At 52.7% G+C, this 115,343-nt stretch carries 108 protein-coding genes (2 of these 108 only partly in view); 65 read left to right on the forward strand and 43 right to left on the reverse strand.

The annotated features are described in order from the left end of the window. On the reverse strand, positions 1 to 244 hold the beginning of the coding sequence (locus tag P0D43_RS02765; RefSeq protein ID WP_394673171.1) for a type II toxin-antitoxin system HipA family toxin. It extends 1,094 nt beyond the left edge of the window; the window shows 244 of its 1,338 coding nt (coding positions 1-244); its start codon is at positions 242 to 244; its stop codon lies off the left edge, out of view. 1 nt (position 245) lies between these two features. After that, positions 246 to 506 (reverse strand): XRE family transcriptional regulator, encoded by a 261-nt coding sequence (locus P0D43_RS02770; protein ID WP_394673172.1) that lies wholly within the window; start codon positions 504 to 506, stop codon positions 246 to 248. A gap of 336 nt (positions 507 to 842) precedes the next feature. Here P0D43_RS02770 and P0D43_RS02775 point away from each other — a divergent pair, with 336 nt between their 5' ends. The 4 genes from P0D43_RS02775 (at position 843) to P0D43_RS02790 (ending at position 5,433) form a co-directional block, all read left to right on the forward strand. Next, positions 843 to 1,289 (forward strand): lysozyme, encoded by a 447-nt coding sequence (locus P0D43_RS02775; protein WP_394673694.1) that lies wholly within the window; start codon positions 843 to 845, stop codon positions 1,287 to 1,289. Further along, entirely contained in the window at positions 1,286 to 1,729 is a 444-nt protein-coding gene (locus P0D43_RS02780) for a hypothetical protein (RefSeq protein WP_394673173.1), read from the forward strand. The genes P0D43_RS02775 and P0D43_RS02780 overlap by 4 nt, the downstream gene beginning before the upstream one ends. A 336-nt stretch (positions 1,730 to 2,065) precedes the next feature. After that, positions 2,066 to 3,220 carry an AAA family ATPase gene (locus P0D43_RS02785; RefSeq protein WP_394673174.1) on the forward strand — a complete coding sequence of 385 codons (1,155 nt, stop codon included), beginning with the start codon at positions 2,066 to 2,068 and terminating at the stop codon, positions 3,218 to 3,220. Beyond that, a complete protein-coding gene (locus tag P0D43_RS02790) occupies positions 3,217 to 5,433 on the forward strand; it encodes a S8 family peptidase (RefSeq protein ID WP_394673175.1) in 2,217 nt (738 codons plus the stop codon). The genes P0D43_RS02785 and P0D43_RS02790 overlap by 4 nt, the downstream gene beginning before the upstream one ends. A gap of 264 nt (positions 5,434 to 5,697) precedes the next feature. Here P0D43_RS02790 and P0D43_RS02795 read toward each other — a convergent pair whose 3' ends face one another. The 3 genes from P0D43_RS02795 to P0D43_RS02805 form a co-directional block, all read right to left on the reverse strand. Continuing rightward, on the reverse strand, positions 5,698 to 6,171 hold the full coding sequence (locus P0D43_RS02795) for a mobile mystery protein B (protein ID WP_394673176.1): 474 nt from the start codon (positions 6,169 to 6,171) through the stop codon (positions 5,698 to 5,700). Beyond that, a complete protein-coding gene (locus P0D43_RS02800; RefSeq protein ID WP_394673177.1) occupies positions 6,146 to 6,604 on the reverse strand; it encodes a mobile mystery protein A in 459 nt (152 codons plus the stop codon). The genes P0D43_RS02795 and P0D43_RS02800 overlap by 26 nt, the downstream gene beginning before the upstream one ends. Positions 6,605 to 6,767: 163 nt before the next feature. Next, the gene (locus P0D43_RS02805; RefSeq protein WP_394673178.1) at positions 6,768 to 7,010 is read right to left on the reverse strand and encodes a hypothetical protein; all 243 of its coding nucleotides are present in this window, start codon (positions 7,008 to 7,010) and stop codon (positions 6,768 to 6,770) included. Between the two features lie 23 nt (positions 7,011 to 7,033). Here P0D43_RS02805 and P0D43_RS02810 point away from each other — a divergent pair, with 23 nt between their 5' ends. Then, the gene (locus P0D43_RS02810; RefSeq protein ID WP_394673179.1) at positions 7,034 to 8,086 is read left to right on the forward strand and encodes a hypothetical protein; all 1,053 of its coding nucleotides are present in this window, start codon (positions 7,034 to 7,036) and stop codon (positions 8,084 to 8,086) included. Continuing rightward, positions 8,077 to 8,466, forward strand: a complete 390-nt coding sequence (locus P0D43_RS02815) for a hypothetical protein (protein WP_394673180.1) — start codon at positions 8,077 to 8,079, stop codon at positions 8,464 to 8,466. The genes P0D43_RS02810 and P0D43_RS02815 overlap by 10 nt, the downstream gene beginning before the upstream one ends. Positions 8,467 to 8,489: 23 nt before the next feature. Here the strand turns inward: P0D43_RS02815 and P0D43_RS02820 are convergent, their stop codons facing one another. Next, on the reverse strand, positions 8,490 to 8,903 hold the full coding sequence (locus P0D43_RS02820; protein WP_394673181.1) for a MerR family transcriptional regulator: 414 nt from the start codon (positions 8,901 to 8,903) through the stop codon (positions 8,490 to 8,492). Positions 8,904 to 8,980: 77 nt separating this feature from the next. Here P0D43_RS02820 and P0D43_RS02825 point away from each other — a divergent pair, with 77 nt between their 5' ends. The 3 genes from P0D43_RS02825 to P0D43_RS02835 all read left to right on the forward strand — a co-directional run bounded on the left by P0D43_RS02825 (position 8,981) and on the right by P0D43_RS02835 (position 12,393). Beyond that, complete coding sequence (locus P0D43_RS02825) at positions 8,981 to 10,210, forward strand: NADH:flavin oxidoreductase/NADH oxidase family protein (RefSeq protein WP_394673182.1); 1,230 nt, start codon at positions 8,981 to 8,983, stop codon at positions 10,208 to 10,210. Positions 10,211 to 10,425: 215 nt separating this feature from the next. Continuing rightward, on the forward strand, positions 10,426 to 11,448 hold the full coding sequence (locus tag P0D43_RS02830) for a fatty acid desaturase family protein (RefSeq protein WP_394673183.1): 1,023 nt from the start codon (positions 10,426 to 10,428) through the stop codon (positions 11,446 to 11,448). Between the two features lie 9 nt (positions 11,449 to 11,457). After that, positions 11,458 to 12,393 (forward strand): crotonase/enoyl-CoA hydratase family protein, encoded by a 936-nt coding sequence (locus tag P0D43_RS02835; protein WP_394673184.1) that lies wholly within the window; start codon positions 11,458 to 11,460, stop codon positions 12,391 to 12,393. A gap of 36 nt (positions 12,394 to 12,429) precedes the next feature. On the opposite strand, the gene P0D43_RS02840 is transcribed toward P0D43_RS02835, so the two are convergent. Continuing rightward, on the reverse strand, positions 12,430 to 13,446 hold the full coding sequence (locus P0D43_RS02840; protein WP_394673185.1) for a LysR family transcriptional regulator: 1,017 nt from the start codon (positions 13,444 to 13,446) through the stop codon (positions 12,430 to 12,432). Positions 13,447 to 13,574: 128 nt separating this feature from the next. On the opposite strand from P0D43_RS02840, the gene P0D43_RS02845 reads away from it, so the two are divergent. The 5 genes from P0D43_RS02845 to P0D43_RS02865 all read left to right on the forward strand — a co-directional run bounded on the left by P0D43_RS02845 (position 13,575) and on the right by P0D43_RS02865 (position 17,555). Then, on the forward strand, positions 13,575 to 14,507 hold the full coding sequence (locus P0D43_RS02845) for an alpha/beta hydrolase (RefSeq protein ID WP_394673186.1): 933 nt from the start codon (positions 13,575 to 13,577) through the stop codon (positions 14,505 to 14,507). Positions 14,508 to 14,526: 19 nt separating this feature from the next. After that, on the forward strand, positions 14,527 to 15,456 hold the full coding sequence (locus tag P0D43_RS02850) for an alpha/beta hydrolase (RefSeq protein ID WP_394673187.1): 930 nt from the start codon (positions 14,527 to 14,529) through the stop codon (positions 15,454 to 15,456). Positions 15,457 to 15,459: 3 nt separating this feature from the next. Further along, positions 15,460 to 16,107, forward strand: a complete 648-nt coding sequence (locus P0D43_RS02855; protein ID WP_394673188.1) for an SDR family oxidoreductase — start codon at positions 15,460 to 15,462, stop codon at positions 16,105 to 16,107. A 13-nt stretch (positions 16,108 to 16,120) separates the two neighbouring features. Further along, a complete protein-coding gene (locus tag P0D43_RS02860) occupies positions 16,121 to 16,771 on the forward strand; it encodes a flavodoxin family protein (protein ID WP_394673189.1) in 651 nt (216 codons plus the stop codon). A gap of 169 nt (positions 16,772 to 16,940) precedes the next feature. Continuing rightward, positions 16,941 to 17,555, forward strand: a complete 615-nt coding sequence (locus P0D43_RS02865; protein WP_394673190.1) for an alternative oxidase — start codon at positions 16,941 to 16,943, stop codon at positions 17,553 to 17,555. Positions 17,556 to 17,557: 2 nt separating this feature from the next. Here P0D43_RS02865 and P0D43_RS02870 read toward each other — a convergent pair whose 3' ends face one another. Further along, positions 17,558 to 17,887, reverse strand: coding sequence for a DUF2834 domain-containing protein (locus P0D43_RS02870; RefSeq protein WP_341237631.1), 330 nt, complete (start codon positions 17,885 to 17,887; stop codon positions 17,558 to 17,560). Between the two features lie 67 nt (positions 17,888 to 17,954). Between P0D43_RS02870 and P0D43_RS02875 the strand changes: the two genes are divergently transcribed. Further along, positions 17,955 to 18,599: an MBL fold metallo-hydrolase gene (locus P0D43_RS02875; protein WP_394673191.1), complete on the forward strand. Its 645-nt coding sequence runs from the start codon at positions 17,955 to 17,957 to the stop codon at positions 18,597 to 18,599. Here the strand turns inward: P0D43_RS02875 and P0D43_RS02880 are convergent. Further along, positions 18,596 to 19,141, reverse strand: coding sequence for an NUDIX domain-containing protein (locus P0D43_RS02880; protein WP_394673192.1), 546 nt, complete (start codon positions 19,139 to 19,141; stop codon positions 18,596 to 18,598). The genes P0D43_RS02875 and P0D43_RS02880 overlap by 4 nt on opposite strands. Positions 19,142 to 19,254: 113 nt before the next feature. On the opposite strand from P0D43_RS02880, the gene P0D43_RS02885 reads away from it, so the two are divergent. Beyond that, on the forward strand, positions 19,255 to 20,475 hold the full coding sequence (locus tag P0D43_RS02885; protein ID WP_394673193.1) for a cation:proton antiporter: 1,221 nt from the start codon (positions 19,255 to 19,257) through the stop codon (positions 20,473 to 20,475). A 2-nt stretch (positions 20,476 to 20,477) separates the two neighbouring features. Here P0D43_RS02885 and P0D43_RS02890 read toward each other — a convergent pair whose 3' ends face one another. The 4 genes from P0D43_RS02890 to zwf are packed head-to-tail and all read right to left on the reverse strand — an operon-like array spanning position 20,478 to position 25,493. After that, on the reverse strand, positions 20,478 to 21,014 hold the full coding sequence (locus P0D43_RS02890) for an FRG domain-containing protein (protein ID WP_394673695.1): 537 nt from the start codon (positions 21,012 to 21,014) through the stop codon (positions 20,478 to 20,480). A gap of 9 nt (positions 21,015 to 21,023) precedes the next feature. Beyond that, positions 21,024 to 21,272, reverse strand: coding sequence for a hypothetical protein (locus P0D43_RS02895; RefSeq protein WP_394673194.1), 249 nt, complete (start codon positions 21,270 to 21,272; stop codon positions 21,024 to 21,026). A gap of 13 nt (positions 21,273 to 21,285) precedes the next feature. Next, complete coding sequence (gene ppc / locus P0D43_RS02900) at positions 21,286 to 24,030, reverse strand: phosphoenolpyruvate carboxylase (RefSeq protein ID WP_394673195.1); 2,745 nt, start codon at positions 24,028 to 24,030, stop codon at positions 21,286 to 21,288. Further along, on the reverse strand, positions 24,027 to 25,493 hold the full coding sequence (gene zwf, locus P0D43_RS02905) for a glucose-6-phosphate dehydrogenase (RefSeq protein ID WP_159569274.1): 1,467 nt from the start codon (positions 25,491 to 25,493) through the stop codon (positions 24,027 to 24,029). The genes ppc and zwf overlap by 4 nt, the downstream gene beginning before the upstream one ends. 107 nt (positions 25,494 to 25,600) lie before the next feature. Between zwf and edd the strand changes: the two genes are divergently transcribed. The 3 genes from edd (at position 25,601) to P0D43_RS02920 (ending at position 30,041) form a co-directional block, all read left to right on the forward strand. After that, positions 25,601 to 27,394 carry a phosphogluconate dehydratase gene (gene edd, locus P0D43_RS02910; protein WP_394673196.1) on the forward strand — a complete coding sequence of 598 codons (1,794 nt, stop codon included), beginning with the start codon at positions 25,601 to 25,603 and terminating at the stop codon, positions 27,392 to 27,394. Between the two features lie 14 nt (positions 27,395 to 27,408). Continuing rightward, positions 27,409 to 28,077 carry a bifunctional 4-hydroxy-2-oxoglutarate aldolase/2-dehydro-3-deoxy-phosphogluconate aldolase gene (locus tag P0D43_RS02915; protein WP_394673197.1) on the forward strand — a complete coding sequence of 223 codons (669 nt, stop codon included), beginning with the start codon at positions 27,409 to 27,411 and terminating at the stop codon, positions 28,075 to 28,077. Between the two features lie 677 nt (positions 28,078 to 28,754). Then, the gene (locus tag P0D43_RS02920) at positions 28,755 to 30,041 is read left to right on the forward strand and encodes an MFS transporter (protein WP_341237013.1); all 1,287 of its coding nucleotides are present in this window, start codon (positions 28,755 to 28,757) and stop codon (positions 30,039 to 30,041) included. 55 nt (positions 30,042 to 30,096) lie between these two features. Here P0D43_RS02920 and P0D43_RS02925 read toward each other — a convergent pair whose 3' ends face one another. The 11 genes from P0D43_RS02925 to def all read right to left on the reverse strand — a co-directional run bounded on the left by P0D43_RS02925 (position 30,097) and on the right by def (position 41,148). Then, on the reverse strand, positions 30,097 to 30,345 hold the full coding sequence (locus P0D43_RS02925) for a DUF3567 family protein (RefSeq protein ID WP_159569281.1): 249 nt from the start codon (positions 30,343 to 30,345) through the stop codon (positions 30,097 to 30,099). A gap of 83 nt (positions 30,346 to 30,428) precedes the next feature. After that, positions 30,429 to 30,836 carry a GTP-binding protein gene (locus tag P0D43_RS02930; RefSeq protein ID WP_341237014.1) on the reverse strand — a complete coding sequence of 136 codons (408 nt, stop codon included), beginning with the start codon at positions 30,834 to 30,836 and terminating at the stop codon, positions 30,429 to 30,431. Then, positions 30,833 to 32,293 (reverse strand): TrkH family potassium uptake protein, encoded by a 1,461-nt coding sequence (locus P0D43_RS02935; protein ID WP_394673198.1) that lies wholly within the window; start codon positions 32,291 to 32,293, stop codon positions 30,833 to 30,835. The genes P0D43_RS02930 and P0D43_RS02935 overlap by 4 nt, the downstream gene beginning before the upstream one ends. Positions 32,294 to 32,308: 15 nt before the next feature. After that, positions 32,309 to 33,685: a Trk system potassium transporter TrkA gene (gene trkA / locus P0D43_RS02940; protein WP_159569287.1), complete on the reverse strand. Its 1,377-nt coding sequence runs from the start codon at positions 33,683 to 33,685 to the stop codon at positions 32,309 to 32,311. Next, the gene (locus P0D43_RS02945) at positions 33,682 to 34,404 is read right to left on the reverse strand and encodes a response regulator (RefSeq protein WP_159569289.1); all 723 of its coding nucleotides are present in this window, start codon (positions 34,402 to 34,404) and stop codon (positions 33,682 to 33,684) included. Before P0D43_RS02945 ends, trkA begins: the two co-directional genes overlap by 4 nt. An 18-nt stretch (positions 34,405 to 34,422) precedes the next feature. Beyond that, a complete protein-coding gene (locus tag P0D43_RS02950) occupies positions 34,423 to 36,696 on the reverse strand; it encodes an ATP-binding protein (RefSeq protein ID WP_394673199.1) in 2,274 nt (757 codons plus the stop codon). Further along, positions 36,693 to 37,310 (reverse strand): DUF4390 domain-containing protein, encoded by a 618-nt coding sequence (locus P0D43_RS02955; RefSeq protein WP_159569293.1) that lies wholly within the window; start codon positions 37,308 to 37,310, stop codon positions 36,693 to 36,695. Before P0D43_RS02955 ends, P0D43_RS02950 begins: the two co-directional genes overlap by 4 nt. A 9-nt stretch (positions 37,311 to 37,319) precedes the next feature. Then, positions 37,320 to 38,687 carry a 16S rRNA (cytosine(967)-C(5))-methyltransferase RsmB gene (gene rsmB / locus P0D43_RS02960; protein ID WP_341237016.1) on the reverse strand — a complete coding sequence of 456 codons (1,368 nt, stop codon included), beginning with the start codon at positions 38,685 to 38,687 and terminating at the stop codon, positions 37,320 to 37,322. Then, on the reverse strand, positions 38,684 to 39,541 hold the full coding sequence (gene htpX, locus P0D43_RS02965) for a zinc metalloprotease HtpX (RefSeq protein ID WP_159569297.1): 858 nt from the start codon (positions 39,539 to 39,541) through the stop codon (positions 38,684 to 38,686). Before htpX ends, rsmB begins: the two co-directional genes overlap by 4 nt. A 99-nt stretch (positions 39,542 to 39,640) precedes the next feature. Further along, positions 39,641 to 40,624 (reverse strand): methionyl-tRNA formyltransferase, encoded by a 984-nt coding sequence (gene fmt / locus P0D43_RS02970; protein ID WP_394673200.1) that lies wholly within the window; start codon positions 40,622 to 40,624, stop codon positions 39,641 to 39,643. 14 nt (positions 40,625 to 40,638) lie between these two features. Continuing rightward, entirely contained in the window at positions 40,639 to 41,148 is a 510-nt protein-coding gene (def, locus tag P0D43_RS02975; RefSeq protein WP_159569301.1) for a peptide deformylase, read from the reverse strand. 95 nt (positions 41,149 to 41,243) lie between these two features. Here def and dprA point away from each other — a divergent pair, with 95 nt between their 5' ends. Beyond that, positions 41,244 to 42,332 (forward strand): DNA-processing protein DprA, encoded by a 1,089-nt coding sequence (dprA, locus tag P0D43_RS02980; RefSeq protein WP_394673201.1) that lies wholly within the window; start codon positions 41,244 to 41,246, stop codon positions 42,330 to 42,332. A gap of 121 nt (positions 42,333 to 42,453) precedes the next feature. Further along, the gene (locus P0D43_RS02985) at positions 42,454 to 45,012 is read left to right on the forward strand and encodes a DNA topoisomerase III (RefSeq protein ID WP_394673202.1); all 2,559 of its coding nucleotides are present in this window, start codon (positions 42,454 to 42,456) and stop codon (positions 45,010 to 45,012) included. Positions 45,013 to 45,024: 12 nt separating this feature from the next. Here P0D43_RS02985 and mnmC read toward each other — a convergent pair whose 3' ends face one another. Further along, positions 45,025 to 46,176, reverse strand: coding sequence for an FAD-dependent 5-carboxymethylaminomethyl-2-thiouridine(34) oxidoreductase MnmC (gene mnmC, locus P0D43_RS02990; RefSeq protein WP_341237019.1), 1,152 nt, complete (start codon positions 46,174 to 46,176; stop codon positions 45,025 to 45,027). 53 nt (positions 46,177 to 46,229) lie between these two features. Between mnmC and P0D43_RS02995 the strand changes: the two genes are divergently transcribed. Both P0D43_RS02995 and P0D43_RS03000 read left to right on the forward strand, forming a co-directional pair. After that, a complete protein-coding gene (locus tag P0D43_RS02995) occupies positions 46,230 to 46,661 on the forward strand; it encodes a YeeE/YedE family protein (RefSeq protein ID WP_394673203.1) in 432 nt (143 codons plus the stop codon). 13 nt (positions 46,662 to 46,674) lie between these two features. Beyond that, on the forward strand, positions 46,675 to 47,100 hold the full coding sequence (locus P0D43_RS03000; protein WP_394673204.1) for a DUF6691 family protein: 426 nt from the start codon (positions 46,675 to 46,677) through the stop codon (positions 47,098 to 47,100). On the opposite strand, the gene P0D43_RS03005 is transcribed toward P0D43_RS03000, so the two are convergent. From P0D43_RS03005 to P0D43_RS03015, 3 genes are all read right to left on the reverse strand, one after another. Beyond that, on the reverse strand, positions 47,083 to 49,287 hold the full coding sequence (locus P0D43_RS03005; RefSeq protein ID WP_394673205.1) for a CHASE domain-containing protein: 2,205 nt from the start codon (positions 49,285 to 49,287) through the stop codon (positions 47,083 to 47,085). The two genes, P0D43_RS03000 and P0D43_RS03005, sit on opposite strands and share 18 nt — an antisense overlap. An 87-nt stretch (positions 49,288 to 49,374) precedes the next feature. Then, complete coding sequence (locus tag P0D43_RS03010) at positions 49,375 to 50,280, reverse strand: MBL fold metallo-hydrolase (RefSeq protein WP_394673206.1); 906 nt, start codon at positions 50,278 to 50,280, stop codon at positions 49,375 to 49,377. A 163-nt stretch (positions 50,281 to 50,443) separates the two neighbouring features. Then, complete coding sequence (locus P0D43_RS03015; RefSeq protein ID WP_341237023.1) at positions 50,444 to 51,025, reverse strand: cytochrome P460 family protein; 582 nt, start codon at positions 51,023 to 51,025, stop codon at positions 50,444 to 50,446. Positions 51,026 to 51,305: 280 nt separating this feature from the next. Here P0D43_RS03015 and P0D43_RS03020 point away from each other — a divergent pair, with 280 nt between their 5' ends. The 7 genes from P0D43_RS03020 (at position 51,306) to P0D43_RS03050 (ending at position 60,334) form a co-directional block, all read left to right on the forward strand. Next, complete coding sequence (locus P0D43_RS03020; protein ID WP_341237024.1) at positions 51,306 to 51,857, forward strand: hypothetical protein; 552 nt, start codon at positions 51,306 to 51,308, stop codon at positions 51,855 to 51,857. A 10-nt stretch (positions 51,858 to 51,867) separates the two neighbouring features. Next, positions 51,868 to 53,514: a methyl-accepting chemotaxis protein gene (locus P0D43_RS03025; protein WP_394673207.1), complete on the forward strand. Its 1,647-nt coding sequence runs from the start codon at positions 51,868 to 51,870 to the stop codon at positions 53,512 to 53,514. A gap of 126 nt (positions 53,515 to 53,640) precedes the next feature. Further along, entirely contained in the window at positions 53,641 to 55,044 is a 1,404-nt protein-coding gene (locus P0D43_RS03030; RefSeq protein ID WP_394673208.1) for an alkaline phosphatase PhoX, read from the forward strand. A 19-nt stretch (positions 55,045 to 55,063) separates the two neighbouring features. Then, positions 55,064 to 56,815, forward strand: a complete 1,752-nt coding sequence (locus P0D43_RS03035; RefSeq protein ID WP_394673209.1) for an alkaline phosphatase D family protein — start codon at positions 55,064 to 55,066, stop codon at positions 56,813 to 56,815. A gap of 61 nt (positions 56,816 to 56,876) precedes the next feature. Beyond that, a complete protein-coding gene (locus tag P0D43_RS03040; RefSeq protein ID WP_394673210.1) occupies positions 56,877 to 57,785 on the forward strand; it encodes an acetyltransferase in 909 nt (302 codons plus the stop codon). Between the two features lie 66 nt (positions 57,786 to 57,851). After that, positions 57,852 to 58,193, forward strand: coding sequence for a hypothetical protein (locus tag P0D43_RS03045; protein ID WP_341237029.1), 342 nt, complete (start codon positions 57,852 to 57,854; stop codon positions 58,191 to 58,193). A gap of 83 nt (positions 58,194 to 58,276) precedes the next feature. After that, the gene (locus tag P0D43_RS03050; RefSeq protein WP_394673211.1) at positions 58,277 to 60,334 is read left to right on the forward strand and encodes a TonB-dependent receptor; all 2,058 of its coding nucleotides are present in this window, start codon (positions 58,277 to 58,279) and stop codon (positions 60,332 to 60,334) included. Between the two features lie 13 nt (positions 60,335 to 60,347). Here P0D43_RS03050 and P0D43_RS03055 read toward each other — a convergent pair whose 3' ends face one another. Genes P0D43_RS03055 through P0D43_RS03070 form a run of 4 tightly spaced genes read right to left on the reverse strand, consistent with a single transcriptional unit; the run spans position 60,348 to position 63,304 of the window. After that, positions 60,348 to 60,917, reverse strand: a complete 570-nt coding sequence (locus P0D43_RS03055) for a copper chaperone PCu(A)C (RefSeq protein WP_159569332.1) — start codon at positions 60,915 to 60,917, stop codon at positions 60,348 to 60,350. Then, the gene (locus tag P0D43_RS03060) at positions 60,914 to 61,603 is read right to left on the reverse strand and encodes a DUF4197 domain-containing protein (RefSeq protein WP_159569334.1); all 690 of its coding nucleotides are present in this window, start codon (positions 61,601 to 61,603) and stop codon (positions 60,914 to 60,916) included. The genes P0D43_RS03055 and P0D43_RS03060 overlap by 4 nt, the downstream gene beginning before the upstream one ends. Positions 61,604 to 61,626: 23 nt before the next feature. Next, a complete protein-coding gene (locus P0D43_RS03065; protein ID WP_159569336.1) occupies positions 61,627 to 62,292 on the reverse strand; it encodes a response regulator transcription factor in 666 nt (221 codons plus the stop codon). 52 nt (positions 62,293 to 62,344) lie between these two features. Continuing rightward, on the reverse strand, positions 62,345 to 63,304 hold the full coding sequence (locus tag P0D43_RS03070) for a patatin-like phospholipase family protein (protein WP_394673212.1): 960 nt from the start codon (positions 63,302 to 63,304) through the stop codon (positions 62,345 to 62,347). 225 nt (positions 63,305 to 63,529) lie between these two features. Here P0D43_RS03070 and P0D43_RS03075 point away from each other — a divergent pair, with 225 nt between their 5' ends. From P0D43_RS03075 to cfa, 4 genes are all read left to right on the forward strand, one after another. Further along, positions 63,530 to 65,251 carry an NADH-ubiquinone oxidoreductase-F iron-sulfur binding region domain-containing protein gene (locus P0D43_RS03075; protein ID WP_341237032.1) on the forward strand — a complete coding sequence of 574 codons (1,722 nt, stop codon included), beginning with the start codon at positions 63,530 to 63,532 and terminating at the stop codon, positions 65,249 to 65,251. Beyond that, on the forward strand, positions 65,248 to 67,998 hold the full coding sequence (fdhF, locus tag P0D43_RS03080; protein ID WP_394673213.1) for a formate dehydrogenase subunit alpha: 2,751 nt from the start codon (positions 65,248 to 65,250) through the stop codon (positions 67,996 to 67,998). The genes P0D43_RS03075 and fdhF overlap by 4 nt, the downstream gene beginning before the upstream one ends. Positions 67,999 to 68,140: 142 nt before the next feature. Further along, complete coding sequence (locus P0D43_RS03085) at positions 68,141 to 70,009, forward strand: hypothetical protein (protein ID WP_394673214.1); 1,869 nt, start codon at positions 68,141 to 68,143, stop codon at positions 70,007 to 70,009. 64 nt (positions 70,010 to 70,073) lie between these two features. Continuing rightward, the gene (gene cfa / locus P0D43_RS03090) at positions 70,074 to 71,234 is read left to right on the forward strand and encodes a cyclopropane fatty acyl phospholipid synthase (RefSeq protein ID WP_394673215.1); all 1,161 of its coding nucleotides are present in this window, start codon (positions 70,074 to 70,076) and stop codon (positions 71,232 to 71,234) included. Here cfa and gyrB read toward each other — a convergent pair. From gyrB to dnaA, 3 genes are all read right to left on the reverse strand, one after another. Then, a complete protein-coding gene (gene gyrB, locus P0D43_RS03095; RefSeq protein ID WP_394673216.1) occupies positions 71,231 to 73,756 on the reverse strand; it encodes a DNA topoisomerase (ATP-hydrolyzing) subunit B in 2,526 nt (841 codons plus the stop codon). The genes cfa and gyrB overlap by 4 nt on opposite strands. 32 nt (positions 73,757 to 73,788) lie before the next feature. Next, a complete protein-coding gene (gene dnaN / locus P0D43_RS03100) occupies positions 73,789 to 74,895 on the reverse strand; it encodes a DNA polymerase III subunit beta (RefSeq protein WP_159569350.1) in 1,107 nt (368 codons plus the stop codon). A 228-nt stretch (positions 74,896 to 75,123) separates the two neighbouring features. Then, entirely contained in the window at positions 75,124 to 76,512 is a 1,389-nt protein-coding gene (gene dnaA / locus P0D43_RS03105; protein WP_159569725.1) for a chromosomal replication initiator protein DnaA, read from the reverse strand. A gap of 271 nt (positions 76,513 to 76,783) precedes the next feature. On the opposite strand from dnaA, the gene rpmH reads away from it, so the two are divergent. The 5 genes from rpmH to mnmE all read left to right on the forward strand — a co-directional run bounded on the left by rpmH (position 76,784) and on the right by mnmE (position 80,597). Continuing rightward, positions 76,784 to 76,918, forward strand: coding sequence for a 50S ribosomal protein L34 (rpmH, locus tag P0D43_RS03110; protein WP_008247028.1), 135 nt, complete (start codon positions 76,784 to 76,786; stop codon positions 76,916 to 76,918). A 105-nt stretch (positions 76,919 to 77,023) separates the two neighbouring features. Next, positions 77,024 to 77,311, forward strand: a complete 288-nt coding sequence (locus tag P0D43_RS03115; RefSeq protein ID WP_236550824.1) for a ribonuclease P protein component — start codon at positions 77,024 to 77,026, stop codon at positions 77,309 to 77,311. Then, the gene (yidD, locus tag P0D43_RS03120) at positions 77,248 to 77,637 is read left to right on the forward strand and encodes a membrane protein insertion efficiency factor YidD (protein WP_394673217.1); all 390 of its coding nucleotides are present in this window, start codon (positions 77,248 to 77,250) and stop codon (positions 77,635 to 77,637) included. Before P0D43_RS03115 ends, yidD begins: the two co-directional genes overlap by 64 nt. Further along, positions 77,552 to 79,246, forward strand: a complete 1,695-nt coding sequence (gene yidC / locus P0D43_RS03125) for a membrane protein insertase YidC (RefSeq protein WP_159569354.1) — start codon at positions 77,552 to 77,554, stop codon at positions 79,244 to 79,246. Before yidD ends, yidC begins: the two co-directional genes overlap by 86 nt. Beyond that, the gene (gene mnmE / locus P0D43_RS03130) at positions 79,218 to 80,597 is read left to right on the forward strand and encodes a tRNA uridine-5-carboxymethylaminomethyl(34) synthesis GTPase MnmE (RefSeq protein WP_394673218.1); all 1,380 of its coding nucleotides are present in this window, start codon (positions 79,218 to 79,220) and stop codon (positions 80,595 to 80,597) included. Before yidC ends, mnmE begins: the two co-directional genes overlap by 29 nt. 9 nt (positions 80,598 to 80,606) lie before the next feature. Here mnmE and P0D43_RS03135 read toward each other — a convergent pair whose 3' ends face one another. Continuing rightward, positions 80,607 to 81,008 (reverse strand): hypothetical protein, encoded by a 402-nt coding sequence (locus P0D43_RS03135; protein WP_159569358.1) that lies wholly within the window; start codon positions 81,006 to 81,008, stop codon positions 80,607 to 80,609. A 224-nt stretch (positions 81,009 to 81,232) separates the two neighbouring features. On the opposite strand from P0D43_RS03135, the gene P0D43_RS03140 reads away from it, so the two are divergent. Continuing rightward, on the forward strand, positions 81,233 to 81,889 hold the full coding sequence (locus P0D43_RS03140) for a response regulator transcription factor (protein ID WP_341237039.1): 657 nt from the start codon (positions 81,233 to 81,235) through the stop codon (positions 81,887 to 81,889). Between the two features lie 7 nt (positions 81,890 to 81,896). Here the strand turns inward: P0D43_RS03140 and P0D43_RS03145 are convergent, their stop codons facing one another. From P0D43_RS03145 to P0D43_RS03160, 4 genes are all read right to left on the reverse strand, one after another. Beyond that, positions 81,897 to 82,496, reverse strand: a complete 600-nt coding sequence (locus tag P0D43_RS03145) for a hypothetical protein (RefSeq protein ID WP_394673219.1) — start codon at positions 82,494 to 82,496, stop codon at positions 81,897 to 81,899. 19 nt (positions 82,497 to 82,515) lie between these two features. Continuing rightward, the gene (locus P0D43_RS03150; RefSeq protein WP_394673220.1) at positions 82,516 to 82,968 is read right to left on the reverse strand and encodes a hypothetical protein; all 453 of its coding nucleotides are present in this window, start codon (positions 82,966 to 82,968) and stop codon (positions 82,516 to 82,518) included. Positions 82,969 to 83,108: 140 nt separating this feature from the next. Further along, on the reverse strand, positions 83,109 to 86,105 hold the full coding sequence (locus P0D43_RS03155) for an ATP-binding protein (protein WP_394673221.1): 2,997 nt from the start codon (positions 86,103 to 86,105) through the stop codon (positions 83,109 to 83,111). A 36-nt stretch (positions 86,106 to 86,141) separates the two neighbouring features. Further along, positions 86,142 to 86,816 (reverse strand): response regulator transcription factor, encoded by a 675-nt coding sequence (locus P0D43_RS03160; protein WP_394673222.1) that lies wholly within the window; start codon positions 86,814 to 86,816, stop codon positions 86,142 to 86,144. A gap of 245 nt (positions 86,817 to 87,061) precedes the next feature. On the opposite strand from P0D43_RS03160, the gene P0D43_RS03165 reads away from it, so the two are divergent. Beyond that, positions 87,062 to 87,550, forward strand: a complete 489-nt coding sequence (locus tag P0D43_RS03165; protein ID WP_159569372.1) for a hypothetical protein — start codon at positions 87,062 to 87,064, stop codon at positions 87,548 to 87,550. Between the two features lie 13 nt (positions 87,551 to 87,563). On the opposite strand, the gene P0D43_RS03170 is transcribed toward P0D43_RS03165, so the two are convergent. Continuing rightward, on the reverse strand, positions 87,564 to 89,942 hold the full coding sequence (locus P0D43_RS03170; RefSeq protein WP_394673223.1) for a GAF domain-containing protein: 2,379 nt from the start codon (positions 89,940 to 89,942) through the stop codon (positions 87,564 to 87,566). A gap of 120 nt (positions 89,943 to 90,062) precedes the next feature. Beyond that, complete coding sequence (locus tag P0D43_RS03175) at positions 90,063 to 90,524, reverse strand: DUF1499 domain-containing protein (RefSeq protein WP_394673224.1); 462 nt, start codon at positions 90,522 to 90,524, stop codon at positions 90,063 to 90,065. Positions 90,525 to 90,590: 66 nt separating this feature from the next. Here P0D43_RS03175 and P0D43_RS03180 point away from each other — a divergent pair, with 66 nt between their 5' ends. Together P0D43_RS03180 and P0D43_RS03185 are read left to right on the forward strand one after the other, a co-directional pair. Then, positions 90,591 to 90,860 (forward strand): TIGR03643 family protein, encoded by a 270-nt coding sequence (locus P0D43_RS03180; RefSeq protein WP_159569378.1) that lies wholly within the window; start codon positions 90,591 to 90,593, stop codon positions 90,858 to 90,860. A 39-nt stretch (positions 90,861 to 90,899) separates the two neighbouring features. After that, complete coding sequence (locus P0D43_RS03185; protein WP_394673225.1) at positions 90,900 to 91,928, forward strand: hypothetical protein; 1,029 nt, start codon at positions 90,900 to 90,902, stop codon at positions 91,926 to 91,928. 7 nt (positions 91,929 to 91,935) lie between these two features. Here the strand turns inward: P0D43_RS03185 and P0D43_RS03190 are convergent, their stop codons facing one another. After that, on the reverse strand, positions 91,936 to 92,541 hold the full coding sequence (locus tag P0D43_RS03190) for an MOSC domain-containing protein (protein ID WP_159569382.1): 606 nt from the start codon (positions 92,539 to 92,541) through the stop codon (positions 91,936 to 91,938). 258 nt (positions 92,542 to 92,799) lie between these two features. Here P0D43_RS03190 and P0D43_RS03195 point away from each other — a divergent pair, with 258 nt between their 5' ends. From P0D43_RS03195 to P0D43_RS03300, 22 genes are all read left to right on the forward strand, one after another. Continuing rightward, a complete protein-coding gene (locus tag P0D43_RS03195; protein ID WP_159569384.1) occupies positions 92,800 to 94,641 on the forward strand; it encodes a phosphoenolpyruvate carboxykinase (GTP) in 1,842 nt (613 codons plus the stop codon). A 98-nt stretch (positions 94,642 to 94,739) separates the two neighbouring features. Continuing rightward, a complete protein-coding gene (locus tag P0D43_RS03200) occupies positions 94,740 to 95,540 on the forward strand; it encodes a TSUP family transporter (RefSeq protein ID WP_159569387.1) in 801 nt (266 codons plus the stop codon). A gap of 696 nt (positions 95,541 to 96,236) precedes the next feature. Beyond that, positions 96,237 to 98,189: a tRNA uridine-5-carboxymethylaminomethyl(34) synthesis enzyme MnmG gene (gene mnmG / locus P0D43_RS03205; RefSeq protein WP_394673226.1), complete on the forward strand. Its 1,953-nt coding sequence runs from the start codon at positions 96,237 to 96,239 to the stop codon at positions 98,187 to 98,189. 5 nt (positions 98,190 to 98,194) lie between these two features. Then, entirely contained in the window at positions 98,195 to 98,863 is a 669-nt protein-coding gene (rsmG, locus tag P0D43_RS03210) for a 16S rRNA (guanine(527)-N(7))-methyltransferase RsmG (protein WP_236550849.1), read from the forward strand. 30 nt (positions 98,864 to 98,893) lie between these two features. Continuing rightward, positions 98,894 to 99,670 (forward strand): ParA family protein, encoded by a 777-nt coding sequence (locus P0D43_RS03215; protein ID WP_341237049.1) that lies wholly within the window; start codon positions 98,894 to 98,896, stop codon positions 99,668 to 99,670. Between the two features lie 49 nt (positions 99,671 to 99,719). Continuing rightward, on the forward strand, positions 99,720 to 100,601 hold the full coding sequence (locus tag P0D43_RS03220) for a ParB/RepB/Spo0J family partition protein (RefSeq protein WP_394673227.1): 882 nt from the start codon (positions 99,720 to 99,722) through the stop codon (positions 100,599 to 100,601). Positions 100,602 to 100,749: 148 nt separating this feature from the next. Continuing rightward, positions 100,750 to 101,082: an ATP synthase subunit I gene (locus tag P0D43_RS03225; protein WP_159569396.1), complete on the forward strand. Its 333-nt coding sequence runs from the start codon at positions 100,750 to 100,752 to the stop codon at positions 101,080 to 101,082. A 2-nt stretch (positions 101,083 to 101,084) separates the two neighbouring features. Then, positions 101,085 to 101,945, forward strand: a complete 861-nt coding sequence (gene atpB, locus P0D43_RS03230; RefSeq protein WP_341237364.1) for a F0F1 ATP synthase subunit A — start codon at positions 101,085 to 101,087, stop codon at positions 101,943 to 101,945. 59 nt (positions 101,946 to 102,004) lie between these two features. Then, positions 102,005 to 102,247, forward strand: a complete 243-nt coding sequence (gene atpE, locus P0D43_RS03235; protein ID WP_008247085.1) for a F0F1 ATP synthase subunit C — start codon at positions 102,005 to 102,007, stop codon at positions 102,245 to 102,247. Positions 102,248 to 102,322: 75 nt separating this feature from the next. After that, positions 102,323 to 102,793, forward strand: a complete 471-nt coding sequence (locus tag P0D43_RS03240; RefSeq protein WP_105027747.1) for a F0F1 ATP synthase subunit B — start codon at positions 102,323 to 102,325, stop codon at positions 102,791 to 102,793. A gap of 24 nt (positions 102,794 to 102,817) precedes the next feature. Beyond that, entirely contained in the window at positions 102,818 to 103,351 is a 534-nt protein-coding gene (locus P0D43_RS03245; RefSeq protein WP_159569400.1) for a F0F1 ATP synthase subunit delta, read from the forward strand. Positions 103,352 to 103,383: 32 nt separating this feature from the next. Continuing rightward, the gene (gene atpA / locus P0D43_RS03250) at positions 103,384 to 104,925 is read left to right on the forward strand and encodes a F0F1 ATP synthase subunit alpha (protein ID WP_394673228.1); all 1,542 of its coding nucleotides are present in this window, start codon (positions 103,384 to 103,386) and stop codon (positions 104,923 to 104,925) included. Positions 104,926 to 104,998: 73 nt separating this feature from the next. Then, the gene (atpG, locus tag P0D43_RS03255) at positions 104,999 to 105,868 is read left to right on the forward strand and encodes a F0F1 ATP synthase subunit gamma (RefSeq protein WP_159569404.1); all 870 of its coding nucleotides are present in this window, start codon (positions 104,999 to 105,001) and stop codon (positions 105,866 to 105,868) included. A gap of 38 nt (positions 105,869 to 105,906) precedes the next feature. Next, complete coding sequence (atpD, locus tag P0D43_RS03260) at positions 105,907 to 107,298, forward strand: F0F1 ATP synthase subunit beta (RefSeq protein ID WP_394673229.1); 1,392 nt, start codon at positions 105,907 to 105,909, stop codon at positions 107,296 to 107,298. Positions 107,299 to 107,367: 69 nt separating this feature from the next. Further along, the gene (locus tag P0D43_RS03265; RefSeq protein WP_159569408.1) at positions 107,368 to 107,787 is read left to right on the forward strand and encodes a F0F1 ATP synthase subunit epsilon; all 420 of its coding nucleotides are present in this window, start codon (positions 107,368 to 107,370) and stop codon (positions 107,785 to 107,787) included. 136 nt (positions 107,788 to 107,923) lie between these two features. Next, positions 107,924 to 108,313, forward strand: a complete 390-nt coding sequence (locus P0D43_RS03270) for a hypothetical protein (RefSeq protein ID WP_159569410.1) — start codon at positions 107,924 to 107,926, stop codon at positions 108,311 to 108,313. 35 nt (positions 108,314 to 108,348) lie between these two features. Further along, complete coding sequence (locus P0D43_RS03275) at positions 108,349 to 109,173, forward strand: metallophosphoesterase (protein ID WP_341237367.1); 825 nt, start codon at positions 108,349 to 108,351, stop codon at positions 109,171 to 109,173. Continuing rightward, positions 109,170 to 109,979 (forward strand): hydroxypyruvate isomerase family protein, encoded by an 810-nt coding sequence (locus P0D43_RS03280; RefSeq protein WP_394673230.1) that lies wholly within the window; start codon positions 109,170 to 109,172, stop codon positions 109,977 to 109,979. The genes P0D43_RS03275 and P0D43_RS03280 overlap by 4 nt, the downstream gene beginning before the upstream one ends. Beyond that, the gene (locus tag P0D43_RS03285) at positions 109,976 to 110,440 is read left to right on the forward strand and encodes a CoA-binding protein (RefSeq protein ID WP_236550825.1); all 465 of its coding nucleotides are present in this window, start codon (positions 109,976 to 109,978) and stop codon (positions 110,438 to 110,440) included. The genes P0D43_RS03280 and P0D43_RS03285 overlap by 4 nt, the downstream gene beginning before the upstream one ends. Before the next feature lie 25 nt (positions 110,441 to 110,465). Continuing rightward, positions 110,466 to 111,560, forward strand: a complete 1,095-nt coding sequence (gene hemE / locus P0D43_RS03290) for a uroporphyrinogen decarboxylase (RefSeq protein WP_341237369.1) — start codon at positions 110,466 to 110,468, stop codon at positions 111,558 to 111,560. A 332-nt stretch (positions 111,561 to 111,892) separates the two neighbouring features. Further along, the gene (locus P0D43_RS03295; protein ID WP_394673696.1) at positions 111,893 to 113,935 is read left to right on the forward strand and encodes a primosomal protein N'; all 2,043 of its coding nucleotides are present in this window, start codon (positions 111,893 to 111,895) and stop codon (positions 113,933 to 113,935) included. A 45-nt stretch (positions 113,936 to 113,980) separates the two neighbouring features. Beyond that, on the forward strand, positions 113,981 to 115,343 hold the 5' portion of the coding sequence (locus P0D43_RS03300) for a UvrD-helicase domain-containing protein (RefSeq protein WP_394673231.1). The gene runs 638 nt beyond the window's last position; only the first 1,363 of its 2,001 coding nucleotides appear in the window; the start codon lies at positions 113,981 to 113,983; its stop codon lies off the right edge, out of view.

Below are 115,343 nucleotides of genomic sequence, written 5' to 3' on the forward strand. Positions count from 1 at the left end.
GTTTTCGAATTGCTTCACTATCGGGCAATAAATTATCAAAGTAATTTAAAACCTTGTCGCCTTTGATCGGCTGGTTCTGGAGGTTGAACGGCAACGACAAGGACAAGGGTCGCCCAAGTTCAGAGACCTGCCAGGCAGGGTCATACTGAAGCTGCATGTCGCCGCGTGCAGGTATGGTCCAAAGGCCCACACGCTGGCCGTTGGACCAAATGGATAAACTTTGACTGTGCGATTTACGGCCCATACTACCAATCCGTTTTTGATGATTGACTTGGCCGAACTTCACGCATTCCAATTGACAACTCAAGCCCCAGCACAGCGCACCAATTCATCAACTGGGCCAAGCTAAGCTCCTCGGGGTGTAATTCAAGATGAGACACGCGCGATTGACTTAGCCACAGCTTTTTTGCCAGCCCGGCTTGCGACCATTTGTTTGCTTTGCGGGAGGCCTGCAAAATTTGCCCAAGCTGGCCATTGGTGTTGAGAATGTGCTTTTGATTTTGCATCGCAAAATACCTGAATTACAAATAAATTTAATTTATCTGATATTCAGTTAAATTACAATTAACTGTTATTCAAATAATTAGTTGGTGAGCTTTTTCGAACTGCGCTGGTTGGTAGGTTTGATTGTTTTGGGTTTGGTACTTGGTTTATTGGCTGCTTTGACGTTGTCAATCTGCGCGGTAGTTACCCTGAACAGGGTACAAGTTTGATGGACGTGAGAACAGCCCCTAGACTCGTGAAATTGAAAAACTCTTCCCCTGAGGCAATCTCATGTCCAACGTAGCCCTACAAAAACCACTGAACTCAACAATGGTCATTTCCAAATCAGGGATTGACATATTTCAAAGGACGAAGGCTTCTCCGCAATTCCCTACAACGACATTGCAGGCAATTGCACCGTGGGGGTGGGGATTCTTCTCAGTTACAGCCCATGCACAGAACAGCAAATGAAGACCAAATACGACCTGGCCAAGTTGAATGCCACATTTCATGATCGCCTAGAGGAAGCCCAAAAGTACGTTCGGTTTTATGTCAGAGGATCGCAACTAAGCCAAGCGCAATTTGATGCGCTAACAAGCTTTGTATTTAACGTGGGTGTTGGAAATGCGAAAGATGTGCTGGCATTTGCCAACAAAGGCGAGTACCAAAAAGTTGAAAACGAAATGAACCGGTTTGTTTACATCACAGAAAAAGGCAAAGACGGAAAGCCCAGCAAAAAGAAATTCTCGAACGGACTTGCGAATCGCCGCAAGCGGGAAATTGTTCCTTTTCAAATTAAACCTTGAACCACAACATCTGCGAGACCCTCACCATGCGTAATTTTGCTTGCATACTTTTTATAGCACTTGCTGCTTGCTCGAATAATTCAGAACTCCAAGCCATACAAGGTGAATGGGCTATTCATAAAGAACTAGCTGCCGCACCCATTGTTGGGATCAGCGATGAGGAAACTGCTGGACTAATTGGCGACAAACTATCCATAAGCGCTAAAACAATTCAGTTTCAGAACCAAACTTGTGACTACAGCCGCCTGGAGTCAAATAAACAAAGTCTTTCAGAATTTCTTCAGTTTTATTCGCTGGATACGAATGCAAAGCTGCCAGAGAAGACGAGTGTTTTGAGTATGGATTGTGAAGGGGAGATGACGATTAGGCACCTGCTGACCCGTGAGGATAGGCTATGGCTAGTTTGGTATGGAGTGCTATTCGAGGCGGACCGGATTTAGGGGATCGACTGCTTTTCGGCCTAAACAGACGGTCAATGGCACGGTATTCGGTGTCTGCTTGCGCAGGCATTTCTGACTGTTCCCATTGATTGATGGGTGAGGTGCCGCGCCTTCAAGTCCAGAGCGGAGCGCGCAAACTAGGAACGCAAGTCCGACCACGGTACGCCGGATGCACAAAGTACTTCCTTTAAATTTGGTATTGGCCGCAAATGCCTTCTTCTTGATATTGCACGTCGCCCTTCACATCACAGAAAAAACATGAGAAAATGACAATATTCCAAAAAAAACAAATGAAAAGTTCTTTTAAATCAATTACATAAAAATAATTTGGACGAAATGAACGAAATTCAAACAGATTTAGCCCAGCTAATCCGACTGGCGCTCGCTGAGCAAACAGAAGATGTGCGACTGTTTGTGGCTCGGCTCGTGCGCAAATATCGCAACACTGATCCAGAAATGGCAGAGCAGATGGATTTATATCTGCGCGCAAAGACGCCTCGCTCAAGCGCTCCTTTGCGCAGAGTCCCGCAACCGGCATTATCGACGCAAACTTTACCAGTCGACGATGAATCGAGACTGTCATTATTGAAAGTTTTCAAGGACGAGCCCGATCACGAGCAACCCCTTCTCTCGATTCACCTTGAGGAAACCTTGGGTCAACTGATCCAAGAGCGCCGTCAAACGGAGCGGCTAGCCTCAATGGGGCTGAGCCCAACACGGTCCGCTATTTTTGTGGGCCCACCGGGTGTGGGTAAAACACTTACGGCGCGTTGGCTTGCCTCGCAGTTGGGGGTGCCGCTGTATGTTCTGGATCTAACCGCCGTGATGAGTAGCTTGCTAGGACGTAGCGGAAGCAACTTGCGTGCAGCACTCGATTTTTCGAAACGTGGCCCTTGTGTATTGCTCTTGGATGAAATCGATGCAATTGCTAAGCGGCGCAGCGACGACACCGATATTGGTGAGTTGAAGCGACTGGTAACCGTCATTCTGCAGGAAGTCGATGAGTGGCCTTCCACAAGTTTGTTGTTGGCTGCAACAAATCATGCGGAACTAATCGATCCTGCGTTGTGGAGACGCTTCGATTTAGTGATTAATTTCAAGACGCCAGAAATGCCGGCAGTCAAACAGGCTATAAAGCGCTTTCTAGGTCAGGACTACGCACTATTTGGCCGGTGGATTGATATTTTGACTTTTGTCTTTAATGGCGAATCATTCAGCGACATTGAGAGAGATCTTCAACGATTCCGCCGCGCCGTTGCGTTGGGTACAGCCTCGGACGCTGATCTGATCGAAGAATTCGTGAAATCGCGCGCGCTCGTCCTCGGGCATCAAGAGCGAATTGATCTGGCGGTGCTGCTGACTAAGCAGACTCGTCTATCTCAACACACGATTTCTGACATCACTGGTGTTAGTCGCGACACCATCCGAAAGTACACCAGCGAGCCACCATCCTCGATCAAGAAACTCTCAAAAAGAAAAGCTAACGCATGAGTCAAACCAACTTCCTGATCGGGCGCGGTGAGCTGTTGACCCATGACATTAAAGGGCCGAAACGTATGCCAGGCAAAGCCGAGGTGTACACATTCGAGCAAGCTGCTCAGCGGCTAATGCCTCAGTTCTCGGCGACCGCTACTGCGCTTGATGCTTTACCCGCGCGTGCATGCCCCGGCGACTTTGGCGTTGCGCGGCTGACTATGAATCCCAGCTACATAGCCCGGTCGTTCTTTCCTGTGGCGATACTGCGCGCCGTTGGTTTGGAATCTGTCGGTAGTCGTACCGTAAAGGTGACGCCTGGTGGCTGGACCAAGAAAGGTGCTCCACAAGAATGTACAACAACCGAGTTGTTCGTCGCCGGTAAGCGTCAAGCTTTTCGCCAACTCAACGACTTGACCAAGAAAATCGAACCCGAATCCAATGAAGCGCTAGATCTAGCGCATATCGAGCAATTTTCGGTCTTTAAGCCCGATGAGCGCATCGCCAAGTATGGCAGCACTAATGATCGATTCTTCGAGGTGGGCATCCATTTGCTGCCTGATGAAAGCCACTTATTCGTCCAGCAGTCTTTCATAAAATACTCTAAGGAAGTTGGTGTCAATGTCCACAGCGACCTTGGTTTTAGGGCAGGCAATCTGTGGTTCGTGCCAGTCGAAGGTAAGTATGAGCACATTGAACGGCTTGCCGAATTCGTGTTCGTGCGAGTCATACGCCCGGTTCCCAAGCTGCGAGGTATGCGACCCGTGCAACGCGCCGGCGAGGTGGCAATCGGTTGTAACCTGCCGTTCGAGCAGCCGCTTTCGTCGGAACCCAAGGTTGCTATCCTTGATGGTGGTTTGCCTAAACAGCACGTAATCGGTCCATGGCTACGCTCGTATCGCGTTCTCGATGAAGATGCGCAGGACGATCCGGCAGGTTTGGAACATGGTCTGGCCGTCAGCTCCGCATTCCTGTTTGGCCCGATCCAACCAAACGGGACTGCTGCCCGTCCATTTGCCTACGTTGACCACTTGCGCGTGCTGGACAAGGACGTCGACACCGAAGATCCCTTGGAGTTGTATCGGACCCTAGGTTTCGTCGAACAAGTCTTGCTCTCACGGCAATACCAGTTTATAAACCTTAGCCTTGGTCCAGACTTGCCGATCGAGGATACTGATGTACACGCATGGACATCAGTCATTGACGATCTGCTGAGCGACGGCGAAACCTTGATGACCGTGGCCATCGGCAACAACGGTCAGTTGGACCGCGCTTCTGGTAATGCACGCATACAGGTACCTTCGGACTGCGTTAATGCGCTGGCAGTAGGTGCAGCAAACAACTCGGGAGAGAGCTGGGCACGTGCACCCTACAGCGCGATAGGTCCTGGTCGCAGCCCGGGCGTCGTCAAACCCGACCTGATGGCCTTCGGCGGCAATGCTGGAAACTATTTTCATGTACTGTCGCCAGGTAAGGGAGCAGCTCTTTCGCCACAGTTGGGTACCAGTTTTGCTTCCCCGTATCTGTTGCGCAGTGCCGTCGGCATTCGGTCTATCCTAGGTGCGGAACTGTCTCCACTAGCGATCAAGGCTCTACTGGTTCACTCAGCAGAAACCGCGAGACACGATAAACTTGAAGTAGGCTGGGGTAAGGTGCCAGAGGATCTGATGAGCATCATCACCTGTCCGGAAGGTGTGGCACGTATTGTCTATCAAGGCGAGTTGAAGCCTGGTAAATATTTAAGGGCCTCATTGCCACTGCCAGAAGGTGGCCTTAACGGCAGCATCCGCCTTAAAGCGACCTTCTGCTACGCCTCACCGACAGATCCGCAAGACGCAGCCGCGTACACTCGTGCCGGCCTCGAAGTAGTATTCCGTCCTAGCGACCAGAAGATCAAGAAAGGTAAGGCTAACGCCGACACCAAGAGCTTCTTCGACATGAAGAAATACGCGACCGAGGAAGAACGGCGTTCTGACAGTGGTAAATGGGAAACAGTCTTGCACAGCGCAAAAAACATGCGTGGCAGCAGTCTTAAAAATCCGGTGTTCGACATACATTACAATGCGCGCGAAGCTGGCGGTCGAGCCACTGGTGCCGAAAAGATCCGTTATGCATTGATCATCACTGTAGAAGCTCCCAAGCATGTAGACCTCTATAACGAGATTCTGCGCGCTTATGCGAAAACGTTAGTTCCAATCCAACCACAGGTATCTCTGCCAATTCGCATCTAGCTTTGCCAAGCAATGAAAAAACAGATGGATCTTTAAGGCTGTTCGATTTTCGCGTTAAAGAAGTACTGCCAGCTCAGGTAATGTCCGGAAACATGTACAAACCAGTCACTGCATGCATTTTTGTCGAAAGTCCACTTCGGCCGAATTTCGGCCTGAGCGCTTATTCAGTCTGCTGTGAATTCAGTCAACGATACAAAGATAAACGCCTCTTTAGACGACTTACCCAACCACATTTAACGTAGCGCCGCCATTACAAGAATTGGGCTATTTGCGTGCGAAGGCAAGAAGTGGCGAGATGTCGCCATGGTCGGCAGCTCGTAGGGCAGCCAGATATTCGGCCCGCATTTCGCTCTGGCTCACAAGGGAAGCATGTCCACCGCTGCCCCATGTAAAAGGTTCCAAACCCATTTTCTGGAGTAGAAGATCGGCGATCAAACGACAGCACCTCCCATTGCCGTTTGGAAACGGGTGGATAAGCACAAGCTGGTGGTGAAATCGTGCTGACAGCTCATCCGGGGGCATGGCATTGTGTTCGATCTGATACTTGATGTTCTCCAGTAAGTTCCGGACGCGCATAGAAACCTGGCGCCAATCGCAGCCGAAATTCTTGTCGCTCTTGCGGTACGTGCCAGCCCATGTCCATGTATGGCCGAACATCTGCTTGTGCAGCTTGCGCAGGAACACATCATTCAGAATGTACTGCTTGACTACATCACCACAACGCGCGCCAGTTGCCATCGAGCAGCTCTTTTGCCATCAGCTCCAATTGAGCCTGCTGCGCTTTGTTGCCAACGGCTTGATCCTCGAGCGACATGGTATGCGCCACAGGTTGCATGTGCCTTCTAGCCACGGTTTTGGCTTGCTCCTTCAGCTTGGCCTCTAGGGGCATTTTCGGCACGAAGACATAGTGCAGCTCGCAGTCGAGCGCAGCGGCAACCTTTCGCAGAGAGGCTAGCGAGATGCTGTCGTCGGCCTCACTTTTCTCGAGCTTGTGCACCGTGGAGTTCCTCACATGCAGGCGCTGAGCGAGTGATACGGCAGTCATGCCAAGGGCTTCCCGAATGGCCTGTATCCAGCCGCAGGACGGCCGCGGCGGGAAGGTCTTCCTAAGTAAAGGTTTTAATTGCTTATCGGCTTGGCGCAATTGTAGCCAGCGGTAGGACTTGTCCATGAATTTATCCCTGCAGGGCGAGAAATAAGCCTACAGTGTATCCCTACAGGGAGAAAAAGAAAACTTATTAATATCCCCATAGGGATATTTTTACTTACATAAAATAGCCATACGGGGATATTTTAGCGATTGATAATCTCCTGATCCGGAGAAATCATGCACGTCAAATTAACCCTACAAGGAAAAGAGTGGAAGCCATGGCTATCGAAATATTCGATAACCTTCCAACCACCTTTTTAGTCGAATTGAATTCATCAACTGTATTGCCAGTAACCCAGAAGCTGGCGATGTCATTCCAAGAAACGGTGGCTTTCGCCAAATTAATCGACCTTTCATACCTACCTACTTTTAGCGACTCAAATCTGCATTTTTTGACAGCGTTTCCCATAAAAGCTTGAATGCCCAATCTGGCAACTCTCCTCTTTACAGATGTTCAATTCCAGCTTCGGAAAACTGTCACTCACCAAGCCCGCGTTTTATATTCCACAGCCTCAACATTCCTTGTACGACGTGATCACGCACAGCTATGGAATTTTGCCGGGGCAAGAACCGATTTTCTCAACTTTGCTGGAATACTTGATTGCACTAAACCCCACCGTGAAAAACCCACGAATGGCACTGGGTAGCCACGCCCCGCGCACGCTTGATTTTATTTCACACGACCCCGAAACCATTTTTTGCATGAACCCCAATGTTGTAAAAGCACGCATTCGCCAAGTGGTGAATGCTGGGGGTGAGTTTGCGCTGATAGATACTGCTCGCAACTTTGTACCCGCAGACCCAGCCGAGCGAGGAATGTATGAATTTCTGGCCAGGATAAGCAACGACACTCAGCATGTCACCGACTTTGCAGGTTTGGGCTTGGGGGTTCTGGGTTACTTGAGTGGACCGCAAAACCGAAGTGTAATTGGACAGTTGCAGCAATTGAACAATGAACGTTTGGCGGGTAAGTTGAGTACTCGTCAGTACCAGTTGCGCCAGCAGGACATATTGAACAATTACCTGAAGAAATTAGGATGGATGGGGCGCCACATGCACGGTGGACAGAATTCATTCAATGTGCTGTATCAAAACCGCGCGGTTGGTGTAAACCCATCTCCAGTGTTCGTCAAGCATGCCGAGCGGATGGCGAAACTGAGCAAATTTGCGAAAACTGGCGGTGTCTTGCTTACCGGATTTGAAGTGGCAGGGGCGTGCGGGAAGATTGCTTCAGCCAGTGATAAGCAGAAAAAGAATGAAATACTTTGGGTAGACGGAATGGGCCTTATTGTCGGCTCGGCAGGCGGAATTCTGGCAGGTCTTGCCGTTGGCGCGCTGGTTGTTAGCGGCCCCGTCGGCTGGGGGGTCGCTTTGATTGCATCTGCAGCAGGTGGCTACTTTGCACAAGAGGCAGGAAAAACCAGTGGTCAGTTTCTATATGACCAATTTGGAAACAAAATGGATTTGCTCAGTGCAACTGGGATAGATCAGCTATGCAGATGATCGAAATTACCATGTGGATCATCGGGTTCAGCATTGTGATTATCCCGGTTCTGTTGCCATTGAGTTTAACGTTACTGACTTGGTTTCCCCCCCAGTCAGTGATCGATAAATATGTGCGCCCGCCTCATTTCAGCGAGTTCGAGTCCGCAGCCTATCGATACTTCCCGTCAAGCTGGATACGCACACTGCTGTTTTCGCTGGCAATCTCGATACCCATTTTTAGAAGGGTGCGTGGCTTCGGTGATATGCACAAGCAAGTCCCATTGTGGTTCAATGTTGCAAGCCGTTTGTTTGTTTATGTGGTACTGGGCTATCTATTCTCAGTGTGCATTGCTATTGGAACATTGGCGGCAATAGCCAAGTTGGGTTTGCATCAATAAAGCGGTACACCGACCGCTCACAACTAACCCGCCTTCAAAAGCCCCATTTCCTTCAAAATGCGGTTGGCATTGTCATCACAATCCATATCCTCAGGCTTGCCCTCGATCAGCTTGATCATGTTTTGCAACTGCAATTTGCTCTGTGCCAGCTTCAATTCCATGGCCTCCATGTCGGCCACTTTTTTCTTCAACATGCCCACCAGTTCTTCGTGCTTCCAGTTGCTTAAATTGCCGGGCATCACCTGCCGTATTTCTTCCAGCGTAAAACCGGTTTGTTGCGCGTTGGCAATAATGGCCAACACGGCCACGGCTTCCAGCGGGTACTCGCGGTAACCATTCGCTTTCCGGCTTACTGCGGTAATTAAACCTTTGGATTCGTAAAACCGAATGGTGGCCGCAGACAGACCGCTGCGCTTGGCCAACTCGCCAATTTTCATAATGGTGTATTGCCTCTATTGACCTTCAGGTTAACTTTAAGCTTATTGTTTCATCCATTGCAACCTTGGAAAACCACATGAGCCTGTTCACCGCCTTCACGCTGCCCAACGGCACCCAGCTTCCCAACCGCCTGGCCAAAGCCGCCATGGAAGAAAACCTGGCCAATGCCGACCAAGCTCCTTCCGAGCAATTGATTCGCCTTTACGGCGCCTGGGCTGCGGGCGGTGTGGGCTTGATGATCACCGGCAACGTGATGATTGATCGCCGGGCCATGACAGGCCCGGGCGGCGTGGTGTTGGAAAACGATTCACAAGCTGCGCAATTTGAACGCTGGGCCAAAGCTGCGAAATTAGATGGTGCGCAAGTGTGGATGCAGATTAACCACCCTGGTCGGCAAATGCCGGCCAACTTGGGGCAGCCCACCGTGGCACCTTCTGAGGTGGCCATGGACTTGGGCAAATTTTCCAAACAGTTCACACCACCGCGTGAACTGACAGCGGCTGAAATTGAAGACATCAAAAACCGTTTTATCAATGCCGCCATACTGGCTGAGAAATTTGGTTTCAACGGGGTGCAAATTCACGCTGCGCATGGTTATTTGCTCAGCCAGTTTTTGTCCCCCATATCGAACAAGCGCAAAGACCAATGGGGTGGCTCGATTGAAAACCGGGCACGCCTGTTGATCGACGTGGTGAAAGGCATTCGCGCAGCGGTGGGGCGACAATTTGCTGTGGCTGTAAAAATAAACTCTGCCGACTTTCAGCGCGGTGGCTTTAGCGAAGACGACGCCAAAGCCGTGGTGCAAATGCTCAACCCCATGGGGCTGGACTTGATCGAGCTTTCAGGCGGCAGCTACGAAGCACCCGCCATGCAAGGCAACGCACGCGACGGTCGCACCCTGGCCCGCGAAGCTTACTTTCTTGAATTTGCCAAAGACATTGCCACCGTGGCCACCGTGCCAATTATGGTAACCGGTGGTATTCGCAGACAGGCCGTGGCTGAACAAGTGTTGGCCACCGAGGGCATTGACCTGGTGGGTATTGCCACCGCACTGGCGCTGAACCCCAATTTGCCCGACGAATGGAAACAAGGCCAAGCCAGCGTGCCCCAGTTGCGCCCTATTGCATGGAACAACAAAGTGCTGGCTTCGCTGGCCTATATGGCCATGGTGAAACACCAGTTGAACAGGGTGAGCCAAGGGCGTAACCCCAATGCAAAGGTGAGCCCTGTATTTGCGTTGGCGCAGCAGCAGCTTGGTGCGTTTTTCAGGACAAGGCAGTACAGAAAGTGGGTGGTACAGGCTTAAGAAGAAGCAATCTACACATGTTCTTTTTGTAACAGTGTATTGAACACGCCCAAGCCATTGACATCGCGCACCGTATTGAGATCTACATCTTTACATTACATTAAAATATTTTATTGACAATATTAGTAATATTACATAGATTGCTTAATATTACTTTTTTAAGTAATTTTTATAAAGATCCGATTATCAATATTTTGCAGTTGACGGGCCATTCAATGAACAACGAAGCCATTACTGATTACAGCGCAGTAACACGCAAAAAAATTAACGAGATTTTAAGCAAAGACGAAATTCGTGCTTTGACCTCACGCTCTGATTGGGCCGGATTCTGGGCGATTGTATCAACCTGGGCTGTAATTGCCGGCAGTTTTGCATTGGCCGCCTGGTCGCTTACACAAGCAGTTTGGTTGACTGCCCTGGTGCTGCTGTTGTGTGTGACTGTGATCGGGGGCCGCCAACTTGCCTTGGCCATTGCCACGCACGAGGCAACCCACCGCACCTTGTTTGCAACACGCGCCCTGAACGATCACTTCACCGATTGGTTGTGCGCCAGGCCTGTCGGTTTGGATTTGTTCAAGTACAGGGAACATCACTTCATTCACCACCTGAAAACTGGCACCGACGAGGATGTGGATATTTCACTGATTGCCGGTTTGCCCACCACCCGAAAATCACTTGCGCGAAAACTACTGCGCGATGCGGTTGGAATAACAGGCATGAAATTCATGTTTGGCCAGTTTGTGATGTGCGCTGAATACATGAAGTGGACAGTGGCCAGCAACTACGAGTGGTTGCCAAAGCAAAGCCGGTGGTTTCATGCCAAGCGCTTTGTGATCAATTTCTTTCCCACCCTGATTACCAATTTGGCAATTGCCGCAGCGTTGATGATGTTTGGTTATGGCGAGCTGTATGTACTTTGGCTGATCGCCTATTTGACCACTTACCCCATGTTCATTCGCATTCGTGCACTGGCGGAACACGCAGCCACCCAACGCACCAACAACATGTTCGAGAACACCCGTACCACTCGCGCAGGCTGGTTGGCCAAAAGCCTGGTGGCACCTTTGAATGTGAACTACCACATTGAACACCATGCACTTGCTTCCGTGCCTTGGTACAAGCTGCCGAAACTACACAAACTGTTCTTGCAACGCGGTGTAGTGCAACCCGCACCCAGCTACCTGGAAGTGTTGAAGATTGTTTCTTCAAAAAACCCAATTTCAACAAGCAATGCTTAAGGTCGAAACATGAGCCACGTATCCAAGCTAGAACTTTCCACCTTGACCTACGAAGTCACAGGCCGAGTGGCCCGAATCACTTTGAATCGCCCATCCCGTGGAAACGGCATCACGATGGACATGCCGCAGGAACTGGCACTGTGTGTGGAAAAGGCCAACATTGACCCCAACGTGCATGTGATTGCCTTGAGTGGAAATGGCAGCGGTTTTTGTGGCGGCTACGATTTGGTTGAAAGTGCGCAGGCCGAAGGCAATTTGGGGCAGTTAAATGCCTCGCGACCCAAGGGTTCGACACTCGACCCCATAGTGCAAATGCAAAACCACAACCCGGCCCAAACCTGGGACCCCATGCTTGACTACGCCATGATGAGCCGCAACGTGAAAGGCTTCATGAGCCTATTTCACAGCGAGAAACCTGTCGTGTGCAAAGTGCACGGTTATTGTGTGGCCGGCGGTACCGACATGGCGCTGTGTTCAGACCTGTTAGTAATTGCCGAAGATGCGAAAATTGGTTACCCACCCGCGCGCGTGTGGGGCTGCCCCACCACGTCAATTTGGTTTCACCGCATTGGGCTGGAAAAAGCCAAGCGCCTGTTGTTCACTGGCGATTGCCTGACTGGCAAACAGGCACAAGAATGGGGTTTGGCGATAGAGTCTGCACCCCCAGCCGAACTAGACGCACGCTTTGAAGCGCTGGTACAACGGATCGCTTTGATGCCGGTGAACCAACTCATCATGATGAAATTGCTGTTGAACCAGTCAGTGATGCAGCAAGGCCTGCACACAACGCAAATTCTGGGCACGGTGTTTGATGGCATTACCCGCCACACCGAAGAGGGCTATCAGTTTCAGCAAGACTCGATGGCCCAAGGGTTCATGCAGGCCGTGCGTCAACGAGACGAACCATTTGGTGACTTTGGTTTGGATGGTTTCAAGAAAGGTTGATATTCGCTTCCGGGTTTGACTCGTCTCTCAATACTCTTATTTCGGTTTACCCCTGCGCCCAACAGCACTCGGGGTATTGTGCCCCTCACGAGGTTTCAACCTGGCTGGGTTTGCAAACAGCAACTTAGACTCTTTCGCCAATTGCTCGCGCTTCTCGATCAAAAAATCAATCAGTACCCGAAGCTTCGCCGGCATTTGTGAACGCGATGGTACGTAAAGGTAAAAACCGGGAAATGGGAGACACCAAGGATCAAGCACGCGGACAAGCGAGCCAGCAGCGAGGTAATAACGAACACACAGGTTGATGTGCTGCACCATACCCACATCCTGAAGTGCTGCGAGCAACATACTTTCGTCATCGTTGAATACAGCGTTACCGTTTGGTTCGTAGACAACAGTGTGTCCATTGGCACCTGGCGCGGTAAATGACCAGTGGTCGATGTTACCGCTGGAGGTAAAGCGATAAGCCAAACAATTGTGTTTGTGTAAATCGGCTGGTGAGTCTGGTACACCGTATTTTTCAAAGTATTTGGGCGAGCCTACGATGGCCATTTCCAGGGGTGGCGTGATGGGTACAGCCACAGTGTGTTCATTCAAACTTTCACCCAAGCGAATTCCGGCATCCATACCTTCCGCAACAATGTTGGACAATCCGTCGTTCATCACCAATTCCATGCGCAGCTTTGGATACCGCGCTAAAAATTCACCCATGTGCGGTTCAATCAAAAGCCTCGCGGCCACGCGCGAGGAATTCAAGCGAATCAACCCCGAAGGTTGATCATGCGCCTCACCCAAATTCGATACAGCGCGGTCCACCGCTGAAAGTGCCGGCTGCAACACATCCAGCAGGCGTCTCCCTTCCTCTGTCAGCGACATGTCTCGGGTCGTGCGATTAAGCAACCGCACATTCAATTGTTGCTCCAGCGACTTCAGTTGCTGGGAAAGGGCTGCACGGGTTACGCCCATTTCCGCAGCAGCTTTGGTGAAGCTGCGATGACGGGCAATGTGGGCGAACCAGGTGAGCGAGAAAAGCAGAGAGGGTTCGATCTTCATTTGTTTAGTTTAACTAACATATGTGCTTAGGAAAAGCATATTTATCAATACCAATGCAAGGCCTAGAATGATTTCCAGCTCGAGACATTTCCCAGTGCGAGCAACCACTTTCACCACAGGAGAACATCATGTCCAGCATTACATCCAGCAAGGTCACCTTCAAGAACTTGAATGGCCAAGAGGTCACCATGGCGGCGGAGATTTACTTTCCCTCGGCCTTTGATCAAACCAAAAAATACCCAGCCGTTGTTGTGTCACATCCTGGCGGCGGAGTGAAGGAACAAGCTGCGGGTTTGTATGCCCAAAAACTTGCACAGCACGGTCTGATCACCATCGCTTTTGATCGCTCATTTCAAGGTGAAAGCACAGGCGAGCCACGTCAGCTTGAAAACCCCTATATCAGTACAGAGGACGTGAGCGCGGTGATTGATTACCTCACCACTTTGCCTTACGTGGACCAAAGCAATATCGCAGCCATGGGCGTTTGTGCAGGTGCAGGCTACAGCGCCAACGCCGCAATCAATGACCGCCGTATCAAAGCCCTCGGCATGGTCAGTGCAGTGAATATTGGTCAAATGTTTCGCAACGGCTGGGAGAACACTGTGAAGAACGCGGAGGCTTTGCCATACCTGGAAGCCGGATCTGCCTCACGTACTGCCGATGCAAATAACACGACCATGGCCACAATGCCCCTGGCCCCAATGAAAGAAGAGGATGCGCCCAATGCTGAACTTCGCGGTGCCTGGGAGTATTACCACACAGCACGTTGCCAGCATCCGAACGCCCCGGGTTATACCTTGGCACGCAACCTGACCCAAATTATTACCTACGACGCTTACAACCTCGCCGAGGCATTTCTGACACAACCTGTTCTTGCTATCGCGGGAAGCAATGCGGGAAGCAAGTGGATGAGCGACGACCTCATTGCACGGGCGGCCAGCAAAGACAAAACTCTCCATGTTGTTCAAGGCGCAGATCACATGGATTTGTACGATGTACCCCAGTATGTGGACGAGGCAGTTGAAAAACTGGCTTCATTTTTTCTTAACAGTTTGGTTTAAGCCAAAGGAGAAACAAATCATGAGCACCATCAATACAGTGAGCTATCAAAATCTGGGCTGGCAAACCGCTGCGGACATTTACCTGCCACCAGGATTTAACGAACTGAAAAAATACCCTGCGATTGTGAGCACGCACCCCATCGGTAGTTGCAAAGAGCAAACAGCTGGAAATATTTACGCCAAAGGTTTGGCCGAGCATGGTTTTGTGGTTCTGGTACACGATGCCAGTTTCCAGGGGGCCAGTGGCGGCAGCCCCAGGTTTATCGAGGACCCAGCCATTCGAGTCTCGGACATTCGTTTTGCAGTGGATTATTTACAATCCCTGCCATATGTGGACGCCAATCGCATCGGTGCTATTGGTGTGTGTGGAGGGGGTGCGTATACGATTCATGCCGGCATCACCGACCATCGCCTGAAAGTCTTGGTGTCGATCACCGGGGTGAACTATGGCCGCTTGATTCGTGAGGGCTTTGCGCAGTTCAAGCCATTGGAACTGGCGCAAAACATTGCACAAATGAGAACCTCACAGGCACAAGGGGCTGAACGTGTCGCAGCCAATCTATTGCCGGAATCTGTGGAGGTAGCACAGCAAGCTGGCATCACAGACATTGACGTGCTGGAAGCCACAGACTATTACAAAACAGCACGGGGCCAACAGCCCAATGGTGCCACCAGCCAATTGATGTCATTTAGTGGTGCCGCCATGGGTTGGGATGCATTCTTGAATGCCGAAGTGCTTTTAACCCAACCACTGATGGTGGTTATCGGCGACAAACCGGGCGGCTTTGGAGCCTATCGGGACGGCTGGGAGATTTACAGTCGAGCCGCTTCCACCGATAAGCAAATTGTTGTTGCTGAAGGCTGGTCTCACTACGATCTATATGACAAGCCTGAGCCAGTGGCGTTCGCTTTGGATAAAGTGGTGCCATTTTTCAAAGATAAGCTGTGAGCCATGAGCACCATGAAAAACACACTGATTCTTGGTGCTAGCGGGCAGATTGCGCAATGGGTCGTCAAGGCCCTTGCCAATCAGCCCCACAGTACACTTAAGCTACTTGTTCGTGATCCCAGAAAGCTGACAGGCCAAGAGCCTTCCAATTCAAATATTGTGCTCGGCAATGTGCTGGACAAAAAGCTTCTACGAAACGCAATGGCAGGACAGGATATTGTTTATGCCAATTTGAGCGGTGAAAACCTGGATATGCAAGCTCACGCCGTAATTGCTGCCATGCGAGATGTCAAAGTGAAGCGGCTCGTGTTTGTGCTTTCGCTTGGAATTTACAACGAAGTACCCGGTAAATTTGGTGAGTGGAACAACGCCATGATCGGCAAAGACCTTCAACCCTATCGGCGTGCCGCAGATTTAATTGAAGCTTCCGATCTTGAATACACCATCCTTCGCCCCGCCTGGCTGACCGACGACGACGAAGTGGATTACCAAATCACTGCAAGGCATGAGCCGTTCAAAGGCACGGTAGTTTCACGCAAAAGTGTGGGCGATCTGATTGCACAAATCATTGCTAATCCAAATCTTCACATCAAAGAAAACCTGGGGATTAACAAACCCAACACCGAGGGCGACAAACCCTACTTCATGTAAAGCGAGGTGCAACATGATTAAAGCAATTTTGGGGTTGATTGGTCTGGCATTTGCCGCAATCTTGCTGGTGCTTTTTGCGGTAAGCCGAATTGAGAATCGACAGGCCCGCCTGCTTGAAAAAACAATTCCGTACTCATCGCCAAACCCAGAAAGCGCCTCTGCCACAGCGGTAGTGTATTTTTCACGATCGGGCAACACAGCCTTGGCAGCACGCCATGTGGCACAACGTTTGGGCTCACCACTAATAGCAATAGAAGCACCAGACTATGAGCTTGGCCTGAGTGGACTGACCAATGCGTTGAAAGATGCACATGCGCTGAAGGCAACAGCTGAAAGCCTGCCCGATATTGAGCCCTCCAACGTGGACCTGACAGCATTTTCGACGGTTTGGCTTGGTTCTCCGGTTTGGCTTTACAGCCCCGCACCTCCGCTTTGGGCGTTCGTCGAAAATAACCGATTCGATGGCCAACATGTCGTCTTATTCAACACATTCAACAGCCATGTGGGTGATGATCATGTCGCCGCTTTCAAGGCAAAAGTGATGGCTCGTGGCGCGAAATCATTTGAACATCGGGGTGTTTTGCGTGGACGGATGACCCAACAACTTACACCCGAGCAAATGCTGGAAAAAATTGATGCCGAATGGTTTCGCAAGGATCAATAAGGTTGGGCCTGATCTGGTCTTCTTCAACACGATCATGGGCAAGGCCTTCAAGGCTTTCCTGCGTTAAACAACCTAACGTTTACGCCAGATGCACACATGGCCCAACAAGCGTAGACTCATTAACAAAGTAAACGAACGTACTGTCACCGCACCACAGGGAGTCGAGCACATGGAAGCAATGCCACAAGAACCCGCACCACAGGACTTTTCAGACCGTTTCGCCAAATCACTCACCATGTTTTTTCGGTGGTTTGCAGACACATTCTTTGCAAAACGCTACGGGCACAGGGCCGTTATTCTTGAAACAGTGGCTGGGGTGCCCGGCATGGTCGCGGGCATGTGGATTCACCTGAAAAGCTTGCGGAAAATGAAAACCGGCTACGGCCCCACCATTCGAACCTTGCTGGACGAGGCCGAAAACGAGCGCATGCACTTGATGATTTTTATCGAGATTGCCAAGCCAAGCGTGGGCGAACGGCTGCTGGTGTTGTTTGCCCAGCTGGTGTTCTGGCACTTCTATTTTGTGCTGTATGTGTTCTTTCCAAAAACCGCGCACCGCATGGTGGGGTATTTTGAAAATCAGGCCGTTGTTAGCTACACCGACTACCTGACTGAAATTGATGCGGGCCGAATTGAAAATATCGACGCACCGAAAATTGCGATCGAGTATTACAAATTACCTGCCGATGCAAAGCTACGTGATGTAGTGATCGCGGTGAGGAAGGACGAACAAGGCCATGCTGATGTGAACCACGACATGGCCGATCATCCACTTCTGGTGTAGTTTCAAGCGCCTGCTTTTTCCTGTTTCAACCGAATCAGCAGGTACACCGCAAACCCGGTGGCAACACCGGGCACCACGCCCAACAACAGCGCAACCCAGCCGTGGCGAATGCCTTTTACCTTGGCCTCGTACATCACCCACACGGCCAACACAGCCCAAGTGAAGAAAATATCGATCGCATAACCCGATGCGTAAGGATTCACAAATCCGCCGGCGAACGCGCCGATAATATCTGGGTTATCGATAAACGGCGGAATACACACCATGGCAAAAGCCACAGCAAATGCCACCGCCAATACGACTAACAATTTGCGATATGCCTCTGTTCCCATGAAATTTAGCCCCTCTGTCGTTTGAATTTCTCTACTATATCGTCACTCCAACCCCACTACCCGCAACATGCTTCAGTACCTCACCATCCCTGTCACGCCATTCGCGCAAAACTGTTCCATTGTGTGGTGCAGCGAAACCAACAAGGCTGCGATCATCGACCCGGGTGGTGATCTTGAAAAACTGACCAAGGCAATTGCAGATCGCAATCTTGAACTGCAAGCCATTTGGCTAACGCACGCGCACATTGACCATGCGGGCGGGGTGGCTGAACTGGCTGCAAAACTGAACCTGCCCATCATCGGCCCACACGAAGGCGACCAATTCTGGATCGACCGCCTGGCCGACCAAAGCCGCATGTTCAACTTTCTGCAAAGCAAGCCTTTTACACCCGACCGCTGGCTGGTCGATGGCGACACCGTTCAAATCGGCAATTGCACTTTGAGTGTTCGCCATTGCCCGGGCCACACGCCGGGCCATGTGGTGTTTCATTCCGAGCAAGCCAAGCGCGCATTTGTGGGCGATGTTTTGTTCGTGGGCAGCATGGGCCGCACCGACTTTCCTGGTGGTGACCATGAAACCCTGATCGACAGCATTCGCAACCGCCTGTGGCCCATGGGCAACGACACGGTGTTTATTCCCGGCCACGGGCCGGAAGGCAGCTTTGCTCAGGAACGGCGAAGCAACCCGTACGTGCGCGACCTTCAGTTTTAAACGCTTTGTGCCACCCAAAACGCCCCAATCATTGTTTTAACGTCGCTGACTTCACCGGCCTTGATTTGCCGCATCAATTCAGCTGGCTCAACCAACACCACATCCAGAAACTCGTTGTGATCGAGTTGGCGTTCTTGAAGGGTTAAACCCCGTGCCACATACAGCTCAATTTTTTCGGTGGAATAAGAAATCACCGGGTGTATGGTGGTGATGTGCTCAAGCGTTTGCGCCACATAGCCGGTTTCTTCAAGCAGTTCACGGTGGGCTGTGGCAACGGGGTCTTCACCAGCATCAATTTTGCCTGCCGGGAACTCCAGAAACACACGATGCAGGGGGTAGCGAAACTGCCTTTCCATCACAAAACGACCATCGTCCAGTATGGGAATAATGGCGACAGCACCGGGGTGTACGGTGTACTCGCGAACCGATTCCTCACCGTTGGGCAGGCGAACCCTGTCCTGGTTCACTTTCATCAAATGGCCGTCAAACACCCGTGTGCTGGTGATGCAGGTTTCCTCAAGGTGTTTTTCAGAATTAGGCATGTTCACGACGTCAAATGGATCAAACGCCACATTTGATCACATTCACATCTTGGTGTTAACCCTAGGCCCGCTGGTGGTATAAACTCAATCGCCATCCTTTTGTAAATTTCCCCATGTCGCTGTTATCAAGCTTGCTATTGCTCATTGTGGTTGCCCGCTTGTTTGGTCGCCTGTTTGCGCGCTACAACCAACCTGAGCTGATCGGTGAAATTCTGGCCGGGGTGTTGCTGGGCCCGGCCATTCTGGGTTTGATTGAACCCAACCAAGCCTTGGCGGGTATTACAGAACTGGCCGTGTTTCTGATTATTCTGAACGCCGGGCTTGAAATGCGCTTCTCCGACATTGTGGGCGCCATGAAAGGCCGCGGCCTGATGCTGGCCGTCATCAGCTTTCTCATTCCCTTCGGTGGTGGTGTATTGGTGGCTGCCGCTTTCGGGCAAGACATCATGCGCATGATCTTTTTGGGCCTGTGCATCTCGATCACCGCACTGCCCGTGGCTGTGAAGTTGATGGACAGCCTTGGCATTTTGCACACACCGATTGCGAAGTTCTCGCTGGCCACCGCGGTGGTCAACGACGTGGCTGCCCTGTTCATTCTGGGTATTGTGTTGAACCTGCCCGAAACGCTCACCCTGGGTGACGCCAGCGTGGCCGTGGGCATTGCCACCTTAAAACTAATGGCCATGGGTATGGTGGTGGTGGGGCTGAACCAGTTACTGAACTGGCTCGAAAAACGCAATGTCAATGTGCAGGCTTTGCCAGAATCGATGATCAAAGTATTTGGTCCCGAAGCCTTGTTTGGTATCGTGATTGTGTTTGTGCTTGTGTTTGGCACCATCAGTGAAGCCTTGGGATTTCACTTCGTGATTGGTGCATTTTTTGGTGCGCTGTTTCTCGACAAAAAACACTTCATTGCTTCCCGCTACAAAGACTTGCAAGGCACCTTGGGGTCGATCACCAACGGCTTTCTCGCACCCATATTTTTCGCTTATCTGGGACTTGAATTGCAATTGGTCAGCCTGACCGAATGGGAATTTCCCCTGATTGTCATCGTGGTGTCGATTGTCACCAAGCTATTCGCAGGCTGGCTGGGCGGCTTGATGGTGGGCATGGACCACCGCGAAGCACTGGGCTTGGGTGCCGTGCTCAACGGCCGCGGCGTGATGGAATTGGTGGTGGCTGGCATTGCCTACCAAAACGACTTTATTGGCCCCACCATGTTCTCAACTTTGGTGTTGATGGGCATTGTCACCACCTTTCTGACCCCGATATTCTTCAAGCAAGTGTACCGGGGCAACAAGCTGGAGGAATATCGGCAGGAAAGCCGCCAGTGAAACTAGCCGTTATTTTTCGCCGCCATGACATGTCCCGGCCAGGTAATTTCAAGCTCGTAGGAAATGGATCGCGACAAGCCATCCAGGTCTGGAAACAATGTGGCGTGGGTGATGTTCATTCGGTACAGCGCCAACATCGCTTCTTTTCGAATACTGGTCGGCAAAATAAATTTTCGGATCATGGCCGGACCGGTTTCATATTGCTGAATAATTTCGTCGATCGGTTTGTCGAGCACACCAGGCACCACAAAAGTTCCTGATTGCGCCACCAAGCGCCTGTCCATTTGATCGGGCTCGCCCACCCACATCATGTCGTTGGTATTCGATGCAAAGTAACGCTCGAAATTCCCTTCAATGCGGGGGTCGATCATGTCGCGGTGCAAGGTTGCGTTGTTAATGGGCGAGGCCATCCACAAGCGCGGCGTGTCCAGCGCAAACACGGCTGAATTTTTTACTGCCCTTTCCAGTGCAAAAAAAGCGGCCACAAAAGGCGACTTGGTGAAGTCGAGCATGCGCGTGGGTGCGCCATGGTGTTGCATCAATGCAAGTCAGCGAATGTCATCGTCGAGCACGCTGGCATCGGGCAAGTAGTTGTGTGCTTTGCGCCTGAAAATTCGAAAAGCACGTTCTTCACGCAAGCGCCAGGTCGATTTATCGGGCACATAATTTTGAAGGTATCGCGACAGCGAACTTAACAAAGGCCAGTCCACATCTTGCAGGCCACGAAATGCCCAGCCATCGCATTCCGAAGTCAGCGCAACAAACTCGTTCCAGTCGGCAATGTGTATGGTTTCCACAATTCACTCCCTGCTAGCCACTGTTTCTCAAGCCTGTGGCAATGCCGTTGATCGACAAATGCACACCCCGCGCCACGCGTTCGTCGGCCTCACCTTGCCGGTGCCTGCGCAACAACTCCACCTGCACATGGTTCAACGGGTCAACATAAGGAAAACGCGCCTCGATGGAACGTTTAAGTAATGGGTTGTCGGCCAGCAATTCCTGCTGCCCGGTCAACCACAGCAGCCCTTCCACAGCACGCGCATGCTCGGCAGCAATGCTGCCAAATATTTTCTCGCGCAGCGCAACGTCTTCCACCATGGCAGCATAACGCGATGCAATTGCCATGTCGGCTTTGGCCAGCACCATGTTCAAGGTGGACAGCATGGTGTTGAAAAACGGCCATTGCTTGGCCATGGTTTGCAAGTCCGCTTGTTCACTGTCGGAAAGCGATTTGCGCAGCATAGCCACTGCCGTGCCAAAACCATACCAGCCCGGCAACATCACACGGCTTTGTGCCCAACTGAACACCCAGGGAATGGCGCGTAAGTCTTCAATGGTCCAATCGGCTTTGCGTGAAGCAGGGCGGCTGCCGATGTTCAAACTCGCAATTTCCGAAATGACCGTGGATTGTTTGAAGTACGCCAGAAAACCGTCGGTGTTGTACACCAAATCGCGATAGGCGTTGAATGCATGGTCTGACAACTGCGCCATCAATTCAAGGTACTTGGCAGGCACTTCGCGCGTCAGTTCCGTGTGCTCAGACACCATCAGGTTTGCAGACACAAGTACCTCAAGGTTTCGCCTGCCCAGCGATTCAATTCCATACTTGGCAGCAATGACTTCACCTTGCTCAGTCAAGCGAATGCGCCCTTCCACCGCACCGGGCGGTTGACCCAAAATGGCGTGGTAACTGGAACCACCACCACGACCCACCGAGCCGCCACGGCCATGGAACAGGCGAATTTTTATGCCATACTTTGCAAACACATCGACCAAACCGATTTCAGCCTGGTACAGACTCCAGCCTGATGTCACAAACCCGCCGTCTTTGTTGCTGTCGGAATAGCCCAGCATCACTTCCTGCACATGCCCGCGTGACGCCACCAAGGCACGGTATTCAGGAATGCTGAACAAGCGGTTCATGATGTCGGGCGCTGCTTGCAAATCACCAATGGTTTCAAACAGCGGCACCACATTCACGGCAATGTCGCCCTTGGCCACATTCAGCAAATGGGCTTCTTTGAGCAACACGGCCAGTTCAAGCAAATCACTGACCGATGCTGTTTTGGAAATAATGCAGTTTTGAATGGCCGAGTGGCCCAGTATTTGATGCGCCAGTTTGGCCTTGCGGAAAATGGCCATTTCAGAATGGGTGCGTTCGCCGTATTGAAGTGAATCGCTGAACAACAAACGGGGTGTGCGCAGTTCAGCGCACAGCAATTCAATGCGTTCGGCTTCGCTGCAAGCCAGGTAATCAATTTGCCCCAGGCTTGATTGCCTGAACAAATCGCCCACCACTTCTTCAAACACATCGCTGTTTTGCCGTAGGTCCAGGGCCATCAGCGAGAAGCCAAATACTTTCACTTTGCGTGCCAACAGGGCCAAACGCCCCTCGGCAATGCGTTGCATGCCGTTGTCACTCAAGGCCTTGTACATCACATTCAAATCGGTCAGTAAATCGCCCGGCGAGCCATAGGCCGTGGCCACGTCATGGCCCTGTTGGCTTTGCTCAAACAAAGCCTGCAGGCGATTGCGAATGGCCACACAGGCGCGCCGCAAGGTTTCATCCTGGCGGTGTGCAGAGTCCTCGCCCGAGGTTTTGGCCAATGCCGTTAGTGGCGGATTGGGTTTCAAGAAGTAATCGGTCACGCTGAATTCGCGAATCAGGCAATTCACCTCGGCAAGGTAATGCTCCAGTACCTTGCGGCTTTGAATTTTCAGGGTGGTGTCCAGCACCTGCGCAGTTACAAATGGGTTGCCATCGCGATCCCCGCCAATCCACGAACCCACGGTGAGCACCTTGCCCAGCGGGTCTTCATTCACTGGCAAAAAATTGTCGGTGCTGGGCAAATCCAACAGGCTTTGCAAACGCCTGTACACCTGCGGCACTTGGGCAAAAAAAGTGGAATCAAAATAGGCCAGCGAATTGTTCACTTCATCAATCACGCTGAGCTTGTTTCGGCGAAGCAAGCGGGTTTGAAACAGGCGCTGCACTGCGGCTTTCAGTTCATCTCGCCAGGCATGGGTTTCTTCCAGCGTCAGGCGGATTTCATCCCGATGGCGAATCAGCGCAATAATGCTTTGCTGCGCATCCAGCACACTTTTGCGTTGCACCTCGGTGGGGTGTGCAGTCAACACGGGCACCGATTCGGTTTGCTTTAACCGCGCCAGCACCGCATCGCGATTCACGCCAACCCGGTCCAGCTCGGCCATGGTGTAATCCAGGCTGGCCTCGCGCGCGGGCACGCCTGCAAGTTCATGCTCGCGGTTGCGGCGAATCAAATGGCAGTCTTCGGCAATGTTGCTCAACATTGAGAAAATCGAAAAGGAGCGTATCAGTGAAATGGTCTCGTCCTGAGTCAACGCCTCAAGGCGAGCCTCCAGTTTGGTACGCGCCGCCTTGTCATCAAACCGGCGGTACTGCACCGACAACTGCCGCACTTCCTCAATGGCTGCAAACACAGGCAAACCCTGTTGCTCAGCAATGATTTCTCCAAGCAACGCGCCCAGCAGGCGAATGTCTTCCCGCAACTGGGAATCCTTGTCTTCGATCACAAGCCGTCCTCCGACCACAATGCACCAGCCCGCAAAGCCATGGCTGTGGCCGATGAAGGGCCATAAGTACCGCTGGTGTAAGGCACAGGTTCCATGCCATGGCTTTTCAAGTCGTTCAATATACGGTCTACAAATTGCCACTGGGTTTGCACTTCATCGCGGCGTAAAAACAAGCCCAGGCGGCCACGAAGAATGTCGGTGATCAAACGCTCATAAGCGTCACGCACCGGAATGCGCCAGGTATTGAAAAAATCCAGATCCAGCGAAACAGGTTTCAACCGTTCCCGCTCGCCCGGTGTTTTTGCAAGCAACTTCAATTCAAGTTTGTCCTCGGGTTGCAGGTGGATCACCAACTGGTTACCCACCCACTGCCCGCCCACCGGTTCGAACAAAGGCTTGGGCACATCGCGAAACTGAATCACGATTTCTGCAAAGCGGCGCGGCATGCGTTTGCCCGTGCGCACCAAAAAAGGCACGCCAGCCCAGCGCCAGGTTTGCACTTCGGTGCGAAACGACACATAGGTTTCCGTGGTGGAATTGGCTGCCACACCCTTTTCATTGCGGTACTTGGGCACGGGCTGCCCCTTCACATAACCTTCACCATACTGGCCCACCACAATTTCCGGAACGCCCGTAATTTGGGGCACCTTGAGTGAACGCAGCACCTTCAGTTTTTCATCGCGCAGCGAATTGGCCTCCAGGCTAACCGGGGGTTCCATGGCCACAATGGCCAGCAACTGCAAAATATGGCTTTGAACCATGTCGCGCAGCGCACCCGCATGCTCGTAAAAACCAGCGCGGTCTTCAACGCCCAAATCTTCAGCCACCGTAATTTGCACATAGGCCACATGTTCGCGGGTCAGCAGTGGCTCAAAAATACGGTTGCCCAAACGCAGGGCCAACATGTTCTGCACCGCTTGTTTGCCCAGGTAATGGTCAATGCGGTACACCTGCGATTCGTCCAGTTTTGCGGCCACCGCTTCTTCAATCAAGGCGGATTCTTTGGCGTTGAAACCCAATGGTTTTTCCAGCACAAGGCGCAACTTTTCCGGATCGCGCACTGTAGGAATACAATTGATCAAATCAATGAAACGGGAAGAAGGCAGGGCTGCGTAATGCACCACGGGTTCCGGGCTGCCCGCCACGGCATTCGCCATGGCCCCGCACGATTCAGGCGTGCCCAACACCACCTGCAAGGTGTGCAGGTAGGGCAACAAGGCGGGGATGGATTCGCGGGCAGCCTCATCGCCAGCAGATTTCAAAAATGCATCCACTTGGGCCAATGCCTCTGTGGGTGTCAGCGCTTCGCGTTGTGCAAATATGATTCTGGAGTCGTTTGAAAAATAGCCAGACTTGGCCAGATGTGCCAGTGCAGGAATGATTTTGCGCTTGGCCAGATCGCCCCCCGCACCGTGCAGCACAAAGGTGAACGCGCCAACGGGCAGGGGAGAATTGTCAGTCATTTTAATATCCGTTCGTGTCGATCAAGTCGATTACATTAATTGATAATTTTTTGTAATTATGTTACAAACAACACTAGTTCACAAGCAATCTTATCAAGGTCTGTGCAATGGCAACACCACTACATCCCGCACTGCTTGCGCTTCGCGAACGCATTGAACTGCGCTCCAAGGGCACGCGCGCTGCGTACTTAAACAGCCTGCCACAGGGCCCGCAAAACCGCACAGCTGTGGGCTGCGCCAACCTGGCCCACACCACAGCCATTTACCCAAGCACCACCAAGCGTGTTATTTCATTACACAAGTCACCGCACCTGGGTATTGTGACTGCATACAATGACATGTTGTCGGCTCACCAGCCATTTGCGGTTTACCCTGAATTGATTGCCCAACATGCACGCGCACTGGGCGCCACCACCCAGGTTGCAGGCGGCACACCGGCCATGTGCGACGGTGTCACGCAAGGCCGTGAAGGCATGGAATTGTCCCTGTTCTCACGCGACGTAATCGCCTTGTCCGCTTGCGTGGGTTTGTCGCACGATGTGTTCGACGGTGCCATTTTGCTGGGCGTGTGCGACAAAATTGCGCCTGGCTTGTTGATTGGCGCTTTGGGCTTTGGGCACCTGCCCTTTGTGTTCATTCCGGCAGGCCCCATGGAAACCGGTTTGTCCAATTCAGAGAAAGCCAAAACACGCCAACTGGCTGCACAGGGCAAAGCCACCCGCGAAACCTTGTTGCAGTCTGAAGAAAAGGCTTACCACAGCCCTGGTACCTGCACATTTTATGGCACGGCCAATTCCAATCAGTTAATGCTTGATTTTATGGGGCTGCAGTTTCCCGGGGGGGCGTTTGAATTGCCCAGCAGCCCACAACGCCAGGCCCTGATCGGTGAAAGCGTGCGTGCCCTTGAAAGCGCCACACGCAACCCAGCCTTGAAACTGGGTACGCTGGTGGATTCACGTTGCCTGATGAATGCGCTGGTCGGTTTGATGGCCTCTGGCGGCTCAACCAACCACACCATTCACTGGGTCAGCGTTGCCCGCGCAGCGGGTTACCTGATCGACTGGACCGACATGGAAACCATTTCCAGCGTCACCCCGCTGCTCACCCGCGTGTACCCCAACGGCACCGAGGATGTGAACGCGTTTCAAGCCGCAGGCGGCACCGCAGGCTTGTTGGCCACATTGATCGACGGCGGTTTTGTAGACGGCGACGCACCCACTGTGTGGGGCACCAGCATGGCCAACACCGTGGCCGAAGTGCTACCCACTGCGGAGGTGTTTTCAACGCGCAAACCGGGTGACTCGCGCAATACAGAAGTACTGCGCCCGCACACCGACGCCTTCCAGCCCGACGGCGGTATTCGCCTGATGAAAGGCAACCTGGGCCGTGGTGTTTGCAAAGTATCGGCGGTAAAAAAAGAACACCGGTTTGTTGAAGCGCCCTGCCGTGTATTCACTGACCAACATCAAGTGATCGACGCTTTCAACAAGGGTGAATTTACCGAACCTGTTGTGGTGGTGCTGGCCCACCAAGGCCCGCGCGCCAACGGCATGCCCGAGCTGCACAAACTCACGCCCATTCTGGGCATTGTGCAAGATCAAGGTCTGCCAGTGGCGTTGGTTACCGATGGCCGCATGAGCGGTGCCTCGGGCAAGGTGTTGTCCGCCATTCATGTGTGCCCCGAAGCCAAAGCCGATGGGCCCATTGCGCGGCTTCGCGATGGCGATGTGGTGCGTGTGGATGCCAACAAAGGTGAGTTGTACACCACAGCCGACCTCAGCACCCGCAAACCCATGGCCGAGCCGGCACAGGCCGTTAGCCTCGGGCGCGGCTACTTTCAGGTGTGGCGCAATACGGTGAGCAGTGCCGAAGAAGGTGCAAGCAACCTGTTTCCCCAATGAATCAAGGAAAACCCATGAACACCCCACACACCCCACACACCCGCCTGGAACGAACAAAAAACTGGCTGCGCCAAGGCGTGTTGCCTGTGGTGGTTATTGCTGATTTAAAGCAGGGCCTTGAAATTGCTGAAGGGCTTTGTGCCGGTGGCATTACCCAAATTGAAATCACACTGCGCACCCCGGTGGCACTGCAAGCCTTGGGCGAAATTGCCAAGCGCTTCCCGGAAATGAATTTGTCTGCAGGCACGGTATTAACGCCTGCGCAATTTGACCAAAGCGCTGACCTGGGCGCAACGCTGTTCATTTCACCGGGCCTTACCGAAACGCTGGCTGACCATGCACTGAAGAACGGCTACGCTTGGGTGCCCGGTGCGGCCACCGCTTCTGAAATAATGCGTGGGCTTGAGTTGGGGTTTGAGTTGCTCAAGTTTTTCCCGGCCATGGCGGCGGGCGGGCCCAAAGCACTGGCTGGAATTACCGCCCCATTGGCCGCAGCACGCATTGTGCCCACGGGCGGAGTCACGCTGGAAAATCTCCCACAGTGGCGTGAAATCAAGGCAGTGCAAGCAGTGGGCGGTACCTGGCTGACGACAGGGCTTGATGGCGTGAACAATGTGGCCAAGGTGGTTGAGCAGCGTGCAGCACTAGCGATGGCGGCATGGAACAACACCGTGCTGGTTTGAATAACCCAGCTGTTTTATTTGGCCCAATCGGCTTGGATTCCGGTAACGCGCCGCTCTAATTAATAGCCCAACCAGCTTGGGTTCCGATCTCTCGCCTGAAAACCTGTACTTCCCTTTTTGAGATTCACGCTGACTCACCTCGCTCGGCAAAAGGGCGGGCCGAGTCTCGGTGCCGGCCAATGGCCGACCGTGGCGGGTGAATTCAAACGGGCAGGTTTTCTTGAAGGCGAGGCGATCGAAACACCGCCGCCGATTGGGCTGTGAACCCAGCGGTGAGTTGCGCGGTGGTGGAGAGACGCTGACGCCGGTGACTTAGAGCTGAATTTGCAAGTGGTCGCACGATGACCGGTCAGAAAACTTGCCGGCTTGGCGCGCCGAGACAAACGATCGCGCCTTTGCGCGAAAGCCAAGACCCGACCGTTACTTTTGGAGGGCTTGGCTTAGTGCAGGCTCAAGCTGACAAGACGATATGCCAAGTTTTCGGGCAGCGGTGACCCTTCAAGTTCAGATCAAAAGTCACCAGTGACATGCGACACAAGTAACGTAACCCACGCTGAGTTGGCAAGAAACCACCGCGGAGACCCTTCAAGTTCAGCTTCAGCCTCCTCGGGTTACACCCAAGTGGCACAAACCCACCCCCATGCGACACTGCATGCAGTATTCACAAGAACAACACCATGTCACCCAATCACCTTTCCCCGCCCCCCTTGCGGATGTCGTTCATCATCTGGGGCTTGGCCGCCGCGTTTTACCTGTTTGGTTTTTTCCAGCGCGTTACCCCTGGCGTACTCACTGAAGAACTCAGTTCAACATTTGACCTAAGCCGCGCCGCCTTGGGCAATTTGTCGGCATTCTATTTCTACTTCTATGCAGCCATGCAAATACCAGTGGGCCTGCTGGTTGACCGCATCGGCCCACGCAAAATTCTCACTGTGGGCTGCATTCTGGGTGGCTTGGGTGCACTGATGTTCGGCTTTGCGCCTACATTGGGCTGGGCGGCGGTAGGCCGTGGTTTGGTGGGAGGTGCCGTGGCGGTTGCATGGGTTTCCATGCTGATGCTGGTGGCGCAGTGGTTTTCACCTTCGCGCTTTGCCAGCATGTCGGGCGTTAGCCTGGCTGTGGGCACCATGGGCGCAGTGTTGGCCGGTGTTCCGTTACGCGCCCTTTCCGATTTGTTCGGCTGGCGGGTGGTGATGGGTGCCAGTGGCCTGATCGCAGCGTTACTGGGTGTGCTCATCTGGATTTATGTGCGCGACATGCCTTCATACCGCGGCTACAAAAATCATGTCGCCAAGCGGCCCGAGAATGAAGTGACGCTGCCCCTGCTCACTGCATTGGGCCACACGCTGCGTTTTCCGGCGGTGTGGCTGATCTTCTGGATACCCAGTGGGGTGTGCGGAGCCATTCTCACATTCACGGGTTTGTGGGGTGTTCCTTACCTCACCACCTGGCATGGGCTCAGCGTAAAAGAAGCCTCGCTGATTATCACCGGCATGCTGATCGCCTTTGCTGCAGGCAGCCTGTTTTTTGGTGCGTTTTCCGACAAGTTAAAACAACGCAAACTGCCATATTTTCTCGGTGCTGTCCTGTCAATTGGCGGCTTCATCATTTTGGGTTTGAAACCCGATCTACCCATTGCGGTGGTCTCTGCACTGCTATGGGCGACCGCCTTTGGTGGTGGGTCCATGGTGCTTAGCTTTGGCTATGTGAAAGAATCTGTGCCACACCATTTGGGCGCCACTGCCGTGGGTATTGTGAACTTGGGGGTGATGGTTGGCCCGCTGGTGCAGCAACCGGTGCTGGGTGCCATTCTTGACCATTATGCGGCCGCAGAAAACATCACGGGGGCCTATTCAAAAGCCGGGATGACTGTGTGCATATTGGTGTTGGCAGCCTGGGTTGCTACCTCGATTGTCAGTTTGATGTTGAGCAAAGAAACTCACGCCAAGCCGCGGTTTGCATAGGGAGAATTCGATTTAAAGCCCCTGCCAAATTGACAGAGGCTTTGAAAGGGATGAATTAGTGCAGAGTCACTGGATGCTGCATCCAGGGCTTGTAGCTTTCAATAAAAGCTTCGATGTCGTCGATATCGGGTTCTTGGGCGGCAAGGTATTTCACCTCTTTGCGGAATTTTTCAGCCGCATCGCCCTGCAAAAACAGTTCTCGCTGATTGTTCTTGTCCACGATTTCAATGCCAAGGCTGGGTTGCCCCTCGCTCATGACCAAATCCACCACGCAGTAAAAGGGGCTATCAATCATCATTAACATCGCAAACCTCCAAATAATACTTTCAGGTTGAATATGGTGATCTATCTAGCAATTTCAAGGCCACGCCTTGGGCGTCTAACCCCTTACGCAACTTCCTCCACTAATTTGATATCGGCAAACCAATCCGTCCATTGAGGCTCGTTTAATAACTTTAACACTTGTTCCGGGTGGCTTTGGCTTTCCAGTTCCATTAACAATACATTGGGTTGGTTCAATCTTAAGGTGCGAGCAAGGTGAGTTGTCAGTACCAGTTTGGAGGAACAACACAAACAACCGGGGCTTAAACGCAGCACGTGGATACCACGCGCCTTGCGCTCGGCATCGAGTTGAAACAATTCAGCCTGCGCTTCGACGCAAGCCACTGAAAAAATTTCCGTACTGGCCATCAGGGTGATTTTGCCGGCACCCGTCTGCTCAAGGAGTAACTGTTCAATTCGAGTGGCGCGCTGTACAGGATTGCGGCCAGACACGAGGAAAAGATGCGTTTTCATTTGCGCCAAAAGGCTGGCGTGAACAGCACCAGAATAGTGAACATTTCCAGGCGGCCCAGCAACATGGCAAAAGAGCACACCCAGGTTTGGAAATTACCCAGCCCCGCATAATTGTTGGCAGGACCAAATTCACCCAAGGCAGGGCCCAGGTTGTTAATCATGGAAATACCCGTGGTCAGGGCCGACACCGGATCAACACCGGTGAATATCAACAGCATGGTAATAGTAATCACGCTCATGCCGTACATCAGCATAAAGGCCAACACACCGAAAATGACCTGCGAACTGACAGCCGACCCCCTAATTCGCACCGGGTTGATGGCGCGTGGGTGCAGAATGCGTGAAAGTTCGCCAATGGCATGCTTGAACAGGATTACTGCGCGCAGCATTTTGATACCGCCACCAGTGGAACCGGCCGCGGTCGCAAACATGCTGAGGAACATCATCAACAGCGGTGCAAACAGCGGCCACTGCCCATAGTCGGTGTTGGCATAACCCGTGGTTGTAGCAACCGACACAGTGTTGAAAAGCGCATACCGAAACGCTTCACTGAATGTGGTGTATTCCTGGTATGCCAGCAAATACATGGTGATCAGCGACACAGCACCAATCATCAGCATGAAAAACCATTTTGCTTCCGGACAATTGACATAGGGGCGAAACGATTTGCCACGCCAAGCCAAAAAATGACTCGAGAAATTCACTGCCGCAATCATCATGAACACCACTGCAACCATCTCAATTGCTGCGGAATCAAAGTAGGCGTAGCTCGCGTCGTGCGATGAAAATCCCGACAATGACACAGTAGTACCCGTGTGCAAAAACGCGTCCAGCCAGTCCATGCCAGCCAGCTTGTAACTGATGGCACAGGCCACAGACAACATGAAATACACCATGTACAAAGACTTGGCGGTTTCTGTAATTCGGGGAGTGAGTTTGTTGTCTTTCATGGGCCCGGGTGTTTCGGCCTTGAACACCTGCGAGCCACCCACACCCAGCAAGGGCAAAATGGCCACCGCCAAAACCAGAATACCCATGCCACCCATCCACGAGAGCAGGTGTCGCCAAATATTGATACTGGCGGGCATGTCGTCAAGACCACTCAGCACAGTCGCGCCGGTAGTAGTTAGCGCAGACACCATTTCAAAGTAGGCATCCGCGACACTGAGGTCTTCAAAAAACAGCACCATGGGAATAGTGGCAAAGGCAGGCAAGCCGGACCACACGGTTGACACCAACAGAAAACCATCGCGGGGTTGAAGCTCTCGCCGAAAACGACGGGTCAGCACGTGCGCGGTGACACCGATACCAAACGTCACCAAAAAACCTGTGGCAAATGCATATACGGTGGGTTCGCCTGTGAAAAAAGCGTAAGTGAGCGGCACCAAAAATGCCACCGAAAACAAGGCCACCGCAAAGCCCAATACGCCCAGCACCGGAAAAAGCGAGTTCCTCATGCTGCAAGTACCACTTTAGATAAACCCCACGCCGACCTGGAACAGCTTTTCCACTTGCGGCACCAGTTTGCGGTTTTCTACGAATGTAATGATGTGGTCTTCGGCTTCAATCACCGTGTCATGGTGCGCCATGATCACTTGGTCGCCACGCACAATGGCGCCAATCACAGCCCCCTTGGGCATGTCGATTTTTTCAATGGCCCGACCCACCACCTTCGAGGACTTGGAATCCCCATGTGCAATGGATTCAATTGCCTCGGCCACACCACGGCGCAAACGGTGAACGGCCACCACGTCGCCCCGGCGAATGTGCTTGAGCAATTCACTGAGTGTGGCGTTTGATGGGGCCAACGCAATGTCGATTTGCCCGCCCTGCACCAACTCGGCATACACCTTGCGCTGAATCAGGGCGATCACCCGGCGCGCACCCATGCGTTTGGCCAACAAGGACGACATGATGTTGTTTTCATCGTCGTTGGTCAGTGCAATGAACGTGTCCACGTCCTGCACATTTTCTTCGGCCAGCAAATCTTCGTCGGTTGCGTCGCCATACAACACCAAGGTTCGTGAACCCAGCTGGTTGGCCAGGTCTTCGCAGCGCTTGCGATCGGCGTCAATCACCTTGACCTGATAGTTTTCTTCAAGGCTGCGGGCCAGTCGCAAACCAATGTTGCCGCCACCGGCAATCATCACCTTGGTCACTGGTTTTGACATGCGCCGCAATTCCGACATCACGGTACGCACATGCTCTGTAGCCGACAGGCAAAACACCTCGTCGCCAGGCTGAATGGTGGTGTAGCCTTCTACCGCAACGGGTTGATTCTCGCGAAACAAGGCCACAATGCGCACATCGACTTTGGGCAAATGTTTGCGCAGATCTTCGATGGGGTGAGACACCAAAGGCCCGCCTGCGTAAGCGCGCACGGAAACCAGCGTCACTTTGCCATCGGCAAAATCAAGCACTTGCAAGGCATCGGGAAATTCGATCAGCCGTTCAATGTGTTCTGTCACACTTTGCTCGGGGCAAATCACATGGTCGACATTGAAACCTTCATCGCCTTGCAAATTCGCCTGTTCCATCATTTCTGGCGAACGCACACGCGCAATTCGGCGCGGCACATTGAACATAAGTGCAGCCATGCGGCAGGCGACCAAATTGGTTTCGTCACTGCGCGTGACCGCCACCAGCATATCAGCGTCTTCAGCACCGGCCTGCTTCAGCACGCGCGGCAAAGCGCCGTTACCAGCAATGGTTCGTAAGTCGTAGCGGTCTTGAAGATCGGCCAACACCCTGGGGTCCGGGTCGATCAGGGTGATGTCGTTGTGTTCGGACACCAGGCTTTCGGCAAGGCTCGCGCCCACACGCCCGGCGCCGACGATGATGATTTTCATGCGATATTTTTGCGCGCAGTGCGGCCTACTTCCACGCCCAGCTGCTTGAGTTTGCGATACAAATGCGTGCGTTCAATACCAGTGCGCTCGGCCAAACGCGTCATGCTGCCATTCTCCAGGCGCAAATGGTATTCAAAATAAATGCGTTCAAATGAATCGCGGGCATCGCGCAATTGTGCATCCAGATCGAGGGTGGACAATTCGGCCAAAGCCTGCCCCAAAGGACTGGAATCGGGCGTGGACGAGGCACCACCCACTGCCGACACCGCAGCACCACCTGCATTGTTTGACACACCGCCCACACCGTTGGCTTTGGGCTGCGATTGCATCAACGCACGGGCTGATTGCACCATTTTTCCGCGAGCCAAACCTTTTTCAACGGCACCCAACAGCTTTTGCAATGAAATGGGTTTTTCCAGAAAATCGAGTGCGCCGATCCGAGTGGCTTCAACCGCAGTATCGATTGTGGCGTGGCCACTCATCATGATCACGGGCATGGTCAACAAGCCCTTCACCGACCATTCTTTCAGCAGGGTCACACCATCGGTGTCGGGCATCCAGATATCGAGCAACACCAAATCGGGTTGCTCTTGGTCCCGAAGTGCGCGTGCCTGGCCTGCGTTTTCCGCAAGCAGCACAGCATGCCCTTCGTCACCGAGAATTTCGGACAAAAGTTCTCGAATTCCAATTTCGTCATCAACAACGAGAATGGTCGCCATGGTTAGAAAGTTCCTTCTTTATGCGGCCTGACTATGTTCGGCATTGTTCAAGGTGTCTTGCAACACGGGGAAGGTTAATTCCACCGCCGCACCAACAACCCGCCCTTGTGCATCTACCCTGTTTCTAATGGCAATTCGTGCCTTGTGTTCATCTGCAATTTTTCTGACGATTGCCAAACCCAAACCGGTGCCCTTGGTTTTCGTGGTGATATATGGCTCGAAAGCCTTGGCCAGCAAATCAGGGTTGAAACCTGGACCGTTGTCAGCCACCACCAATTTCACGCCCACTAACTGCTCTTGTTCACCTTCCGGCGCTTTCAAACCTTCAGTGCGAACTTCAACCTTGGGTTGATCACAATCGACACATGCGTCTAATGCATTTTGCAACAAATTATGAATGACTTGGCGCAGCTGCGACGAATCTCCTGCCACCAGCGGCAATTTTTCAGTTAATTTTGGAATGAAGCGCGTGTCCAGTTGATCTTCAATGCCAACGTGTACATCGTACAGCGCCAACACATCGACCACCAAATCATTCAAGTCAAGCGGCTTCAAATCGGCAGGCGGCAACCGGGCATAGTCGCGAAAATCATTGACCAAACGTTTCAGCGATTCCACCTGGTTCACAATGGTGCGCGTGGCCCGCTGCAAAATACCGGACTCCGGTTCTTGCAGTTTATCCGCCAGCTTCATTTGCAAGCGTTCCGCCGAGAGCTGAATAGGGGTTAGCGGATTCTTGATTTCATGCGCCAGGCGACGCGCCACCTCGCCCCATGCCGCAGTGCGTTGTGCTGAAATCAATGCGGTAATGTCGTCGCACACCAGCACATAACCTGCTTTTTCGCCAGGCAGGCGCGAGCCCCGAACCAGAATGGACTTTGAGCTTTGCGAATCAAAGGCACGTGGAATTTCAAGTTGCTTTTGCCAAATACCGCTTTCCTCGCCCTCGTTGCCCTGATTATCAGCCACGCTGGCGCGCACCGCCATGGCAAATCCTTCCAGGCCGGGCATGTCATCCAACGGGTGGCCCTGGTTTTCAGCCAGCGACCGGTCAAAAATTCGAAGTGCGCCGTCGTTGTACATTTTCAGGCGCAGCTTGTGATCAAGTACCAGTACGCCGGCGGACAAACTGGTCAACAGGCTTTGCAAGAAGTCGTTGTTGGCAGCCAGCTGGTTTTGATTGGCCTGCAAGCGGCGCTGCGCTTCCGACAATTGCCGCGTCATGGTGTTGAATGAATCCACCAACTCGCGCAATTCATCGTCGGCATTCACGGGCTGCATGGTTTTGAAGTTACCACTGGCCAGTGCCTTGGTGCCTTCGGCCAACCAAAGCAGGGGCGACGACAAGCGCGACGACAACCAAAACGCAGCCGCCACCGACACAAACACTGTGAGCAACAAGGCCAGAGTCAGCGTAATACCGTAAATTTTTCGCAAACCCGAACGCGACAACTGCAGTTCCTGATAATCGCGATACACACTTTGCACCGCATTGGCTCGTTGCGAAAGGGTGGTGGGCACCGGGTGCATAATTTGCACATAACGCTGGCCCAAATCGAAACTGGTCAATGGGGGCGCAATCGGCACCACCACGCGCATGTACAGCCGTTCTTCGGGATCGTCGGGGTCGGGTTCAATTTGCTGAAACGGGCGGGTCATCAACGCTTGGCGCAACATGACTTGTGTGGGCAGGCTAGGTAGCAGGCTGTCCAGTTGACCACCCGAACTGCCAAGAATTTGGCCCGTTTCAGACAGCAAAGTCAGCTCTTGCACATTGGCTGCATCGCGCAAGCGGGGCAGCTCCAGCAACTGTTCACTGGGTGTGGAACGCGACAGTTCAATGGAAATGGACTGCCCTTTCAAGGCCAGTTCGTTGATCAAGCTATCCAGTGCGGTTTGGCCCAGGTTCAAACCCGATTCCAGTGCGCCGTCTACCCGCACATCAAACCAACTGTCGATACTTTTCGCGAGAAACTGAACCGACACCAGGTACAACACAAAGCCGGGGATCAAGCCCATGAGCGTGAAAGACAGCGACATGCGCAGCATGAGCCGCGAGCCGAACACACCCGCGCGGTACCTGCGCACCATGCGCACAATCAGCAACAGCAAAATGGCAAACAGGCCGGCCGCAATAATGCCGTTCAGCGTAATGAGTAAAGGGTAATTGCTTTCGAAAAAATCAGTGTTCGACGAGGCTGACGCCAAAAGGAAGAGCAGCACGCCACCCAGGCTGCCCAGAATCAGCAGCGTGTAACGCAGCCACCGGGTGTTCTCCAGCCAGGGATTCATTTCCAGGCCTCGCGCTTGGGCGTGAACTCAAAGGCCAGCCATTCTGACGACAAATCCCATTCGCTATTGACCAAAGCACTGATCTGGAACGGTTTGGGCAACTCGGTGAGCAAAAGGCGAAAACGAACCTGTGCCGTGTAGGGCTGACCTATTTCAATTCGATCACGGGGAATGACTGCCCAATCACGCACCTTGGTCATGTGCTGCATGGCATCTTCAAGCGTGGGGGTGTTGTAGGTGTTACCAGGGGTAATGACGCGGTAAGTGCGTGTGAGTGCGTTGTAGGACAAATTCAGCGGGTAAGTGGTGCTGACCACTTCTTGGTCAACCCAATACCAGCGAGACCGCATCAGCTGAAAATCAACGGTGAATTGCAGGGGTAGCCCCCGATCAACCGCTTCGCGCAATTTGTGCCCCAGTTCAATTTCGAACTCCGCAGCCAGGTTCCATGCCGCAGGGGCTGGTGCCTTGTTGGGCTCCAGCTTGACTGCGGTAACCCGTGTAGCGGAGTCAAGCTGGGCCAACCCCATGGTCAGGACGCACATCAGCGCAAGGCCCAAAAGCCCATGCAGAACGCGAGTCCATAACGAGGAGTGGGCCTGGCTAAATTTCAAGGCACATCCTCAAGAGGTTAGGGATTTTTCAAACTTGGCGTAAAAGAACCCGTCGGGAGACGCATCAAAGCCTTGATCGGGATTGGCCGGTGCAACTGGCAACACCCAACCGGGCGCAGTTTGCGCCAAGGCATCGGAATGATTATCTAGAAATGCTTTTGCCAACAGGGGCCCCTCTTCAGGAAAGATGGAACAGGTCACCAGCAAAAGTGTACCGCCCGGCTTTAGGGTAGACCACAAGGCATTCAGTATTTTGTGTTGAATCTGCGACAACTTGGCAAGATCGTCCGGTCTTCGCAACCACGGAATATCGGGGTGCCTGCGCACCACGCCTGAACCCGTACAAGGTACATCGGCCAAAATACCGTCGAAAGGGACTCCGTCCCACCAGGTATCCAGCAATTCTGCCTGCGCCACTTTCAGGCGCAAATCCCATTGACCATTCAGGGTGGGTGCGATGCGGCGAATATTGTCTTCCACCTTGCCCAAGCGCTGCGGGCTGGAATCGATTGCCACCAGCTCGATGTCGGCCAGTTCAAGTAGGTGACCGGTTTTTCCGCCCGGGGCTGCGCAAGCATCGAGAATGCGCTGACCCTTTTGAGGGTTTAGCAGTTGCGAAGCCAGTTGCGCTGCACTGTCTTGCACTGAGACCTGCCCCAAATCAAAACCGGGAAGGGCAGACACGGGCACTGGTTTGGCCAACAACACAGCCTGCTCACCGAGAACGCTGGCTTCAGTGCCTGCGGCATTCAATTGCTCGGCATAAGCGGCAGCCGAGCTGCTGCGCGTATTCACACGCACCACCAAAGGCGGATGGCTTTGCGCCTGCGCCAACAGGGTTTCCCAGTGTTGCGGGTGGCTGGTTTTCAGCTTATCTACCCACCAAACTGGCAAGTTGTGCTGCGCCAGCGGATCTTCCATGGCCTTGTTTCGCCAAGTGTTTGAATCGCGCAAAAAATTGCGCAAACAGGCATTGGCCAGACCTTTGGCACGCGCAAACTGCTCGCTACCGGTGCAGGCGTAAACCATTTGATCGACCACCGTGTGCGCTGGGTACTTGGGATTTTTGTTATCCCACAGCAAACCAAAACCCAGGGCCATCAATTCATTCAAGGGCTCGGGACTCAACAAGGATTTGCCACTGATCAGTCGCGTAAGCACTTGCCCACGGCCCAAATTTCGCATGCCAAAATAAGCCAGGTCTTGAATGGCACCCACAGCTTGCGGGGTTTTAACGCCCTTGGTTTCTGCGGCCAGGGCCTGATCAAGCGAGCGCCCCTCCCGCAATACACGCGTCATGACTGCGGCCGCCTTTAACAGGGCAAATGCCAAGCTGGCCTCAGTCAGCTTGGGCGGCGTGCTGTGAACCGGCTTCAACGCGGGCCGCCAGTGCGAGCCATTTCCATCAAGCGGGCAATGCGTTCTTCAGTAGGTGGGTGGGTTGAAAACAAGCCAGCAATGCCTTGGCCTGAAAGTGGGTTCATGATCATCATTTGAGCGGTTTCCGGATGCGCTTCAGTGGTACGGAACGGAATGCCTTTGGCATAACGTTGAATTTTGTCCAGCGCGCTGGCCAAGGCAGCCGGGTCGCCGGAAATCTCGGCTCCCCCACGGTCTGCCTCGTATTCACGGGCGCGAGAAATTGACATTTGAATCAGCGACGCAGCCAGGGGCGCCAGAATGGCCAAGGCAATGCTGGCAATCGGATTCATGCGTTGGCCGCTGTCGTCGCGGCCACCAAAAAACAGGGCAAAGTTGGCCAGGGCTGAAATGGCACCCGCCATGGTCGCAGAAATCGTGGAAATCAGAATGTCGCGGTGCTTCACATGGGCCAGCTCATGGGCCATGACACCACGCAGTTCTCGTGCAGACAACACCTGCAAAATACCGGTTGTTGCGGCCACAGCAGCATTTTCAGGGTTGCGCCCGGTTGCAAATGCATTGGGTGCACTGTCGTTGATCAAATAAACACGGGGCATGGGCATGTCGGCGCGCTGGGCAAGTTCAGCCACCATGTTGTAAAACTCGGGGGCATTGCTTGCATCCACTTCTTTGGCTTTGTACATGCGCAAAACCATTTTGTCGGAAAACCAATATGCACCAAAGTTCATGACCAAGGCAAAACCCAATGCCAGCAACATGCCGCCACGGCCACCCACCATGCCACCCAGCACCACGAAAAGGGCGGTGATTGCCGCCATCAACATGAAGGTTTTCATCCAATTGAACATGATTTTATTCATCCCGGCTGATCAACAGCCTATTGATTCGACTACTTAAAAATAAGGCTTTTTCGCGCAATTTCAAGATTGGCCACTGCCACACCTGCCCTAATTGGAGCGGTGTTCGCCCAATTGGTTTCCAGCTTGTAATCCCAAGGCCTGTGCCACCTGCTGGGCAGGCTGGCGCTTGCTGCCTGCTTTTTGAAGCGTGCGAATGCGCAACACGCCCTGCCCACACTGAACTTCCAGGCCATTGGAATCAACGGACAAGACTTCACCCGGTTTACCCATCAAGCCAGCCAAGGCCACGGTTTCAGGGTCAAAACATTTCAAGGGTTCGCCGCGCCATGTGGTGTTGGCACCCGGAAAAGGATCGAAGGCACGCAGTGTACGCTGAAGTTCTACCGCGCTGCGGGCCCAGTTGATCACGCCCTCGGCTTTTGTGATCTTCTCGGCATAAGTAACCCCCACGGCCGGTTGCGGCACCAAGGGCAGTGTTTCTGCCTGAAGGGAGTCCAGTGCCTCGACCAACAGGTCGCCACCAAGTACAGCCAATTTATCGTGCAGGGTGCTGGTGGTGTCGTTTTGCTCGATGGGCAAGGCACGCCACAGGCGTACCGGCCCTGTGTCGAGCCCGGCCTCCATTTGCATGATGCAAACGCCGGTTTCTGTGTCGCCCGCGTCAATACAACGCTGTATGGGCGCGGCACCGCGCCAGCGCGGCAACAGGCTGCCATGAATATTCAGACAACCCAGCCTGGGTGCATCCAGCACGGTTTGCGGCAAAATCAACCCGTAGGCCGCCACAATCAACACATCCAAAGGCTGGCCATGCACTGCGGTTTTTAGCGCATGCAACGCTTGCTCCGCTTCCTCGCCTTTTTTCAAGCTAAGGGGTTGCAACACGGGCATGCCGTGTTCCTGTGCCAGTTGTTTAACGGGGGACGCTTGCAGTTTCATGCCGCGGCCAGCAGGTCGATCAGGCTGGGTTAGCACAAGGTGCACTTTATAGCCGGCAGCAATAAGCTTCGCCAGGGCAACCCGGGCGAACTCGGGTGTGCCAGCGAAACCCACATTCAGGGTTCGATTCATGGGGAGTTGGTTGATCAAGCGGTTTGAAGCTTGTCTTGCTTCTTCATCTTGGTTTTGATGCGGGTTTGTTTCAGCTGCGACAGGTATTCCACAAACACCTTGCCATTCAGGTGGTCAATTTCATGCTGAATACAAACCGCGAGCAGTTCGTCGCAATCGATTTCAAACCATTCGCCCTTCACGTTTTGGGCGCGCACCTTCACAGTGTCGGGGCGCTCAACCTTCTCGTAAATGCCCGGCACAGACAAACAACCTTCTTCGTACACCTTGCATTCCTTGCTGGCGCTGGTGATTTCCGGGTTGATGAACACGGTCAAGCCCGATTTGTCGTCGGTCACATCAATCACGATGATTCGTTTGTGCACGTTCACCTGCGTCGCGGCCAAGCCTACGCCTGGGGCGTCGTACATGGTTTCTGCCATGTCTTTGGTCAGCTTGACAAGCGCGTCATCAAACTGGGTGACAGGGGTGGCAACCGTTTTCAGGCGCGGATCCGGATAACGCAAAATTGGGAGTAAAGCCATGCTTTCAAAAAACCTTCACAGTCAACACTAAAAGGATATACCTTCTGTGGCAAAAATAGTTCGCAAATTCCATCACTTGTTGCATGGTCTGTTGCATGGGTGAGCTGCTCGTGGCCATGAACCTGGCCTACAACACCACCATCAAAGCACGCGCCCGCTACGAATTAGCCCAACAGGGCCCAAGCCACAGTTTACCCGTGCCGTGCGAGGCGGTTCGGCTTTGGCATGCATTGGCCTGCACTTGGTTGCTGCAAAGCAACAAACGTTTCTGGGTCGGTATTCACTGCCACGATTATCCGCAAAGCCTGCTCGCACTCAAAGACCCGCCGCTTGTGCTGTTCGGCGAAGGTCGGCGGGAACTGCTCAGCGCCCGTGGGGTTGCCATTGTGGGCAGCAGAAATGCCACCCGCACGGGATTGGGCCATGCGCATGGCTTTGGCAAGGCATTTGCAAAAGCGCACTGGGTGGTGGTGAGCGGCCTGGCCGAGGGTATTGACGGCGCCGCGCACACGGGCGCACTGGAAGCAACAGGCGCCACAATTGCGGTACTGGGGTGCGGACCCGACGAGGTGTACCCCCCGCACCACGCGGGTTTAAAACAGCAAATCGTTGCGCAAGGCGGCCTGGTGCTTTCAGAGTACCCACCGGGAACTGCACCGCAGGCAGGTTTCTTTCCCCGCCGAAACCGGATTATCGCTGGCCTTGCCGATGGCTTGCTGGTGGTCGAAGCGGCGATGCGTTCCGGTTCGCTGATCACGGCCCGGGTGGCCAGTGAGCTGGGCCGTACCGTGGGCGCCATTCCGGGCTCGATTCACAGCAGTCAAAGCAAAGGCTGCCATGACATGATCAAAAAAGGTGCCATGCTGATAGAAACCGCCCAGGAGTTACTGGATGAAGTACAAGCCAGCCTGCCAGTGTTCAAAATTACCGCCATGTTGCAAGAAGATGACAACGATTGCCACACTACAATGAACTGCAGCATGGACACTGACATGGAACTGGACGAGGAACTCAGCCGCGTGCTTCAGTGCCTTGGCCACGAACCGGCACATTCAGACTCGCTGGCCCAACAATTGGGTTTGGACACCGAAACAACTTTGGCGGCACTGACCGAACTGGAGCTGTTGGGTCTTGTATTGGGTGAGAGCGGCAACCGTTGGGTGCGCTCAAATGGTGTATTTTAAAAAAGGCTGTTGCAACACCTGAATTGAAGATTCTAGAGAAAGCCTTGATTTGTTGGAGGACTGACACTTACACTTCGGCGCACAAGGCCTTGAAATTACACACACCGACGAGTTGGACCAATTGAGTAGCGAAAACCAAAAAAAACTGATCATCGCGGAAAAACCCTCTGTGGCCGCAGACATTGCGCGCTCGCTGGGTGGGTTTACCAAACACGACGATTACTTCGAAAGTGACGAGTACGTGCTTTCCTCGGCCGTGGGTCATTTGGTGGAAATCAAGGCACCTGACGAATTTGAAGTGAAACGCGGCAAATGGAGTTTTGCCAATTTGCCGGTGCTGCCCACACACTTTGATCTGAACCCGATCGCGAAAACAGAATCGCGCCTGAAGGTGCTGAACAAACTGATTAAACGCAAAGACGTTGTTGGCCTGATCAACGCGTGTGACGCGGGGCGAGAAGGCGAATTGATTTTCCGCCTGATTGCGCAATATGCCAAGAGCAGCAAGCCTGTTGAACGCCTGTGGCTGCAATCCATGACGCCCGCGGCCATTCGACAAGCCTTTTCAAGCTTGCGCAGCGACGCCGACATGATGCCGCTGGCCGACGCTGCACGTTGCCGCTCGGAAGCCGACTGGCTGGTGGGCATCAATGGCACGCGCGCCATGACTGCATTTAACAGCAAGGAAGGTGGTTTTTACCTGACCACAGTGGGCCGTGTGCAAACCCCCACCCTGACCATTGTTGTAGAACGCGAAGAAAAAATTCGCAAGTTTGTGCCACGCACTTACTTTGAAATTCGGGCCAGTTTTGGCGCGCAGGCCGGTGCCTATGAAGGCAAGTGGTTTGACCGCGACTTTAAAAAAGCAGAAGACCCTGAACAGCGCGCCGACCGCCTTTGGGATGAAGCAAAGGCGAAAGCCATTGTGGCGGCTTGTGATGGCAAGCCCGGTACGGTTGTAGAAGAAAGCAAGCCCACCACGCAAATTGCACCGCAGCTGTTCGATTTGACCAGCCTGCAGCGCGAGGCCAACAGCCGCTTCGGTTTTTCAGCAAAAAATACCTTGGGGCTGGCCCAGGCCTTGTATGAGAAGCACAAGGTACTGACCTACCCGCGTACCGATTCAAAGGCATTGCCCGAAGATTACATCGGCACGGTCAACCAAACCCTGAAAAGCTTTGTGGGTTTGGACCACGGCCACATCGCCGGCGCTTATGGTCAGTTCTGCGAACAAATTCTGAAAAATAACTGGGTGAAGCCCAACAAGCGTGTATTCGACAACAGCAAGATTTCAGATCACTTTGCGATTATTCCAACCCTGCAAGTGCCGAAAAACCTGAGTGAGCCTGAAGCCAAGTTGTACGATTTGGTGGTGAAGCGTTTCCTGGCAGTGTTTTTCCCGCCAGCGGAATTCAATGTCACAACGCGCATTACCACCGTGGAAACGCATCCCTTCAAAACGGAAGGCAAGGTGCTGGTGAAGCCAGGTTGGCTGGCCATTTATGGCCGTGCCGCCGCAGCGGCTGGAGATGACAGCCTGGTGGCTGTTGATGCCGGTGAAAAAGTCAGCACTGACGAAATTGATGTACACACACTGAGCACCAAGCCACCCGCACGCTACAGCGAAGCCACGTTGCTTTCCGCCATGGAAGGCGCGGGCAAACTGGTAGACGACGATGAGCTGCGCGACGCCATGGGTACCAAAGGTTTGGGCACACCCGCCACCCGTGCAGCGACCATTGAAGGTTTGATCAACGAAAAATACCTGGTGCGAGAAGAACGCGCACTGGTGCCCACCGCCAAGGCATTCCAGTTGCTCACGCTGCTGCGCGGTCTGGATGTTGAAGAACTGACCATGCCAGAATTGACCGGGGAATGGGAGTACAAGCTTTCCCTGATGGAAAAGGGCGAGTTGTCGCGTGAGCAGTTCATGCAGGAAATCGCAAAGATTACGCAGAACATTGTGGATCGCGCGAAGAACTACACCGAAGAAACGATTCCAGGCGACTACGCCACACTGGTTACGCCTTGCCCGAATTGCGGCAGCGTGGTGAAAGAAAACTACCGCCGCTTTGCCTGCACAAAATGCGAATTCTCGATTTCGAAAGTACCGGGTGGACGCCAGTTTGAAGTGGCAGAAGTAGAAAAGCTGTTGCAAGACCGCGAGCTGCCGATGCTCGACGGCTTCCGTAGCAAAATGGGCCGCCCCTTTGCCGCCGTGCTGAAGCTCAATGACGAACACAAGCTTGAGTTCGATTTCGGACAGGCCAAAGACGACGTCAACGGCGAGCCGGTTGATTTTTCCGGTGAAACGCGGCTGGGTCCTTGCCCCAAATGCGCCTCGAATGTGTACGAGCAAGCCACCAGCTATGTGTGCGAGAAATCGGTTGGGCCAAACAAAAGCTGCGACTTCCGTTCAGGCAAAGTCATTTTGCAGCAGCCCATTGACCGTGAACAAATGGAAAAACTGCTGCTCGACGGCAAAACGGATTTGTTGACCCGCTTTGTGTCATCAAAAACACGCCGTGCATTCAAGGCATTTTTGGTGAAAAAACCCGACGGTGCAATCGGTTTTGAATTTGAAGCGAAAGCCGAGAAAAAACCTGGTGCAACCAAAGGCAAAGCGGCAGCCAAACCTGCGGCAAAAGCCAAGCCCAAGGCCACCAAAGAAACGTCTTGAGTTTGATTAGAATTACGCCTTCGCAGCGCGGGGCGTAATTTTTCCCAACAGTTTCGACTCAAGCGGCTGACCCATGCAGTGGCCAGCCACAATCGCCCCACCCAACGCCGCCCACAACAAACCTCGCGATCCGAATCCTGTGCTCATGTACACGCCCGGCATGTGCGGTACTGGGCCAATGGCGGGCAGGCGGTCGTGCCAAACTGATCGCACTGCGCAACGGTGATCGAGCAAGTCGCCAAGTGGCAACTCAGGAAATGCCGCTTTGAACCGGGCAATGTTCAACTCGTCGGCCTCTGCTGTGGGGTTCATGTGCAGCACAGGCCGCTCATAGGTAGCCCCTAGCACCAACCAATCGTCGGCTGCTGGGGCAATGGCATAACTTTCACCCGACAACACCACGCCCGGTTTTGCAGCGCACCGCAGTTTGCTGATTTGCCCTTTTACGGTGTTCGCTCTGGCACCAGGGATTGGTGCCAGTTCAAGTGCATTTTCAGCCACACACACCACCACCGCTGAGTGCTGCGCTTGCAAAGACCTGATGTCAGTTACCGTAGTGTTGTAATGCGTGTGAAGCAATTCGCCACACGCCTGCAAGTTGGCCTCTACCCAACGTGCGGGTTTCACCCAGCCGCCCTGCGGAAAAAACAGACCACCCAAGGCAGTGGGTAACAATTCATCGGGCTGCACCCAACGCACCAGGGTGTGTGGAAAATTTAACAACTGAAGCGTTTCTCGTGCACGGTCAGCCTCTTCAGGTGGCACGGTTTGTAAATGCCCAGGAGTGTCCCAATCTGTGCCTTTTTCAAGCAAATCTTGCGCGGTCAAATCCTTGAGCGCTTGCAAGGTGTGATCAAACCCCAAACGAGTCAATTGCGACAAAGGTGAGTCGCCACGAGTAATGTGCGGATGAAACGCCCCCACCCAGTTGCCAGAAGCCCCCGCCGCCGGGCCGTTGGCCAAATCATATAGGTGCACCTGCACGCCCTGTTTACACAGCGCTAGCGCCACGCTGCTGCCAGCAATGCCCGCACCAATTACTGCAACCGTGGAGGGCGGTTGGGGCGCATCAAACAAGGCTTGGGAAGCTGTTTCCGAGGAAGACATGGGGTTGTGTTGCAACAAGACAGACGCCGCATTGTAACCCACGACCCTGCTGGTCATTATTTTTTGCACATGATAATATGAGCGATCAATCATATTTAGTCAGGTACGCGATGTTTACTGTCAATTGGGAGGCCTTTACACCGTATCCAGCCTTGTTTGGCGGGCTGCTGATCGGCCTGTCTGCGGTCATGCTGATTTTGCTAACAGGTCGGGTGGCCGGTATCAGTGGCATCGTGGGGGGGCTGTTGACACCACAACGTGGTGAAACGCTGTGGCGACTTACCTTTGTGTTGGGCATGGTGGCCGCGCCGTGGCTATACCAGACCGTGGTGGGAGACTTTGAATTTGAAAGCCCCCGGGGCACTGTGGCCTTGATTATTGCCGGCTTGTTAGTGGGTTATGGCACGCGGTTGGGGTCAGGCTGTACAAGCGGGCACGGGGTTTGCGGACTGTCACGTTTGTCGCCACGTTCACTGGCAGCCACCGGCTTGTTCATGGCCACCGGCTTTGTCGTTGCTTCTGTGGTTATGCATGCCATTTAAGGGAATCGATGCGATGAACAGCACGCACATACGTTTTGCATTGATCAGCGGCCTGGCCGGTTTGGTTTTCGGTTGGGGCCTCATCATTTCAGGCATGGCCAACCCCGCCAAGGTCATTGGTTTTCTGGATCTTGCCAGGCCTTGGGATCCCTCGCTGATGTTTGTGATGGGGGGTGCAATTGCCTTGGGTTTGCCCGGGTTTTTACTGGCCAAGCGCTTGAAGAAAAGCCTGATGGGTTTGCCCATGAATTTACCCAACAACGCGCAAATCGACAAAAAACTGTTGATCGGGGCGGTGCTGTTTGGCGCAGGTTGGGGCATAGGTGGCTTTTGCCCTGGCCCTGCAGTGGTGGCTGCAGCCAGCTTGACCACCGATGGTTTGATTTTTATCGCTGCCATGTTGGCGGGCATGTTTGCGTTTTCAGTGCGTGATCAGTAATTGACTGGCCAACACCTGGCGCAATTTTGAAACGTCCACGGGTTTGGTCAAAAAGGCATACATGCCCGCGTCGATGCAGACCTGTTCATTTTCCTGAAGTGCCCCGGCGGTCAAAGCCACAATCGGTAATCGGCTGGCCGGGCCGGGCAATTGTCGAATGGCAATTGCAGCATCAATCCCGTTCATCACGGGCATGTGAATATCCATCAACACCAAATCAATTGACGAGTCACCAACAACTGCCTCTATGGCCATTTGTCCATTGTCCACCAGCACCACCTCGGCCTGCATTTTCGAGAGCAAGGCTTTGACCACGTGCTGATTCAGTTTGTTGTCCTCAACCACCAGAATTTTATAGCCCTTGAGAGAGACAGCTTCTTGATTCAATGTAACAGCAGCGCTACCTGCATTGGCATGAACCGCTTGAACGCGAAGCGTAAACCCAAACACACTGCCTGCCTGCGGAACAGAGGCCACAAACAGTTCACCACCCATTAACTCGGTTAACCGTTTACAAATGGCCAAGCCCAAACCACTGCCACCGAATCGGCGGGCGGCCGTGTTGTCCGCTTGTTCAAATGGACGAGTAAGGCGTTCGAAATCGTTGACATCAAAACCGATTCCTTCATCGTGCACTTCCGTGCGAATCACAGCTTCTTGAGTATCCAGTCGGTCGGCCTTCACTTTCACTCGAACTGTACCGCTGTCAGAAAACTTGATCGCATTATTCAACAAGTTGGACAACACTTGACCATAACGAGCCGGGTCGCCTTTCACCAACACAGGCGTCATCGCATCAATGTCCAACTCCAGACTCAAACCTTTGTGTTGTGCTTTTGCGGTAAACAGGCGCAGGGTTTTGCGAACTCTCTCATGCAAATCAAATTCAGTGTTCTCAATCCTGATGGAGCCCGCTTCAATCTGCGAGAAACTGAGCACATCTTCGACCATGCCCAGCAATTGTTCCGAGGCCTCCTGAACCTGCTTCACATACACTGTGGATTGCGGGTCTTTCACCTGCTCGGCAAGCAGTGAATTGAACCCGAGAATCGCATTGAGCGGGGTTCGAATCTCGTGGCTCATGTTGGCGAGAAACTGACTTTTCGCCTTGCTTGCGTTTTGGCGCCTGCGTTGTTGCACCAAGGCATAAATGGTGAAAAACAGCAGTATGCCGATGATGCCACCCGCCAACAGAATCAGGTTGGGCAGTGAATTGTGAACATCCCGATCAAAGTCGGGGGTACTTTCAAAACGCGCTGTCCAGGTTCTGCCTGACAGCATTATCGGTACAGTGGCTGAATGAGTATGGTCAAATAATTGGGAGTCCGATCTAGACGCAAATCCGGTTTTCGATTCGTAAATCAGCGATTCTTGCCCCATCTTCTCGGTGTCATACAGCCGAAATTCCAAGGGAATCTTTTCATTGCCCAATACGTTTTGCATTAAGTCGGCTGCAAAGAAGGGGCTATACACAAACCCCCGAATCGCTTGTCGACGCGCATCGGTCGAGCTCAAATCCGCACCCTTCTTGTACACGGGCAGATAGATCAGAAAACCCGCGGACGAGCTACGCCCATCGCCCTGCTTTAACTGCACCAGCCCCGACACAGAGGGTTGGCCGGTATCCATGGCGCGCTGCATGGCCTCGCGGCGCACAGGTTCAGAAAACATGTCATAGCCAAATGCACGCTGATTACGCGCCTCAAATGGCTCAATCAACGTAATTGGAAAATACACTTCTCGATCGCCTGCAGGGCTAACCGAATAGGCGGGATATCCCTCTGCACGAATTTGACGCTGATGTTGCTCAAGCATGTCAGGATTTACGCGTTCGGCAAAAGCGAATCCCTGCACGCCCGGTAGCTCATTTTGCAAATCGAGCGATGAAACATACGCGTGCCAATGCGCTCGATTGACACTGGCGTGGGCATCAAAAAAAGCGACCCCGCCGCGCAAAATTTGTTGATACTGGTTAATTCGGTTCTGAATGCGCTCTTGGGCGTCGCGAACTTCGAAAGAAAAGCGATCGTTGGCACGTTTCTCGATCGCCTGGCTAGCTAACAACCCGCCAAGCGCTGTGATGACAATTGACAGCGCAAACACCAACCAGGCCGTGACCTCGTTGTGAAACAGATCCGCAAAGTTCTTTTTGTTGGTTTCGGTGTGCAGACCGCGTTGATTTGACATATTTGCTTACAGCTCAGCGACTGGCGATGATGACACATGCCACACTGCATGCGGTTTTAGTATGCACGCAAACTTAGACGGCAGTGATCAAAAATTGATCAATTTCCATGCATCCAACACATGAAGGGTCACGCCATCGCGTTCTGAAAACATCTTTAACAATTCAAGGGATCTTTGGAAGTCGTCCAGCAATTTGGGCATCGGTTTCAAGCTGGCCAATTGCCCCTGATTGATCAAGGGTTGCGTGAAATCATCCCAGTGAATGAGGTAAACCTGTTTGGCCCCGGTGTTCACAACCATTTCTTGCCAGTAATCCGAAATGTAGGCGTCGCTTGATTTGCCCAAACCTCCTGTCCCCAAAAAAACATGCTTCACGTTCACACCCTTGTTCTGCCCTGGGACAAAACCGGCGCTGGGCTGAATCAGCGCGAATGGTGCGGGACCAAGGTCGGGATGCGACACGACAAATGAATAGCTGATTCCTTCTTTGAACTGCAAGGCATGGGCGGGTAAAAACACCGGCTTTGCATTGAACCCGCCTGTGAAACCTGTGGGTGAGTGAGCGGATTCAATCAGCTGAACTTCAAATTCACCCAGCTTGACACGTCCGTTGCCGGGCATCACGTCCATTTGTGTGGCAGGCAAATCTTGACCCTTTGCAATTTGCCAGGTGGATTCTGAACCCACAACACGCGCGCCGTACTGCTTGGCCAGCCATGGGGCGTCCATGGAATGGTCGTAATGCGAGTGCGCCACCACAATACCAGTCAAGGTACTGGGCATATTCAGGCGTTTGAACATTTCCGAGGCCACCGCGCTGACCTGGGTTTCATCGACCTTCAGGCGGGTAAAAATAACCTCGCTCAAGGGTTGACGTGAAAAAAAGCCATCCACCAACCAAGTGCTTCTTCCATCGGTCCAAGCCATGGACGAGGTCCCTAAAAACAAAGCACGTATGTTTGCCGCAGGCGTAGATTCCAATGAAGCCGACATTGGAACTGCTGGGTGGGATCGCAACAGAAAAACCAAAGCGCCTACACCCAGAAAGACAAGTGCACACAAAACATACAGAGCTGGACGCAATACGCGCATGGAATACCCCGAAAAAAAAGCCACCCGACTTGGGTGGCTTTTCGATTGTATTGAAGAAAACAGCTTACTTGGTAACCAAGGCAGCCAAATGGGCTTCTTCAACGGACATGGCTACTTTGCCTGCATGGCCGTCCAGAATCTGGGCGCTCTTGCGTGTGTCAAAGTACTTGTCGTAGTGGAAAATGTAATCTTTGTCAGCCAATGGCAGGTGGCAACCACGGCAAGTGGCGTAGTCCACTTTGGCTGGCTGACCGTTCGCTTCGAAGGCCGCATATACCCAGTCACCTGTCTTCATGCCTTCTGGTGCAGTGCTGCCCCAGTTGTTGCCTTTGTACATCACGAACACTTTTTCCAGGCCGGCCTTGGTCATTTTGTCGCCAGTTTTGGTGGCCTTGTAAATTTCCATGACGCTGACTGTGCCATTGGCAAAAGTCTCGCCTTTCTTGGCCGCTGCGCCGGTGGGGTTAATGTAAATGTCACGAACGTGGCCTGTGGGCTTCTCGATTCCAGCAAGGAATACAGGCCAGGATTTGTAATCGGTGGGCTGAGCCAGTTCACCGTCTTTCGGGGCTGGGCCAAACATGCCGCCAGCGGCACAACCCGCCAAAACCACAGCTGCAGAAGCAGCAAGCATTAATTTCTTCATTGTTTCCCCTTTTTTTGTTTGCGCAACAGTTGTTACCTGCTCAAACATAGCGCCAACGCTTGATCTACGCAACAGTTGCGTCAATCCGTAGATAGATGCAAGGGTTTACCCTACACCCCCCCCCATTTGAACCAACGAATTTTAGTAGAGCCTATTCCTGCTGCTTATCAACGAATTGCATTGAGAATCAAATCCTTAACCTAGTTACATCCCCCTTGTGGTGGAAAAACTTAACCAACAACTGATTGAGACCCAAGCTCAATCGCATGGAGCACAGCAAATGAACCGATTCCAGTCTTTCGCAAAGGCCAGCTTGGCCACCCTGATCTTGACGACCGGCAGCGCGGTGTTTGCAGGTACTGCAAACGACGTATTGCCCGAAATTAAAGCAATTGCAGCAAAGCCCGAGGTCATTGCCGCTGTAAAAGCCCAAAACGGAAAAGGGTTGACGCTGGACGCCATCAAGGCGATGGACAGCAAATGGATTTCCGCAGCAGGCGGTTTGCCCGAAGGCAAAGCCATGATGGAGAGCCCGGTGTCCAAAGCACTGCTGGCTGCTGAAAAAGCCAAACCATATTTCACTGAAACAATTTTGACAGACAACCAAGGCGCCAACGTGGCCATTAGCGCCATGACCTCGGACTACTGGCAAGGCGATGAGCCCAAGTTTGTGAAGGCCTGGGCCGACGGCAAAGGCGACGATTACATTGCCCGCGCCAAGAAAGATGAAAGCTCTGGCACTGTGGTCTCGCAAGTTTCTGTTCCTGTGATGGATGGCGGCAAAGCCATTGGCACGTTAACCATTGGCGTGAATGTTCAAGCCCTTCCATGAGCAATCAATTATGTCTTCCACCTTTATGAACAAGATCATCAATACCAGCCTGAATGTTCGGCTGGGTATTGTCATGGCCATACCCATTGCGGCCTTGCTGGCGTTGAGTGTGTTTGCTGTTTATGAAATCCACATGCTGAACCGGTTTAATCAGGAAAACACCGAGAAACAGGTCGCCTTGCTCACACAAGTGTCCAACCTGGGTAGCAAATCGGCCCTGTTGGCCCGCGAGGCCAGAAACGTGATTCTTGCCGATGAGCAGGCGCGATTCGATCTGGCAAAATCCCGCATGCTGACGCTGGATGCAGAAATCGGTCTACTGGGCCAAAGCATGCTGGCCAGTGCACCTGCAGGCGAAACGCGCGGGCTGATCGAAACCATCAACACGGACAACTCAGCCTTGCACACGGTGTACCAAAAGGTGATTGAACAATCCGAGTTGGGTGAAGTACAGGCCGCAACCCTGATGCTGCTTGGCGAAGGCGATCCCCTTGAGCAGCAAATTGACAACGCCATGAATGCGCTGAACTCCAGTGTGAAAAGCACCATGGCGGCAGCGGTTGCCCAAGGCGACGCTGTCTTTCAACGCGCACTGGTCACAATTGGCATTGTCTGCGTGGCCATTGTTTTGTTGTGCGGCATTACCGTGGGTTTGGTGGCATCGTCGCTGCGCAAACAAATTGGTGGCGAACCCGCCAAAGCACTGAATGTAGTGGCCACCATGGCACAGTGCAACCTGATCCAATCGGTACCCAATTGCGAGAAAGGCTCGCTCATGGATGGCATGCAACAGTTGCAAGTGCGCTTGCGGGAGATCATCAACCAAGTATCTCAGGCTTGCGGCACTTTTAAAACTGCGTCAAGCGAACTCGTCAACGTGGCGTCGGGCCTGTCGGGTTCTGCAGAAAAACAGGCGGACAGTTCAAACGCCACGGCCGTGAGCGTGGAGCAAATGAGCGCAAGCGCCAAGTCCATATCTGACTACGCACACAAAACCGAAGTTCAGGCCAAACTGTCGGCCGATACCGCGAAGAACGGCATGGCGCTGATGCAGTCACTGCAAGGCAAGATGAATGACATGGCGGGTCAAATGCAAACCACCACTCAGGAAATTGCAGGACTGGTAGAGCGGTCGGATCGCATCAACGGCATTGTGTCGGTGATACAGGGTATCGCCCAACAGACCAATTTGCTGGCATTGAACGCTGCCATTGAAGCCGCTCGCGCGGGTGAGCAAGGCCGAGGTTTTGCTGTGGTGGCAGATGAAGTACGTACATTGGCACAAAATACTGCCACTGCCACCGACGAAATTCGCACCCTGATTGGCGAAATTTGTACTTACTCCGAACGATCAAACAAATCGGTTGAACAGGTGGGCGAGCACATGAGCGAGAACATGCAGTACGCCGACAAATTGATGGGCGGCCTGCAAGAAATCGTTCAGCACTTTGAGCAATCGGTTGGATATGCGCAAGCCGTGGCCAACTCCACCAAGGAGCAAGAGGCTGCAAGCATGGATATCTCAGAACGGGTCAGTGATATCTCGGCATTGTCAGAGCAATTGAAAAACGCAAGTATTCGGCTTGAGGGCCAATCCCGACAAGTCGAAAGCATGTCGGATGACCTTCAACGCGCAGTGTCTTACTTCAAAACCTGAGGCAGATTTCAGTGTGACCACACATGTGACAAATGCGTGACCGGTCACACTGAGTAATACCTCGGAAACCAAAATTCAGTTCGGTGGGTATTACAGATTGATGTTGTTCAATCTGGATATTTCACCATGTCGTTCTCACCTGTTGTACTTCCCGGCATTCGCCGACGCAATCTGCTTAAAACTTTCTTGTATGGGGCCAGTGCCAGCGTCCTGCCTTGGCTGGCAGGCTGTGGCGGTTCAGACAGCCCAGCTGGCAGCAGCGCCGCCGGACGAGTGGGTGCATCAGAAACAAACCGATTTGGCGGAACCGCACTCAGCAACAATCAGTTTCGCTTTCGCAATATTGGCCCACTGGGCGAGCCAGACGCCAATGGGGTGCGTACCGCAGCGGGTTTCTCGACTCGTGTAGTGGCCATCAGCAACATGCCGCCTGCGCCCGGTGCAACGCCCTGGCATATTTTCAACGATGGTGGTGGCGTGGTGCCCCGCGAAGATGGAGGCTGGATCTACTGCTCGAACAGTGAAATTCCCGGCTTCGGCAGCCTTGGTTTTGCAGTGCCCGAACTGGCCCCGATTGGTAACACGCTAGAGACTTTCAGCCCAGGTCTTGGTGGTGCGAGTGCATTGGTATTCGCCCCGGACGGCACCATTGAAGACAGCTATCGCATTTTGGGCAACACCACATTCAACTGCGCTGGCGTAATAACACCCTGGAAGACCTGGCTGAGCTGCGAAGAAATTCCAACCGGTCTGGTGTGGGAATGCGATCCATTTGGCATTCAAGCCGCACGCCCTTTACCCGCTTTGGGCATGTTCAGCCACGAGGCAGTGGCCATCGACAGCGAACGGCGCGTGTTCTACATGACAGAGGACATGCCCGATGGCCGCTTTTACCGCTGGGTTCCTACTGCCGGCGACTGGCCCGAAGGTGCAGAGCGCGCCAATATGAATCAAGGCTTGCTGCAAATACTGAAAGTAGAGGGCGACCTGAATAATGCCATGAATGGCCCAGTGCGTTACAGCTGGGTGAACGCTGTTAACCCCAATGCACCCCAAACAGAAAACCGTTTGCCCGAGACTGCCGTGTTCGATGGTGGGGAAGGCGTTTGGTATCAAAATGATCGCGTGTTTTTCGCGACCAAAGGCGATGAACGCCTGTGGATGTTGAACACCACCAACCAGACCATTGAAGTGATTTACGACCTGACAACTGCGAAAGCTCCCAACAACATTCTCTCCGGCGTGGACAACATCACCCTGACGCCCTTCGGGGAAATATTGGTGGCCGAAGACGGCGGCGACATGCAGGTTGTGGTGGTGTACCCCGACGGCACCTTGGTGCCTTTGCTCCAGATTGTGGGTCAAGACCAATCCGAAATTGCAGGCATTGCATTCAGCCCGGATGGAAAGCGCATGTACTTCACCAGCGATCGAGGCGGGCCAGACGGTCAAGGAGGTTACGGCCTCGGTTTGGGAATGCTCTATGAATTGATGATTCCCGATAACTTGCCAAACGCACAATCCAGATAATCAAAAAGGAAAAGAAACCATGTCAGGTCCACGCCGCAAACGAAGCCGCATACAAAAGCGCCCGGGCATTACACGTCGCTCATTTTTGAAAGGCCTTGGTTTGGGCACAGCAGGGGTTACTGGTATTGGTCTGCTTCCAGCTTGCACCAGCGACAACAACACTGCCCTCACCGACAATCGCACCACACCCAGCGAACAGCCCCCTTCGCAAAACGTTCAGTTTTTGCACAGCGTGGCCAGTGGTGACCCCGCGTTTGACAGCGTGGTGTTGTGGACTCGCGTTACGCCTGACAATGCACCCGAGAACACAAACCGCACGGTGGCTGGCCGCGTCGATGTGTTCAAGGATGAAGCGCTCACCCTGTTTGTAAAATCCGTAAACTTTCAAACCTCTGCCGCCAAAGATTTCACCGTGAAGCTGATTTGCGATGGCCTGGAACAGGATACGGTTTACTTCTACCAATTCCGCAGCAATGGCAAAACCAGCCCGGTAGGCCGCACGCGCACCACACCGGCAGCCGGCAACAAACGACCTTTGAATTTTGGTGTGGTCAGCTGCTCTAGCCTTGCGCATGGTTTTTTCAATGCCTATGCCAAGCTGGCTGAGCGAGACGACATCGACGCCATTATTCATCTGGGTGACTACATTTACGAATATGGCACAGGCCAGTATGGCAATGTGCGGGAGTACGAACCCGCCACGGAAATTGTGACGCTTTCCGACTACTGCACCCGCCATGCCCAGTACAAACGCGATGAAGATTTGCAAAAACTTCATGAGCGATTCCCGTTCATCACAATTTGGGACGATCACGAATCCACCAACAACTCCTACCGCGACGGTGCGGAAAATCATACAGAGGGTGCTGAAGGGGTTTGGGAGGAACGCAAAGGCTTCGCTCAGCGTGCCTACGACGAGTGGATGCCTATTCGCCTTCCCGAAGCGGGTAACCAGGCCAAGATTTTCCGCCGTGTTCAGTTTGGCGACATGGTTGACTTGTTCTTGCTGGACACCCGTTTGTTTGACCGCGACATTGAAGCCGCCACCCCGGTGAACCCCACCGACGGCGTGGCCAGCCAGCCCGACCGCACGATGATCGGCGAGGAGCAATACAACTTCCTGATCAACGGCATGCGCGGCTCGCAGGCCCAATGGAAACTGATCGGCAACCAGGTGGTGTTTCACCAGTGGATCATCAAACCCGGTTTGAACAATCCCGCACCTGCGCAACTTGGCGAATTGCTGGCGCCTTCGGGCCTGAATGGCGACGCTTGGGACGGCTACAGCGCCGAGCGCCAGCGCATTATCAACGCACTGCGCGGTGATGATGGTGGTGAGCCCATCGACAATGTGGTGATACTGACGGGCGATGTTCACAGTGCGTGGGTGGCCGACATCACCGACAACCCCAACCAGCCAGTTGACGCTGTGGGTGGTTACAATCCACTGACCGGGCAGGGCAGCGTGGCCACCGAATTTGTCGTGAGCTCAGTCACTTCGCCAGGTCTGGACGTACCCAATCAGGTTATTGAATCCATTCGCCTGACCAGCCCGCACATCAAACATGTGAATGTAACCGAGCGCGGCTACAGTGTCTTGCGGGTGGCGGCGGACAAAACCACCTGCGAATATTGGGCAGTCGACACGATTCTTGAGCGGGGCGGTTCAGAACAACTGTCCGCCACATTCGACGTTGCTACGGGCGCGAACCGCATTACTCAGCAGGGCGTATTCCCAGTGGACGAAGTCATTGGACTGTTGGGTGTTTAAACTTTTCTAAGGTAAGATCCGGGCTGTTTCTTAGACCAACACCTGCGCCCGGATCCCCAAAGTGCCCCTGTCAAAAATCCTCCCAGCCCCACTCATTGGCGTACTCACTGTTGCCCTGATGACCCTTTGCATTACCTTCTGGTTCATCGTGATGTTCCCGTTCATCCTGTTGCGCCTGGTGCCGGGGTACAAAATTCAGCGTGTGGCCTCCAAGTGCTGTGTGCAAATCGCAACCTGGTGGGTGGGCTCAGACAAACTGCTGTACAAGTTACTGCACGGTCAACAAGGGCAAGTAGAGATACACGGCGAGTTCAAACCCAACAGCAGTTACCTGGTGGTCAGCAATCACACCGCCTGGGCCGACATTGTGGTGCTGTTTGATGTGCTGCATGGCCATGCGCCATTTGGCCGCTTCTTCCTGAAAAAAGAATTGATCTGGGTGCCCATTGTGGGCGTGGTGTGCTGGGCCATGGACTTCCCCTTCATGAAGCGCCACAGTCGCGCTGCCATTGCCCGAAACCCGGTACTGGCCAGTCAGGATCTGGAAACCACCCGCAAAGCCTGTGAGGTGTACAAAGAAAGCCCGGTCACTGTAATCAACTTTCTCGAAGGCACGCGGTTTACCCCAGCGAAGAAAGCCAAAACAAAATCACCCTACACCCACCTGCTGGGCCCAAAGTACGGTGGCTTGTCTGCTTCATTGAATGCCATGGGCGAACAGTTCGAAAGTATGGTCAATGTGACCATCGCTTATGGTCCAAGCACTGGCAACATCACCTGGAGCTGGCTGTGCGGCAAACAGCCCAACATGCAAGTACACATCGAAATCTTGCCCATTCCAACGGACATGATTGCCGGAGATTTTCGCAATGACCTGAACTTCAAAGGTCGCTTCAAAACCTGGATTGGCGACATTTGGACCCTGAAAGACCAACGCCTGGCTGAAATAAGAAAGAAAGCCGGGCACTAACCTGTAGCCCCACTTGACAGGTTTGTTAAACTATTCGAGTTGTAGCGTATTCAAGTGATTCCCCCAATGCATTTCCGCTGGTTCAAACACATGCTGCTCGCGCTGGCCGTACTTGCCGCGCAATGGGCCGGGCTTGCCCACAGCATTGAGCACCGGGACACGCTTCAAACCGAGTCGCGACTTGGCCATGCCCATGCACACGAACATGCTGGCACCAGCGATTTGCTGCATTCTTGCCTGTTATTCGACGGGCTCACCACGGCACAAGCTGCGGTTTCCAATCCGCCAACTGGCTGTGCCTTGCCCTTGCTGGCCCAACTGGGTACCCAAAGCAGTGCTGTCCCAGCGCCACGCAACACCCTGTTTGCGCAACGCGTGCGTGTGCGCGACCCACCCCGTTTTTCCTGACGCAATCGCAATTCCCAATTAATTCACCGCCGCGTGGTACCTACCAAGGGGGTCGGTGACGTGCTGTATTTCAGGAAATAGACATGAACAAATCCAAATTTCAGCGCCACGCCGTGGCGTTGGCCAGCTTGCTTTTTATTGCGCAAACACAAGCCTTGGCGCAAGAGGCCCTACTTGAATCCGTGGTGGTGACCGGCACAGCCGAAGAACCCGATTCCATCAACAAACCGTTTTCCATCATCACCGCCGATGAGCTCAACGCCAGCGGCGCCAGCACCATTGGCGAGGCCTTGCGTTATCAACCCGGTGTATCCGCTACCGGATTTGGCCCCAACTCCAGCCGCCCCATTGTGCGCGGCCAGGATTCCGACCGCATTAAAATTCTTCGCAACTCGGCTGCCACGGTCGATGTATCGGCCCTCAGCTTCGACCACGCCTTGCCGGTCGACCCCTTCGCCTTGCATCAGATTGAAATTCTTCGCGGTCCCGCAGCACTGGCCTACGGCGGCAACGCAGTCGGTGGTGTTGTGAATTTGGTGGATCAACGCATTGCCCGTAAACCCGTTCAAGGCTTTCAAGGCGAAGTCAATTTGCTGGGTGGCGGTGCAGCCGACCAAACCGCAGGCGGCTTCAAGCTGGATGCCGGTTTGGGGCAGGGCGTCAGCATTCATCTGGATGGTTTCAAGCGCACCACCCGAGATCTCGAAACACCCACTTTCACCGATCCCGACGGTGTGACCGGAAACCGGGTACAAAACTCGTCCTCGAAATCGGATGGCGCAGCCATTGGCGCGTCGTTCCAAACAGGCAATGGCTACATTGGCGTGTCTGCCGAACGTTACAACAATGAATATGGCGTGCCCAAATCGCTTGATGTTCGCATTGGCATGGAAAGCGAACGCTATGCCCTGGAAGGCGAGCAAAACTTCAACAACGCGGCCTTCAAGCAAGTGAAATACCGCCTGGCCAAAACCGATTACCAGCACCGGGAATTTGAAGACGGCGCACCCGCCACCCTGTTCGTGAATGACGGCGTGGATGGTCGCGTTGAAGTGGCGTTGCAAGCCTTTTCCGTTGCGGGTTTCAACATCAACACCAGCACAGGGGTACAGTTTGAGCGCACCGATTTTTCAGCGATTGGCGACGAGGCGTTCGTGCCCAGCACCAGCACCGATCAAACGGGCTTGTTCACGATTTTCCGCGCCAGCCGCGGACAAGAAAACAGCGGGGTGTTCGAGTTTGGTCTGCGCGGCGATCAAGTTGACGTGAATGCGGCCAGCAGCGGCTTGTCGCCTCTGAATGGTCCTGTTGCGGGTGCCGGTGTTGACGCAGGTCCCGCAATCAACCGCTCGTTCACTCCCAGCTCGGTGTCTCTGGGCTACACAGCGCCGATCGGCAATGGCTGGTCATTGGGCGGTTCCGTGTCCCGGGTTGAACGTGCACCTTCCAGCTTTGAGTTGTACGCCGATGGCGTGCATGTGGCTACCGATGCCTACGAAAAAGGCAACCCGAATTTGCAGGAAGAACGGGGCCGCCACCTGGAGTTAAGCAGCACTTGGGCGCAGGGGGAATCAAAATTCAATGCCACTGCCTTTGCCAGCCGATACAGCAATTACATTGCACTGATTGGCCGCACTGGCGCCAATTCCCAATTTATTGAACCGGGCGAACCACCTGTTCAGGTTTTCGATTTCACCGCGGTACCTGCTGAATTTCAAGGGATCGAGCTGGGTTATCAAACTGCTTACGCCATGGGCGCAGGCAAACTGCAACCCAGCATTCAGTACGACTTGATTCGCGGCAAACGCACCGATGGTGGTGGCAACCTGCCACGCATCAGTCCACAACGCGTGGTGGCCAGTGCCGCATATTCCCAACAGGGGTGGACGATTACACCAGAGCTGATTTGGGTCAGCGGCAGCAAACCCGGGGCAGGTGATGTCGAAGTGGATGGTTACGAATTGCTGAACCTGCGAATCGGCAAGTCCTTCACTTGGGGGCAAACTGGTGGCGAGGTGTTCGCCAACCTGCAAAACCTGACCGATGAACTGGCATTTTCAGCCACAACACTGAACACAGTGCGCGGCTACACACCGCTGGCTGGGCGCTCCGCCTTGGTGGGGGTGAAACTGGCGTTCTAAAGCGGTTCGGTATTTAGTGTTTGTGATCACCACCGCCGCCATGGCTGTGGTGGTCACCCGCTGCATTCTGGCCAGCCACCACTTTCACCGGCATTTCAATTTTGCTGCCATCAGCCTTTTCAAATTGCAGGCTCAACTCAATTTCCTGACCTGCTTCCACAGGCGCAGTCAAAGCCATCAACATCACATGGTAGCCACCTGGTTTTAACTCCAAAGGCTCACCGGCCTTGATCTCGATACGTTCGGCCATGCGCATGCGCATGATGTCGCCGTCCATTTTCATTTCATGCACTTCAGCAATTTCAGCCGCAGGCGTGGCCACGCCCACCAAAGTCATGGGCTCCTGGCTGGTAATGGTCAAATAAGCGCCCGTGGCGTCTTGCTCGCCCACAGTGGGGCGTACCCAGGCATTTTGTACAGCGATACCATCCTGCACCTGTGCGGGTGCGCTCGCAGCCGCTTGCTCGGCAACAGCAGGGGTGTCATGAGAATGACCAGACTCTGCACCGTGATCATGGTGCTCGGAACAGGCCGCCAACATTGCCACGGCTGAAAATGCCGCCAATTGAATCACTCGTTTCACTTCAAACTCCCAAATACTTTTTTAAGCACCGCACTTCCGGCCGCAACAGGATTGGCCCGTATCGCCTTTTCTTCTTCGGCCACCATCAGGAACAACGCATCAAGCGCCTTGTTGGTGACATAACCTTCCAAATTCGCGTCTTCTGCATCCACCAAGCCAAAGCGGCTGCCTTTTTCGGCCAGCGTGTTGTATTGCTGCGCCAAACCCACTTGCGCAGTCTTGCCCTTCACAATGGGCAACAACTGGGTGTACAAGTCTGCCTGGGTTTTACTTCGGAAAAAATCGGTCACGGCCGTGTCTCCACCACTCAGCACCTGCTTGGCGTCTTCCACAGTCATGTTCTGAATTGTTTTTTTCAGCACCGCCTTGGCCTGCGGAACCGCTGCCTCGGCAGCGCGGTTCATGCTGACTTCCATTTGATCAAGCTGCGAGCCCATGCCCATCATATTCAACAGGCCCTTGCTGTTCTCCAGGTACTCCGGCAACTTGATTCGCACAGCCGGGTTGCCCAAAAAGCCATCGGTTTTGCCCAAACTGCCCACGGCAGCATCTGCACCTTTGCTCAAGGTGGTGCGCAAAGCCGTCACGGCTTCTTTGCTGGTAATACCGCTCAAATCAGCGGCCGCAGCAGCACCTGTAAAAACAAGAGCGAATGCCACCAGCACAGAACGGGTTAATCGGATCATCTTGGCCTCCCAGGCAGCTGTGTTCAAGAATCAAGCAAACGCGCTTTGCGCTCGGCTCGAATGAAAATGTCGACCGCCTGACCTTTGTTTTTGGCGCCCAATCGAAGAAATATTTCCTTGATGTGGCCACGCACCGTGTCGGGGCTGATGTCCATTTCACGCGCAACCTCTTTGGCGGATAAACCCCCTGCAGTTTTGCGCATGATTTCAACCTGTTTCCAGGTCAGGGGTTTGTCAGATCCCGGAGCATAAATATTGGAATGGTATTCATTGGCGACTTTTTCAGAGCCTTTGGGCATCTCGTCAATTACGCCTGCCTGTATCAGCAGGTTTTGAAGGGCTCGAAGCAATTCAGGATAGGTGCTGGCCTTGTTCACATAGAAATAGCCTGCGCGTTCGGCTTCACGCGCCAGGTTCTTGTCCAGCACGCCGGAGCAAATCAGTTTTGGGCACTGCGGAAACAACACGGCAAAGGTGTTGATGGTGTTCACACCCTTGGAATCCGGAAGGTCTAGATCGGCAATAACCAGATTGGGTACAGCCTGAACTGCCCGGGCTTTTTCCATACTTTCAACCACAATGATCTCACTGTGGGTGACCAGCTGATCGATCATGTCCGCCAACATGATTGAGATCATCGGATGGTCTTCCGCGATCAAAATCGTGGGTTTGTCCGTCTGCGAACCCATGTTTGCATGCCCTGTTTTTTCTAGTGTCATTCGGGCATTGTACTGCGAAAATTTAGAGCCGTGCCTGTGGGCTTGTTTGTGCCATTAGCTGTTCCCGGCTTCCCTGAATGGCAGCCTGAATTTTAGGTACCAGTTTCTGGGCCACCTTTTCACCCTCCAGCAAGAACTCATGACGCTGGTCAAGGTTCAATGCATCGGCGTGTTGCACGCTCGGTTGAATCACTACATCGGCTCGCGCCAATTCAGCACGAATGGCCTGCTGACTCAAAATATTGATGCTTTGGTCCAGCAGCCCCCACCAACCCATGGCACCCGCCCCTGTACGCGGTTTGGCGGAAATATCGACCGCAATCACCACATCGGCCCCCATCTCGCGCGCCGTTAATACTGGCACTGGGCTTACCAAACCCCCATCCACAAACTGGCGTTTTCCAATGCGGGTGGGCAAAAACACGTTCGGAATACTGCAGGAAGCACGCACCGCCTGCCCGGCATTGCCATAGTTAAAAGCAACCTTCTCACCGCTTTCAAGATCAGTGGCCACTGCCGCAAAACGAATTGGAAACTGGTGAATCGCCTTGTTCTTCACCTGCGCATTCACGTACTGCTGCAGTTTGTCGCCAATCAAAAAACCCTGACTATTCAAGGTCAGATCACGAATGTCGGCCTCCTGCATGCCCAATGCAACGCTTTGCAAGGTGTAGGCATTCATGCCACTGGCGTACAAAGCGCCAACAAAACTGCCTGCGCTGGTCCCCACCACTATGCTGGGCTTAATGCCGTGATTCTCCAACACTTTGATTACGCCAACATGGGCGAAGCCCTTTACACCACCGCCACCTAACACCAACGCAATCACCGGCTCACGGGTTTTGGGCGCCGCCGGATCTTGCGCCTGCGCAGCGGGCGCAGGTTCAGGCACGGGCGCCGAGGGTGGCGCCACAGTGGCACAAGCCGACAAAATCAAAGCTAGCAACAAAGTCCACACACCGCCAAAAGGCTTGTTTTTCATATACATAGTTCTAAAACCATTTCAAGAGCCCGATGCTACCGCAGCGCAACAAATTTGGGTTGACAATATCCACTAACGGCAAGGGCATGTGGCGGTTTACGATGAACTTCGCCAAGCTCACTGGGTCCTAGAAAGGGCTGTGTAAGTTCAATACCGGCTTAATAAAGCCACTAAAGCCACACTGGGAGCCACCATGCAAGACCGATTCATACCATTGGGGACGACATGAATCACGCAATCATTCCGATTGCCAAGGCTGTTGACTTTGCGCAACAACACCGCCGTGCGCCCAAAGGCCGTCAAACAGACCCGCACCATATTTCCTCGGTACTTACCATATTGGGCCACCAGAAATTGCGCCGCGATTTGTTGATTGAGTACCTTCATCAATTGCAAGACCACCTGGGTTGTTTGCCCAAAAGCCACTTGGCAGCCTTGGCGCAATGCCTGAATTTAAGTCAAACCGAAGTGTTCGAAGTGGCCACTTTTTATCACCACTTTGATGTTGTCGAATCCGGAAACGCTATCCGCCATGCGCTCACCGTGCGGGTGTGCAATGGCCCAACCTGTTGCATGGCGGGTGCAAACTCCTTGATCGACACACTGCCAGCATTGCTTGGAAGCACAGTACGGGTTCAAGCCGTGCCCTGCATTGGTCGTTGTGAACAGGCACCTGCTGTTGCAGTGGGTCAGCATGAAATGGGGTGGGCCAATCACCATGACATTATGGAAGCCGCCTTTGGACAGCACACCAAAGCCTTGCCGCTGCCCTATACCAATTTGACCGCTTACTTGGCCGAAGGTGGCTACCACGTGTTGCAGGAATGCACGGCCAACCAGCGCACCGTTGAATCGGTGATCGACACCCTGTCCAATTCAGGCTTGCGCGGCTTGGGCGGTGCCGGTTTTCCGGCCGGGCGAAAATGGGGCATTGTGCGCGACCAACCCACACCTTGCTTAATGGCCGTGAACATCGACGAAGGCGAACCCGGCACCTTCAAAGACCGCACCTACCTCGAGAACAATCCACACCAATTTCTGGAAGGCATGCTGATTGCCGCCTGGGCCGTGCAAGCCAGTTCCATTTACATTTACCTGCGCGACGAGTACCACGCCTGCCGGGCCATGCTGGAGGCCGAACTGGCCGCACTCAAAGCCCAACCACCCATGCCCAACATGCCCAGTATTGAATTGCGACGCGGGGCGGGTGCTTACATTTGCGGCGAAGAATCTGCCATGCTGGAATCGATTGAAGGCAAACGCGGCTTGCCCCGGCTACGCCCGCCCTATGTGGCACAAGTGGGCTTGTTCAACAAACCCACCCTGGTTCACAACTTTGAAACCCTGTACTGGGTGCCTGCCATTCTGGAAAAAGGCGCAACGTGGTTTTCAGAACAAGGGCGCCACGGACGAGCGGGCCTGCGTTCCTTCTCCGTGTCGGGGCGGGTCAACAAACCCGGTGTGCACCTGGCACCTGCGGGTATCACGCTCAACGAATTGATTGCCGAGCATTGCGGCGGCATGCAAGCCGGGCACACCTTGTACGGCTACCTGCCGGGCGGGGCTTCAGGGGGTATTTTGCCTGCGGTGCTGGCCAACATACCACTTGATTTCGACACCTTGCAGCCCCACGGCTGCTTCATCGGTTCAGCGGCTATTGTGGTGTTTTCTCAAGCCGACAGTGCCGTGGGCATGGCCCGCAACCTGATGCGTTTTTTCGTGCATGAGAGCTGTGGCCAATGCACACCCTGCCGGGCTGGCACAGCCAAAGCGCTCGAATTGATCAATCAACCCCAATGGAATGTGCCATTGCTTCAAGCACTTTCCGCCGTGATGCGCGATGCCTCGATTTGCGGCCTGGGCCAAGCCGCCCCCAACCCCATCGATTGTGTAATTCGCTACTTTCCACACGAAATTGAACACACAACATGCGGTGAGCAAGCATGAATGCCTCGCAAATGATCCGCCTTCAACTCAATGGGAACACCGTTCAGGCGTTACCGGGAGAAACCTTGTTGCAAGTCGCACAGCGGGAAGGCATCGATGTGCCTCACCTGTGTTTCCAGGCAGGCCTTGAAGGGGCCGGCAACTGCCGCGCCTGTGTGGTGGAGGTGGAGGGTGAAAGAACATTGGCGGCCTCGTGCTGCAGACAGGTGTCGACCGGCATGGTCGTGAACACCCAATCGGACAAAGCAGTTGCTGCGCAAAAAATGGTGCTTGAATTGTTACTGGCCGACATGCCGGAACAAAACCCGGCAAACCCGCTAAAAGCCGACAATGAACTGACCCACTGGTGTCAAACCATGGGTGTGAAGGGCAGCCGGTTTAATGCTCGCAAATCTGTGCCTGTTGATCATTCACATGTCGCCATTGCCGTGAATCTGGACCACTGCATTCAATGCACCCGCTGCGTTCGAGCCTGCCGGGAAGTGCAGGTTAATGACGTCATTGGCCTGGCTTATCGGGGCGAGCAAGCCGCCATTGTGTTCGATCAGGGCGATGCCCTGGCGCAGTCCACTTGCGTAGCCTGCGGCGAATGCGTGCAAGCCTGCCCTACCGGAGCACTAAGCCCCGCACAACCAGCGGCCCGCCAGCAGGCGGACAAAACCGTGGATTCAGTTTGCCCATATTGTGGTGTCGGCTGCCAACTGACTTATCACATCAAAGACAACACCCTGATCCGTGTGGAAGGGCGCCAAGGCCCTGCCAACCAGGGTCGGTTGTGCGTGAAAGGCCGCTATGGCTTTGACTATGTGCACCATGAACAACGCCTGACCCACCCACTTGTTCGCCGTGAAGGCGTTCCCAAGAACCCGGTCAATCTGCTGAATCCGGAACAGGTGAACCAGGCCTTTCGCCAAGCCACCTGGGACGAAGCGCTTGACGTGATCGCCAGCAAGTTCAAACACATAAAAACCACCCACGGCAGCCATGCACTGGCTGGTTTTGGTTCAGCCAAGTGCAGCAACGAAGAAGCCTATTTGTTTCAAAAACTGGTGCGCACCGGCTTTGGCACCAACAATGTGGATCACTGCACCCGCTTGTGCCACGCATCGTCAGTGGCCGCCTTACTAGAAGGCATTGGCTCCGGCGCGGTGTCCAACCCGGTGATGGATGTGAACCAGGCCGAGGTAATTTTCGTGATTGGTGCCAACCCCACAGTGAACCACCCAGTGGGCGCAACGTGGATCAAAAATGCCGTGAAACACGGCGCCACATTAATATTGGCCGATCCCCGCCGTTCAGACCTTGCCCGCCATGCCGCGCATTTTTTGCAGTTCAACGCCGACAGTGATGTGGCCCTGTTGAATGCCTTGCTGCACGTCATCATCGACGAAAACCTGATCGACGCAGAATTCATTGCCACCCGCACCGAGGGCTTCAAGGAATTGAAAGCCAATGTCGCCGCATGCACCCCCGAGGCCATGGCCCCGATTTGCGGCATCTCGCCCAATGAATTGCGCGCAGTGGCCCGCCTTTATGCCAAATCAAAAGCCTCCATCATTCTATGGGGCATGGGCATTTCACAGCACACCCACGGCACCGACAACGCGCGGTGCCTGATTTCACTGGCATTGATCACCGGGCAAATTGGCCGGCCCGGCACAGGCCTTCACCCTTTGCGCGGACAAAACAATGTGCAGGGTGCATCGGATGCGGGGTTGATCCCCATGATGTACCCCGACTACCAACGGGTGTGCAGTGCCGAAGCACAACAGCGGTTCGAAGCCCTGTGGAACACGCCGCTAAGCAACACGCCAGGGCTCACCGTGGTAGAAATCATGCAAGCCATTCTTGCCGGTCAGGTAAAGGGCATGTACATACTGGGTGAAAACCCCGCCATGTCCGATCCTGATTTGAACCACGCCCGCAAGGCACTTGCTGCACTCGATTTTCTGGTGGTTCAGGATATCTTCCTCACCGAAACTGCAACCTTGGCCGACGTGGTTTTGCCCGCCAGCGCCTTCCCCGAAAAAACCGGTACTTTCACCAACACCGATCGCGTGGTGCAACTGGGTCAACAGGCCATCGACCCACCCGGGCAAGCAAGGCAAGACCTCTGGATTATTCAAGACATTGCCCAAAGGCTGGACCTGCCCTGGAATTACCAAAACGTTGAAGAAGTATTTGATGAAATGCGCCATGCCATGCACAGCATTGAAGGCATCACCTGGCAACGCCTGCAACGAGAACACGCTGTGGTGTACCCCTGTGCCCACGAGGGCGATGCCGGCGAAGCCGTGGTGTTTACAGACCGCTTCCCGACGCCAAACGGCAAGGCGCGCCTGGTGCCTGCGCAGTACCGCGGCGCAGCCGAAACACCCGATGCCGAATATCCTTTTGTATTGATCACCGGACGTCAACTGGAACACTGGCACACGGGCAGCATGACCCGTCGCGCCAGCGTACTCGATGCCATTGAACCCGAACCCACCGCGCTGTTGCACCCCAGCGATTTAAAAGCCATGAACATTGCGGCGGGCAACATGGTCTGGCTTCAATCCCGTCGCGGCGAAGTAGGGCTTTTCGCAAGGGCCGACCAAGGCACACCACCGGGACATGTCTTTGTGCCATTTTGTTATGCAGAAGCCGCGATCAACAAACTCACCCACGCAGCGCTCGATCCCGACGGCAAAATTCCCGAATTCAAGTACTGCGCTATTGCGGTGCACAAAAAACAGGGAAAACCCTGAATTTGTCAAACTTTATTGAATAAAGTGACACCCAATGGGTGATACCTGTTTGCCCGCTTTTGGACAAAGTCACAGTTTGTGACATGTTTAAGGTCAAATAAAAACTGAAGCGCACCTGAAATGTGCATTCTGGAGACCTGTCGTGGCCTTGCAAATTACAGCCTCAGCAAATTTGATCACACCCGCGCTTGATCGCGGGATGAAGAACAATATCGCGCGCAAATCCGGCAACAAACATGTCAGTGGTGACACCTACAAAAAACGCACCGCCTGGAAAAAAATATGCGACTTTGTAGGTTCCACACGTGCTATCAATGTGGTTGGTAAGGCGCATTTTGAATCGAAGCAATACTGCGAAGCCGCCATTCTTCGAAAAGACTTCCAGGCCACGCAAAAATCAGTTGGCTTGGGCCGCGACCTGACCGACGAAGAGTACAACGACACCGTCTGGAATTCTGATGGTGTTCAAAACCGCTTAATGCGTGAAGACTATATTCGTTACAGCCCCAATTACTACAACAAGGAAAATGGCACCACGTCTCGCAACCTGTGGGCTCACCGATTTTCAAAGGTAAGCCATGTGCTGCATGGCATGTGCGAAATGAACGCAGCCCCCACTGGCATGACCTACAACACCATGCGCAATACCGGCACAAGTGGCGTTGACGAAAAAAGCACCAAAAACAAAATACTCATGTTCGGCTTGTTGGGGTTCATCGGTGTCGGCACCACCGAATTATTGAAGTGCATTCGAAGTGCCTCTGAAAACACCGCGACTTTTTTGGGGCAAGGTATTCTGGGTTTACTGATTGCGTTCCCGATCGCTTCCTCTGCGCTTGGTTTTTTGGGTTTTTGTGGCGGCATGGCCAGCCAAATTGCAGTTCAAAAACACAAAGTAAACCCAAAACAACAAAAAAACCTGTCCAAAGACGTCAGTGAAAATCTTCAAAAAATTCTGTCACAACTCAAATCAATCAAAGACAAGCCCGAACTAGTCAAGGTCATGGCCCAAGCCATGCAAGGCAAGCATCACATTCTGAAAAAGATCAAAACCGACAGCCTGGACGACCACGGTATTCCACACATACTGAACAACGCACTTTCAGCAATCGACCCAGCAAAAAGTGACCTTGAAAACATGCATTCCCTTAAAACTGCGCTGGGCGAATATTTACAGGTCGACAAACCACCAAGCGAATCGGCCACCTTGTGGGCACGTTACCGTTACGCCAAAGCGGTAACCACCAAAGAAAGTCATTATGTTGCACTGGCCAGTACCATTGACCACATGGAAGTTGCCAATCCCCACGCGAAAGCCATGAAGGATGCCCGGCGGCAAACAGAAGAAATTCTTGCCCCGGCAATCCACAATTTTGCCCTGAAAACACTTGCCTACCCAGCGGCCTTGCTGGATCGCGTGGCCAACACCAACATTGCGCCCACCTTGCGGAAATGGGCCAGTGAAGACTACCAAAAGGCACAAATTAAAAAAATGAATGACCCAAGCCGGGCGTCAAAAAACTGTTTCAAAGGTGAATACATGGCAAAAAATATTCACCAATACGGGCCCGTAACCCGCGCATGTATAAAAATTGCTGAGGGCATGCGCCTGTTCAACATGAACGTGGTTTTGGCATCAAATGCCAACCTGTCACGAATCTTCAACAACATGGCTCTTTTCATCAACAACTCCGTAGGTACCAGCCCAGCCTCTCGATCCATGTGCAACAGTCTTGGGCGCTTTTTCGGAGGTGCTGTACTTGCCATCATTTTCGGTACTTTTATCCCGATCGCAGCAGACGCCTCGGGCAGTCCCTCCACAGTCAGTACCAACGGGAATTTTCCGGTTGATTTTTCAATGACCAACATCGGTATCCTCATGTTCTTGCTGTCTGCCCCCACATTGATGGTCCAAGGTTTGGCACACCTGGCTGCACGCATAGAAGGCTGGAACGGCAATATCAACAAAACTGTTCCGCACGGCGTACCGGCATTTAAATTTTCACGTTAATTTTTGCCTGCGTTATCCAAGTCTGCAATAATCAACTTGTCGTCATAGCAACTTCGCGGAACCTATGAAAACAAGTACCTTCGAACTGGTCGATGCACAAAGGGTTCCCAAACCCATTGCCGACATGTTGCACAACGCTGGCATTCGTATCAACGGCTCGGCTTCTCACGACATCCAGATTCACGATGAACGCCTCTTCAATGCCGTTTTAAGTCATGGTTCTTTAGGGCTTGGTGAGGCCTACATGAACGGCTGGTGGCAAGTGCCGCAGCTTGATGAAATGATGTTTCGATTAATGCGAAACAACGCTGACGAACACACCAAAGCCTGGACCAAAATGCAGTGGCTAATGCTGGCCTTGCGCGAAAAAGTAATCAATCTGCAAGCACCCACCCGCGCGTTTCAAGTGGGCGAGCACCATTACGACACCGGCAATGATTTGTTCGAAGCCATGCTCGATCCACTCATGATTTATTCTTGCGGCTATTGGGAGCATGCTCAAAATCTTGAAGAAGCACAGCTACACAAACTCGACATGATCTGTCAAAAACTTCAGCTGCAGTCAGGCGAGAAATTGCTGGACATCGGTTGTGGTTGGGGAGGGCTGGCATGGTACGCCGCAACACATTACGGTGTGCAGGTGTTGGGTATTACCGTGTCAAGCCAACAGCAACAATATGCCCGCGCGCGGTGTGCCGGCTTGCCTGTGGAAATTGAGCTGATCGACTATCGGGACCTGCAAGGCCAATTTGACAAAGTCGTGTCAGTGGGAATGTTTGAACACGTGGGTCTAAAAAATTACCCAGCCTACTTCGATGCAATACAGCGGCTTATGAAGCCTGACGGACTGTTCTTGTTGCACACCATTGGTGGTTTTGATAAAACCGACGCCACCGATCCATGGATAGACAAGTATATTTTTCCGAATGGAAAAATTCCCTCGCCCGGCGAAATCGCCGAACACCTGGATGGCAAGCTGGTGCTCGAGGACTGGCATAACTTTGGCACAGACTATGACAAAACCTTGGTGGCCTGGCATGTCAATGTCGAGAATGCATGGCCCGCACTGAAAGCAAATTACGATGAACGTTTTCGCCGGATGTGGACTTATTACCTATTAACCTGTGCAGCGTACTTTCGCGCCAGAAAGGGCATGTTGTGGCAGCTGGTGTTTAGCCACCGCGAACGCCCCTCTGTTTACCGAAGCACGCGACCAAGATTTTAAACGTCGATATTCCCGGCTTTCAAGGCATTGCTTTCAATAAACGCGCGTCTTGGCTCAACTTCGTCGCCCATCAAGGTGGTGAAAATTTGATCTGCTGCAATCGCATCTTCAATCTGAACACGCAGTAAACGGCGCACTGCAGGGTCCATGGTGGTTTCCCAAAGCTGCTGTGGGTTCATTTCACCCAAGCCTTTGTAACGCTGTTTCGAAATTGATTTTTCGGCTTGTTCACGCAACCAGTGCATGGCTTCACGGAAGCTTTGTACTGCCTGTACCTTCTGTTTTTCACCTTCACCGCGTTGCATTTCTGCACCTTCGGAAATCAGGCCTTTGAAGGTTTTTGCGGCGTGAGACAACAAGGGATAATCCGCGCCATGTACAAAATCAGGATCAATTGTTGTTACACGAACATTGCCATGGTGGCGGCGGTGAATCAGAACACGGTGCTTATCACTTTGCTCATCAAACTGCGAAAACACGGTCATGATGGTTGGGTCGAGCACCGCTTGCAACCTGGCAGCACTCGCTTTGGATGCTTCCTCGTTGTCCAGGTCCAGCTCCACACCTTCCACAATCGCATTGAGCACATCGGGGTCGATCATTCGGCTTAAACGGCGCACCACAGCTTCAACGGTTACAAACTGGCGGGCCAGTTCTTCCAATGCCTCACCTTTAATGGGATCTTTGCCTTCACCCGGAATTAGCGCGGCCTTTTCCAAAGCAATCGCCAACATGTACTGGGCTTCTTCCTGATCGTCTTTCAGGTAACGCTCATCCTTGCCGTGCTTCACTTTGTAAAGCGGTGGCTGCGCAATATACACATGGCCATGCTCAACCAATTCCGGCATCTGGCGATACAGCAAGGTCAACAGCAATGTACGAATGTGCGCACCGTCCACGTCCGCATCGGTCATGATGATGATTCGGTGATAACGCAACTTGGCCAGGTTGAAATCGTCTTTCCCAATGCTGGTACCCAAGGCCGTAATCAAAGTCGTGATTTGTTCCGAGGTGAGCAGCTTGTCAAAACGTGCTTTTTCAACGTTCAGTACCTTGCCGCGCAATGGCAAAATAGCCTGGAATTTGCGATCACGACCCTGCTTGGCCGAACCGCCAGCGGAATCACCCTCGACAATGTAAATTTCACATTTGGCTGGGTCACGCTCTTGGCAGTCTGCCAGCTTGCCAGGCAAGCCAACACCATCCAGAACGCCTTTTCGGCGCGTCATGTCCCGAGCTTTACGAGCCGCTTCACGCGCCCGCGCAGCTTCAACAATTTTGCTGCAAATCAGCTTGGCATCGTTCGGGCGTTCTTCAAGATATTCGCTGAGCACTTTGGCCACAATGTCTTCAACGGGTGCACGCACCTCGCTTGACACCAGCTTGTCTTTGGTTTGACTTGAAAATTTTGGCTCGGGTACTTTGACTGACAACACGCAGCAAAGACCTTCGCGCATGTCGTCGCCAGTCACTTCCACTTTTTGTTTTTTGGCAATCTCGTTGACTTCAATGTACTTGCCAATGACGCGAGTCATTGCCGCACGCAAACCCGTCAGGTGCGTACCACCATCACGTTGTGGAATGTTGTTGGTGAAACACAGCACCGCTTCATTGAAACCATCGTTCCATTGCATGGACACTTCCACACCAATGCTGGTGCCGGGAATGCCGCCGTAAGTTTCGGCCGGGCGTTCACCCGCCGCATAAAAGGTGTTCGGGTGCAAAATTTTCTTGTGGGCATTAATGAATTCAACAAAACCCATTACACCGCCACTGCCGGCGAAGTCGTCTTCTTTGCCAGTGCGTTCGTCTTTCAAGCGAATACGCACACCGTTATTCAAAAAGCTCAGTTCGCGCAGGCGCTTGGCCAGAATTTCATAGTGAAAATCGTAGTTTTGCTGAAAAATTTGTGTGTCGGGCAAAAAGTGAACTTCTGTACCGCGTTTGTCGGTGGTGCCCACAATTTTCATGGGCGACACATCAAAGCCGTCCACTTGCTCGATAATCCGGTTCTGCACAAAACCACGTGCAAACTCAAGCTGATGAACCTTGCCGTCACGACGAACAGTCAGGCGCAGCCAGCTGGAAAGTGCGTTTACACAACTCACACCCACACCGTGCAAACCACCGGAAACCTTGTAACTGTTTTGGTTGAATTTGCCACCAGCATGCAATTCAGTCAGTGCAATTTCCGAAGCAGAGCGCTTGGGCTCATGCTTGTCATCCATTTTCACGCCGGTTGGAATACCCCGGCCGTTGTCGGTCACACTGATCGAGTTGTCCGCATGAATGGTCACCACGATGTCATCGCAATGTCCGGCCAGTGCTTCGTCAATCGAGTTGTCTACGACTTCAAAAACCAGGTGGTGCAGGCCCGTACCATCGGACGTGTCGCCGATGTACATGCCGGGCCGCTTTCGCACAGCCTCCAGGCCTTCGAGAATCTGGATTGAACCTTCGCCGTAGTCTGCGTTGTTGCCCTGCACGGGCAAATCACCGCCGTTCTGTGTTTCTGAAGTCATAAGAGTGTTGTTGTTTTCGTTTTATTGTCGTTTTAAATACGCATGGGCATGACGACGTACTTGAAATCGTCTTTGCCTGGGGTGGTCACCAATGCACTGCTGTTTCCGTCTTGCAACGTGAACTGCACGGTTTCCGACTTGAGGTTGTTCAACACATCCAGCAGGTAGTTTACGTTAAAACCCACATCAATCTCGGGACCTTGGTACTCGACCTCCATTTCATCCCTGGCTTCTTCCTGATCCGAGTTGTTGGCCACGATGGTCAAACCGTTCGCACCCAGCACCCAGCGGATGCCGCGGAACTTGTCACTGGTCAGAATGGAGGCACGTTGCAAGGAATGCAAAAGTGCGTCACGCGCAATCACCACGTGGTGTTGGTGGGTTTTTGGAATAACCCGCTGATAGTCGGGAAACTTGCCTTCAACCAGCTTGGTGATCAGGGTAATGTCCGAAAAAGTGAATTTGGCCTGGTTGCTGGCCAAATCAATGGTCACGGTGTCGTCGGTGTCGTTCAACAAACGCGACAGCTCAAGCACTGTTTTACGCGGAATAATCACTTCATGCTTGGCGGTACCGCCTTGACCAGGCGCGTCTGCATAGGCCAATCGGTGTCCGTCAGTGGCCACTGCACGTACACACGCGCTTTCAATGACCAACAAAACACCGTTCAGGTAGTAACGCAGATCTTGTTGAGCCATGGAAAAATGAACCATGCCCAACAGGTTTTTCAGCATTTTTTGCGGCAAGCTGATTTGTGTTACCCATTCTTTGGGTTCCTGCACCAGCGGGAAGTCTTCTGCAGGCAGTGTTTGCAGGGCAAACCGGCTTTTCTTGGCCTGCACGGACATTTTTTTGCCGTCCAGCTTCACCATCACATCCGAGTCTTCAGGCAGTGATCTCAAAATATCCAGGAATTTTCTAGCCGCTACCGTGGTTGCGGTGTCTTCACCCCCTGCACCCACTTCAGCACTGGTTTGAATCTGCATTTCAATGTCTGAAGACAGCAGTGTCAGCAGGCCACCCTGTTTCTTCAACAGAATGTTGGCCAACACCGGCAAGGTGTTTCGACGTTCGACGATGTTGCTGACGATTTGCAGTTTTCGAACCAATGCATCGCGTGAGCTATGAATTAATTCCATTTAATATTTCCTTATAGGATTAGTTAATAGAGTTGATTCAATTCTGTGGACAACTCTATTTTTCCCTTTGAATTTAGCTTCTTAGGTTCTTTCACAACTGGTGTAGAACTTCTGGGACTCGATCTGCATACTGTGGATAACTTTTTTCGATTTTCCGAAGTTCTTTTTTTTCTGTGGATAACTCGCATTGTTGTGCACGGTTGTTACACAGTTATCCACAATTCTAAATCAACCCTTTAAGGTTTGGTCCAATACATGTAGCGCATGGTTCAACTCTGAGGACTGATTTCGCAATTCCGATATCTTATTGACGGCATGTAGCACCGTTGTGTGGTCTCGTCCCCCAAACAATTCGCCAATTTCAACGTAACTTTTCTCGGTGAGTTCTTTGGCCAGGTACATGGCCACCTGCCGCGGCAGCACAATTTGCGCTTGCCTGCGCTTGGAGAACATGTCTGCCACCTTGATTTTGTAATAGTCAGCCACGGTTTTCTGAATGCTTTCTACAGAAACCTGTCCATGGTGCACAGAAATCATGTCACGCAATGCTTCACGAACCAAATCCATGGTGACCGGCTTGTTGTGAAAGCTGGCAAAGGCCATGATTCGACGCAAGGCACCTTCCAGTTCGCGAATGTTGCTGCGCATGTGCTTGGCCACGAAAAAGGCTACATCTTCTGAAAACAATATTTTTTGTTGTTCAGCCTTTTTCAGCAGAATGGCAACTCGCATTTCAAGCTCGGGCGGCTCAATGGCCACGGTCAAGCCGCTGTTGAAACGTGAAATAAGGCGGTCATCCATGCCCTGAATGTCTTTGGGATAGGTGTCGCTGGTGATGATGATTTGCTTTTTGGCTGCAATCAATTGTTCAAAGGCATAGAAAAACTCTTCTTGAGTCCGGCTTTTGCCACCAAAAAACTGAATATCATCGATCAACAGCAGATCGAGCGAATAATAAGACCGCTTGAATTCTTCAAATGCCTTTTTTTGATAGGCCTTGACCACATCGCTCACATATTGCTCGGCGTGAATGTATCGAATTTGTGTGTTGGGGTTTTGCTCAAGCAAGCGATTGCCGATTGAGTGAATCAGGTGGGTTTTGCCCAATCCCACGCCGCCATAGAGAAACAGCGGGTTGTAGGAGACGCCCGGGTTGGAGGCCACTTGTTCAGCCGCCGCCCTGGCCAGCTGGTTGGCTCGGCCCGACACGAAGTTGGAAAAACAAAGGTCGCGGTTCAAGCGGCTGCGTTCGTAGACCGTGGCGGCGATTTCGTCGCGCCTCACCGCGGCAACCTTGGGTGCGCCCTGAGCTACAGCTTCGCTATTGTTTTTGGCAGCGGCCGGGGGTGGGGCCATTAATGGGCTGGCTTGTTTTGCGGCCACTTGCCATTGAATGGCCATGTCGCAGCCAAAAAATTCAGTGGCCAATTCATTGAAACGACCGCCGAAATTGTTCAGTACCCAGTCCAGTTTGAACCGGTTGGGTGCAGCCATGTGCAGGCTGGCGGTGTTTTCATCAAATTCAACCACAGTCAGTGGTTCGATCCACAGTTTGATCTGTTGGGCTGGAAGTTCTTTCCGAAGCGCTTCAACACAGTGGTTCCAGAATTGATCAATCACGTTATGAACAGCCTTATTATTCGGATGAACTGCTTTGCAGGAATTAAAACTTAGCGCTCCATTGTATCCAAACCCCCACGGATTGAGTGAGTGATTGGCAGGCTTCACGCGAACTTGCAGATTTTTCTAGGTTTTTCCCGAATTTGCCTCTATACTTTCGGGTTCCCTTGGTGTGAGCTTCGATCTTTACCGGCCGCGCCTTCGGGACCAAACCAGTTTTACCCTATTTTTCGCCAAATTTTAAGCCCATGTGGGCCAGAGGCTTGCCATGAAACGCACTTATCAACCTTCTAAAGTTCGCCGTCAAAGAACACACGGCTTTTTGGTACGTTCACGCACCCGTGGTGGTCGTGCCGTGCTGCGCGCACGTCGCTCCAAAGGCCGTGCACGTTTGTCCGTTTAAGCCTGGTGCTTTGAACATTCTGAATTGCACAGGGTGGGTTCCGGGTCGCATGCGACAAAAATTACTCGATCTGAAACATTTGGTGGTCTGTTAAAAACACGGCCAGTGGCCAAAACAGATCGATTGATGCTTCACGCGCTGTTTGAGGATACCCCACCGCAATTTGGAATACTGATTCCCAAGCGTCTGGCCAAAAGGGCCGTGGACCGGAACACGCTAAAACGCTTGATCCGCCATGCCTGCCAAGACGCACTGGGCAACTACCAAGGCAAATTTCTGGTTCGCTTAAGCAAACCAGTGTGTGCAGTAGGTCATTCAGATCGAGCGGCATGGTGGACAGAACTCCAACAACTTTTCAACGATCTCTCACGGCGCGTGCCATCACAGCATTGATCCGCGGTTATCAGCTTGCTGTTAGTCCCCTTTTCCCGCCTTCTTGCCGTTTTTACCCCAGTTGTTCGGAATACGCCCTTGAAGCAGTTAAAATTCATGGCGCATGGAAAGGCGCGGCTTTGTCTTTTGGCCGCATTTGTCGATGCAACCCCTGGAATGCTGGCGGGCTGGACCCTGTTCCCGAAGCACGCCGCACCAGTCACGACTCTTGGTCATTAAGCTCAGTAATTAAGGATTTAAATGGAAACGCGCAGGTTAGTCCTCTTGATGATATTCAGTTTGTCTCTCATCATGCTTTGGGACAATTATCAGGCTTCTATTGGTAAACCCACTTTGTTTGGTCTTAGCACGGGCTCACAAACCAGTAACAAGGGCGAGGTCGCCAAACAATCTGAAGGCTCCAACACTGCCAATGATTTGCCACAGGCTGCAGCACCGGCAGGCACGGCTAGCGTTCCAGCGGATCCCAACGCGATTGTGGCAAGCGCCACCGAAACCGCACCCGCTGCGCAAACCATAACTGTGAAAACCGATGTGCTTGAACTTCAGTTTTCAAGCCAGGGCGCACAACTGATTTCTTCAAAACTGCTGGATCACCCCGCCGCAGAAAACCCTGAACTGCCAGTTCAACTGTTTGAGCAAACAACCAATCGAACTTACGTAGGCCAAGCGGGGTTGGTGGGTGTGCCAGATGCACCCAACCACCGCACCTTGTTTGACCTGGTGTCGGGTTCTACAGAATTTGCGCCCGGCCAGGATCAGTTGAAATTGGTGTTCAAGGCCACCAGTGGCGGTGTTGAAAACACCGCTACGTATACTATTTTCAAGAACCGCTACGACATTGATTTGGTCATCACGGCGCGCAATGTAGGCACTGAACCTGTTTCACCCAGTGCGTATGTGCAAATTACCCGCGACGGTAATCCCCTTGAAAGCGATTCTTCCCTGTATGCCACCTTCACTGGCCCGGCTGTTTACACACCCGAGAAAAAGTATCAAAAAATCCAGTTTGAAGACATTGCTGATCGCAGTGCCGAATATGTGAAAACAGCTGATTCAGGCTGGCTGGCAATGATTCAGCATTACTTTGTATCGGCCATTATTGGTCAAGATGGCCCTCGAGAGAATTACACGCGACAAGTGGATTCCAATTTGTACTCCATTGGCTTGGTCAGCAGCCTGGGCAACCTGGCGCCTGAGCAATCGGCCACCTACACCGCCAAGTTGTACACCGGCCCTCAGGATCAGGGTGTATTGGAAGCATTGTCCCCTGGCTTGGATCTGGTCGTGGATTACGGCTGGTTGACCGTGATTGCCCAACCCATTTACTGGTTGCTGGAAAAAATTCATGGTTTTGTAGGAAATTGGGGTTGGGCCATTGTTGTGCTCACCATTTTGATCAAGCTGGTGTTTTTCCCCTTGTCGGCAGCCAGTTACAAATCCATGGCAAAAATGCGCAAGGTGGGTCCGCGCATGCAAAAACTGAAAGAGCAGTATGGCGATGACAAAATGGGTTTTCAGCGCGCCATGATGGAAATGTACAAGCGCGAGAAAATCAACCCCTTGGGTGGTTGTATGCCAATTTTGGTTCAGATCCCCGTATTTATTTCCTTGTATTGGGTTTTGCTTGCCAGCGTTGAAATGCGCAATGCGCCATGGCTTGGCTGGGTTACCGATTTGGCGGCACCCGATCCCTTTTACATCTTGCCGGTGATCATGGCGGTGACCATGTTCATTCAAACGAAATTGAATCCAACACCACCCGATCCTGTTCAAGCGAAGATCATGATGGTTATGCCCTTGGTGTTCTCGGTCATGTTTATTTTCTTCCCGGCCGGTTTGGTACTTTACTGGGTTGTAAACAACATCTTGTCCATTGCCCAGCAGTGGGTAATTACGCGTCAAATTGAGTCAGCACCAGCCACCGCACGGTGATCCCATCGTGGCCATCGCCACCGCGCCCGGAAAGGGCGGGGTGGGGGTGGTGCGGTTTTCATTTCCTTCCCCTTCCGATTTTCATTCGTTTTGTACGGCTTTTTGCGGCAAGTCGCTTAAAGCACGCATGGCAACGCTGTTAACACTTCGAGACTTTGAGCAACATGCCATCGATGAAGGCATCGCGCTACTTTTCAATGCGCCAGCTTCGTTCACAGGTGAACATGTACTCGAATTTCAGGGTCACGGTGGGCAAGCGGTATTACAAGGTGTGGTGGCCCATGCGCTGGCATTGTCCAGGCAGTTGAACATTCCCTTGCGGCATGCCATGCCCGGTGAATTCACGCAGCGCGCTTTCTTAAACGACAAGCTCGACTTGGCGCAGGCCGAGGCGGTTGCCGATCTGATCGATGCAGGTTCAGTGGCCACAGCCAAAGCAGCCGCCGCTTCGCTCAGCGGTGTATTTTCAAAACAGGTGAATGAACTGGCCGATCGCATTGTTCATTTGCGTTTGTTGCTGGAGGCCACGCTGGATTTTCCCGAAGAGGAAATCGAGTTTCTTGAAAAGGCAGATGCCAAAGGGCAGCTTGCTCAAATTTTGAGTAATCACAAGGAATTGCTGGGCGCAGCGCAGGAAGGTGTGAAGTTTCGTGATGGCTTGCAAATCGTGTTGGTGGGTGAGCCCAATGTGGGCAAATCGAGTTTGCTGAATGCCTTGGCTGGCGTAGAGGTGGCGATTGTGTCGGCGATCGCCGGCACCACGCGTGATCGGATCAAACAAGAGTTGAATATTCGCGACATTCCCCTTGTTTTAGTAGATACCGCCGGTCTGCGCGATACGTCGGACGAGGTTGAGAAAATTGGCATTGAGCGAACGCGTAAATCAGTCGAAGAAGCGGATTTGTTGCTGATCCTGAAAGACGCAACGCAATGGCCTCAAGATTTGCTGAACAATCAACTTGGATTGCCGGTGCATTTGCCTACCGTAACAGTCTTGAACAAAGTGGACTTGCTGCCCCAGGTGCCGCAGCTGCCGCAAGATGTTTTGCCGGTTTCTGCCAAGAATGGTTTGGGGCTGGAATTGTTGAAGGACGCAATATTGACCAAGGTGGGCATTGCCCACACACCAGATCATGGGTTCATGGCGCGTCAACGCCATGTGGATTCACTGTTGGTGTGCGGAGAACATTTGGCAGTTGCGCACGAGTTTGCGCAACAGGATGACCGGATTCTGGATTTGTTTGCCGAAGAACTGCGCCTTGCTCATGACGCCTTGGGCGAGATCACCGGGCGCATGTTGCCCGACGATTTACTGGGTTTGATATTCAGCCGGTTTTGCATCGGCAAATAAGTGGTGACGTTAGTCGCACAACACCAGTTGTGGGTCGGCAAATGCCATTTGATCGATAAGCTCGGATTCCTGTTCGAACACCGCACTCAAAAATACCAACTGCTCACACAGTGATTCAATTGATTCATCGTGGCTTTCCGGGTCCAGGTGAACCACCTGTTGGGTGCGCTCAACCTCATCAAGGTATTGGGCCATCAGGGTTTGCAAGGTTGGCTTGTTCAATGCCCAAGTCTTGAGTTGAACTACCAAGGCAAATCGCGCTTGGGCAGAAGTGGTCTTGCGCAATTGTTGCCCAAAATGTTTCAGGCCATGTGCTACGTTGTCCAGCTCCATGGTGACGCGTGCTTCACACTGGCGGAAATAGAGTGGTTCGCTGTCATTTAAGTGATGCTGGACCAGTGCAATAGTCATGATGGCTTGCTCCGTTAAAATTTCGGTATGAGTCCATCTTACGGAGTTGAAAACTCCTGCCCATTCCGTGAAATGAGGATGCTTGTTTCTGATGCCCCCCCGAAATGCGGAACCCTTTGTAAAAAAAGGCAAAATGCGGACTTAATTGTTACGGTGAATTCAGGTACTCTTTGGGTGGAAGAAGAGACCCCAAGGTCCTGTGTGCCCGACTTAGCCTGCGAACAATGAAAAATCATAAAATATTGGTGCTCGAAGATCACCCGCTAATCTCCATGGTGATTGAGGATGTGTGCAATGACATGGCGCCGCATACCCAAATCCATGTGGTGACCAGTCTGGTTCAGGCTCGTGAGCACGTGTTTGAAAAGCCTGATCTGATTATTTTTGATCTGACCCTGGTTGATTCCAAAGGGCAGGAAACCATTGATTGGCTAGACTCCATGTTCCCGAAGGTATGTGGCCTCATTTACACGGGTTTTGTGAGTGAAGCCATTCAAGCCCGTGCTGCACAGTCTGGTTACTCGGTTGTAGAGAAAACCTGCAGCCAGTCGGCTTTGGCTCATGAAATAGAATCGGTGCTGTTCAAGTCGGGCATTTTGAATGGCAGTTCTTCAGACAGTGCACCAGCCAATGAACACCAGTCGAACATTGTGGCTTATCCCGGTGCCAAACCTTTGACTTGGCGACAAGTGGAAATCATGCGAATGACGGCCGAAGGATTGTCTGCAAAAATGGTGGCCCAGCGCATTGGGCTGAGCCCTGAAACCGTTAGGGGGCACATTCGGGAAATTTTCAAACGTCTGGAAGTGTCAAACAAGGCGCAAGCGGTGAATGTATTCTTGAAGGCCGAGCGCAGTGTGAAAATGAAGCTGAGCGACTAATACCGCGTCAATGGTTGGGATGGGGAACGCGTTTTAAATCGACACCCACGGTCAAGGTTCCAATCATGTTTTCTCCATCGTAAACCGGTACGCTAACCTGGGCGATCATGGCCTTGGTGCTGTCGTCCCAGCGGGCTCTGGAAATGTGTGAGTCCGGCTTTCTTGAGGGCAGATTGGTGTCGAAAATGGCAGTGAATTTTTCTTCATCGCCCTGCCAGTAGTCGCTGGTCACAATATTCATGGCCACGGTTTCACCCTGGTTACCCGTCAGAATGGCTTCTTTAAAGTAGCTTTGCCTGTTCATTTCCTGGCTAAGCAAGGCAGACACTTTGGACCCCTTGATTTGTTCAGCTTCTGGCAGACGGCCTTTCAGCTTGATCCATTTTCTATCCAGTTCCATGATCTGGGCTTTGCTCAGTTGGCGTGAGTTGGCCGCTTTAACGGTCTCGATCACTTCCGGGCTGGCGGCAATTGCTTTGATTTCCTTGATCAAGGTGCCCGCGCAAAATGCATAGGCACCGGAACTTGCCAAGAACAGAACAATCAATAGCAAACCAAAGCGCGGTAGTTGCCCCTTGCATTCAAATTTTGCGCTGTACTTGTCCATGTTTTGCTTACTTGGCCACTTACTCGGCCAGTACCTTGATGAATTTTAATTTAGACCTCGTCGCGTGACCTTGCAACTCCTTTTGGCTGAGGTAGCCCAACGCATTTGGATTGTTGGCCAACAAGTTGATCATGTGCTGCGTGTCGCGCGCAACAGTGGGCGCTTTGCTGATACCGATGCATTCCAGCAGCCGCTGAACGGTGCGAAATTCTTCGGTTGTGAAGCCCAACGTTCCTGAAATGAATCGGCTTCGTTCAGCAAACGCGTCGTCCCGGTCAATGACAAGTACAGTGGAGTTGCCGACAGCCTGGCTTTGTCCTGTGTAAAGATCGCGCAATTTGGTTTTCGAAATTTCATTGAAATGAATGTTGCTGGAGCCTACCAACACCACATCGGCGCGAGCCACGCCGGGGGTACCGACCATCGTCAACAAAGCGAGGCTGGTAATTACTGAATGTAAAAAATGTTTCACGTCAAACCCTTGAAAATACTTTCACTACTTTGGGTAAGTTCTTGACACTACAAATACTAGGAACTTTTTGTTTTGTTAAATCTTGTGAACTCAGTGTAAAACATGCCGTGCATGAAAACAATTGTTTGCGGCGGCGCTTGTCAATGTTTTCCAAACCGGTTGATCAGGACCAGAATTTTTTCAGCTTCATCCACGATTGTCGGCCAAATATCCTTGATTTCGGTCATGACCATGGTTTGTGCTTCGGGGTCTTCCAGCGCTTTGTCCATTCTTGAAAACTGTTGTTTGACGCTTTCTGTTCCCAACATGCCCAGTACGCCTGCCAAGGAGTGGATTTCCCGTTTAAGGGTTTGAATGTCATTGGTTTTCACGCAATCTTCCAGGCGTTCCAGCAGGTTTTCACTGGTTTGCAAAAACTTGCCCAGGTATTTCGCCATTCGTTCGGGTTCAAAACTGTCCATCTTGAAAATGGTGGAGTGACGCGGGCTGTTGGCGGGTTCGGTCGCTGTTGACGCGTGTTCCGACAGGGGCAGTCGTGATGCTTCAGGTCTGCTTTCAAACCCGGTCAATACACCCTCTGTGTTGCGCAAACAGCGTTTGATGGCGTCGAACAGGTTTTTCTCGTGGAAGGGTTTGGTGAGCACATCGTTGATGCCATGTTCTTCGCAGCGGACACGGGTTTGTTCAAAGGCGTGAGCAGTCAATGCCATGATCGGTGTGACGCAATGCACCGCGTTTTCCCGCACCCAAGTGGCCAGTTGATAGCCATCAACGAAGGGCATTTCCAGATCCGAAATCATCAGGTCGAAAGGTTCTGGTGTATTTTTCAAAATCTGGATGGCTTCGCGTCCGTCTTTTGCACAGCGGATCTGATAATTTCTCGGACTCAGGAAATCGAGTAGCAATTCCATGTTGAGTGGGTGATCTTCCACAATCAGCAGTTTGGCCGAGCGCGCTTCAGCGGCATTGCTGGTTTGCGTTTCACTGGTTTTGCTTGCCTTGCGCACAGTGGCGGTTTTTGTGGCTGCTGCAGGCACAGTTTGCTGAACCTGTCGCTCGGCCAGCTTCATCAGGTGCACGGGCAAGATGGGCGTGGTCAGTACACGGTTGTTGGGGTCTGCGCCGTGAACGCGTTGTAGTTCGGTTGCGTTGCGGTTGGACAGCCAAACCAGATTGTTGTTGTGGTGCTGGTGGTGGGCCTTGAGCAAGGACAGCAGTTCGGGTGAGGTCGCAGCAATGTCGCTGTCGATGAACACAATGTCCTTGGCTTCAAACGGGCGTTGGTCGGTGATCAGTTCTTCTGCGGAGAGGGCCGCCAGTGGTACATAAAATTGATCAAGAATGCTCGAGATGGAGCGGTGTAGCTTCTGATCCAAAGAACAAATGTAGGCACGTTTGATGTCTGGGCTGTGCAGCAAGTTTGGATTGCGGGCTGGTGCTTCTGCTTCTTGGGTTTTCAGGTTCAAGGTGAAGTAAAACACCGAACCACGACCTGGCGTGGAATGGGCGTGGATATCGCCTTCCATCAGATGCACCAATTCTTTGGCGATGCTCAGACCCAAGCCGCTGCCACCAAACATGCGTGTGGTGCTTGAATCGGCTTGCGTGAATTTGTCGAATACGCGTTGCAGCTGGTCTTTACTCATGCCAATGCCGCTGTCGCTGACGCTGAATTGCAAGGTAACCTGATCATCCAGTTGCTTGAGTACTTTGACCGTCAGGTTGATGTGCCCTTCGCTGGTGAACTTGATGGCGTTTCCGATCAGGTTTTTAAGAATTTGACCCACGCGCAGGGAATCACCGACGAGGCGGTTCAAGGTAGATTGCAGGCCTTTGCCTTGCAGGGTGTACAGCAGGCGAATGTTTTTATCGAGTGCCGAGTTGCCCAAGGTGCCGAACACTTCTTCCAGAACGTCGTCGAGCCGGAAGGGGCGTTGCTCCAGCTTGAACATGTCGGATTCAATTTTTGACAGGTCAAGAATGCTGTTGAGCAGGTGCAGCAGGTTGTCGCCAGACAGTTGAATTTTGCTCAGGTAGTCTTTCTGTTTTTCATTCAGATCAGTTTTCAGCGTAAGCGCTGTCATACCAAGAATCGCATTCATGGGCGTCCGAATTTCATGGCTCATATTGGCCAGGAAGGAGCTCTTGATTCGAGACTCATTTTTTGCCCGTTCTTTTTCGACGTTGGCCAGGCTGACTTCTTCCAGTGCCTGCTTTACGCGTTCGCTTTTTTCAAGATCACGCTGGAATGAACGAATCATTCGGTTGAATGCGCGAATCAGCAGGTTGATTTCATGAGAGCCAGTGCGATTGTTCACTCGCACTGTGTAGTCGCCCTTCATGATTTCTTCGCTGGCGTTGTAGAGCGAATTGATGGGGTCGATCACTTTTTTCTTGATTGACACCAAGCCGATGAACAGGCCCAGCAAGAAAAGCAGGGTAAAGACCACGTCCAGGTAAACACTGTAGGTGAGCTCTTTGCGTGAGGAATCGATCAAGCCCAGATAGCGACTTTTTTCGCGCGCAATGAAACTTGATAATTCGGCTGAAAGTGCATTGGTCAATTCGATGTGTTCACGATCAAACAACACGCCGAATGTTTCTTTCACCTCGGGGGGTGACAGGTATTGGCCTTCCTGTTTGTCTACGAAACGGGTAATGCCGCTGGCAAACGCGCTGAGTTCGTTTTTTTCGAGTTGGTGGCGAAGGTCCAGAATACGTTCGATCACTGGTTCGTTTTCAGTGATGAAGCGAAGTGAGTACAGCCGCTCACTGAGATTTTGACCAATACCCCATGATACCGAGGAGTCTTTGTTTTGACCCGTGATGACATCAACCCAGTAGTCAGCACCCACTTCATCGGTGTAGATTCGGCTACCGTTGTGTAACCCGACAATGTCCAGGTAGTGGTTGATGTACTCAGGGTTTCGGCTGGCTGCGTACAGCAATACCAGCTTTCGCATGGCTTCGAACTCGGCAAGCGTGCGCGTTAAAATGGCTTCGTCAGAGGCCCACGCCCGGTAGTAATCTTCTTGCACGGTTTGCTGGTGAATCGAAATGCTCTTCACACCGATGCCGAAAATCGAAAACACCAGAATGAGTAAACCAAATATTCGAATCAGCAGGGTTAGTTTCATGGGCCAGCCTTGTTATTGGAATTGTTCGGCCCCAGCTCACTGACTTTGCGCTTCTTCAAGCAATCGCGATTGTCGTTCTGCTTTGGTAAAAATGGACACGGCATGGGCCCGATTCTGAGCACCTAGTCTAACAAGTACTTCGCGCATGTGGGCACGAACAGTCTCAGGACTTAAATTCATGTCTCGTGCGGCTTCTTTGGCGGTCATGCCCACTGCAATTCTGCGCATGATTTCAACCTGTCTCCAGGTCAGCGGTTTTTTCGAGCCTGGTGCAATGATATTCGACTGAAATTCATTTTTAGACTTCATCTTGTCGGCGCTCATTCCCTCCTGGCAGCTAACGCCAGTGGCCATGAGACCTTTCATGACTGCATTCAGCAGCTCATGGTAGTCGGCTGATTTGCGCACACAGGGAATTTCCATCTCGCCCAGTTCCTGGAGGATGTCATCGTGTGTGGTGCCAGTGAAGGCCAACAGTTGTGAAAACGGAAACAGGTTGCGTACGCGTTGGGCGGAGTTCACCCCTTCGCAGTCAGGCAGGTTCAAATCGAAAATGACCAGTCGTGGGTTTTCGTGAATGTGTTGTTCGCTGGCCTGGATAGTCGGCACTTTGAGCACAGTCAGGTCTGGCGCATGCTCGGTCAGCATGTCGGCTAGCATCATGGATACCAGCGGGTGATCTTCAATTAAAAGTACAGCGTTGGGGTTCATTCGGCAACCTCCCAATTTGTTTGCCAGAAATAAAAACCGGTATGACCGATATCTTTAAATGATGTTACGTGTGAACCCTCGAAGCGATGCCCCTTCATTTGGAGGATGGCTTCATTTGAAGCGTGCAGGTACAGAAAGTCTTGTCCCTCAAATAGGGGGGGATCTCTTTGTGCTGATGGTGGTTTGCTGCCTATCCACTAACCTAACGGTATTGAGTCTAAATGCCGTTTGGCCAGGTGAATGTTGTGAGTGAGTCGGAATCAAAACCGCTGGAAGTTTGGGTCGCTGAAGATTCACCTTTTTACCGTTTGGTGGTCGAAGAGGCGATTGAGGAAATTGCCAAAGTCACTTATCTGTCAATTTCGCTGACAGTATTCGAGCGTTTTGGAGACATACGGGCAGCCTTTGACCAGGCCGAACGAGGACTTCGGTCGCTGCCTTCCGCGGTGTTGTCTGATCTTCATTTTCCCGACAATGCGCACGATGATTTGCAAGACATCCTTGTCTTTTACAGCAGATATGTCCATGCAGTTCCAGTGTCGTACATGTCATGCAATCTTGAAAGTCTGGAGCTTGCTGAAAGCCTGGCCGAGAATCGTTCGGATGCTTTGCAGCAAGCCCGGTTCTTGCGCAAGGACACCGCCGAAACAATGACCAATCTGGTCAAAACCATTCATGCCATGGTGTTTGCGCCACGTACGCACCATTCAAGTCTTGGTGCCACGCTGGCCTGAGCTTGTTGATCGATTAGTTCTCAAACACCCGAAATACAATCAGGAAACACGGTGCATTGCGCGCGGTGTCCAAAAATGGTGAGATCAGGATGTCGCACGGCATTTTGTGTCCCGGGTTGATCTCGTATTCTGTTTTCACAAGAATTTTCTGACGACTTAAAAACCCGACCAGCAACTGACGGTAGTGTCGCGTTGGTATGCGTCCGTGTATCAGGTGATAGGGATTGCGCCCCAACCATTTGTCACGCCCTTGGCCCACAAATGTTTCAAATGCCGAATTCACGTACAGCAAGCCAAAGGGATCTTTGGTTTTCCGAATGTCGTTGGTCACCATAATGACTTCGCGAATTTGCTCAATCGCGGAATTCAGCATGTACAAGTCGCTGCTTTGATTTTTGCGTTTGGTGATGTCTTTTATCAGGATGGTGTAACCCGTACCTGATCTGAAAACACGCAGCGAAATCCAGCGTTTGATGAATCCCACAAACTGTTCAACAGATTTCGAAAAGCCAACCTGATTGACGTTTTCCAGCAATGCGGCAAACTGGTTTTTGTCCAAGTCCGGGATTAATTCATTCAAAGGCATTGCGTGCACAAAAAGTTCTTTGTCTTTTTGCAGCAAGGCTTTCGCATTGCGGTTCACAAAGCTGACATTCAGGCTTGAATCGATTTCAACAAGGCCATCGGTAAGGTTGTCGACGATCAGGTTGTAGGTCAGCAGATTTTTTTCCAGACCCTGTTCCATTCGCCGTGTTTCAGAAATATCCACAATCGAACCGTATAGTCCCATGGGCACGCCATCGTCACTGATCGAGGGGCGAATCATCATGCGAAACCATTTCTTCTTGTCGTGTTGTCCAAGTGATTCAAATTCAAGACTGGCGGGTTTGCGGTTGTTGATGCACTCAATAAAAAGTACGGCGATATTTCTGCCAGACAATTTGGAAAGAATAGAACTCAGATGGAAAATGGAATTCAGTGAGTCTTTGTTCGAGCCAAGTACCTCGCGCAAAATTTCAGTGGTTTTAAGCGATCCACTCTCGAGGTGGTAATACCATCCACCTACCTTGGCGAGGGTGCCTGTCAGGTTCAACAGGTTTTCATCAAAAATGGATTTTTGGACTGACGATGACTTGTTGATCATCGCAGTAAAGCTGGCGATGACAGACGGCTTTTTGAATGCGGTGAATCCTTTCTTGGGGCATAGCGCCATGCGAAGCCAAGTGCTGTTTTCATCCTGAAAATTCAGACGCACCCAGGCTTCGGATGGTGTGTTGCTGCCAAGGCACTGATTCAGGATTTTTGAAAAGGTTTCTTGATCTTCGCCATAAAGCAGATCAATAAAACTTTCCTTTTGTTTTAATTTTGTGAATTCATTGTCATCCGCACTGGCCAGCCCGGTGATTAATCCTTGGTGATCCAGCGCAAGGCGACCTTTTACAGTTTCCCTCAAAAAAGATTTGGGAAACTTTTTCAGATCAAGGTTCGGTTCCATCCGTGGAAGGTTGCCGGGGTCCGCAGCAATCTCGGGGTGAAGTGTTTCCAGGGATGGATCACTGATTTTTTTTACCAAACCAAACAAGCGTATGTCGTCTGCATTGCCGCTGTCATAAACCTGTTCTTCAAAGCGAACAATGTCGCCGCTGGGCAAGCAGACGCGATAGGTAAATGCGATGCCGTTGCGTTCCAGTCGCGCTTTCTCAACCATTTTCCGATCTTCTTCAATGGGCAGATTGTTGAACCAGCTGGCTTGCACCACAGGTGTTTGCGACAGGTTCAACCATTTTTCCATGGACGGCGACAATTCGATCTGTCCGCCATGTGCTGTGTTTTTCCAGCTACCCAAACCTTGGTTGTTGTAGTTTTGTTGTTGTTTGGAATTCAATTCGTTTGATTCTTTGGCTTTCAGGGCACGTTCAACGAGGCTGTGTTCAACCAGTTTGGCCAGGGCAACTGCAACAGTTACTTCAGTCTTGGTCCAGATCCGAGCCGTGTCGTCGAGCAGGCAAAACGTAGCGATGTTATTGCCACTCACTGAGCTGATCGGTATGCCCAAATAAGCGCGAATCCAGGGGCTGCCAAGCACAAGGGGGTTGGTCCTGAACACGGGGTGTTCCAGGCAGTCGTTGATGACATGTGGTTGTTGGTGTTGGATGGTGTGAGAGCAAATGGAAAGATCGCGTGGAACTTCTCTGACTTCAAATCCCCGTTTCGCTTTAAACCACAGGCGATCGGAATCAACAAAGGCGATAAAGCAGAATGCGCAATTGAACGCCGACAGACCGAGGTCGACCAGCGCTTCAAAATACTCTTCTTTTTCCGTGTCCAGAATTTCGAGTTGGTAAAGCTCAGTGAGCCTGACTGCCTCGTTGATTTCTTTTGGACTGCTCATTATGGAAGTGTCTCCATCCCTCTTTTCTCTTGGTAACCACTTTACACTTTGTCACCCGTACGAGGGACTACACTTTTGAACTACCCAATAAAAAAAAGGAGAGTTTCGTGAGTTATTGCCCTAGTGAATGCTTAATAGTACCCGCAATTGCTCTACGCGTTTCCGGTTCGCTTCCAGGTCGCTATAACCTACGCGGGAAGCGGACCGCACATGAAGCAATCCACTGCCTTGGTCCACACGAAATTCAACATCATCTACGAAGCCAAACAGGTCGCTGGTAAATGTGCTGGCCATGTACTGTTCATTTGAAAAATTCACATCGCCGCCCAGTAGCTCAACAACCTCTTTGACTTTCAGCAAGGGTTCGGCACCCATGCCTGGTGTAATGGGAAGTGCAGCAATTGCATGGTTATCAGAAGGCGAGCTTTCACTGCTCACGCAGTTTGGTTTGCTTGGGCAGGGCGCCAGCTGCCCATTGGTCAATCCGGGGGGGCTTCCTGTCTCGGAGTAAAGGCCAAGACCCAGGAACACAACAATCACCAAAGTGACCAACACAATCAAGCTGAGCAATGCTCTTTTCACGTAAAAGCCCCTTCTGTCATATACTGATTGTTAAATTTTCTCCAGTTTAGCGGTCAGTGAGATCAGATGTCCAAGCCTTTGCAATTTAAGTTGTCCGAAGAAGATGTTTCCCGCATTGTAGAAATGGCATGGGAAGACCGGACGCCATTTGAAGCCATCGAACTGCAATTTGGTTTGAATGAATCGCAAACCATCGAGCTGATGCGTGCAAACATGAAGGCCAGCAGCTTCAAAATGTGGCGCGAGCGCGTCTCCGGTCGCAAAACCAAGCATTTAAAGTTGCGCGGTTTTGCCGGCACCAAAGCCTACGCGCCTGGGCACTACAAAATTCGCTAATTGAGAGGCTGAAAATCAGGTTCAATCGGGAGGCCGTTAATGCCAAAGGATCAGCACAACTCGCCATTGGCTTCGCGTGGCGGGCAGGAATGGATGCTGTGGTTTGGGCGTGCGTCCCAGCACCTGCCCGATGTGCACCGTGCATTTCAGTTTTTGGAAAGCAGTTGCGAACTTCTTGATTCGGTCGAAGACGCGGATTTGAAATCCAGGCCACGCAAACTCAAACAACTCATCAACCGATTCGTGGGGCAGGCCCGTTGCCCCTCAGCGCAATCATGCGAACGTATCGCGGTGCGAACCCAGATTCTCGATGGCTGGTTGCAATCGGAGTTGCAGCGCCACCAAGATCCCAACCTGTTGGTAGAGCTGGGCGCGCATGGACTTCAGAAATTGCTGACGATCTGTGAGGGGGCCGACGACAAACATGGTTTTCTGCTGAAGGCCGTTCGGGAATTTACCCGTGACTGGTTGAATATTGTCTCCAGTCGTATAGACAATCCCATAGAGCGTGCGCACTTGGTGTATCCCGTTGCCATGTTGGATCAAGCTGGTTTGGTGGACCCCTCGTGGTGGTGGAAACAAATTGCACTGTGTGACCGGCACACAGTATTGGGCTTGCTGGAGCTTGAAATCAATGAAATGAACGAGATGCAGCCCACCAGCAATGTCAGCTGGCGTTCTTTCGATAAACGCTGGCGAAGGCTGCGAGTCCGTGCGCTTCTTGAATATCTGGGTGATAAACGCTTGTTGGCCGAACTGCTCAGGAAATCGGCGGTAGATGATTTCGAGGCTGTGGTCGCCGTTAGCATGTTGCGCGACGCGGGTCGCTCTCGTGAGGCCATTGTTCAGGCCGAACAGTGGTTGCGTGCCTTGCCCAGAAGCCCCGTGTTGGCCGAAGCATTGTTCGATCTATATACCAACGACGGATGGGATGAAGAGGCCTTGGCGCTGGCTGTATCCCATTATGGCTACGACCCCAACCCGGTGTGGGTTGAGCGCTTGGGTCGCTTGGTGTCGCCCGCAGCCAAAGCACAGGTCAAGGTCTGGAAAAAACACCAGACCGTGTAGCGACTTGCTAAAGCAAGTCCATTTGTCCTTTTCGGGTTTTGAAGCGGAATGATTCGAGTACGGTTTTGCCCTGCGGATTGGCAAAATGTTTCAGCTCAAGGCCGGCTTGCAAATGCCCCGTTTGAATTACTCGCAAGTACCAGCCGCAGTTACCCTGTTGAATCATTTGTTTTGGGGCGGCGCCATAGCCCATGCGGATCGCAAATTTGTGACAGGGTTCGCGCGGATCCGTCACGCGAAGGCGTACCTCACCCAGCTCAAATTCGTCGCCAATTCGCACGAGTGTTTCATCAAGTCCTTCCACCACGAGGTTTTCGCCCAAAAAGCCCCAAGGCAAATCAGCGTCCAGATTTTTTTCCTGGCGTCGCGCTTTCCAGAATTCATAATGCCCGGCGGGCATCATATACACCGCCTTGTCCATGCCGCCGTGTACCGACAAATTGCACTGCTCATCGCCATGCAATCCCAGCTTTCTGAGTTCGATTGAAGCGGGGTTTTGTTCGGTGCTTACAGCCTGTTTTTTGATGCCACTGGCCTCGGTTTTAATGTCACCTGAGGCCGTTCGATAAACAAGAGGGGCAACCACGCCCGTGCAAATTGCAATCAGTTTCATGAGGCTTCCGTAGTCATTCGGTTTCGCCACTTTACATTGGCTGTGTCGGAAAGCAAACACGGTATGCGATTAGGTGATAATGCCTATAGGAAAAACTTATTTCCGTTTGCTTACAACATGTTAAACTCGGGGGCTAAGTTTGCGGATAAGCGACACATCGATCGCCCGTGCGCTTGGTGTCATGTTCCGGTCACACTGTAGAGCAACGCCAAAGCCCCCGCACAAAAGAATTACATTTGTCTATCTGGAGGTTTTAGCATGAGTGCAGTGCTGTCTATGGTCAGCCAGACCGTGCCGTCTTACGTCAAGCACAAAAAGCTTGTGGCTTGGGTGCAAGAAATTGCGGCCCTGACCGAGCCCAAGAATATTGTGTGGTGCGACGGTTCACAAGAAGAGTACGACCGCCTATGCGCGGAAATGGTTGAAGCGGGAACACTCCGCAAACTCAGCCCTGAAAAGCGTCCGAATTCCTATCTTGCCTGGTCTGATCCCTCAGACGTTGCGCGTGTGGAAGACCGTACTTATATCTGCTCTGAAAACAAGGAAGATGCGGGCCCCACCAACAACTGGGAAGAACCCGCCAAAATGCGCGCCACATTGAACGGTTTGTTCAAAGGCTCCATGCGCGGTCGCACCCTGTATGTGGTTCCATTTTCAATGGGTCCCTTGGGCAGCCCAATTGCCCACATCGGTGTTGAGTTGTCTGACTCCGCCTATGTGGTCGTGAACATGCGCATGATGACGCGCATGGGCAAAGCCGTGTACGACGTACTTGGCGAAAACGGCGAGTTCGTGCCTTGTGTACACACCGTGGGCGCCCCGCTGGAAGCCGGTCAGAAAGATGTGTCATGGCCCTGCAACCCAAGCACCAAGTACATTGTTCACTATCCTGAAACACGCGAAATTTGGTCGTATGGCTCCGGCTACGGCGGCAACGCACTGTTGGGCAAGAAGTGCCTGGCACTGCGCATTGCTTCCACCATGGGTCGTGATCAGGGCTGGCTGGCCGAGCACATGCTGATTCTGGGCGTAACAAACCCCGAGGGCAAGAAGTACCACGTGGCCGCCGCTTTCCCGTCTGCCTGCGGCAAAACAAACTTCGCGATGCTGATTCCACCCGCATCAATGAAGGGTTGGACTGTGACCACCATTGGCGACGACATCGCCTGGATCAAGCCCGATGCCAACGGCAAGCTGCGCGCGATTAACCCCGAAGCGGGTTACTTCGGCGTTGCGCCCGGAACCAACACCAAGACCAACTCCAATTGCATGGCTTCCCTGAATGCCAACGTGATATTTACCAACGTTGCGCTGACAGATGACGGTGACGTGTGGTGGGAAGGTTTGACCAAGGAAGCGCCTGCGCACCTGGTTGACTGGACCGGTCAGGATTGGACTCCAGATTGTGGTCGCAAGGCTTCACACCCCAATGCCCGTTTCACCGTGGCCGCCGAACAAAACCCGGTGATCGACAACAACTGGGACAACCCGGCTGGTGTTGAAATTGACGCGTTCATTTTTGGTGGTCGCCGTTCAACCACAGTGCCCTTGGTCACCGAAGCCCGTAACTGGGTTGAAGGCGTTTATATGGCTGCAACCATGGGTTCAGAAACAACTGCTGCCGCATTTGGTCAGCAAGGTGTGGTTCGCCGTGACCCATTCGCCATGTTGCCATTCTGTGGCTACAACATGTCCGATTACTTCCAGCACTGGCTCGATTTGGGCAAGAAGCTGGAATCGTCTGGCGCCAAGTTGCCCAGCATTTTCTGTGTGAACTGGTTCCGTACCGATGCCGATGGCAAGTTCATCTGGCCTGGTTTTGGCGAAAACATGCGCGTTTTGGCATGGGCGCTTGAGCGTGTGGAAGGCAAGGGCAAGGGTGTTGATCATGTGTTTGGCACATCGCCGAGCTATGAAGACATCTCTTGGGACGGTCTTGAGTTCAGCAAAGATCAATTCGAGTCCATTACGGCGATTGATAAAGCGGCCTGGCTTGAAGAGCTTGACCTGCATGCCGAATTGTTTGAGAAGCTGAAGCACAACCTGCCGGCACAGCTGGAAGAAACCAAAGCACAAATCGCTAGCCGTTTGGCAGCCTGATTTGGCTTACACGTTTTGACTTTTTTCTGATACTCCGGAATTAGTCCTATGGCGGGCGCCCACAAGGCGCCCGTTTTCTTTTCTGCGGAAATTTTTGCATGTTCGAAAACATCGAATTGTGGGTTCTGGTTGCACTGTGTGCTGCGGCATTTGCGGCGGGCTTGATTGATGCCATGGTGGGCGGGGGCGGTTTGATCCAGATCCCGGCGCTATTTGGTTTGCTGCCAAGTCAAGGGCATGCAACTTTGTTGGGGACCAATAAAATATCAAGCGTAGTTGGCACCACATTTGCCGCTTACAAATACGCAAAGGCCATTCAGGTGCCCTGGAATGCAGTATTGCCAGCCACGGCCATGGCGTTGATCGGCGCCTACTGTGGTGCTTATATCGTTACCCAAATTTCGACTGAAGTGTTGCGTTTGATGTTGCCGCTGTTGTTGATTGCAGTGGCCGTATATACCTTTTTGCGCAAAGACTTGGGCAGTGTTCATGCGCCCAAGCTGGATAAGAATCGAGAACGTTTTTTCGGGGCCTGTGTCGGTTTGAGTATCGGCTTTTATGATGGTTTTTTTGGGCCAGGCACCGGTTCATTCTTAATGGTTGCCTTTGTGGTGTTCTTTGGCTACGACTTTCTGGCGGCCACGGCCGGAGCGAAGATGGTGAACATTGCCTGCAACCTGGCCTCGCTGGCATGGTTTGCACCAGCAGGTCATGTCATTGTTGCCTTGGGGTTGTTGATGGCCGTGTTTAACTTGGCGGGTGCGAGGGTAGGGGCTAGTCTGGCGATTCGGAAGGGTGCCGGGTTTGTGCGCAAGGCATTGTTGACGGTGGTGTTCCTTTTGATTCTGCGGACCAGCTACGACAGCTACTGGCCGTACGTGAAGGCGTGGTTGGCCTGACTGTTTCACGTGGAACACGTCGGTGAGTCGGGCCTGGAAAGATATGCAGGATTTGCCACATGGATGATCTGAGGCTTGGGTGCGACGCCAGCTGGCCTAAGCAAGCCTTCTGATTCCGGCTTGGTGCTTCTGGCTTGGGGCATGCGAAACGCTTAAGCGTCTTCGCATCGATCCCCTGGATCGCCCCGCGCTGCGAAGCCGCCGGGAAGCCTTGCAAAGCCGGCCAGCCGGGTCGCACCCAAGCCTCACCTCACACACAACGCCCGCGTGTCGCCAGTGCCTCACAAGTCCATTTGCCAGCGCGCTCAGGCCGCAATGCCCTCGCAGCGCCGATCAAGAAAATCTGCCCGTTTGAATTCACCCGCCACGGTCTGCCATCGGCCGGCACCGAGACTCGGCCCGCCCTTTTGCCGAGCGAGGTGAGTCATGGTGGATCTCAAAAAGGGAAATACAGGTTTTCTGGCGAGAGAGGGCATGCGCCTGAGCAAGCAGAAGGCGTCAACGAACTTGGTTGAACGATGTAGCATCGAGCGTCTCCGTTGTCTGTTTTCTGTTCCACGTGAAACATGTTCGCTTGGGCAAAATCGTGCCGAGGCATATAATTGCGCCATTGCCGCCGAATCGGGTCAGCTCGAATTCGGCATTTAAATTTTGAATCCTGTGTTGGATTCCGGCACCAAGTGCCAGCAGTGAATAATGTTTTATCCCGAAGAGTTTGATGTCATTGTTGTGGGTGGCGGCCATGCCGGTACCGAGGCTGCGCTTGCTGCTGCACGAGCGGGAAGCAAAACGCTGCTGCTGACACACAACATCGAAACACTTGGGCAAATGTCCTGTAACCCGTCCATTGGTGGAATTGGTAAAGGTCATCTGGTGAAGGAAGTTGATGCGCTGGGTGGTGCCATGGCCATTGCCACTGATGAGGCGGGTATTCAGTTTCGTATTCTCAATGGCTCAAAAGGCCCGGCTGTGCGCGCAACCCGTGCCCAGGCCGACCGCGTGTTGTATCGGCAAGCCATTCGCACTCGCCTTGAAAATCAACCCAACCTTAGTTTGTTCCAGCAATCTGTTGAAGATCTTTTGCTGGACGGCGACCGCGTGTGCGGTGCTGTGACGCAGGTGGGTTTGAAGTTCAAAGCCAAGTCGGTCGTGCTAACCGCGGGTACCTTTCTGAACGGCAAAATCCATGTGGGCTTGCAAAATTATTCTGCAGGCCGGGCAGGAGACCCCCCGGCAATTGGTTTGGGAATGCGCCTTCAAGAAATGAAGTTGCCACAAGGGCGCTTAAAAACAGGTACACCACCGCGCATCGATGGTCGAAGCATTGATTTCTCGGTCATGCAAGAGCAGCCTGGCGATCTCGATCCAGTGCCAGTGTTTTCATATCTCGGAAACACGGCCATGCACCCACGGCAATTGCCGTGCTGGATTACGCACACCAACCAGAATACCCACGACATTATCCGGGGTGGCCTCGACCGAAGTCCCATGTACACGGGCGTAATAGAGGGGGTTGGTCCTCGGTATTGTCCATCCATCGAAGACAAAATTCACCGCTTTGCTGACAAGGAATCACATCAAATTTTCCTTGAGCCGGAAGGTTTGACCACCAACGAGTATTATCCCAACGGCGTGTCTACCTCCCTTCCATTTGATGTGCAGCTTAATCTGCTGCATTCCATCAAAGGGCTGGAAAATGCGTACATCATGCGCCCCGGGTATGCGATCGAATACGATTACTTTGACCCGCGTGCACTGAAAACCACCTTGGAAACCAAAGCCATTGAAGGTCTGTTCTTCGCTGGTCAAATCAATGGCACAACAGGTTACGAAGAAGCCGCTGCCCAGGGTTTGCTGGCGGGTGTTAATGCAGCGCTCATGGTGCAAGGCAAAGATCAATGGACTCCACGCCGAGACGAGGCCTACCTGGGCGTGCTTGTAGACGATTTGACCAGCAAAGGTGTGGCAGAGCCCTATCGCATGTTCACCAGCCGTGCTGAATACCGTTTAAGCCTGCGTGAAGACAATGCAGACCAGCGCCTCACGCCAATTGGTCGAAAGTTGGGTTTGGTCGACGACATTCGCTGGAAAGCATTCTCGGAAAAGCGCGAGGCAGTCGAGCAGGAAAAGCAGCGACTACGTTCCACGTGGATCAATCCAAAAATTGTGGCGCAAGCTGAAGCCGAGCGCGTGCTGCACAAAGGCATCGATCGTGAATACAACCTGTACGATCTGCTCAAACGCCCGGATGTCAGCTACCAAGACCTCAGTACGCTGAGTAAAGAAAATGGCGAATTCGCCTTGAGTAATCCCTTGCAGCAAAACGATCTGGTTTCCCAGTTGGAAATCGAAGTGAAATACGCGGGTTATGTGTTGCGTCAACAGGCGGAAGTTGAGCGTGGGGTAGGCAATGAGTCAATTCGTCTTCCTGCCGATTTTGATTACGCCAGCGTGAACGGATTGAGCAAAGAAGTGCAGCAAAAGCTGAACACCCACAAGCCTGAAACGATTGGGCAAGCGGGCCGCATTCAAGGCATTACACCGGCTGCGATTTCGCTCTTGCTGGTGCACTTGAAGAAACGGGATTTGCTGAATCGCAAAGCCAATGCCACCAAGTTGTCGGACGGTACCGCGGAGCAAGTGGCTTGAATTCAGTGCATCGAAAGCCAAAGTCTGAAACCCTGGGGTCTTCAGACCAAGCGCTACTGGAAGAGGGTATTGCCTGTCTACGCCTGGGTTTGAGTGCTGAGCAACATGGGCAATTGTTCAAATATGGGCAGCTGATACAAAAATGGAACCGGGTGTATAACCTCACGGCCATTCGCAACAATCGGGAACTGGTCACGCACCATTTACTCGACTCCTTGGCGGTGTTGCCCGAACTATCTTTTGCGCTTCAGTCCACGCCCAATCCAAGAATTCTGGATGTAGGTGCGGGAGCCGGTTTGCCCGGCTTGGTATTGGCGATTGCCCAACCGGCTTGGAATGTAACCCTGATCGACACGGTTCAAAAAAAAGCGGCTTTCATGCAACAAGCCATTGCCAGTCTGGGTTTGAAAAATGCCCAGGCAGTGCATGGCAGGGTGGAAGAGTTTCAAGCAAGCCTGCCCTTTGATTTGATATGTTCCCGAGCATTCTCAAGCATCGACAACTTCATTGGGCTTGGCCAGCATGTATTGGCAGAGCACGGGCAGTTTGCCGCTTTGAAGGGGCGAGTCGAAGTCGACAGCGAAGTGCCCGCAGGTTGGCGAATTGAGGCACTTCATCCAATTGAAGTGCCATTCTTGGACGAGGCAAGGCACTTGTTCATGATTAAACGCTAAAATCAAAGCATTCATTCACAGGACAAGAAGATGGCGAAAGTTTTCTGCATTGCCAACCAGAAGGGTGGCGTGGGAAAAACCACCACCGCGGTGAATCTGGCTGCCGGTTTGGCCATGGCCAAACAGCGTGTGTTGCTGGTCGATCTCGATCCCCAAGGCAATGCCACCATGGGTTGTGGCATCGACAAGCGAAGCGTTAAACACACGGTTTACCAAGTGCTGGTGGGCATGGTGGGCGTGGCTGAAGCCACCGTTCGTGCAGAAGGCGAGTTCGATGTTCTGGCCGCCAACCGCGAGCTGGCGGGTGCAGAAGTGGAAATGGTCGAATTCGAAGACCGTGAAATCAAGCTGCGCGAGGCAATTGCCCAGGTTGACGGTCAATATGATTTCATCTTGATCGACTGTCCGCCAGCGCTGTCTTTGCTCACACTCAATGCACTGTGCTGCGCCAATGGCGTGGTAATACCCATGCAGTGCGAATACTACGCACTGGAAGGTTTGAGCGATCTGGTCAACACCATCAAGCAAGTGTGCAAAAACCTGAACCCGAATTTGACCATCATTGGTTTGTTGCGGGTCATGTACGATCCGCGCATGACATTGGCCCAGCAAGTGTCTGCCCAGCTCGAAAAACATTTTGGCAACAAGGTGTTCAAAACCATTATTCCGAGAAATGTGCGCTTGGCTGAGGCCCCTAGTTACGGTGTGCCTGGCGTCTTGTTTGACAAGTCCAGCAAAGGCGCAAAGGCCTATCTGGACTTCGCCAACGAAATGGTCGAGCGGCTTGGCTTGCCCATTGCAGCTTAAATCGCGGCCTAAGCCAATTGCAGTCTAATCCAATTCAGCAGAAGAAAATATGAACGCAATCAAACGTACCAAAGGCCTGGGAAGGGGTCTGGAAGCGCTATTGGGCCCCTCCGGTGACGATGTCAACAAAGACATGGGTGAGCAGGTCATGACACTGCCATTGGGCAAGCTGCAGGCCGGTAAATACCAGCCGCGTTCGCGCATGGATGAAAGTTCCCTCCTGGAGTTGGCCGAGTCCATCAAAAGCCAGGGCATTATGCAGCCCATCCTGGTGCGGCCAATTGGTTCAGGCAAATACGAAATCATCGCGGGTGAACGCCGTTTCCGCGCATCAAAAATAGCAGGTTTGGCCGAAGTCCCTGTATTGGTGCGTGCGGTTCCCGATGAGTCTGCCCTGGCCATGGCATTGATTGAAAACATTCAGCGCGAGGACTTGAATCCGCTGGAAGAAGCGCTGGGCGTGCAGCGTTTGATTCGTGAGTTCAATTTAACCCACGAAGACGCCGCCCGTGCCATTGGCCGATCCCGCAGTGCAACAAGCAATATGTTGCGCTTGTTGAACCTTGCTGAGCCGGTGCAAACCATGCTGCTGGCTGGTGACGTAGAAATGGGCCACGCTCGGGCCTTGTTGGCTTTGAATGCGGCAGAGCAAATTGCGTGCGCCAATGAAGTGGTGAACAAGCGTTTGTCCGTTCGTGAAACAGAAAAGCTCGTGAACGACTGGGCCAGCGACCACGACCGGGTGGCCACCAAGCCCAAGCAAACTGCGGATGTACGTCGCCTGGAAGAGGGCTTGGCCGATTGGTTGGCCAGCGCAGTTCAGTTAAAAGCCAATGCAAATGGCAAAGGCAGTGTTACTATTAAATTCAATAATTTGGACGAACTGGACGGTGTGCTGGAGCGCATCGGATTTTCCAAAGAAGAGCTTTAACTTCTGCACCAAATCGGTGTGAAAAATAAGCCGTTTTCGTTTGACGAGGGGCCGTACAAACCCCTATAATCTGGCGGTTTGTCAAAAACACGTGAGCCTTGCGGAAAATACGTATCCGAATAAGGTTAAATGTGGCAGCGCAGCAAATATGTGGAAAATAGTTGGACTCCAATGGGTCGTCGGGGTGATAGTCTGCCTCCTTATGTTGTTGGTGTCCCCAATTCACGCGCAGTCTGCCGTTTGGGGTTTCGTCGCCGTTGCGTTGCCGAGCACATTGTTCGCCGCACGGTTGGCCTTGGGTAGTAAAACCCCCATGGGCGGAACCTTTGTGTTTTTGACCGGAGAATTCCTGAAGGTTGGCGCAACAATCGCGATTATGTTTGTAGCGAGTCAAGTTGACCCGAACATTGTTTGGTGGTCCTTGATCCTCACTGCGATCGTCACCCTCAAAAGCTATTTTTTGGCATTTTTCTTGAGATAAGTATGGCATCTTCACCGAATGGGCAAACGCCCTCAGAGTACATCGTCCATCACTTGCAGCATTTCGCTACCGATAAGCAAAAATTTATCGTCGATTTCTCAGTGATCAACCTGGACACGATGTTTTTCTCCATCCTGTCCGGTTTAATCGTAATCTTCATGCTGTATAAAGCGGCATCCAAAGCCACTTCTGGCGTACCTGGGCGTTTTCAGGGCTTCGTCGAGATGATGGTTGAAATGGTTGAAAACCAGTCCAAATCAATTGTGCACGGCGACCGAACCTTCATTGCCCCTTTGGCTCTGACCGTGTTCCTGTGGATCATTGTCATGAACACCTTTGACTTGATCCCCGTGGACCTGATCCCCATGGCCTGGGGCCAACTGATGTACCAACTTGGCTATGCAGCCAGCGCTGGTGACCCCTACATGCGTGTGGTGGCCACGGCCGACCTGAACGGTACCTTGGGCTTGTCGCTCGGCGTGTTGTGCCTGATGCTTTACTACTCTGTAAAGATCAAAGGCGCAGGCGGCTTTGTTCACGAACTGTTCTGCGCACCTTTCGGTGCCAACCCACTGCTGTGGATCCCCAATTTTGTATTGAACCTGATTGAATTTGCCGCTAAAACCGTGTCCTTGGGCATGCGACTTTTCGGCAACATGTATGCAGGCGAATTGGTGTTCATGCTGATCGCTTTGCTGGGTGGCGCGGCTGCGTTGTCCTTGGGTGGAGCATTTGCCTTCTTGGGCCATGTGTTGGCCGGAACAATCTGGGCGATTTTCCACATTCTGATCGTGTTGCTCCAGGGCTTCATTTTCATGATGTTGACCTTGATCTACATTGGCCAGGCGCATCAGGGCCACTGATCGATTTTTAGTTTTTTTGGTTTTTTTAATTTTTCATTTTTTCAATTTAAGGAGTTGTCATGACTAACGTTGCTTTCGTAGCTCTTGCTTGCGGCATTATCATTGGTTTGGGCGCGATCGGCGCTTGTATCGGTATCGCGATCATGGGTGGTAAGTACCTGGAAGCTTCCGCGCGCCAGCCAGAACTGATGAACGAACTGCAAACAAAAATGTTCGTTTTGGCCGGTCTGATCGACGCTGCGTTCCTGATCGGTGTTGGTATCGCGATGATGTTCGCGTTTGCTAACCCATTTGTTGGTTAATTTACAGCCACTTCCTTCGAACAACACCGCACGAATGTTTTAAGTCCAATTCGTGCGTTTTAGAGGAAACATGCCGTGAACTTAAACGCAACGCTGTTTGCTCAGCTCGTCGTTTTCTTCATCTTGGCGGTCTTTACGATGAAATTCGTATGGCCCCCGCTGATCAAGAGCATCGATGAGCGTGCAAAGAAAATCGCAGACGGCCTGGCCGCTGCAGAACGTGGTAAGCAGGCTTTGGCAGAAGCCGGTCGTAAAGCTGAACAGGAACTGGCTGTTAGCCGTTCTGAAAATCAGCAACGCCTGGCCGAAGCAGAAAAGCGTGCCCAGCAGATTATTGAAGAGGCAAAACAACAAGCCGAAGTTGAGCGCAAGCGAATTCTTGCGCAGGCTGAAGCGGAAGCTGCAAACGAAGCACAACGTGCCCGTGACCAGTTGCGCGATCAGTTGGCAACACTCGTGGTGAAAGGCGCAGAGCAAATCCTGAAGAAGGAAGTGAACGCCCAGGCCCACGCAGATTTGCTGAATCAACTGAAAGCGGAACTGTAAGCCTAAAGCTTAAGGAAACACAAAATGGTCGAACTATCCACCATCGCCCGTCCTTACGCTGAAGCAGCGTTTGATGTTGCCAAAACATCAAGCCTGAAACAGTGGAGTGATTGGCTACAGTCGTGGTCGGCAGTCGCATGCAACGCAGACATCAAATTGCTGGTCAGCAACCCTAAGTTGACTGACGAGCAGGTGTTGAAGGTGTTTGTTGAACTGACCAAGACACCGGCGGAAGCGCAAGCAACGAATTTTTTGAGTGCGCTTGTGGAAAATGGCCGTTTGCTGGCCTTGCCAGAAATCGCTCGACAGTTCGAAGAATTGAAGAACAGCCATGAAGGTTCTGCAGATGCGGTCATCGCCTCTGCATTCCCCATGACTGATGCTGAAGTTCAAAACGTACGTGGTGCATTGGAAAAGAAATTTGGGTCCAAACTGAACGTAACAGTTCAGGTGGACGAGTCCCTGATTGGTGGCGTGTGCGTCACTGTCGGCGATCAAATTTTGGATAGTTCGGTGCGCGGCAAACTTAACGCGATGAAGGCGGCTTTAACAGCCTAACTTGGCCCTCAAACGTAATTGGAGCAATCAATATGCAGATTAATCCCTCTGAGATCAGTGAACTGATCAAGAGCCGGATCGAAGGCCTCGGATCATCGGCCGACATCCGGACACAAGGTACTGTAGTGTCCGTGAGCGACGGTATTTGCCGCGTTCATGGTTTGTCAGATGTGATGCAAGGTGAAATGCTGGAATTCCCAGGCAACACCTTTGGTTTGGCGCTCAACCTGGAACGTGATTCCGTGGGTGTCGTTATTTTGGGTTCTTACGAACACATTTCTGAAGGCGATCTGGTCAAGTGTACCGGCCGTATTCTGGAAGTGCCCGTAGGTCCCGAGCTGCGTGGTCGCGTGGTGAATGCATTGGGTGTGCAGATCGACGGCAAGGGCCCAGTCAACGCCAAGATGACCGACGTGATTGAAAAAGTGGCCCCAGGTGTTATTGAACGTAAGTCAGTAGACCAGCCGCTGCAAACCGGTGTGAAAGCGATTGATGCCATGGTTCCTGTTGGCCGCGGCCAGCGTGAATTGATCATTGGCGACCGTCAAACTGGTAAAACAGCAGTTGCGATCGACGCGATCATTAACCAGAAAGGCACTGGCGTAACTTGCGTGTACGTGGCTGTGGGCCAAAAAGCCTCTTCCATCGTGAACGTAATCCGCAAGCTCGAAGAGTTCGGCGCTTTGGAGTACACCATTGTTGTGGTGGCTTCTGCATCTGAATCGGCTGCCATGCAATATCTGGCACCTTACTCGGGTTGCACCATGGGCGAGTACTTCCGTGATCGCGGTGAAGACGCTCTGATCGTGTATGACGATCTGTCCAAGCAAGCTGTGGCCTACCGTCAAATTTCCCTGTTGCTGCGTCGCCCACCCGGCCGCGAAGCTTACCCAGGTGACGTGTTCTATCTACACAGCCGTTTGCTCGAGCGCGCATCACGCGTGAACGCCGAATACGTTGAAAAATTCACCAAGGGTGAAGTGAAAGGCAAAACCGGTTCTTTAACAGCCCTTCCAATCATTGAAACTCAGGCGGGTGACGTTTCAGCGTATATTCCAACCAACGTAATTTCGATTACTGACGGTCAGATCTTCCTGGAATCAGACTTGTTCAACGCCGGTATCCGTCCAGCGATTAACGCGGGTATTTCCGTGTCTCGCGTGGGTGGTGCAGCGCAGACCAAAGTGGTCAAGAAGCTGTCAGGCGGTATCCGTACCGACTTGGCCCAGTACCGTGAATTGGCTGCGTTTGCGCAGTTTGCTTCTGATCTTGACGAAGCAACCCGCCGCCAGCTGGAACGTGGTCGCCGTGTAGTTGAGTTGTTGAAGCAGCCCCAGTACGCCCCATTGAAAACATGGGAAATGGCACTAGCCCTGTTCGCAATCAACAATGGTTATCTGGATGATGTCGAGGTATCGAACGTTCTTCCTTTCGAGGTTTCTCTGCGTCAATTCATGCAGACAAGCCACAAGGACCTGATCGATCGTATCGAGCAGACTTACGAGTTGTCGAAAGACGATGAGCCAAAGCTGCACGAAGCCGTGAAATCATTCAAGAAAACTGGCGCGTATTAATCAGAGCGATCTGATTGTACCCACCGCATAACTCGGAAGGTCTAGTACCTTCCCAGTCATTGGAGGAAATACGATGTCAGGAATGAAGGAAATCCGGACCAAGATCAAGAGCGTGCAAAACACGCGAAAGATCACGAAGGCGATGGAAATGGTGGCTGCGTCCAAAATGCGCAAAGCCCAAGACCGTATGCGTTCGGCTCGTCCCTATGCGGACAAAGTTCGGAATATTTGCGCCAACCTGGCCAAGGCAAACCCGGAATACCGCCATGAATACATGGTGGCGCGCGACGAAATCAAAAACGTTGCTGCGATTGTTGTAACAACTGACAAAGGCTTGTGTGGTGGCTTGAACACCAACATCCTGCGTTTGGTGACCAGCAAGTTTCAGGAATTGACCGGCAAAGGCGCAAAGGTACGAGCAACCGCAATCGGTACAAAGGGCGCTGGCTTCTTTAACCGCATTGGTGTTGAAGTAACTTCCAAAGTGACAGGTCTTGGTGACAAGCCCCACCTGGAAGCGCTGATCGGTGCAATCAAGGTTCAACTTGATGCATACGTTGCAGGCGAAGTGGATGCCGTTTATTTGGCCTACACCAAGTTTGTAAACACCATGAAGCAAGAAGCCGTGTTCGAGCAACTGCTGCCCTTGGGTGGCGAAAGGCTGCAAGCCGATGAGGGTTCCACGTCGTGGGACTACATCTATGAGCCGGATGCGAAGGCCGTGATTGACGATTTGCTGCTGCGTTACATCGAAGCATTGGTGTACCAGGCTGTGGCAGAAAACATGGCTTCAGAGCAATCAGCACGTATGGTTGCGATGAAGGCAGCGTCAGACAACGCCAAGAATGTGATCAGTGAACTGCAACTTACCTACAACAAAGCCCGTCAGGCTGCCATTACGAAAGAATTGGCAGAGATCGTCGGCGGCGCAGCGGCTGTGTAAGCGGAAGTTCGGAACGATTTTGAATTAAGGAAATAACGATGAGTACTGCGACAAACGAAGGAAAAATCGTACAGTGTATCGGCGCGGTGATTGACGTTGAGTTTTCACGCAACAACATGCCGAAAGTGTACGACGCGCTAACCATGGAAGGTTCCGAACTGACACTGGAAGTTCAGCAGCAGCTGGGTGACGGTGTGGTTCGTACCATCTGTTTGGGTGCATCAGACGGCCTGCGCCGTGGCATGGCTGTGACCAACACAGGCAAGCCGATTTCTGTACCAGTGGGCCAAGGCACACTGGGCCGCATTATGGACGTATTGGGTCGCCCAATCGACGAAGCTGGCCCTGTGAAAACCGACGCTACACGTGCCATTCACCAAAATGCACCTGCTTTCGACGAACTGTCACCTTCGACAGAATTGCTCGAAACAGGCATCAAGGTGATCGACTTGATCTGCCCATTCGCCAAAGGCGGTAAGGTAGGCTTGTTCGGTGGTGCGGGTGTGGGCAAGACCGTGAACATGATGGAATTGATCAACAACATCGCGAAAGCACACGGTGGTTACTCAGTGTTTGCGGGTGTTGGTGAGCGTACTCGTGAGGGTAACGACTTCTACCACGAGATGAAAGATTCCAACGTGTTGGACAAAGTGGCACTGGTGTATGGCCAGATGAACGAGCCTCCCGGCAACCGTCTGCGCGTTGCGTTGACCGGCTTGACGATGGCTGAATACTTCCGCGACGAAGGCCGTGACGTTCTGCTGTTCGTGGACAACATTTACCGCTTTACATTGGCCGGTACTGAAGTGTCTGCGTTGTTGGGTCGTATGCCTTCTGCGGTGGGTTACCAGCCAACACTGGCCGAAGAAATGGGTCGCTTGCAAGAGCGCATTACTTCGACCAAGAAGGGCTCCATTACTTCCGTGCAAGCTGTATACGTTCCTGCGGATGACTTGACCGACCCGTCACCCGCTACAACGTTTGCTCACTTGGACGCCACAGTTGTGTTGTCTCGTGACATCGCTTCTTTGGGTATTTACCCTGCGGTGGATCCATTGGATTCCACATCACGCCAGGTTGACCCCAACATCATCGGTGAAGAGCACTACAACGTGGCCCGTGGCGTGCAGCAAACACTGCAGCGTTACAAGGAACTGCGCGACATTATCGCGATTTTGGGTATGGACGAATTGTCTCCAGAAGACAAGCTGGCCGTGGCCCGTGCGCGTAAAATTCAGCGTTTCCTGTCACAGCCTTTCACAGTGGCTGAAGTATTTACCGGTTCACCCGGCAAGTACGTGTCACTGAAGGAAACCATTCGCGGCTTCAAGATGATTGTGAACGGTGAGTGTGACAACTTGCCCGAGCAGGCTTTCTACATGGTAGGTACCATCGACGAAGCCTTCGAAAAAGCCAAGAAAATTCAGTAATCCGACTGGTGTGTCGTGTGCCGGCGAAGGTGAAAACCCAAGTCGGTGCCCATCACAAAGGAAATGAGTATGTCGACAATCCACGTGGATGTGGTGAGTGCAGAAGAATCAATCTTCGAAGGTGAAGCAGAATTTGTTGCTTTGCCCGGAGAGCAGGGTGAGCTGGGTATTTATCCACGCCACACTCCGCTGATTACGCGCATCAAACCAGGTACAGTTCGCATCAAGATTGCAGGTCAGGCTGAAGAAGAAGTGGTGTTTGTGAATGGTGGCGTGTTGGAAGTACAACCCAACTCGGTTACGGTTCTTGCAGACACGGCCCTTCGCGGCGGCGACCTGGATGAAGCAAAGGCTACGGAGGCCAAGCGTTTGGCCGAAGAAGCACTGGCCAATCGCAGTGCGGACATTGACTATGCTCAAGCACAAGCTGAATTGGCTTCCGCGATTGCACAGTTGCAAGCCATCAAGCGCTTGAGAAAAGTACGTTAAAAGCAATACAAGGTTGAGAAACCAGTGAAAAGCCACGGTGAAAGCCGTGGCTTTTTTCTTGGCCGGATGCATTGTGAATACAGGTGGAACCACAGGGTGTGTTCTCGCAACATAAATGGCAATCAAGGAGCCGTTTATGTATCAAAAATTCGATGATCTGTTGAAAGACCTTCAACAGAATCGCCCCAGCAACATGACCCCACTGGGGCGGGTTTTTTTCTTCAATGACCAAGCGGTGTTGCTGCAGCATGGGGAAATGGAAGGAATAACCTGGGTCGACATTCACATTGAATTGAAGCGTTTTCGACTCGACAATTTGGCTGCGGCGAAAAAGGTGCTGCAGGCCAATCGGGAAATGGGCGCGTCAACGCCAATTCCTTCCTGGTTTGCCGTGGACCAGAACAATGATTGCCTGGTGTTCATTAACCGGCTGGATTGGCGACACATTACGTGCAAAATCCTGGAAGACCACATTCTGCGTTGCATTGAACAAATGGGAAGTGCACTTGCAACTGAAGGTGTGTAATCCTCGGTGATGGGTCTACAGGTTAGAATAAAGGCATGAAAATCGCCTTGTATTCTGACTTGCATCTTGAAACGATGCGCCGTTTCCCCGCTTTGGCGGCGGTTCCACAGCCTGTCGAGGAAGTGGATCTAATGATTCTTGCCGGTGATATTCATCAAGGTACCCAAGGCTTGCAGGCCTTGGCTGAACTCGGCGAGAAACAGCACATTTACGTGGCGGGCAACCACGAGTATTACCACCACGACATTGAAATTCTGGACGACCATTTGTTCGAGCTGGCCGAGAGGAAGCAATTGAACTACCTGCAGCGCACCGGTGTGGTTATTCAAGGTGTGCGTTTTTTGGGCTGTACCTTGTGGACCGATTTCAATATTCAACCGGGTTGGCGATTCGGTGCCGAGTTGGTGGCCAAGGCGTTCTTGCCCGATTACAAATTGATTCGCATGCGGGGCAAACAGTTTTCTCCCAGCATGGGTATCGATCTGCACTATCAGAACATTGATTGGCTAGAGTCCGCATTAGCAATGCCTTTTGATGGCAAAACCGTGGTGATCACTCACCACGCGCCTCATCCGCAAAGTATTCATCCGCGTTTCAATTTGAGTCCGATCAATGCGGCATTTGTGTCCGACCTTAGCCGCTTAATGGGCAAGGCCGATGTGTGGGTGCATGGGCACATGCACGACTCGTTTGATTACACCGTGCACAACAACGGAGGCCAAACCCGTGTGCTGGTCAACCCGCGTGGCTATGTGCGTAAAAAAGGCAAGGCACGAAAAATGGAGCGTGGGCAGGTGCAGGTGACGCCACAGGCTTTCGAGAATCCCTTTTTTAATCCACACCTTGTGTTCGAAGTATGAAGCTGGCCGCCAATCTGAGTTGGCTGTACACCGAGCTCGATTTTCTGGCGCGCATCGAGGCCTGCGCCGAAGACGGTTTCAGGCATGCCGAGTGCATGTTTCCCTACGATTATTCTGCTGAACTGCTGCGCGATAAAGCCGGTGAGGCGGGCGTGCAATGGGTGTTGATCAATGCACCTGCAGGCAATTGGACCAATGGCGATCGAGGCCTGGCGGTTGAACCGGCACGGCGCGATGAATTCAAACGTTCTATCGAGCAAGCGGTACGCTATGCCGCAACACTGGGTGTGCGCAAAGTGCATGTGCTGGCCGGGGTGGTTGATTTGAGCGATGCGCGGGCTGTGCAATTGGCACGGGCCTGTTACGCCGAGAACCTGAACTGGTTGGCAAGCAGCATGCGAGATGAACCCGTGGACTGGTTGATTGAACCCATTAACCGAGTTGATGTTCCTGGTTATTTGTTAAGCCACCAAGCGGATGCGCATGACCTGTTGATTGATTTGAATCGGGTCAATTTGGGTGTGCAAATGGACCTGTACCATGTTGAACGAACCGAAGGTAATGCACTGGATGCGCTGGGTCGCTACCTGCCTACCGGGCGTGTGAAGCACTTGCAAATTGCAGGTGTACCTGACCGAGATGAGCCGAATGAATCTGTGTATTCAGGAATTCATGCCAAATTGAAAACGCTGAACTACAACGGCCACATTGGTTGCGAGTATCGACCCAAAGCGGGCACCCGCGATGGCTTGGGCTGGATCCGAAGCACTGGATTTTCAGGCACAATGGAGTCCTTCGAACCTTGAGCTTAGGCGGGCAACCGCCGGAAGAATTGCCCATGCAAGACGCTGAACTGAAGCAACTGCTCGACAACACCAAAACGATCGCTGTTGTGGGTTTTTCTTCGCAAGCCCACAAGCCCAGTTTTTTTGTTGCCAAGTACCTGCAGTCGCAGGGCTATCGAATTTTGCCGATCAACCCGGCTTTGCAAGGTCGACCAAGTGGTCTGTTGGGCGAAACCTGTTACCCCGACCTGAAAACCGCGATGGCCGAAACCGGCCTGAAAATTGACCTGGTCGATGTGTTTCGCCGCGCCGAGCACACCCCCGATGTTTTGGCTCAGGCCATGAATGTGGGTGCAGGTGCCGTGTGGTTGCAGCAGGGAATTCGCAACGACATGGTTGAAGCCAAGGCGAAGGCTGCAGGTTTACCTTTTCTCATGGACCGTTGTTTGAAAACCGAACACCAGCGTCTGTATTTAGTTTGAAATTATTGAATAAGCATCTACGAATATGAGCAGTTTTCAGCCCGTTAAAAATGACACCTTCTTGCGTGCATTGCGCCGTGAAGCCACCGAGTACACGCCAGTTTGGTTAATGCGCCAAGCGGGCCGTTATTTGCCCGAGTACCGCGCAACGCGCGCAAAAGCCGGCAACTTTATGGGTTTGTGCACCAACCCGGAGGCGGCCTGCGAAGTGACTTTGCAACCGCTTGAACGGTACAAGCTGGATGCGGCCATTTTGTTCTCGGATATTTTGACCGTGCCCGATGCCATGGGCTTGGGTTTGTATTTTGCAGAAGGCGAAGGTCCCAAGTTTGAGCGCCCCTTGGTTACCGAGGCTGATGTGGCCAAGCTCGCAGTTCCTGACATTGGTACCAGCCTGAGGTATGTGACAGACGCAGTCAGCACCATTCGGGGCGCACTGGATGGCCGGGTACCATTGATTGGTTTTTCAGGCAGCCCTTGGACCCTGGCGTGTTACATGGTTGAAGGGGGTGGCAGCAGCGACTTCCGGAAAGTAAAAACCATGTTGTACAAGCGTCCTGACCTGATGCACCGCATTCTGGAAGTGACCACTGAGGCGGTCAGTCAGTATCTTCGTGCTCAAATTGAGGCCGGCGCACAAGCCGTGATGATTTTCGACAGCTGGGGCGGTGCCTTGGCCGATGGCGCATTTCAGAAATTCAGCTTGAACTACATCAAGAAAATCGTGGCCAGTTTGCCTTTGCAGGCCAATCGGGGTGCATTCACCGAGGATATTCCTTCGATTGTGTTCACCAAGGGTGGCGGTTTGTGGCTCGAGGACATTGCGTCCAGTGGTGCCAGTGCAATTGGTGTGGACTGGACTGTTAATTTGGGTCAGGCCCGTGCCCGTATTGGTGACCGTTGTGCAATTCAGGGCAACCTGGATCCCAATGTGTTGTTTGCCGAGCCGGCGCAAATTGAGGCCGAAGTGGCCAAAGCATTGGAAAGTTTTGGTGTGCCACAGGCGGGTGCCGGCCATGTGTTCAACTTGGGCCATGGTATTTCCCAGTTCACCAACCCCGACAGTGTCGAGGTGATGGTCAATGCAGTGCACAGCTACAGCCGCAAACAAAGGCAGTAAAAACTTGGACTTATGCACATTTTTGGCGCAAGGCTTCAGAAATGTTTTTTTGCATTGCACGACGATTGGAAAAGCAGAGTGGGCAGTTAAGTGCTTGTTTTTAAATACAAAAAACGTATTTTACAAAATTTGTACTTTACATGAATGCCTGCATCCTGTAGCACGTCCGTGGATTATTTCCACGGATGTCCACAAAGTTATCCACATTGACTGTTAAAAATTTTGTATTCCGTTTAATTCAAGCCAGCTAGTCCATGAACTTAAAGTAAGCTGTGAAGACAGACCCAAAGCAAAACACTTCATCTAACCCGGTCGAGGGAAACACTTTGCTGGTGAATGTGTTGGTTGCTGCACCGCTTCCCAAATCTTTCACCTACCAGTGGCAAAGCGACGACACGCCCCGATTCGGGATGCGTGTCATTGTGCCGTGGGGACGCCAGCACCGCATTGGACTGGTTCAGGGTATTGCACCCGATCAACAAATGGCCGAATACATCAAACCTGTGCACACGGTGCTTGATGCGGGCGAATGTTTGAGCGCTAAATGGCAGGCATTGATTGAATTCGCGGCCAAGTATTACCACCACCCATTGGGCATGATTGCCCTGGAGGCTTTGCCCAAGGCCTTGCGCGTGCTGAATGCACGGGGTGAAGAACCGGTGATGGTGGCCAAATCCCGAGAGCATGCCCACAAGTTGTTGGCAGAGACCCGTGACGCGGGCACGGTTGCCAAGGCTGGCAAATCCCAAATCAACAAGCTTGAAAAACCGGTCTTGAACGCCGAACAACTGGATGCGGTGGCACAGCTATCGACGGCGCAAGGCTTTCAGCCTTTCCTGCTGTACGGGGTCACTGGCAGTGGAAAAACAGAGGTGTACCTGCACACGGTTGAAGAGCGCTTGACCCGTGGCGAGCAGGTGTTGGTGTTGTTGCCCGAAATCAACCTGACCCCGGCTGCGCAAGCTTTGTACAAAGAACGCTTGGCACCACACCGGGTTGTGGTGATGCACAGTAACCTGGCCGAACTCACCCGCACCAAAGCCTGGTTTGAAGCAGCCACGGGTGCGGCCGATGTGATTATTGCCACGCGGCTGGGTGTGCTGACCCCCTTGCCACGCTTGGGGATGATTGTGGTGGACGAAGAACACGACCCATCGTACAAGCAGCAAGATGGCATGCGTTACCATGCCCGCGATTTGGCCCTGATGCTGGCGAAACAGCGCGAGGTGCCGATTGTGTTGGGCTCGGCAACCCCTGCCTTGGAAACCTGGTTGAAAGCCGACCAGGGCGCTTACAAGCGCCTTGCCTTGAAAAACCGCGCAGTGCTGGGTGCAAGCCTGCCCAAGGTGGAGTTGATTAACACCGCCAATTTTCCGGCCAAAGAAGGTTTAAGCGAGCCGGCAATGCAGGCCTTGGTACAAAACTTTGAGGCGGGCAAGCAAAGCATTGTGTTCTTGAACCGCCGTGGCTATGCGCCTCAAATGGTGTGCAATGCCTGCGGCTGGGTGGCCAACTGCGACCATTGCACGGCGCACATGGTGTGGCACAAAAACGAGCGCATGCTGCGTTGCCACCACTGTGGTGCGGGCCAGCGTGTGCCCACCCATTGCCCCACCTGCGGCAATCAGGATTTGACCGGTTTTGGCCGTGGCACGCAGCGTATTGAAGAGACACTGGCGGGCCTGTTGCCCACTGCAAATATTTTGCGCATTGATGCAGACAGCACCCGCAACAAGGGGCAAATGGAAGCCTTGTTGCAACAGGCGCACAGCGGGGGGGCCGATGTGCTGGTGGGCACGCAAATGATTGCCAAAGGGCATGACTTTGCCAACGTAACCCTGGTGTTGGCCTTGAATGTGGATGCTTCGCTGTATTCGCACGCCTACCGCGCGCCCGAGCGCTTGTTTGCTCAACTGATGCAGGTGGCGGGCCGGGCTGGTCGAAGGGCAGGCGATGCCCGCATGGTGGTGCAAACGCGTTACCCGCAACACCCGTTGTTTGATGCCTTGAAGGCGCACGATTATGAAAACTTTGCCCGCCATGAAATGCAGGCCCGCAAAGATGCACGCATGCCGCCGTTTTCTCACCAGGCCACCATTCGGGCAGACCACAAAAAGCTGGCCAATTGTTTGCAGTTTTTAAGTACCGCGCGTGAATTGGGTGAGCCTTTGGTCGATGCGGACAACCCGGTGTTCATGTGCGACCCGGTGCCCTTGACCGTGGTTCGGGTGGGTGGCATTGAACGCGCGCAAATGCTGATTGAAAGCGAGTCTCGGCCCGCGCTGCACCGTTTCCTGACCCAATGGTTGGCGCAGCTTCACGCGCTACCTGGCAGCGTTCGCTGGTTTTTGGAAGTGGACCCGGTTGATCTGTAAGTGCCTCTGGTACAGTAATGCCTTCCCCTGGAGTTTCCCCCCTGTATGTCTGTAGGCCTGAACAAAGCCCAAAGCGAAGCTGTGAATTATGTGGATGGTCCCTGCCTGGTACTGGCCGGTGCGGGTTCGGGCAAAACACGCGTGATCACCCAAAAAATTGCCCACCTGATTCAAAACAAGGGCGTAAGCGCCAAGAACATTGCGGCGGTTACCTTTACCAACAAAGCCGCCAAGGAAATGGAAGAGCGTGCGGCCAAGTTGTTGCGTGGCACGGAAGGCAAAGGCCTGTTGGTGTGTACCTTTCACAGCCTGGGCATTCGAATTTTGCGGGAAGAGCACAAACATGCCGGGCTGAAAGCGCGGTTCTCAATTCTGGACGCCACAGACACCTACGGCTTGGTGCAACAGCTGTATGGCACCACCGACAAGCAACTGATTCGCAAGGCGCAAAGCGTAATTTCGCTGTGGAAAAACGGCCTTGTGGACCCCGATGCTGCACTGGCCCAAGCCACCACGGAAGATGAGGGGCAAATTGCCCGCCTGTACAAAAGCTACGAAGCCACGCTGGCAGCCTACCAGGCTGTGGATTTTGACGACCTTATTTTGAAGCCCACGCGCTTGCTGGCCAGCAACGAGGAAGTGCGAAGCCGCTGGCAAAACCGCCTGCGTTATTTGCTGGTGGACGAGGTGCAAGACACCAATGCCTGCCAGTATGATTTGCTGCGTTTGATTGCCGGGCCACGCGCCATGTTCACGGCGGTGGGCGACGATGACCAGGCCATTTACGCCTGGCGCGGTGCCACCATTGAAAACCTGCGGCAGCTGACCGAAGATTACCCGCAGTTGAAAGTGATCAAGCTGGAGCAGAATTACCGGTCTACCCTGCGTATTTTGCAGGCGGCCAACCGCTTGATTGAAAACAACCCGAAGCTGTTTCCAAAAACCCTGTGGAGCGACCACGGCCCCGGTGAACCGATTGTGATCAGCCCCATGGCTGACGATGAGCATGAAGCCGAGCAGGTGGCCATGATGTTGAGTGGGCATCGCTTTGAGCGCCGCGCCAAGTACGGCGATTATGCGGTGTTGTACCGCAGTAACTTTCAGGCGCGCATTCTGGAACAGGCCTTGCGGCGCCAGAAAATTCCCTACATTTTGAGTGGCGGACAAAGCTTCTTTGAGCGTGCCGAGATCAAGGATGTGATCGCCTATTTGCGATTGCTGGTGAATCAGGACGATGACCCGGCATTCATTCGTGCGGTGACCACGCCGAAGCGTGGCATTGGTCAAAAAACACTGGAAGCCTTGGGCACTTATGCAGGTACGCGCGGGGTTTCATTGTTTGAAGCGCTGTTTGAAACCGGTGCGGAAAGCCATTTGAATGCGGGCATGGTCGATGCGCTGCGCACTT

Origin of the sequence: Limnobacter sp. (genome assembly GCF_043511195.1) — a bacterium.
Taxonomy (GTDB): Bacteria; Pseudomonadota; Gammaproteobacteria; order Burkholderiales; family Burkholderiaceae_B; genus Limnobacter.

Bases quoted from the DNA above. Each gene is read 5' to 3' on its own strand.
- P0D43_RS02770 (WP_394673172.1), bottom strand. From the start codon at position 506: ATGCAAAATCAAAAGCACATTCTCAACACCAATGGCCAGCTTGGGCAA.
- P0D43_RS02785 (WP_394673174.1), top strand. From the start codon at position 2,066: ATGAACGAAATTCAAACAGATTTAGCCCAGCTAATCCGACTGGCGCTC.
- P0D43_RS02790 (WP_394673175.1), top strand. From the start codon at position 3,217: ATGAGTCAAACCAACTTCCTGATCGGGCGCGGTGAGCTGTTGACCCAT.
- P0D43_RS02795 (WP_394673176.1), bottom strand. From the start codon at position 6,171: ATGGCAACTGGCGCGCGTTGTGGTGATGTAGTCAAGCAGTACATTCTG.
- P0D43_RS02800 (WP_394673177.1), bottom strand. From the start codon at position 6,604: ATGGACAAGTCCTACCGCTGGCTACAATTGCGCCAAGCCGATAAGCAA.
- P0D43_RS02810 (WP_394673179.1), top strand. From the start codon at position 7,034: ATGTTCAATTCCAGCTTCGGAAAACTGTCACTCACCAAGCCCGCGTTT.
- P0D43_RS02815 (WP_394673180.1), top strand. From the start codon at position 8,077: ATGCAGATGATCGAAATTACCATGTGGATCATCGGGTTCAGCATTGTG.
- P0D43_RS02820 (WP_394673181.1), bottom strand. From the start codon at position 8,903: ATGAAAATTGGCGAGTTGGCCAAGCGCAGCGGTCTGTCTGCGGCCACC.
- P0D43_RS02825 (WP_394673182.1), top strand. From the start codon at position 8,981: ATGAGCCTGTTCACCGCCTTCACGCTGCCCAACGGCACCCAGCTTCCC.
- P0D43_RS02830 (WP_394673183.1), top strand. From the start codon at position 10,426: ATGAACAACGAAGCCATTACTGATTACAGCGCAGTAACACGCAAAAAA.
- P0D43_RS02835 (WP_394673184.1), top strand. From the start codon at position 11,458: ATGAGCCACGTATCCAAGCTAGAACTTTCCACCTTGACCTACGAAGTC.
- P0D43_RS02840 (WP_394673185.1), bottom strand. From the start codon at position 13,446: ATGAAGATCGAACCCTCTCTGCTTTTCTCGCTCACCTGGTTCGCCCAC.
- P0D43_RS02845 (WP_394673186.1), top strand. From the start codon at position 13,575: ATGTCCAGCATTACATCCAGCAAGGTCACCTTCAAGAACTTGAATGGC.
- P0D43_RS02850 (WP_394673187.1), top strand. From the start codon at position 14,527: ATGAGCACCATCAATACAGTGAGCTATCAAAATCTGGGCTGGCAAACC.
- P0D43_RS02855 (WP_394673188.1), top strand. From the start codon at position 15,460: ATGAGCACCATGAAAAACACACTGATTCTTGGTGCTAGCGGGCAGATT.
- P0D43_RS02860 (WP_394673189.1), top strand. From the start codon at position 16,121: ATGATTAAAGCAATTTTGGGGTTGATTGGTCTGGCATTTGCCGCAATC.
- P0D43_RS02865 (WP_394673190.1), top strand. From the start codon at position 16,941: ATGGAAGCAATGCCACAAGAACCCGCACCACAGGACTTTTCAGACCGT.
- P0D43_RS02870 (WP_341237631.1), bottom strand. From the start codon at position 17,887: ATGGGAACAGAGGCATATCGCAAATTGTTAGTCGTATTGGCGGTGGCA.
- P0D43_RS02875 (WP_394673191.1), top strand. From the start codon at position 17,955: ATGCTTCAGTACCTCACCATCCCTGTCACGCCATTCGCGCAAAACTGT.
- P0D43_RS02880 (WP_394673192.1), bottom strand. From the start codon at position 19,141: ATGCCTAATTCTGAAAAACACCTTGAGGAAACCTGCATCACCAGCACA.
- P0D43_RS02885 (WP_394673193.1), top strand. From the start codon at position 19,255: ATGTCGCTGTTATCAAGCTTGCTATTGCTCATTGTGGTTGCCCGCTTG.
- P0D43_RS02890 (WP_394673695.1), bottom strand. From the start codon at position 21,014: ATGCAACACCATGGCGCACCCACGCGCATGCTCGACTTCACCAAGTCG.
- zwf (WP_159569274.1), bottom strand. From the start codon at position 25,493: ATGACTGACAATTCTCCCCTGCCCGTTGGCGCGTTCACCTTTGTGCTG.
- edd (WP_394673196.1), top strand. From the start codon at position 25,601: ATGGCAACACCACTACATCCCGCACTGCTTGCGCTTCGCGAACGCATT.
- P0D43_RS02915 (WP_394673197.1), top strand. From the start codon at position 27,409: ATGAACACCCCACACACCCCACACACCCGCCTGGAACGAACAAAAAAC.
- P0D43_RS02920 (WP_341237013.1), top strand. From the start codon at position 28,755: ATGTCACCCAATCACCTTTCCCCGCCCCCCTTGCGGATGTCGTTCATC.
- P0D43_RS02925 (WP_159569281.1), bottom strand. From the start codon at position 30,345: ATGTTAATGATGATTGATAGCCCCTTTTACTGCGTGGTGGATTTGGTC.
- P0D43_RS02930 (WP_341237014.1), bottom strand. From the start codon at position 30,836: ATGAAAACGCATCTTTTCCTCGTGTCTGGCCGCAATCCTGTACAGCGC.
- P0D43_RS02935 (WP_394673198.1), bottom strand. From the start codon at position 32,293: ATGAGGAACTCGCTTTTTCCGGTGCTGGGCGTATTGGGCTTTGCGGTG.
- trkA (WP_159569287.1), bottom strand. From the start codon at position 33,685: ATGAAAATCATCATCGTCGGCGCCGGGCGTGTGGGCGCGAGCCTTGCC.
- P0D43_RS02945 (WP_159569289.1), bottom strand. From the start codon at position 34,404: ATGGCGACCATTCTCGTTGTTGATGACGAAATTGGAATTCGAGAACTT.
- P0D43_RS02950 (WP_394673199.1), bottom strand. From the start codon at position 36,696: ATGAATCCCTGGCTGGAGAACACCCGGTGGCTGCGTTACACGCTGCTG.
- htpX (WP_159569297.1), bottom strand. From the start codon at position 39,541: ATGTTCAATTGGATGAAAACCTTCATGTTGATGGCGGCAATCACCGCC.
- fmt (WP_394673200.1), bottom strand. From the start codon at position 40,624: ATGAATCGAACCCTGAATGTGGGTTTCGCTGGCACACCCGAGTTCGCC.
- def (WP_159569301.1), bottom strand. From the start codon at position 41,148: ATGGCTTTACTCCCAATTTTGCGTTATCCGGATCCGCGCCTGAAAACG.
- dprA (WP_394673201.1), top strand. From the start codon at position 41,244: ATGGGTGAGCTGCTCGTGGCCATGAACCTGGCCTACAACACCACCATC.
- mnmC (WP_341237019.1), bottom strand. From the start codon at position 46,176: ATGACCAGCAGGGTCGTGGGTTACAATGCGGCGTCTGTCTTGTTGCAA.
- P0D43_RS02995 (WP_394673203.1), top strand. From the start codon at position 46,230: ATGTTTACTGTCAATTGGGAGGCCTTTACACCGTATCCAGCCTTGTTT.
- P0D43_RS03000 (WP_394673204.1), top strand. From the start codon at position 46,675: ATGAACAGCACGCACATACGTTTTGCATTGATCAGCGGCCTGGCCGGT.
- P0D43_RS03005 (WP_394673205.1), bottom strand. From the start codon at position 49,287: ATGTCAAATCAACGCGGTCTGCACACCGAAACCAACAAAAAGAACTTT.
- P0D43_RS03010 (WP_394673206.1), bottom strand. From the start codon at position 50,280: ATGTCGGCTTCATTGGAATCTACGCCTGCGGCAAACATACGTGCTTTG.
- P0D43_RS03015 (WP_341237023.1), bottom strand. From the start codon at position 51,025: ATGAAGAAATTAATGCTTGCTGCTTCTGCAGCTGTGGTTTTGGCGGGT.
- P0D43_RS03020 (WP_341237024.1), top strand. From the start codon at position 51,306: ATGAACCGATTCCAGTCTTTCGCAAAGGCCAGCTTGGCCACCCTGATC.
- P0D43_RS03025 (WP_394673207.1), top strand. From the start codon at position 51,868: ATGTCTTCCACCTTTATGAACAAGATCATCAATACCAGCCTGAATGTT.
- P0D43_RS03030 (WP_394673208.1), top strand. From the start codon at position 53,641: ATGTCGTTCTCACCTGTTGTACTTCCCGGCATTCGCCGACGCAATCTG.
- P0D43_RS03035 (WP_394673209.1), top strand. From the start codon at position 55,064: ATGTCAGGTCCACGCCGCAAACGAAGCCGCATACAAAAGCGCCCGGGC.
- P0D43_RS03045 (WP_341237029.1), top strand. From the start codon at position 57,852: ATGCATTTCCGCTGGTTCAAACACATGCTGCTCGCGCTGGCCGTACTT.
- P0D43_RS03050 (WP_394673211.1), top strand. From the start codon at position 58,277: ATGAACAAATCCAAATTTCAGCGCCACGCCGTGGCGTTGGCCAGCTTG.
- P0D43_RS03060 (WP_159569334.1), bottom strand. From the start codon at position 61,603: ATGATCCGATTAACCCGTTCTGTGCTGGTGGCATTCGCTCTTGTTTTT.
- P0D43_RS03065 (WP_159569336.1), bottom strand. From the start codon at position 62,292: ATGGGTTCGCAGACGGACAAACCCACGATTTTGATCGCGGAAGACCAT.
- P0D43_RS03070 (WP_394673212.1), bottom strand. From the start codon at position 63,304: ATGAAAAACAAGCCTTTTGGCGGTGTGTGGACTTTGTTGCTAGCTTTG.
- P0D43_RS03075 (WP_341237032.1), top strand. From the start codon at position 63,530: ATGAATCACGCAATCATTCCGATTGCCAAGGCTGTTGACTTTGCGCAA.
- fdhF (WP_394673213.1), top strand. From the start codon at position 65,248: ATGAATGCCTCGCAAATGATCCGCCTTCAACTCAATGGGAACACCGTT.
- cfa (WP_394673215.1), top strand. From the start codon at position 70,074: ATGAAAACAAGTACCTTCGAACTGGTCGATGCACAAAGGGTTCCCAAA.
- gyrB (WP_394673216.1), bottom strand. From the start codon at position 73,756: ATGACTTCAGAAACACAGAACGGCGGTGATTTGCCCGTGCAGGGCAAC.
- dnaN (WP_159569350.1), bottom strand. From the start codon at position 74,895: ATGGAATTAATTCATAGCTCACGCGATGCATTGGTTCGAAAACTGCAA.
- rpmH (WP_008247028.1), top strand. From the start codon at position 76,784: ATGAAACGCACTTATCAACCTTCTAAAGTTCGCCGTCAAAGAACACAC.
- yidD (WP_394673217.1), top strand. From the start codon at position 77,248: ATGGTGGACAGAACTCCAACAACTTTTCAACGATCTCTCACGGCGCGT.
- yidC (WP_159569354.1), top strand. From the start codon at position 77,552: ATGGAAACGCGCAGGTTAGTCCTCTTGATGATATTCAGTTTGTCTCTC.
- P0D43_RS03135 (WP_159569358.1), bottom strand. From the start codon at position 81,008: ATGACTATTGCACTGGTCCAGCATCACTTAAATGACAGCGAACCACTC.
- P0D43_RS03140 (WP_341237039.1), top strand. From the start codon at position 81,233: ATGAAAAATCATAAAATATTGGTGCTCGAAGATCACCCGCTAATCTCC.
- P0D43_RS03145 (WP_394673219.1), bottom strand. From the start codon at position 82,496: ATGGACAAGTACAGCGCAAAATTTGAATGCAAGGGGCAACTACCGCGC.
- P0D43_RS03155 (WP_394673221.1), bottom strand. From the start codon at position 86,105: ATGAAACTAACCCTGCTGATTCGAATATTTGGTTTACTCATTCTGGTG.
- P0D43_RS03160 (WP_394673222.1), bottom strand. From the start codon at position 86,816: ATGAACCCCAACGCTGTACTTTTAATTGAAGATCACCCGCTGGTATCC.
- P0D43_RS03170 (WP_394673223.1), bottom strand. From the start codon at position 89,942: ATGAGCAGTCCAAAAGAAATCAACGAGGCAGTCAGGCTCACTGAGCTT.
- P0D43_RS03180 (WP_159569378.1), top strand. From the start codon at position 90,591: ATGTCCAAGCCTTTGCAATTTAAGTTGTCCGAAGAAGATGTTTCCCGC.
- P0D43_RS03185 (WP_394673225.1), top strand. From the start codon at position 90,900: ATGCCAAAGGATCAGCACAACTCGCCATTGGCTTCGCGTGGCGGGCAG.
- P0D43_RS03190 (WP_159569382.1), bottom strand. From the start codon at position 92,541: ATGAAACTGATTGCAATTTGCACGGGCGTGGTTGCCCCTCTTGTTTAT.
- P0D43_RS03195 (WP_159569384.1), top strand. From the start codon at position 92,800: ATGAGTGCAGTGCTGTCTATGGTCAGCCAGACCGTGCCGTCTTACGTC.
- P0D43_RS03200 (WP_159569387.1), top strand. From the start codon at position 94,740: ATGTTCGAAAACATCGAATTGTGGGTTCTGGTTGCACTGTGTGCTGCG.
- mnmG (WP_394673226.1), top strand. From the start codon at position 96,237: ATGTTTTATCCCGAAGAGTTTGATGTCATTGTTGTGGGTGGCGGCCAT.
- P0D43_RS03215 (WP_341237049.1), top strand. From the start codon at position 98,894: ATGGCGAAAGTTTTCTGCATTGCCAACCAGAAGGGTGGCGTGGGAAAA.
- P0D43_RS03220 (WP_394673227.1), top strand. From the start codon at position 99,720: ATGAACGCAATCAAACGTACCAAAGGCCTGGGAAGGGGTCTGGAAGCG.
- P0D43_RS03225 (WP_159569396.1), top strand. From the start codon at position 100,750: ATGTGGAAAATAGTTGGACTCCAATGGGTCGTCGGGGTGATAGTCTGC.
- atpB (WP_341237364.1), top strand. From the start codon at position 101,085: ATGGCATCTTCACCGAATGGGCAAACGCCCTCAGAGTACATCGTCCAT.
- atpE (WP_008247085.1), top strand. From the start codon at position 102,005: ATGACTAACGTTGCTTTCGTAGCTCTTGCTTGCGGCATTATCATTGGT.
- P0D43_RS03245 (WP_159569400.1), top strand. From the start codon at position 102,818: ATGGTCGAACTATCCACCATCGCCCGTCCTTACGCTGAAGCAGCGTTT.
- atpA (WP_394673228.1), top strand. From the start codon at position 103,384: ATGCAGATTAATCCCTCTGAGATCAGTGAACTGATCAAGAGCCGGATC.
- atpG (WP_159569404.1), top strand. From the start codon at position 104,999: ATGTCAGGAATGAAGGAAATCCGGACCAAGATCAAGAGCGTGCAAAAC.
- atpD (WP_394673229.1), top strand. From the start codon at position 105,907: ATGAGTACTGCGACAAACGAAGGAAAAATCGTACAGTGTATCGGCGCG.
- P0D43_RS03265 (WP_159569408.1), top strand. From the start codon at position 107,368: ATGTCGACAATCCACGTGGATGTGGTGAGTGCAGAAGAATCAATCTTC.
- P0D43_RS03270 (WP_159569410.1), top strand. From the start codon at position 107,924: ATGTATCAAAAATTCGATGATCTGTTGAAAGACCTTCAACAGAATCGC.
- P0D43_RS03275 (WP_341237367.1), top strand. From the start codon at position 108,349: ATGAAAATCGCCTTGTATTCTGACTTGCATCTTGAAACGATGCGCCGT.
- P0D43_RS03280 (WP_394673230.1), top strand. From the start codon at position 109,170: ATGAAGCTGGCCGCCAATCTGAGTTGGCTGTACACCGAGCTCGATTTT.
- hemE (WP_341237369.1), top strand. From the start codon at position 110,466: ATGAGCAGTTTTCAGCCCGTTAAAAATGACACCTTCTTGCGTGCATTG.